113 protein-coding genes, 5 tRNA genes and 1 pseudogene (2 of these 119 running past the window's edge) are annotated in these 114286 nt (G+C 52.7%); 72 read left to right on the forward strand and 47 right to left on the reverse strand.

Annotated elements, in window-relative coordinates; all coding sequences use genetic code 11:
- From C2U54_RS22790 to C2U54_RS27355, 16 genes are all read left to right on the forward strand, one after another.
- A protein-coding gene (locus tag C2U54_RS22790; protein ID WP_103180828.1) for a two-partner secretion domain-containing protein crosses the window boundary here: on the forward strand, window positions 1-7554 show its 3' portion. The gene continues 1002 nt to the left of window position 1, outside the view; 7554 of the gene's 8556 nt are visible here — the last part of the coding sequence; its start codon lies off the left edge, out of view; the stop codon is at window positions 7552-7554.
- A complete protein-coding gene (locus C2U54_RS22795) occupies window positions 7541-7795 on the forward strand; it encodes a hypothetical protein (RefSeq protein WP_103180829.1) in 255 nt (84 codons plus the stop codon). Before C2U54_RS22790 ends, C2U54_RS22795 begins: the two co-directional genes overlap by 14 nt.
- Before the next feature lie 103 nt (window positions 7796-7898).
- Window positions 7899-8102 carry a hypothetical protein gene (locus C2U54_RS22800; RefSeq protein ID WP_103180830.1) on the forward strand — a complete coding sequence of 68 codons (204 nt, stop codon included), beginning with the start codon at window positions 7899-7901 and terminating at the stop codon, window positions 8100-8102.
- On the forward strand, window positions 8066-8197 hold the full coding sequence (locus tag C2U54_RS28145; RefSeq protein ID WP_442786167.1) for a DUF6966 domain-containing protein: 132 nt from the start codon (window positions 8066-8068) through the stop codon (window positions 8195-8197). The genes C2U54_RS22800 and C2U54_RS28145 overlap by 37 nt, the downstream gene beginning before the upstream one ends.
- 152 nt (window positions 8198-8349) lie before the next feature.
- The gene (locus C2U54_RS22805; RefSeq protein ID WP_103180831.1) at window positions 8350-8832 is read left to right on the forward strand and encodes a hypothetical protein; all 483 of its coding nucleotides are present in this window, start codon (window positions 8350-8352) and stop codon (window positions 8830-8832) included.
- A gap of 106 nt (window positions 8833-8938) precedes the next feature.
- Complete coding sequence (locus tag C2U54_RS22810; protein ID WP_103180832.1) at window positions 8939-9400, forward strand: hypothetical protein; 462 nt, start codon at window positions 8939-8941, stop codon at window positions 9398-9400.
- A gap of 107 nt (window positions 9401-9507) precedes the next feature.
- Window positions 9508-9843, forward strand: a complete 336-nt coding sequence (locus C2U54_RS22815) for an immunity protein YezG family protein (protein WP_246843864.1) — start codon at window positions 9508-9510, stop codon at window positions 9841-9843.
- Window positions 9844-9908: 65 nt separating this feature from the next.
- Complete coding sequence (locus C2U54_RS22820) at window positions 9909-10157, forward strand: hypothetical protein (protein WP_103180834.1); 249 nt, start codon at window positions 9909-9911, stop codon at window positions 10155-10157.
- Window positions 10120-10392: a hypothetical protein gene (locus C2U54_RS22825; protein ID WP_139156364.1), complete on the forward strand. Its 273-nt coding sequence runs from the start codon at window positions 10120-10122 to the stop codon at window positions 10390-10392. Before C2U54_RS22820 ends, C2U54_RS22825 begins: the two co-directional genes overlap by 38 nt.
- A gap of 118 nt (window positions 10393-10510) precedes the next feature.
- The gene (locus tag C2U54_RS22830; RefSeq protein ID WP_103180836.1) at window positions 10511-10900 is read left to right on the forward strand and encodes an SMI1/KNR4 family protein; all 390 of its coding nucleotides are present in this window, start codon (window positions 10511-10513) and stop codon (window positions 10898-10900) included.
- A gap of 527 nt (window positions 10901-11427) precedes the next feature.
- Window positions 11428-11844, forward strand: a complete 417-nt coding sequence (locus C2U54_RS22835) for an Imm63 family immunity protein (protein WP_168192034.1) — start codon at window positions 11428-11430, stop codon at window positions 11842-11844.
- A 59-nt stretch (window positions 11845-11903) separates the two neighbouring features.
- The gene (locus C2U54_RS22840; protein ID WP_233212510.1) at window positions 11904-12287 is read left to right on the forward strand and encodes a hypothetical protein; all 384 of its coding nucleotides are present in this window, start codon (window positions 11904-11906) and stop codon (window positions 12285-12287) included.
- Window positions 12288-12314: 27 nt separating this feature from the next.
- Window positions 12315-12650 (forward strand): hypothetical protein, encoded by a 336-nt coding sequence (locus C2U54_RS22845; RefSeq protein ID WP_103180839.1) that lies wholly within the window; start codon window positions 12315-12317, stop codon window positions 12648-12650.
- Window positions 12651-12692: 42 nt separating this feature from the next.
- Window positions 12693-13034, forward strand: coding sequence for a hypothetical protein (locus C2U54_RS22850; protein ID WP_103180840.1), 342 nt, complete (start codon window positions 12693-12695; stop codon window positions 13032-13034).
- Between the two features lie 168 nt (window positions 13035-13202).
- Window positions 13203-13763, forward strand: a complete 561-nt coding sequence (locus C2U54_RS22855) for an Ail/Lom family outer membrane beta-barrel protein (RefSeq protein WP_103180841.1) — start codon at window positions 13203-13205, stop codon at window positions 13761-13763.
- Window positions 13764-13792: 29 nt separating this feature from the next.
- Window positions 13793-13972, forward strand: coding sequence for a hypothetical protein (locus C2U54_RS27355; protein ID WP_139156365.1), 180 nt, complete (start codon window positions 13793-13795; stop codon window positions 13970-13972).
- Window positions 13973-13999: 27 nt separating this feature from the next.
- Here C2U54_RS27355 and C2U54_RS22860 read toward each other — a convergent pair whose 3' ends face one another.
- Complete coding sequence (locus tag C2U54_RS22860; protein WP_103180842.1) at window positions 14000-14887, reverse strand: LysR family transcriptional regulator; 888 nt, start codon at window positions 14885-14887, stop codon at window positions 14000-14002.
- Window positions 14888-14985: 98 nt separating this feature from the next.
- Between C2U54_RS22860 and C2U54_RS22865 the strand changes: the two genes are divergently transcribed.
- Complete coding sequence (locus C2U54_RS22865; RefSeq protein WP_103180843.1) at window positions 14986-15588, forward strand: short chain dehydrogenase; 603 nt, start codon at window positions 14986-14988, stop codon at window positions 15586-15588.
- A gap of 37 nt (window positions 15589-15625) precedes the next feature.
- On the opposite strand, the gene C2U54_RS22870 is transcribed toward C2U54_RS22865, so the two are convergent.
- From C2U54_RS22870 to C2U54_RS22885, 4 genes are read right to left on the reverse strand one after another with little or no spacing between them, the layout of a single operon-like run.
- Entirely contained in the window at window positions 15626-16624 is a 999-nt protein-coding gene (locus tag C2U54_RS22870; RefSeq protein WP_103180844.1) for a transketolase family protein, read from the reverse strand.
- The gene (locus tag C2U54_RS22875) at window positions 16624-17469 is read right to left on the reverse strand and encodes a transketolase (RefSeq protein ID WP_103180845.1); all 846 of its coding nucleotides are present in this window, start codon (window positions 17467-17469) and stop codon (window positions 16624-16626) included. Before C2U54_RS22875 ends, C2U54_RS22870 begins: the two co-directional genes overlap by 1 nt.
- A 12-nt stretch (window positions 17470-17481) precedes the next feature.
- Window positions 17482-18231 (reverse strand): SDR family NAD(P)-dependent oxidoreductase, encoded by a 750-nt coding sequence (locus C2U54_RS22880; RefSeq protein ID WP_103180846.1) that lies wholly within the window; start codon window positions 18229-18231, stop codon window positions 17482-17484.
- A 36-nt stretch (window positions 18232-18267) separates the two neighbouring features.
- The gene (locus tag C2U54_RS22885; RefSeq protein ID WP_103180847.1) at window positions 18268-19599 is read right to left on the reverse strand and encodes an MFS transporter; all 1332 of its coding nucleotides are present in this window, start codon (window positions 19597-19599) and stop codon (window positions 18268-18270) included.
- Window positions 19600-19880: 281 nt separating this feature from the next.
- Here C2U54_RS22885 and C2U54_RS22890 point away from each other — a divergent pair, with 281 nt between their 5' ends.
- Window positions 19881-20801: a LysR substrate-binding domain-containing protein gene (locus C2U54_RS22890; protein WP_103180848.1), complete on the forward strand. Its 921-nt coding sequence runs from the start codon at window positions 19881-19883 to the stop codon at window positions 20799-20801.
- A 245-nt stretch (window positions 20802-21046) separates the two neighbouring features.
- On the opposite strand, the gene C2U54_RS22895 is transcribed toward C2U54_RS22890, so the two are convergent.
- The 6 genes from C2U54_RS22895 to C2U54_RS22920 form a co-directional block, all read right to left on the reverse strand.
- Window positions 21047-22435 carry an amidohydrolase family protein gene (locus tag C2U54_RS22895; RefSeq protein WP_103180849.1) on the reverse strand — a complete coding sequence of 463 codons (1389 nt, stop codon included), beginning with the start codon at window positions 22433-22435 and terminating at the stop codon, window positions 21047-21049.
- 53 nt (window positions 22436-22488) lie between these two features.
- Window positions 22489-23436: a carbamate kinase family protein gene (locus C2U54_RS22900; RefSeq protein ID WP_103180850.1), complete on the reverse strand. Its 948-nt coding sequence runs from the start codon at window positions 23434-23436 to the stop codon at window positions 22489-22491.
- Window positions 23433-24986, reverse strand: coding sequence for a xanthine permease (locus tag C2U54_RS22905; protein ID WP_103180851.1), 1554 nt, complete (start codon window positions 24984-24986; stop codon window positions 23433-23435). The genes C2U54_RS22900 and C2U54_RS22905 overlap by 4 nt, the downstream gene beginning before the upstream one ends.
- Window positions 24987-24997: 11 nt before the next feature.
- Entirely contained in the window at window positions 24998-26413 is a 1416-nt protein-coding gene (locus tag C2U54_RS22910) for a DUF1116 domain-containing protein (protein ID WP_199184425.1), read from the reverse strand.
- Complete coding sequence (fdrA, locus tag C2U54_RS22915; RefSeq protein ID WP_103180853.1) at window positions 26413-27954, reverse strand: acyl-CoA synthetase FdrA; 1542 nt, start codon at window positions 27952-27954, stop codon at window positions 26413-26415. Before fdrA ends, C2U54_RS22910 begins: the two co-directional genes overlap by 1 nt.
- A 105-nt stretch (window positions 27955-28059) precedes the next feature.
- On the reverse strand, window positions 28060-28665 hold the full coding sequence (locus C2U54_RS22920; RefSeq protein ID WP_103180854.1) for an ankyrin repeat domain-containing protein: 606 nt from the start codon (window positions 28663-28665) through the stop codon (window positions 28060-28062).
- Between the two features lie 319 nt (window positions 28666-28984).
- On the opposite strand from C2U54_RS22920, the gene C2U54_RS22925 reads away from it, so the two are divergent.
- Window positions 28985-29914, forward strand: a complete 930-nt coding sequence (locus C2U54_RS22925; RefSeq protein WP_103180855.1) for a LysR substrate-binding domain-containing protein — start codon at window positions 28985-28987, stop codon at window positions 29912-29914.
- Here C2U54_RS22925 and C2U54_RS22930 read toward each other — a convergent pair.
- On the reverse strand, window positions 29911-30069 hold the full coding sequence (locus C2U54_RS22930) for a YqaE/Pmp3 family membrane protein (protein WP_103180856.1): 159 nt from the start codon (window positions 30067-30069) through the stop codon (window positions 29911-29913). The genes C2U54_RS22925 and C2U54_RS22930 overlap by 4 nt on opposite strands.
- A gap of 221 nt (window positions 30070-30290) precedes the next feature.
- Here C2U54_RS22930 and C2U54_RS22935 point away from each other — a divergent pair, with 221 nt between their 5' ends.
- Complete coding sequence (locus C2U54_RS22935; protein WP_103180857.1) at window positions 30291-30470, forward strand: hypothetical protein; 180 nt, start codon at window positions 30291-30293, stop codon at window positions 30468-30470.
- A 45-nt stretch (window positions 30471-30515) separates the two neighbouring features.
- Here the strand turns inward: C2U54_RS22935 and stpA are convergent, their stop codons facing one another.
- On the reverse strand, window positions 30516-30920 hold the full coding sequence (gene stpA / locus C2U54_RS22940; protein ID WP_103180858.1) for a DNA-binding protein StpA: 405 nt from the start codon (window positions 30918-30920) through the stop codon (window positions 30516-30518).
- A gap of 629 nt (window positions 30921-31549) precedes the next feature.
- Between stpA and alaE the strand changes: the two genes are divergently transcribed.
- Window positions 31550-31999 (forward strand): L-alanine exporter AlaE, encoded by a 450-nt coding sequence (gene alaE / locus C2U54_RS22945; protein WP_103180859.1) that lies wholly within the window; start codon window positions 31550-31552, stop codon window positions 31997-31999.
- Window positions 32000-32031: 32 nt separating this feature from the next.
- Here alaE and C2U54_RS22950 read toward each other — a convergent pair whose 3' ends face one another.
- Window positions 32032-32376 carry a DUF2002 family protein gene (locus C2U54_RS22950; RefSeq protein WP_039030004.1) on the reverse strand — a complete coding sequence of 115 codons (345 nt, stop codon included), beginning with the start codon at window positions 32374-32376 and terminating at the stop codon, window positions 32032-32034.
- A gap of 161 nt (window positions 32377-32537) precedes the next feature.
- Between C2U54_RS22950 and C2U54_RS22955 the strand changes: the two genes are divergently transcribed.
- The 12 genes from C2U54_RS22955 to emrB all read left to right on the forward strand — a co-directional run bounded on the left by C2U54_RS22955 (window position 32538) and on the right by emrB (window position 45476).
- Entirely contained in the window at window positions 32538-32864 is a 327-nt protein-coding gene (locus C2U54_RS22955; RefSeq protein WP_103180860.1) for a DUF883 family protein, read from the forward strand.
- 240 nt (window positions 32865-33104) lie between these two features.
- Window positions 33105-33350 carry a glutaredoxin-like protein NrdH gene (nrdH, locus tag C2U54_RS22960; RefSeq protein WP_180209177.1) on the forward strand — a complete coding sequence of 82 codons (246 nt, stop codon included), beginning with the start codon at window positions 33105-33107 and terminating at the stop codon, window positions 33348-33350.
- On the forward strand, window positions 33347-33757 hold the full coding sequence (gene nrdI, locus C2U54_RS22965; protein WP_103180862.1) for a class Ib ribonucleoside-diphosphate reductase assembly flavoprotein NrdI: 411 nt from the start codon (window positions 33347-33349) through the stop codon (window positions 33755-33757). The genes nrdH and nrdI overlap by 4 nt, the downstream gene beginning before the upstream one ends.
- Window positions 33730-35874 (forward strand): class 1b ribonucleoside-diphosphate reductase subunit alpha, encoded by a 2145-nt coding sequence (nrdE, locus tag C2U54_RS22970; RefSeq protein ID WP_103180863.1) that lies wholly within the window; start codon window positions 33730-33732, stop codon window positions 35872-35874. The genes nrdI and nrdE overlap by 28 nt, the downstream gene beginning before the upstream one ends.
- Window positions 35875-35883: 9 nt before the next feature.
- Window positions 35884-36843, forward strand: a complete 960-nt coding sequence (gene nrdF, locus C2U54_RS22975; RefSeq protein ID WP_103180864.1) for a class 1b ribonucleoside-diphosphate reductase subunit beta — start codon at window positions 35884-35886, stop codon at window positions 36841-36843.
- A 341-nt stretch (window positions 36844-37184) separates the two neighbouring features.
- Window positions 37185-38387 (forward strand): glycine betaine/L-proline ABC transporter ATP-binding protein ProV, encoded by a 1203-nt coding sequence (proV, locus tag C2U54_RS22980; protein WP_103180865.1) that lies wholly within the window; start codon window positions 37185-37187, stop codon window positions 38385-38387.
- The gene (proW, locus tag C2U54_RS22985; RefSeq protein WP_103180866.1) at window positions 38380-39450 is read left to right on the forward strand and encodes a glycine betaine/L-proline ABC transporter permease ProW; all 1071 of its coding nucleotides are present in this window, start codon (window positions 38380-38382) and stop codon (window positions 39448-39450) included. Before proV ends, proW begins: the two co-directional genes overlap by 8 nt.
- Before the next feature lie 9 nt (window positions 39451-39459).
- Complete coding sequence (gene proX / locus C2U54_RS22990) at window positions 39460-40455, forward strand: glycine betaine/L-proline ABC transporter substrate-binding protein ProX (RefSeq protein ID WP_103180867.1); 996 nt, start codon at window positions 39460-39462, stop codon at window positions 40453-40455.
- Window positions 40456-40590: 135 nt separating this feature from the next.
- Complete coding sequence (locus C2U54_RS22995; protein ID WP_103180868.1) at window positions 40591-41775, forward strand: MFS transporter; 1185 nt, start codon at window positions 40591-40593, stop codon at window positions 41773-41775.
- Window positions 41776-42084: 309 nt separating this feature from the next.
- The gene (gene mprA / locus C2U54_RS23005; protein ID WP_039029994.1) at window positions 42085-42615 is read left to right on the forward strand and encodes a transcriptional repressor MprA; all 531 of its coding nucleotides are present in this window, start codon (window positions 42085-42087) and stop codon (window positions 42613-42615) included.
- Between the two features lie 124 nt (window positions 42616-42739).
- A complete protein-coding gene (emrA, locus tag C2U54_RS23010; protein WP_103180870.1) occupies window positions 42740-43912 on the forward strand; it encodes a multidrug efflux MFS transporter periplasmic adaptor subunit EmrA in 1173 nt (390 codons plus the stop codon).
- A 16-nt stretch (window positions 43913-43928) separates the two neighbouring features.
- Entirely contained in the window at window positions 43929-45476 is a 1548-nt protein-coding gene (gene emrB / locus C2U54_RS23015) for a multidrug efflux MFS transporter permease subunit EmrB (protein WP_103180871.1), read from the forward strand.
- A gap of 60 nt (window positions 45477-45536) precedes the next feature.
- Here the strand turns inward: emrB and C2U54_RS23020 are convergent, their stop codons facing one another.
- The 18 genes from C2U54_RS23020 to mltB form a co-directional block, all read right to left on the reverse strand.
- Window positions 45537-46688 carry an FKBP-type peptidyl-prolyl cis-trans isomerase N-terminal domain-containing protein gene (locus C2U54_RS23020; protein WP_139156367.1) on the reverse strand — a complete coding sequence of 384 codons (1152 nt, stop codon included), beginning with the start codon at window positions 46686-46688 and terminating at the stop codon, window positions 45537-45539.
- Window positions 46689-47042: 354 nt separating this feature from the next.
- Window positions 47043-48347, reverse strand: a complete 1305-nt coding sequence (locus tag C2U54_RS23025) for a hypothetical protein (RefSeq protein WP_103180873.1) — start codon at window positions 48345-48347, stop codon at window positions 47043-47045.
- Window positions 48348-48424: 77 nt separating this feature from the next.
- On the reverse strand, window positions 48425-48793 hold the full coding sequence (locus tag C2U54_RS23030; protein WP_103180874.1) for a hypothetical protein: 369 nt from the start codon (window positions 48791-48793) through the stop codon (window positions 48425-48427).
- 228 nt (window positions 48794-49021) lie between these two features.
- Entirely contained in the window at window positions 49022-49537 is a 516-nt protein-coding gene (gene luxS, locus C2U54_RS23035) for an S-ribosylhomocysteine lyase (RefSeq protein ID WP_103180875.1), read from the reverse strand.
- 152 nt (window positions 49538-49689) lie between these two features.
- A complete protein-coding gene (gshA, locus tag C2U54_RS23040) occupies window positions 49690-51234 on the reverse strand; it encodes a glutamate--cysteine ligase (protein WP_103180876.1) in 1545 nt (514 codons plus the stop codon).
- A gap of 71 nt (window positions 51235-51305) precedes the next feature.
- A complete protein-coding gene (locus C2U54_RS23045; protein WP_103180877.1) occupies window positions 51306-51734 on the reverse strand; it encodes a YqaA family protein in 429 nt (142 codons plus the stop codon).
- On the reverse strand, window positions 51731-52297 hold the full coding sequence (gene yqaB, locus C2U54_RS23050; RefSeq protein ID WP_103180878.1) for a fructose-1-phosphate/6-phosphogluconate phosphatase: 567 nt from the start codon (window positions 52295-52297) through the stop codon (window positions 51731-51733). The genes C2U54_RS23045 and yqaB overlap by 4 nt, the downstream gene beginning before the upstream one ends.
- A gap of 248 nt (window positions 52298-52545) precedes the next feature.
- Window positions 52546-52622: transfer RNA gene (locus C2U54_RS23055), tRNA-Arg, on the reverse strand.
- Window positions 52623-52819: 197 nt separating this feature from the next.
- A tRNA-Arg gene (locus tag C2U54_RS23060) sits at window positions 52820-52896 on the reverse strand.
- Window positions 52897-53057: 161 nt separating this feature from the next.
- Window positions 53058-53134: transfer RNA gene (locus C2U54_RS23065), tRNA-Arg, on the reverse strand.
- A gap of 64 nt (window positions 53135-53198) precedes the next feature.
- Window positions 53199-53275 (reverse strand) — tRNA-Arg (locus C2U54_RS23070).
- Window positions 53276-53279: 4 nt separating this feature from the next.
- Window positions 53280-53372, reverse strand: a tRNA-Ser gene (locus C2U54_RS23075).
- 342 nt (window positions 53373-53714) lie between these two features.
- On the reverse strand, window positions 53715-53900 hold the full coding sequence (csrA, locus tag C2U54_RS23080) for a carbon storage regulator CsrA (protein ID WP_000906486.1): 186 nt from the start codon (window positions 53898-53900) through the stop codon (window positions 53715-53717).
- Between the two features lie 241 nt (window positions 53901-54141).
- A complete protein-coding gene (gene alaS, locus C2U54_RS23085; protein WP_103180879.1) occupies window positions 54142-56769 on the reverse strand; it encodes an alanine--tRNA ligase in 2628 nt (875 codons plus the stop codon).
- A gap of 131 nt (window positions 56770-56900) precedes the next feature.
- Complete coding sequence (gene recX, locus C2U54_RS23090) at window positions 56901-57401, reverse strand: recombination regulator RecX (RefSeq protein WP_103180880.1); 501 nt, start codon at window positions 57399-57401, stop codon at window positions 56901-56903.
- A gap of 67 nt (window positions 57402-57468) precedes the next feature.
- Window positions 57469-58527 (reverse strand): recombinase RecA, encoded by a 1059-nt coding sequence (gene recA / locus C2U54_RS23095; RefSeq protein ID WP_103180881.1) that lies wholly within the window; start codon window positions 58525-58527, stop codon window positions 57469-57471.
- A gap of 87 nt (window positions 58528-58614) precedes the next feature.
- Window positions 58615-59112, reverse strand: coding sequence for a nicotinamide-nucleotide amidase (pncC, locus tag C2U54_RS23100; RefSeq protein WP_103180882.1), 498 nt, complete (start codon window positions 59110-59112; stop codon window positions 58615-58617).
- 161 nt (window positions 59113-59273) lie between these two features.
- A complete protein-coding gene (gene mltB, locus C2U54_RS23105) occupies window positions 59274-60365 on the reverse strand; it encodes a lytic murein transglycosylase B (RefSeq protein WP_103180883.1) in 1092 nt (363 codons plus the stop codon).
- A gap of 268 nt (window positions 60366-60633) precedes the next feature.
- Here mltB and srlA point away from each other — a divergent pair, with 268 nt between their 5' ends.
- From srlA to gutQ, 7 genes are all read left to right on the forward strand, one after another.
- Complete coding sequence (gene srlA / locus C2U54_RS23110; RefSeq protein WP_103180884.1) at window positions 60634-61197, forward strand: PTS glucitol/sorbitol transporter subunit IIC; 564 nt, start codon at window positions 60634-60636, stop codon at window positions 61195-61197.
- Window positions 61194-62153 (forward strand): PTS glucitol/sorbitol transporter subunit IIB, encoded by a 960-nt coding sequence (srlE, locus tag C2U54_RS23115; protein ID WP_103180885.1) that lies wholly within the window; start codon window positions 61194-61196, stop codon window positions 62151-62153. Before srlA ends, srlE begins: the two co-directional genes overlap by 4 nt.
- Window positions 62154-62165: 12 nt before the next feature.
- On the forward strand, window positions 62166-62528 hold the full coding sequence (gene srlB, locus C2U54_RS23120; protein ID WP_103180886.1) for a PTS glucitol/sorbitol transporter subunit IIA: 363 nt from the start codon (window positions 62166-62168) through the stop codon (window positions 62526-62528).
- Window positions 62529-62542: 14 nt separating this feature from the next.
- Window positions 62543-63322 (forward strand): sorbitol-6-phosphate dehydrogenase, encoded by a 780-nt coding sequence (gene srlD, locus C2U54_RS23125; protein WP_103180887.1) that lies wholly within the window; start codon window positions 62543-62545, stop codon window positions 63320-63322.
- Window positions 63323-63420: 98 nt separating this feature from the next.
- Complete coding sequence (gene gutM, locus C2U54_RS23130) at window positions 63421-63780, forward strand: transcriptional regulator GutM (RefSeq protein WP_103180888.1); 360 nt, start codon at window positions 63421-63423, stop codon at window positions 63778-63780.
- A gap of 63 nt (window positions 63781-63843) precedes the next feature.
- On the forward strand, window positions 63844-64617 hold the full coding sequence (gene srlR / locus C2U54_RS23135; protein WP_103180889.1) for a glucitol operon DNA-binding transcriptional repressor SrlR: 774 nt from the start codon (window positions 63844-63846) through the stop codon (window positions 64615-64617).
- On the forward strand, window positions 64610-65575 hold the full coding sequence (gutQ, locus tag C2U54_RS23140) for an arabinose-5-phosphate isomerase GutQ (RefSeq protein ID WP_103180890.1): 966 nt from the start codon (window positions 64610-64612) through the stop codon (window positions 65573-65575). The genes srlR and gutQ overlap by 8 nt, the downstream gene beginning before the upstream one ends.
- Here the strand turns inward: gutQ and norR are convergent.
- Window positions 65572-67086, reverse strand: a complete 1515-nt coding sequence (gene norR / locus C2U54_RS23145) for a nitric oxide reductase transcriptional regulator NorR (RefSeq protein ID WP_103180891.1) — start codon at window positions 67084-67086, stop codon at window positions 65572-65574. The two genes, gutQ and norR, sit on opposite strands and share 4 nt — an antisense overlap.
- Before the next feature lie 189 nt (window positions 67087-67275).
- Between norR and norV the strand changes: the two genes are divergently transcribed.
- Entirely contained in the window at window positions 67276-68724 is a 1449-nt protein-coding gene (gene norV, locus C2U54_RS23150) for an anaerobic nitric oxide reductase flavorubredoxin (RefSeq protein WP_103180892.1), read from the forward strand.
- Complete coding sequence (gene norW, locus C2U54_RS23155) at window positions 68721-69854, forward strand: NADH:flavorubredoxin reductase NorW (protein WP_103180893.1); 1134 nt, start codon at window positions 68721-68723, stop codon at window positions 69852-69854. The genes norV and norW overlap by 4 nt, the downstream gene beginning before the upstream one ends.
- A 350-nt stretch (window positions 69855-70204) precedes the next feature.
- Here norW and C2U54_RS23165 read toward each other — a convergent pair whose 3' ends face one another.
- Window positions 70205-71218, reverse strand: coding sequence for a LacI family DNA-binding transcriptional regulator (locus C2U54_RS23165; protein WP_103180895.1), 1014 nt, complete (start codon window positions 71216-71218; stop codon window positions 70205-70207).
- A gap of 244 nt (window positions 71219-71462) precedes the next feature.
- Between C2U54_RS23165 and ascF the strand changes: the two genes are divergently transcribed.
- From ascF to C2U54_RS23195, 6 genes are all read left to right on the forward strand, one after another.
- Window positions 71463-72914, forward strand: a complete 1452-nt coding sequence (gene ascF / locus C2U54_RS23170; RefSeq protein ID WP_103180896.1) for a PTS cellobiose/arbutin/salicin transporter subunit IIBC — start codon at window positions 71463-71465, stop codon at window positions 72912-72914.
- A gap of 18 nt (window positions 72915-72932) precedes the next feature.
- The gene (locus C2U54_RS23175; protein WP_103180897.1) at window positions 72933-74357 is read left to right on the forward strand and encodes a 6-phospho-beta-glucosidase; all 1425 of its coding nucleotides are present in this window, start codon (window positions 72933-72935) and stop codon (window positions 74355-74357) included.
- A 193-nt stretch (window positions 74358-74550) separates the two neighbouring features.
- A complete protein-coding gene (locus tag C2U54_RS23180) occupies window positions 74551-75549 on the forward strand; it encodes an ABC transporter substrate-binding protein (protein ID WP_103180898.1) in 999 nt (332 codons plus the stop codon).
- Window positions 75549-76586, forward strand: a complete 1038-nt coding sequence (locus C2U54_RS23185; RefSeq protein ID WP_103180899.1) for a FecCD family ABC transporter permease — start codon at window positions 75549-75551, stop codon at window positions 76584-76586. Before C2U54_RS23180 ends, C2U54_RS23185 begins: the two co-directional genes overlap by 1 nt.
- Window positions 76586-77347, forward strand: coding sequence for an ABC transporter ATP-binding protein (locus C2U54_RS23190; protein WP_103180900.1), 762 nt, complete (start codon window positions 76586-76588; stop codon window positions 77345-77347). The genes C2U54_RS23185 and C2U54_RS23190 overlap by 1 nt, the downstream gene beginning before the upstream one ends.
- 13 nt (window positions 77348-77360) lie before the next feature.
- The gene (locus C2U54_RS23195) at window positions 77361-78593 is read left to right on the forward strand and encodes an MDR family MFS transporter (RefSeq protein WP_103180901.1); all 1233 of its coding nucleotides are present in this window, start codon (window positions 77361-77363) and stop codon (window positions 78591-78593) included.
- 4 nt (window positions 78594-78597) lie between these two features.
- Here C2U54_RS23195 and C2U54_RS23200 read toward each other — a convergent pair whose 3' ends face one another.
- Window positions 78598-78942, reverse strand: coding sequence for a nitrous oxide-stimulated promoter family protein (locus C2U54_RS23200; protein ID WP_103180902.1), 345 nt, complete (start codon window positions 78940-78942; stop codon window positions 78598-78600).
- 190 nt (window positions 78943-79132) lie between these two features.
- On the opposite strand from C2U54_RS23200, the gene C2U54_RS23205 reads away from it, so the two are divergent.
- The 6 genes from C2U54_RS23205 (at window position 79133) to C2U54_RS23225 (ending at window position 84922) form a co-directional block, all read left to right on the forward strand.
- Complete coding sequence (locus C2U54_RS23205) at window positions 79133-79363, forward strand: SymE family type I addiction module toxin (protein WP_103180903.1); 231 nt, start codon at window positions 79133-79135, stop codon at window positions 79361-79363.
- A 338-nt stretch (window positions 79364-79701) separates the two neighbouring features.
- On the forward strand, window positions 79702-80076 hold the full coding sequence (locus tag C2U54_RS27810; protein WP_123912595.1) for a hypothetical protein: 375 nt from the start codon (window positions 79702-79704) through the stop codon (window positions 80074-80076).
- Window positions 80077-80092: 16 nt separating this feature from the next.
- Window positions 80093-81247: a hypothetical protein gene (locus C2U54_RS23210; protein WP_021241927.1), complete on the forward strand. Its 1155-nt coding sequence runs from the start codon at window positions 80093-80095 to the stop codon at window positions 81245-81247.
- Window positions 81240-83114: a ThiF family adenylyltransferase gene (locus C2U54_RS23215; RefSeq protein WP_021241926.1), complete on the forward strand. Its 1875-nt coding sequence runs from the start codon at window positions 81240-81242 to the stop codon at window positions 83112-83114. Before C2U54_RS23210 ends, C2U54_RS23215 begins: the two co-directional genes overlap by 8 nt.
- Complete coding sequence (locus tag C2U54_RS23220; RefSeq protein WP_031275127.1) at window positions 83107-83589, forward strand: Mov34/MPN/PAD-1 family protein; 483 nt, start codon at window positions 83107-83109, stop codon at window positions 83587-83589. Before C2U54_RS23215 ends, C2U54_RS23220 begins: the two co-directional genes overlap by 8 nt.
- Before the next feature lie 898 nt (window positions 83590-84487).
- Window positions 84488-84922, forward strand: a complete 435-nt coding sequence (locus tag C2U54_RS23225; RefSeq protein WP_004114820.1) for a hypothetical protein — start codon at window positions 84488-84490, stop codon at window positions 84920-84922.
- A 30-nt stretch (window positions 84923-84952) separates the two neighbouring features.
- On the opposite strand, the gene C2U54_RS23230 is transcribed toward C2U54_RS23225, so the two are convergent.
- Together C2U54_RS23230 and C2U54_RS27815 are read right to left on the reverse strand one after the other, a co-directional pair.
- On the reverse strand, window positions 84953-85312 hold the full coding sequence (locus C2U54_RS23230; RefSeq protein WP_004114822.1) for a hypothetical protein: 360 nt from the start codon (window positions 85310-85312) through the stop codon (window positions 84953-84955).
- A gap of 673 nt (window positions 85313-85985) precedes the next feature.
- A pseudogene (locus C2U54_RS27815) lies at window positions 85986-86261 on the reverse strand (integrase core domain-containing protein); the annotation flags it as partial.
- Between the two features lie 211 nt (window positions 86262-86472).
- On the opposite strand from C2U54_RS27815, the gene C2U54_RS23235 reads away from it, so the two are divergent.
- The 13 genes from C2U54_RS23235 (at window position 86473) to C2U54_RS23295 (ending at window position 100324) form a co-directional block, all read left to right on the forward strand.
- A complete protein-coding gene (locus C2U54_RS23235; protein WP_021241924.1) occupies window positions 86473-88020 on the forward strand; it encodes a type I restriction-modification system subunit M in 1548 nt (515 codons plus the stop codon).
- A complete protein-coding gene (locus tag C2U54_RS23240; RefSeq protein ID WP_021241923.1) occupies window positions 88017-89141 on the forward strand; it encodes a restriction endonuclease subunit S in 1125 nt (374 codons plus the stop codon). The genes C2U54_RS23235 and C2U54_RS23240 overlap by 4 nt, the downstream gene beginning before the upstream one ends.
- Before the next feature lie 55 nt (window positions 89142-89196).
- Window positions 89197-92436 carry a type I restriction endonuclease subunit R gene (locus C2U54_RS23245; RefSeq protein ID WP_103180904.1) on the forward strand — a complete coding sequence of 1080 codons (3240 nt, stop codon included), beginning with the start codon at window positions 89197-89199 and terminating at the stop codon, window positions 92434-92436.
- Between the two features lie 51 nt (window positions 92437-92487).
- Complete coding sequence (gene kwaA / locus C2U54_RS23250; RefSeq protein ID WP_021241921.1) at window positions 92488-93081, forward strand: anti-phage protein KwaA; 594 nt, start codon at window positions 92488-92490, stop codon at window positions 93079-93081.
- A gap of 10 nt (window positions 93082-93091) precedes the next feature.
- Window positions 93092-94063, forward strand: a complete 972-nt coding sequence (locus C2U54_RS23255; RefSeq protein ID WP_021241920.1) for a Kiwa anti-phage protein KwaB-like domain-containing protein — start codon at window positions 93092-93094, stop codon at window positions 94061-94063.
- A gap of 430 nt (window positions 94064-94493) precedes the next feature.
- Window positions 94494-95480: an ankyrin repeat domain-containing protein gene (locus tag C2U54_RS23260; RefSeq protein WP_021241919.1), complete on the forward strand. Its 987-nt coding sequence runs from the start codon at window positions 94494-94496 to the stop codon at window positions 95478-95480.
- A 355-nt stretch (window positions 95481-95835) separates the two neighbouring features.
- Window positions 95836-96276 (forward strand): hypothetical protein, encoded by a 441-nt coding sequence (locus C2U54_RS28000; protein ID WP_001044498.1) that lies wholly within the window; start codon window positions 95836-95838, stop codon window positions 96274-96276.
- Between the two features lie 15 nt (window positions 96277-96291).
- A complete protein-coding gene (locus tag C2U54_RS23270) occupies window positions 96292-97236 on the forward strand; it encodes an ankyrin repeat domain-containing protein (protein WP_001062023.1) in 945 nt (314 codons plus the stop codon).
- Between the two features lie 177 nt (window positions 97237-97413).
- Complete coding sequence (locus tag C2U54_RS23275; RefSeq protein WP_031275125.1) at window positions 97414-97818, forward strand: hypothetical protein; 405 nt, start codon at window positions 97414-97416, stop codon at window positions 97816-97818.
- Window positions 97815-99080, forward strand: a complete 1266-nt coding sequence (locus tag C2U54_RS23280; RefSeq protein ID WP_058999176.1) for a relaxase/mobilization nuclease domain-containing protein — start codon at window positions 97815-97817, stop codon at window positions 99078-99080. Before C2U54_RS23275 ends, C2U54_RS23280 begins: the two co-directional genes overlap by 4 nt.
- 189 nt (window positions 99081-99269) lie before the next feature.
- Window positions 99270-99542 carry a hypothetical protein gene (locus C2U54_RS23285; protein WP_004114852.1) on the forward strand — a complete coding sequence of 91 codons (273 nt, stop codon included), beginning with the start codon at window positions 99270-99272 and terminating at the stop codon, window positions 99540-99542.
- Between the two features lie 48 nt (window positions 99543-99590).
- Window positions 99591-99977, forward strand: coding sequence for a hypothetical protein (locus tag C2U54_RS23290; protein ID WP_000713577.1), 387 nt, complete (start codon window positions 99591-99593; stop codon window positions 99975-99977).
- Window positions 99978-100003: 26 nt separating this feature from the next.
- Window positions 100004-100324, forward strand: coding sequence for a hypothetical protein (locus C2U54_RS23295; RefSeq protein ID WP_000860569.1), 321 nt, complete (start codon window positions 100004-100006; stop codon window positions 100322-100324).
- Window positions 100325-100469: 145 nt separating this feature from the next.
- Here C2U54_RS23295 and C2U54_RS23300 read toward each other — a convergent pair whose 3' ends face one another.
- Window positions 100470-100895 carry a hypothetical protein gene (locus C2U54_RS23300; protein ID WP_004114857.1) on the reverse strand — a complete coding sequence of 142 codons (426 nt, stop codon included), beginning with the start codon at window positions 100893-100895 and terminating at the stop codon, window positions 100470-100472.
- 982 nt (window positions 100896-101877) lie between these two features.
- Here C2U54_RS23300 and C2U54_RS23305 point away from each other — a divergent pair.
- Window positions 101878-102444: a helix-turn-helix domain-containing protein gene (locus C2U54_RS23305; RefSeq protein WP_016239675.1), complete on the forward strand. Its 567-nt coding sequence runs from the start codon at window positions 101878-101880 to the stop codon at window positions 102442-102444.
- 89 nt (window positions 102445-102533) lie between these two features.
- Here the strand turns inward: C2U54_RS23305 and C2U54_RS23310 are convergent, their stop codons facing one another.
- Both C2U54_RS23310 and C2U54_RS23315 read right to left on the reverse strand, forming a co-directional pair.
- On the reverse strand, window positions 102534-103109 hold the full coding sequence (locus C2U54_RS23310; RefSeq protein ID WP_103180905.1) for a hypothetical protein: 576 nt from the start codon (window positions 103107-103109) through the stop codon (window positions 102534-102536).
- Between the two features lie 11 nt (window positions 103110-103120).
- Window positions 103121-104575: a tyrosine-type recombinase/integrase gene (locus C2U54_RS23315; RefSeq protein WP_001530776.1), complete on the reverse strand. Its 1455-nt coding sequence runs from the start codon at window positions 104573-104575 to the stop codon at window positions 103121-103123.
- Window positions 104576-104734: 159 nt separating this feature from the next.
- Here C2U54_RS23315 and mutS point away from each other — a divergent pair, with 159 nt between their 5' ends.
- Complete coding sequence (gene mutS / locus C2U54_RS23320; RefSeq protein ID WP_103181128.1) at window positions 104735-107302, forward strand: DNA mismatch repair protein MutS; 2568 nt, start codon at window positions 104735-104737, stop codon at window positions 107300-107302.
- 153 nt (window positions 107303-107455) lie between these two features.
- On the opposite strand, the gene C2U54_RS23325 is transcribed toward mutS, so the two are convergent.
- From C2U54_RS23325 to C2U54_RS23335, 3 genes are read right to left on the reverse strand one after another with little or no spacing between them, the layout of a single operon-like run.
- On the reverse strand, window positions 107456-107695 hold the full coding sequence (locus C2U54_RS23325) for a non-oxidative hydroxyarylic acid decarboxylases subunit D (protein WP_103180906.1): 240 nt from the start codon (window positions 107693-107695) through the stop codon (window positions 107456-107458).
- A 10-nt stretch (window positions 107696-107705) separates the two neighbouring features.
- Complete coding sequence (locus C2U54_RS23330) at window positions 107706-109133, reverse strand: non-oxidative hydroxyarylic acid decarboxylases subunit C (RefSeq protein WP_103180907.1); 1428 nt, start codon at window positions 109131-109133, stop codon at window positions 107706-107708.
- On the reverse strand, window positions 109123-109725 hold the full coding sequence (locus C2U54_RS23335; protein ID WP_103180908.1) for a non-oxidative hydroxyarylic acid decarboxylases subunit B: 603 nt from the start codon (window positions 109723-109725) through the stop codon (window positions 109123-109125). The genes C2U54_RS23330 and C2U54_RS23335 overlap by 11 nt, the downstream gene beginning before the upstream one ends.
- A gap of 172 nt (window positions 109726-109897) precedes the next feature.
- Between C2U54_RS23335 and C2U54_RS23340 the strand changes: the two genes are divergently transcribed.
- Together C2U54_RS23340 and C2U54_RS23345 are read left to right on the forward strand one after the other, a co-directional pair.
- A complete protein-coding gene (locus C2U54_RS23340) occupies window positions 109898-110314 on the forward strand; it encodes a MarR family winged helix-turn-helix transcriptional regulator (protein ID WP_103180909.1) in 417 nt (138 codons plus the stop codon).
- Window positions 110311-110688, forward strand: a complete 378-nt coding sequence (locus C2U54_RS23345; RefSeq protein WP_103180910.1) for a DUF4440 domain-containing protein — start codon at window positions 110311-110313, stop codon at window positions 110686-110688. The genes C2U54_RS23340 and C2U54_RS23345 overlap by 4 nt, the downstream gene beginning before the upstream one ends.
- Before the next feature lie 51 nt (window positions 110689-110739).
- Here C2U54_RS23345 and rpoS read toward each other — a convergent pair whose 3' ends face one another.
- Window positions 110740-111732, reverse strand: coding sequence for an RNA polymerase sigma factor RpoS (rpoS, locus tag C2U54_RS23350; protein WP_103180911.1), 993 nt, complete (start codon window positions 111730-111732; stop codon window positions 110740-110742).
- A gap of 60 nt (window positions 111733-111792) precedes the next feature.
- On the reverse strand, window positions 111793-112857 hold the full coding sequence (nlpD, locus tag C2U54_RS23355; protein WP_231736666.1) for a murein hydrolase activator NlpD: 1065 nt from the start codon (window positions 112855-112857) through the stop codon (window positions 111793-111795).
- On the opposite strand from nlpD, the gene C2U54_RS27820 reads away from it, so the two are divergent.
- Window positions 112763-112966, forward strand: coding sequence for a hypothetical protein (locus C2U54_RS27820; RefSeq protein ID WP_231736555.1), 204 nt, complete (start codon window positions 112763-112765; stop codon window positions 112964-112966). The genes nlpD and C2U54_RS27820 overlap by 95 nt on opposite strands.
- 66 nt (window positions 112967-113032) lie before the next feature.
- On the opposite strand, the gene C2U54_RS23360 is transcribed toward C2U54_RS27820, so the two are convergent.
- Together C2U54_RS23360 and surE are read right to left on the reverse strand one after the other, a co-directional pair.
- Window positions 113033-113659, reverse strand: a complete 627-nt coding sequence (locus C2U54_RS23360) for a protein-L-isoaspartate(D-aspartate) O-methyltransferase (RefSeq protein WP_103180913.1) — start codon at window positions 113657-113659, stop codon at window positions 113033-113035.
- A protein-coding gene (gene surE, locus C2U54_RS23365) for a 5'/3'-nucleotidase SurE (RefSeq protein WP_103180914.1) crosses the window boundary here: on the reverse strand, window positions 113653-114286 show its 3' portion. Its footprint extends 128 nt past the window's final position; 634 of the gene's 762 nt are visible here — the last part of the coding sequence; the start codon falls outside the window, past its right edge — the gene reads right to left on this strand; it ends in the stop codon at window positions 113653-113655. Before surE ends, C2U54_RS23360 begins: the two co-directional genes overlap by 7 nt.

The raw sequence follows: 114286 nt of genomic DNA on the forward strand, positions 1-114286 counted from the left end.
CGCGCCGGCGACAGTGCCAGCCTGCAAACCGCAGGGGAAGTGCACAACAGCGGCGTGATGACCGCCGCGAATAACGTCCGGGTGAACGCGGCCAGCTTCACCGGCAGTCAGCAGAGCGTGCTGGCCGCCGGGGTGAAAAGCGACGGCAAGCTCGCCGATGCGGGGGATCTGGAAATCAGCACCCGCGGCCAGCTGAGCGCCCACGGGCAAACCCTGGCGGGCGGCAATCTCAGTGCCAGCGGCCAGGGGGTGGACGTCAGCGGTAGCCAGACCCAGGGCAAACGCGTGCTGCTGGACGGCGGCGCGGAAGGCGTGAGCACCGCCAGCGCGAAGGTCAACGCCAGCGAACTGACTGTGCGTACCGGCAAAATGCTCAATAACAACGGCGGCACGCTGGGGGCGGAGACCATCAGCCTCAGCGCCCACGACCTCAGCAACCAGAAAGGCAACATCGTGCAGCGCGGCGGCAGCACCCTGGCGGTAGACCTGCCAGGCGCCCTCAATAACCAGCAGGGGCAGATTGGCGCGGCGAACGGCGTGCAGCTTAAGGCCGGGACCCTCGACAACACCGCCGGGCAGATCGTGGCGGTAGCGGGCAACACCCGGCTCGAGGCCGGGAGCGTAAACAATCAGCAGGGGTTGATCTCAGCTAGCGCGGGTGACGGCGAGATTGCCAGCCTGCAGGCGGTGAACAACGCCAAAGGCCGCATTGAGGCGGCGAAAACCCAGCGCATAAGCGCCGCAAGCCTCGACAACCAGCAGGGGGTGATTGTCGCCGACGGCGCAACCCTGGCCCTCAACGGCGGCGCCCTGGATAACCGCGACGGCGCCCTGCTCTCTCAGGGTTCCCTTAATCTTGAGAGCGGCGCGCTGAATAACCAGCGCGGCTTCCTGGCGAGCGAGGGCGATTTTAGCCTGAGCGCGGGGGCTATCGACAACACCGACGGGCAGATTGGTGCGAACCGGACGTTGACCGCCGGGTTCGACACCCTCGCCAATAACGGCGGCGCGCTGAAGTCGGTCGGGGCTATGACCCTCAGCGGCGGCCTGCTTGATAACAGCCAGGGGACTACCTTCTCCGGCGAAAGCCTGAATTTCAACGGCGGCACGCTGAACAATACGTCCGGGCAGCTTGCTGCGACAGGGAGCCTGTCACTGGGCACCTCGCAGCTCATCAATAATAAAGGCGTGCTGCAGGGCGACGGCGTGGCTGTCACCTCTGGCACGCTGGATAATAGCGCGGGCACCCTGAACAGCCTGGGGGCGCTGAACCTCTCAGCGGACAACGTGAATAACCAGGCCGGCACCCTGGCGGCCAGCGGCGCGGCGGAGATCGCCGCCACCAGCCTGGATAACCGCAACAATGGACGCATCATTGGCGAGGCCGATACCGCCCTGCATACCGGTAACCTGCAAAACGGCGGCGGAGAGATCCAGTCGGTGGGCGACCTGCTGCTCGACAGCGCCCAGGGTATGGTGGATAACGTCTCCGGGCTGATCCGCAGCGGCAAAAGCGTGACCCTCACTGCCCTGGAATTTGTTAACACCAGTACGCTCGGCGAGAACCAGGGGCTGGAGGGCCAGAGCCTGGCGCTGAACACCGGGAGTCTGGATAACCAGCGCGGCAGTATCCTGGCGAATAACACCCTGAGCATCAATAACAGCGGCGTGCTGAACAACGGCGCGGGGGTGCTGGCCTCGGGTGATACCCTGGATCTCAGCGGTAGCGCCCTGAATCTGCTGAACGCGGACGGCACCCTGAAAGCGGGTAAAGCGCTGCGCGTGGAGGCTCAGTCTCTGGATGCCAGCGGCCAGCTGCTGTCGCTGGGGGATATGACGCTTCACAGCACCCGCGGCGTGAACAACAGCGGCACTACCCTCGCCAACGGCAACCTGACGTTCACCACCGATGGCGATCTCACCAACAGCGGCCAGCTAATGGCGGGCAGCGCCCTCAACGTGCAGAGCGCGAATCTTAATAACCTCGCCAGCGGTGAAATCAACGCCGGCAGCACCACCCTGACGGCCCGCGGCACGGTACGCAACACCGGCCTGATCGACGGGATCGCCACCCGCATCAACGCCAACACCCTGACCAACACCGGCACCGGGCGGATTTATGGCGATGCGGTGGGGGTAAATGTGGGTACCTTTAACAACCTCGCCGAAAACGGCACCGCAGCGACGCTGGCCGGGCGCGAGCGCGTCAACCTCGGCGTGCAGACCCTGAACAACGCCGATCACGGCCTGATCTACAGTGCGGGCAGCATGAGCATCGGCGGCGCGCTGGATGATAACGGCGCCGTCACTGGCCGCGCCGCGACCATTAACAACCACAGCTCGACCATTGAATCCGCCGGGGATATGGCGATTGCCGCCGGGCAGATCAATAACATCAACGACCACTTCTCCACCGAGGTGGTGCGGGTGTCGCAGGAAGAGCTCACCGACTATCAGCACACGGGCTCAACCAACCGCTGGAGTTCGACAGAAAAAGGCGTCTGGGTGGATGACAACTCTTCCGACGGACTGCGTAACCTGAATACGCCAGAAGACAGCGGCGCAAATAACGACAACTTCAACCAGTACGACTACACCCGCACCATTGACGAAACGCGCATCAAAGAGAGCGACCCGGCGAAGATCCTCGCCGGGGGCAACCTGCTGCTGACCGGTGACAAACTGTTTAACGACAAGAGCCAGGTGATTGCAGGCGGCACCCTGGCAATCGACCAGCTGGGCAGCGTGCAGAACGAGGACGTGCCCGGCAAGCGTTACACCACCGATGAAGGCACCGTCACCCACTACTACCGTATTCGCCACAAGGGCGACGATGAGCAGGGGCGCGACCGCACGGCATATACCCCGCCCACCACCATTCAGGACATCTCCCTGAAGCCGGGCCAGCTGATCAGCAACGGCAGCGTCGAGGGCAGCAATCTCAGCATCACTCCGCTGGTACTACAGGGAACGGACGTGACCATTGGCCAGGCCGCCGGGGTGAAACCCGCCCCGCAGCAGACCGTTTCGCCGGGCGAGCCGGTGACCCCACCTGCCGGACAGCAGTTTGAAGTGACCCCGGCCGACGGTGCGATCCGCATTATCGGCCCCAACACCACCCTGCCGGACAACAGCCTGTTCAAGGTGAACCCGTCGGCGGAGGTGCCGTACCTGGTGGAGACCGATCCGCGCTTCACTAACGAGCGCCAGTGGCTCGGCAGCGACTATATGCAGGACGCCTTTACCGCCGATGGCGACAACACGCTGAAACGGCTGGGGGATGGCTACTACGAGCAGCGCCTGATCCGCGAGCAGGTGATTGGCATCACCGGCCAGCGCTACCTGGATGGCTACAGCAACGACGAAGAGCAGTACAAGGCGCTGATGGATCGCGGCATCACCTTCGGCAAGCAGTACGACCTGAAGATTGGCGTGGCGCTGACGCCAGAGCAGATGGCGCTGCTGACCGGGGATATCGTCTGGCTGGTCAACACCCGGGTGAAGATGCCGGACGGCTCCACCGAGAACGTGCTGGTGCCGCAGGTCTACGCCAAAGTGAAACCGGGCGATATCGACGGCTCCGGGGCGCTGATTGCCGGGAACAACGTCTCCATCAAGCTTAACGGCGACCTGTTTAACCGCGGCACTATCGCCGGGCGCAAAGTGCTGCAGCTGGAGGGTGACAACATCACCAACCAGACCGGCACCATCCAGGGGGCGGACGTCAACCTCAACGCGCGCACCGATATCAACAACCTCGGCGGTGCCATCGTGGGCGATAGCAGCGTGCTGGCCAGCGCCGGACGCGACATCAACCTCACCAGCACCACCCTCAGCGCCGACAGCGTGAACGGCGAGAACCGCTTCGACCGCACCACCATCAACAGCGTTTCCGGCATCTACGTCCAGGGCGACGACGGCAAACTGGCGTTGCAGTCCGGGCGGGATATCACCCTGACCGGCGCACAGGTGATCGCCAGCGGCGAGAACGGCAAAGCGCAGCTGGTGGCCGGGCGGGATATGACCCTCAACGATCTTCAGACCGCCAGCCGCGATAGCCTGGTGTGGGATGGCGACAACAGCCTGAAACAGGGGCAGACCAACAGCGTGGGCAGCGAGGTGACCGGCAAAGGCGACGTGACACTGGCCGCCGGGAATGACCTCAACGCCCGCGCCGCCGCCCTCTCCGCCGGGCAGGCGCTGAACGTCAGCGCCGGGAATAACCTGACCCTGACGGCAGGCGAAAACAGCCAGGATCTGGACGAACGGCATAAAGTGGTGGGCGGTAACGGCTGGCTGTCAAAAACCACCACCACCACCCGCGACCAGATCGCCCGTCAGACGGTGCAGAGCAGCGAGCTGAACGGCGACACTGTTAACCTCACCGCCGGAAACGATCTCACCGTGCGCGGCAGTAACGTGGCGGGCACGGGGGATGTGGCCCTGCTGGCAGGCAACAACCTGAGCGTGGAGACCCAGGCCGAACGCAATAACGAGCTGCACCAGAAGCAGGAGAAAAAATCGGGGCTGCTGAGCTCGGGCGGGATCGGCTTTAGCGTCGGTACACAGAGCATCAAAACCACCGACACCGGCGCGGACGCGACCCAGGCGGGCAGCACCGTCGGCAGCGTCGACGGCGACCTGACCCTGCGGGCGGGGGAGCGCCTGACGGTAAGCGGCTCCGATCTGGTGGCCGGTCAGGACATGACGCTCACGGGTAAAAATGTCGACATCACGGCGGTGAACAACCGCAGCCAGCAAACCCATGAGGTGGAGCAGAAAACCTCCGGCCTGACCCTGGCGCTCTCCGGCACCGTCGGCAGCGCGCTGAACAGCGCCGTTGAGGCCTCTCAGCAGGCAAAATCCTCCGGCAGCGGCCGCTTACAGGCGTTGCAGGGGGTGAAGGCCGCGCTCTCCGGCGTGCAGGCTGCCCAGGCCGCGCGGATGGATCAGGCGCTGGGAGCGGATGCCTCTAACACCAATACCGTGGGCATCAGCCTCTCTTACGGCAGCCAGTCGTCGAAATCGACCCAGTACAGCGAGCAGAACACCGCCCAGGGCAGCACGCTTAACGCCGGGCGCGATCTCAGCGTTGTCGCCACCGGCAGCGGCGCGCGCGGCGCGGACGGGGATCTGACCGTGGAAGGCAGCCAGCTGAAGGCGGGCAACGATCTGACCCTCGCCGCCAACCGCGATCTGTATCTGCGCTCGGCGCAAAACACCCAGCTGCTGGATGGCAAAAACGAGAGCAAGGGCGGCAGCGTCGGGGTGGGCATCGGGTACGGCTCCGGCGGCGCGGGCATCAACATCTCCGCCAGCGTCAACCGCGGCAAGGGTAACGAGAGCGGCACCGGCACCACTCACAGTGAGACCACCGTGGACGCGGGCCGCCAGGTGAATATCCTGACCGGACGTGACGCCACCCTGACCGGGGCGCAGGTGAGCGGCGAAACGGTAAGAGCGGATATTGGCCGCAACCTGACCCTCACCTCCGAGCAGGACAGCGATCGCTACGACTCGAAGCAGCAGAACGCCAGCGCGGGGGGCAGCTTCAGCATCGGCTCTATGACTGGTTCGGCCAGCGTCAACCTCAGCCGCGACAAGATGCACAGCAACTACGACTCTGTCGTGGAGCAGACCGGGATCTTCGCCGGCAAAGGCGGCTACGACGTTACCGTGGGCGAGCATACCCAGCTCAACGGGGCGGTGATTGGCTCGACGGCTACCGCCGATAAAAACCGTCTCGATACCGGCACCATTGGCTTTAGCGATATCGAAAACCGCGCCGACTTCGAGGTGGAACACCAGAGCGTGGGGATGAGCACCGGGGGCAGCATCGGCAGCCAGTTTGCCGGGAATATGGCGAACGGCCTGCTGGTGGGGGCGAACCGCGACGGGCATGACAGCAGTACCACGCACGCGGCAGTATCGGACGGCACTCTGATTGTCCGCGACCAGGATCGTCAGGTTCAGGATGTCAATCAGCTCAGCCGCGACGTGGAACACGCCAACCAGCCCCTCTCCCCTATCTTCGACAAAGAGAAAGAGCAGGAGCGGCTGCAGCAGGCGCAGCTCATCGGTGAGATTGGCAATCAGGTGGCGGATATTGCCCGCACCGAGGGGAGCATCCGCGCCACCAACGCGGCGAAAGAGAAGCTGAATAACGTCAACGCGCAGGATCTGCAGGAGGCAAAAGCGGCGTGGGAGAAAGCCAATCCGGGCAAAACCGCGACTCTTGAAGACATTAACAGCCAGATCTACCAGACGGCGTATAACGACGCGCTCAGTGCCTCCGGCTTTGGCACCGGCGGGCAGTATCAGCAGGCGATTCAGGCGGCGACGGCGGCGGTTCAGGGCCTGGCGGGGAGCGATCTCAGCGCGGCCCTTGCGGGCGGTGCCGCGCCATACGTGGCGGAGGTGATTGGTCATTACAGCGGTCTGAACGACGCGGGCAAAGTCGCCGCTCACGCGGTGGTCAACGCTGCGCTCGCCGCCGCCCAGGGGCAGGACGCGCTGGCGGGTGCCGCCGGTGCCGCCACAGGCGAGCTGGTGGGGATGATCGCCACCGAGATGTACGGGAAACCGGCCGACGAGCTGGACGAAACGCAGAAGCAGACGGTCTCTGCGCTGGCGACGCTGGCGGCGGGGCTTTCCGGCGGCCTGGTGGGCGACAGCTCTGCGTCTGCTGTGGCGGGGGCGCAGGCGGGTAAAACGACGGTTGAGAATAATTTCCTTGGTTCTACATCTTCAGACAAACTTGACAAAGCCGTTGAGAAAATTAAGAACGGTGATAAGTCATTAGCAACTGCCAATGAGCTAATCAAGCTGGAAAATGCCGACAAACGTAGCGATGCACTGGTTTCTAAATTTACTAAAGATCCATCACAGATGAGCAGCAATGAACGGGCTGAATTGGCAGGTTACTTACGTGTTTACGCATCAGAGATGGAGAGGGAATACGGTTCTGCTGTTTCGCAAGAACTGGTCAAAGGTTTGCTCTCCGGACAGGATTACATGAAACGTAACCCTGACTCTGAGGCCATGTCTAAGGCTCAGACAATCATGAATACCTGGGGCTACCATAAATCGAATGCCAGCATTGGCGACGCACCTGTCATGTTCGGGGGCAGCGTGCTGGGCATTACTGTGAAAGGTATGGCCGCTAATGCTGCAATTGGTATTGGAGTAAATACGGGTGTGCAACTGGCAGGAAAGGATCCTTTCAGTTATGTGGACGCAATCATGGCGGGAGTAACAGCCGCAGCAACAACGGGGAAAGGTATTCTGGTTTCAACTCCTATAAATATGGGTGGTGCGGCAATAGGTAGTAGTATTAAAGGTGAAGATCCAACTAACTCAACTATTGGCGCCGGAGTTGGCTCTCTATTTGGTGGTGGTATTGGCAAAGTGGCAACCGAGCAGCTAAAACCTGTTATAAAAGAAGGTAGTGCTGAAATAATTGGAGCAGCTACGGGGGCCACTGTGGGAGAGGTTTCCGGCAATAAAGTTAAAGATAAACTTGACAATGCAGGAAAGAAAAATGGAAAAAATTAACATTAAGGATTTGGTTAAACTGGTTTGCATATGTGTAAGCATATTGTTTATTGCGGTAGTCATCGGCTATCTAATCGTTTCAGTAATCGTTTATTTTAAAATAAATGTATTTGAGTTCGATTGGAGAGAAGCTTTCAGTGATGCCTTAAGGAAAGGTATCGCTGGCGGCTTAATACTTGCTTTCGGCATCTGGATTAAAGCCAGGTTACAAGAGCGTAAAAAGAAAAAAAGAAGCAGATAAATAAGCCAACAACAATCTCAGCCAGCAGACTGGGATTGTTGTTGAGAATAGCGCCCCTGGCGACATCGCCACGGGGTAAGTGCCCGGTAAACCCACCGAGCAAATGGCCGAAGAACAGGTGAAGGTATTGACTATCGAGAAAACGACGCTAATCGTAGAGAAAATGCAACGCATGGCTACTTTATTAGAATTAGGGGGTTACGCCGAATGGTCAGTAGTATTTGTAAACTGGCTAAAAAATATGAGCTGGAACCTGATGATACCAAACACATTTTTCTCAATATCTATGGTGGAATGGGATCTCTAAACGATCTCGTACTGTATAGAAACGGAAAGGTTTTGATGAGTGAGAACGATGAACTCGATCAACTCAGACGCGACCTGTTTAACCTTCTTTCCTGAACAAAAATTAAGGTAAGGTGATTATGGCTGGAAGGTTGTATTTGGATGTGAATTCGCTCTGTCCCGATGACGTGGCCAGGATGATGTAAATTATTTCTGCTTCCTGAACAATGAACGAAACGATTATCGACGGTGACGACAGGGGCCTTTAAATGACAAATAAATCAGTTAACCAACTACGGGCAGGGTTAGATCGCTACCAATCAAACGGCTATGTCGAATCCAATTCATTTAACGATCCGAATGAGGATGCTCTAGAATATCTGGGCATGCTGCTTGTGGAAGATCAACCCACGGCGCTAAAGTATTGCCAGAGATTTTTGCAGCAGTCCCAGGCCAATGATGAACTAAAATCAGCCGCACTTGATTTTTTACTACTGTCCAGTGAATGGAGTTTCGCGTATCAGTATCTTTATAGTCAGGCGGAAAGACTTTCTATCCCGGAACTTGAAAAGGCGTTTTTTTATTTTTATTGTGATAAAAACGAAGCCGCACCTCATCCCGTTCCCGAAGGGCTATTCACAAAATTGTTAGCACGATACGAGATTGTTAAGAATGAGCCCGATGCTTATTTTTATCATCTTCATGAAGCCTATAATGACTTTGTTGAAACACTTTCTGATAGGCGTAATTGACTTTAAATTGCCTGGCACTTTGTTAGCGGAATTTTGGCTATAAATTTGTTCTTTAACAAACAAGATATATTATAGTTGAGAAGTACACGCCAGATGGGGTTATAAAATGACAGTGGAATGGGCTAGTTTTATAGATGTTCTTGGTGAAAGGGAAGATTCTATTGGAGTTAACAACCTGTGTCATGCTATCGGTGAATCCCCGGTTATATCAGCTGATGCTGGCGAATATAATGATCCGGATGGAAAAACAAAGTACTATAAATTTTACCACTCGGGTATCGAGATGGGGTTTCGGAAAGACTGCTTAAGTCATATTCATTTTTACTTTGGCAATGAAGATGAATATTCACCGTTTACAGGTAATTTCATCCCTGGAATTGAAGCGGGAATGGACAGAGCATACATTACAAAATTGCTTGGAAAACCCACTTTGGCTGACGAAGGCAAAGTCGACATGCTCCTTGGATGGATTAATGGATGGTCAAAGTATGATTACGGGAGCCACTCAGTACATATTCAGTACACGGAGCATAATCATCTGTGTCACGCAACGTTAATTAAAAATTAAAACACAATGATTTGTAACGATTTTAATCAAATTTTAGCCCGAATCGGTGTATAGCGATTACGGGCACAAATATTGCCCTCTTTGAGCAAATTTATCTGTCAGGAGGAATGATGCGCGAATCCCAGGATATTTATAATGACATTGGTTCAGTACTGCTCTCGATCGCACCTGATACTGCGGAAAAAATCATTCTGTGTGCCACGTTAGATCCGGAAAGTGACTGTGGTGAGTTTACTTATAACTATATAGATAAACTGGGTAACCAGCACTGGATCACTGAAACCGCAGATGCCAGTGCAAGACTTTTAGATCTTTTAGTCGAACTAAGAAATTTCTTTGTTGATAACTTTAAATCACAAGAAAAGCCATTCTGGCATGGGTGTGAAGTAACGGTAAACATTGAAACACTGAAAATAAATATCGACTTCAAGTATGAGAGTTAATAAACAGTCTCTCGCCCCTGCCGGCGGGATGTTGGGTTTACGTTAGTAATAAGGGGAAAGGGTCTATGACTCACTCGCATCATTTGATTAAAATTATCGCTGATATGACCATTTTTCTTGAATTCACTGACGACCATTCGCTCAATCCAGATGCCGCTGTGGAAATGATGGAACGTATTGCCGCCGAGCTTCAGCGACTAACGGACGCTGAGAAAGCGAGAGTTATCGATTCCTTTACAGAGATTGCGAAAGCGTATCGGGGGGATGAGTCCGACTTTGTCAAAGATCTGCCCGATACCTTTGGTTTGCGTTGACCAGTCGTTGTCAGTCAGGCGCGACAAGGAGAAAGAGCAGGAATGGCTCCCGGAGGCGCAGTTGATCGGCGAGACTGGTAATCGGGTGGCGGATATTGCCCGTATCGAGGGCAAAGCCGCCGCCCACGCGGTGGTCAACGCTGCGCTGGCGGCAGACTTATCCGGTGGGTTGGTGGACGATAGCTCTGCTTCTGCACCCTATGCTGCAAAGACAGGATGGGCCTATTGCGGATAGTGACGCAAACTTTCCACAACGATAACAGCATAACTTCTGGTATAAATCGTGCACAACTCAACAGATGGCGCTCTGATTAGTGGAAGCAGCGAGCTAACGATTTCAAATAGGTGACGGTATGACTAACAGCCTGAATAATGTTATTGAAGAGTTAAAGGTTGTATCCGGGAACGAGAGAACTAATATTCCTTTGCCGGATGAAGCTCTTATTTCTAAATATGAAGAAGAGACAGGCTTTTCTTTTTCACCTGACTATAAGAAACTTCTTAAGGAAGCTGGCAATATCTATTATGGAACAATCGAATTGTTGTCTATCACAGAAGACAAAAAATTCTATGGCGAGTTATTAACGGCTATAAATGATGCAAAAGAAGTTGGAGTACCTGAATCGTGGTTACCGATATGTGAAGATAACGGTAGTTATTATTGTTTAGATCAACAAGGTCGTGTCCGATACTGGACTGGCGATGGTGATAGTGAAGAGCAGTGGCCTGATTTAGCCGCCTGAGTGAAAGATGTCTGGATCGATGGCAACTAAGGTAATTATTTTACCTGAAAATCCCTGGCACCATAAAAGATGATTTTTGGAGCACCTGTAGAAAAGGCTTATGGTTTGAGTGTTACGATGATCTTGCTCGTAACGCCCTCTTCTTCGCTGAAGATGTTTTTGGCGGTCAATTTTGTATAAAAGAAGATGGCATATACACATTCGATCCAGAGACAGGCGCTTTTGATTATCTTGCACCAGATATCAATGAATGGTGTAAACTAATACTTGAAGACTATGAGGTCTTAACAGGCTACCCACTGGCAAACGCGTGGCAGAAGAAGTATGGTTCAATACCTGCGGGCTATCGCCTGGTTCCAAAAATTCCGTTTGTAGTAGGTGGCGAATATGAGCCAGATAATATTTATTTAGAAAATTCGACAATAGCAATGAAAGCAAGAGCCACTATTGCATTGCAAATAAGAGATGTTCCTGATGGTAGCAACATCCAGTTAACGTTAAAATAGTGTGCAGTGAGGTTCACTGATATGTTAGTCAATATTGATGAAATACAAAAACAAGTTAATGAAATCATTTTACGGGCAGGCTTTCCAAAACATTCAGTTAATCTGTGTTCTGCTCCCTATGGCGATGGCACTCCCTATATTTCATTCGAAAATAGTTCATATAACTATATTTACTCAGAAAGAGGGTATGAGTTCTCCCGAAAAGTCACGCACTCTTTAAACACGCTGCTTTATTGGATAATCTCCGAATTTGCCTATAAGATTGCATACCAGTATGAGTTAGATCACAGGGTTGAAGGCAGAGATGGACGCCGCATCGCTTTTCCAAAATTTATTGAAATAATGGCGAATATGAACCCAGCATGGGAGTTAAAAGCGCGAAATGAAATTCAAAATATTCTGGCTGAAGCACCCTTTGACGATAGCCTCTATACATAGTTGAGGGCAGCATCGCATCAGCACCGACGCAGAAAATGTCTGCTCATTTTGACAAGGTAATGGCTATCAATCACAGGGAGTCGCAAATGAAAATATTCCCCATCCTGTTCTGTTTCATGATCAGCGGCTGTGTTGTTGGCAATATGGATTCAACCGACTATCAATACGTGCGCTATGCGCAAACGTTTCAGAAGCCGGGTGCAGGCGGTTACACCGATAATGAACAGCGTAAAGCCGATCTCTATAGCTGTGGCGTACCTAAAAATGCCAATCTTGATGATGGTAGCTGGAACGGTGGCAGCGCCCGCCCGGAGCAAACGCTTCAGGAGATCGTTGCCAGGAACGAAAAAATTTCAGGCTGTATGAAAAGTAAAGGCTACAAGGTGTACGGTTACGATGCGTGTGGCCCACTTAAAGCGCCGACCGGCCTTTGCCCTAATTAATACGATTTGTCACCCCAGGATGAAAATATGCGCGAATCCCTGGCTATTTATAATGATATTGGCTCGGTCTTAGTTGCCGCAGCGCCCGATAACGCCGCAACCATCATCGTGCGTGCTGAGCTGTCGCCCGAAAATGATCACTGCAAATGTGAGTTTGATTATGTGGACAGCACCTCAGGTGAGACAAACTGGTTTACTGCAGGCGCACAGGCCAATGCTGATTTGCTGGACCTTCTGGTTGAGCTGAGGACATTTTTTGTTAATAACATCTCCTCAAAACAGCCTTCGTTCTGGCATGCCTGCGAAATAACGGTCGATGTTGAAACGCTCAGAATCAAGATTGATTTTAAGTATACTGATTAACAGATAATAATCTCGCACTAAATAAAACTTCAGGACAAATAAATGAGCGACTTAGACGATCTGCATAATAAAATTGGTCAATTACTGGTTGATGCCGGTCCTGCTGAGGCGAAGAAAATCATTGCTCGCGCAAAATTAGCCCAAGATGGCGAGTCCTGTGAGTATGAATATGATTATGTTGATCAGCAGGATAACCAGGACTGGTTCGTGCCGGATAAGCTCGCCAGTTATCATCTTCGGCTCCTGTTAGTTAACCTTCGGGACTATTATATTCAGAATAATATGATGCAGGGTAAAGCGCCCTGGACAGGTTGCGATATCACCGTTGAAATACCCGCAGAGAAAATAAGCATCAGCTTTAAATATGACACCCTACCAATATAGGGGAGGCAAATTCCAGGACTATTCCGGGCTTTAAGATTATTCCCTATTTCATCGCCTGCCAAAAAAACCAACAATTTTATCGCCTTAATTTGCAGTGGAATATCTCCAGCCTGACGGATGGGGATTTGTGGCATTACACATAAAAAATGACAACAAGGATTACGGAAAATGAAAAAACTCTCTCTGGCGGTATGCGTTGCGGCGAGTCTGTCAAGCGGGGCTGCTCTGGCGGATAATCAGACTGTTTCTGTGGGTTATGCGCAGAGTAACGTTGAAGACTTCAAAAATATCCGCGGCGTGAACGTTCAGTATCGCTACGAGTGGGATTCCCCGGTCAGCCTGATGGGTTCATTCACCTATATGAGCGGCGATCAGGACGAGCATTATTATCTCTTCTCTGACTCCGTTAAAAACCACGTCGAAGTGAAATATTACTCCCTGATGGCAGGCCCGGCATATCGCCTGAATGATTTCGTTTCCCTGTATGCGCTGGGCGGCGTGGCACGCGTGAAAGCAGACGGCCACACTACCTGGGTGAACGGCGGCGACAACTATACCCAGCGCGACGGCATCGATGAGAAATCCACCTCTTTCGCTTACGGCGCGGGCGTACAGTTCAACCCAACGCCTGAGCTGGCGATCCACGTCGGTTACGAAGGCACCACGGCCGACCTGGGTGATGATTACGGGATCGACGGCTGGAATGTGGGCGTAGGTTACCGTTTTTAATTGGTGCGGCCTGATGCCGGGTGGCGGCGATGCCTTACCCGGCCTACGGTCCGGTGCGGTTGTGCCGGGTGACGGCCATGCCTTACCCGGCCTACGATCCGGTGCGGTTGTGCCGGGTGACGGCCATGCCTTACCCGGCCTACGGGTCAGTGCGGTTGTGCCGGGTGGCGGCGGTGCCTTACCCGGCCTACGGTCTGAGCTTTTTGTAGGCCCGGCAAGCGCAGCGCCGCCGGGCGTTACAAACCGCACTGTGCCTGCATAATATGCTCAATAAACCGCGTGAGTTTCGGCAACGGACGTAGATCCTGACGCCATAACAGGTGCACCGGTCGGGGTTGTGGTGTGTAACCTTCTAAAACACGTATCAGCCGTCCATTCGCCAGCTCATCCGCCACCAGCACCTCCGGTTGCAACAGCAATCCCGCGCCGGCAATCGCCGCCATCCGCAGACCGTATCCGTCGTTACAGCGCAGGATCGCATCGCGCTTCCAGCGCACCTCCCCTTCCACTCCCGGCAGCCGCCACTCGTTGCGTGCGGTCCAGACGGTATGAGAGAGACAAAGATGCTCCACCAGATCGTCCGGCGTTTGCGGCGTGCCGTGGCGGGCTAAGTAGTCCGGCGCGGCGCAGATCACCATCCGGTACGGGCAGAGGTATTTTGCCACCAGATCCTCGGTGTGGATGTCGCCAATGCGGATCGCGAGGTCCACCCCCTCCTCCACCAGATCGACCATCCGGTTAGTGAGATCCAGCTCGACGCGCACCTCCGGGAAACGCTGCAAAAAGGTGGCAGTCAGCGGGGCAATCACGCACCCGCCGAACGAGGTGGGCGCAGTCACCCGCAGCGTGCCCGCGGGCGCGGTACGCAGACGCTCCACCGAACGTTCAGCGATGGCGACCTGCTCAATGACCCGCTTTGCCTCTTCGAACCAGACCCGTCCGGCGTCAGTCAGGCTCTGGCGGCGGGTATTGCGCTCCAGCAGCCGGGTGCCAAGCTGCGCCTCCAGCCAGGCGATATACTTCCCGACCATCACCGCCGACATCTCCAGCCGGGCGGCGGCACCGGTAAAGCTGCCGCTCTCCACTACCGCGATAAAGGTCTCCATGCCGCGAAGCTTATCCATATTGCAAACCTCTGGTTAATAATGATCTAACTTTAGCCCAGTTTATCCGCCCGCTGGTTTGTTAAACAATCAAGGCTCACAACACAGAGGAGTCGGCTATGAAAATCGTCATTATTGGTGCCAGCGGTACGGTCGGTCAGGCCGTTACAGAAGAGCTAAGCCGTCGTCATGAGGTCATTCGCGTGGGTCGTACAAAAGGCGATCATCAGGTAGATATCACCTCGCAGGCCAGCGTGCAGGCGCTGTTCGAAAAGATCGGTCCGGTGGATGCGATTGTCTCTGCCAGCGGCGGGCTGCACTTTGGCCCTCTGTCGACCATGACCGACAGCGAGTTTAACCAGGGATTGCAGGACAAATTGCTGGGCCAGGTGCGGCTGGCGCTCACCGGGCAGCACTATCTGAATGAGGGCGGGTCGATCACTTTGATCAGCGGCATCGTCGCCCACGAGCCTATCGCCCAGGGGGTGAATGCCACCACGGTAAACGTCGCGCTGGAAGGCTTTGTCCGCGCCGCCGCCTGCGAACTGCCGCGCGGGATCCGCATCAACCTGATTAGCCCGACGGTACTCACCGAATCGGCTGAAGCCTACGACGGTTTCTTCCCGGGCTTCGAAAGCGTGCCCGCCGCAACGGTCGCCCAGGCCTATCGCCGCAGCGTGGAAGGGGTACAGAGCGGACGGGTGTATCAGGTAGGGTATTGATGGTAACCGGGGCGAGTCGGCCTCGCCCCGTTCAGGTTCAGAGCCTGCGGCGGATTTTTTCCACCATCGCCGCGGTGGAGATCCCGTAGCGATCGTGCAGGGTCGGCAGCGCTCCGGCGTCGAGGAAGGCGTCCGGCAGCGCGACGGTATCAAAATCGACCTGCACCCGGTTGCGCATCAGCAGTGACGCCACCGCCTCGCACAGGCCACCCACGCTGCTGTGGTTTTCCGCCACTACCACCAGCCTGCCCGGCTTCGCCGCCTGCGCCAGAATGGTCTCCTCGTCCAGCGGCTTGATGGTGGGCGAGTGGAGCACCGCCACGCTGATGTTATCCTTACGCAGCTGCTTCGCCGCTTCCAGCGCCCGCATGGTCATCAGGCCGGAGGCGATAATCAGCACATCGCTCCCCTCCTCCAGCAGCGCGGCTTTGCCGATTTTGAACTGGTAGTTGTACTGGTCCAGCACCACCGGCACCTTGCCGCGCAGCAGGCGCATATAGACCGGGCCATCGTGCTCTGCCATGGCCGGTACCGCCTGCTCGGTGTCTATCGCATCACAGGGATCGATAATCGTCATGCCCGGAATGCCGCGCATAATGGCGAGATCTTCCGTCGCCTGATGGCTGGGGCCGTAACCGGTGGTCAGCCCTGGCAGCGCGGCGCAGATCTTCACGTTCAGGTGCTCTTCGGCAATCACCTGATGAATAAAGTCATAGGCGCGGCGGGTGGCAAACACCGCGTAGGTGGTGGCGAAGGGGATAAAGCCCTCTTTCGCCATCCCGCCCGCGGCGCCCATCAGCAGTTGCTCCGCCATCCCCATCTGGAAGAAGCGCTCGGGGTGCGCCTGGGCAAAGATATGCAGGTCGGTATATTTTGAGAGATCCGCCGTCATGCCGACGATCTCCGGGCGCTGCTCCGCCAGCTTCACCAGCGCGTGGCCGAACGGCGCGGCGCGGGTCTCCTGCCCCTCTTCGGCAATAGAGGCGATCATCGCCGAGGTGGTTAAACGCGGTTTTTTCTCGGTGGTCTGGCTCATCACTGCACTCCTTCCGGTTTGTTCGCGTCCAGCACCGCGAGCGCTTTTTGCCACTCGTCAGCATCCACGCGGATAAAATGGTTCTTGTCGCGCTGCTCAAGGAAAGGCACCCCCTTGCCCATCAGGGTGTCGCAGAGAATGACGCGGGGCTGATTCTCCGGATAGCGCTTCGCGTTATCGAACGCCGCCACCAGCGCCGGCGCGTCGTTGCCGTTGACCCGCTGCACGTACCAGCCAAACGAGGTCCACTTATCTTCCAGCGGCTCAAAGCCGAGGATTTTGTGGGAGTTGCCGTCGGCCTGCTGGCGGTTGATATCCACCAGCACGATCAGGTTCGACAGGCCGTGGTGGGCGGCGGACATCGCCGCTTCCCAGGTGGAGCCTTCGTCCAGCTCGCCGTCGGACATGGAGTTCACCACCCAGGCATCACTCCCCTTGTGCTTCAGTCCCAGGGCCATGCCCACGCCGATGCTCAGGCCCTGCCCCAGCGAGCCGCCGGAGATCTCCATGCCCGGTGTGTAGGTAGCCATGCCGGACATCGGCAGGCGGCTGTCGTCGGCGCCGTAGGTCTCCAGCTCCTCTTCGGGAATAATGCCCGCCTCGATCAGCGCCGCGTAGCAGGCGATGGCGTAGTGGCCGTGGGAGAGCAGGAAGCGGTCGCGCCCTTCCCACTCCGGCTCGTCGGGCTTAAAGGTCATGCCGTAGGCAAAGGCGGTAGCCAGCACGTCGGCGTAGCCCAGCGCCTGCCCGATATAGCCCTGCCCCTGCACTTCGCCCATCCGCAGGGCATAGCGGCGGATGCGCCACGCGGCGGCAGCGACCTGTTGAATCGTGGTATCAGTCATAATCCTGTCTCCTTAGTGGATCAGCATGCCGCCGTTGACGTCGAGGGTGATGCCGGTGGAGTAAGAGGAGAGATCGCTGCCGAGGAACAGCGCGGCGCGGGCGATATCCTGCGCGTCGCCGAGGCGGTTAAGCGGAATGCCTGCCAGAATGGCGGTTTTCATCTCGTCCGAAAGTTTGCCCGCGGTGATGTCGGTCTGGATCAGCCCCGGGGTGATGCAGTTAACCCGCACGTTATCCGGCCCCAGCTCGCGGGCCATCGCCTTCGCCAGCCCCAGCACGCCCGCTTTGGCGGCGCTGTAGTGCGGCCCGCCGAAGATGCCGCCGCCGCGCTGGGCCGACACCGAGGAGATGCAGACGATGCTGCCGGACTGCTGGCCGCGCATGGTGGGGATAACGGCCTGAGACATTAAGAGCGTGCCGCGCAGGCTGACATCCAGCACCGCGTCATAGTTTTCCCGCTTAATATCCATCAGCTTGATCGGCTGGGTGATGCCGGCGTTATTCACCAGAATATCGATGCGCCCGTATTTGCCCAGCACCTGCTCGATGGCGGCATTAACCTGCAGCTCGTTGCTGACGTTCGCCGCCAGCCCCAGATGCCCCTCGCCCAGGCTTGCCGCCGCCTGCTTGCTGGCCTCTGCATCTAAATCAATAATGACCACTTTCGCGCCCTGTTCGGCATAGAGTTTTGCCGTAGCGAAACCCAAACCGCGTGCGGAAGCCGCGCCGGTAATAACGGCGACTTTATCTTTCAGTAGCATATATTTACTCCAAAATATTGAGAGGTGTTTAATTTATTATTTCGGTTCTTCCAGCAGGGTAATCATTAATAAGCCAACGGCTGCGCAAATACCGAAATAAATAAAGACAGAATTAAAACTTCCTGTTTTATCCAGCAGATAACCCGCCAGCATGGGCGAAACAAATCCGCCGAGATTACCGCCGCTATTAATAATGGATGCGGCGATGGGATAGGTTTTACTGTCCGCCACCGCCATGCCGTAGGCGGTAAAAGCGGGCCAGCCGATATTCAGGCACAGGCCAACGAAGAACAGCCCCACGCACACCGCCACGGTGCTTTGCGGAATATTGAGCATGATGACCATCATTAATACGGTGCTGATAGCGGTAAACATCATGGTCGGCTTGCGTCGGCGGCCCAGGAGCTTGTCCGACACGTAGCCGCCGAAAATCGCCCCGATAAAGCCGCCGATGCAGGGCATGCTGGCGACCAGCCCCATGCTCATGAAGGTAAAGCCTTTCTCTTTGACCAGGTAGAGCGGGATCCAGGTCAGCAGGCCGTAGAGCACGCTCACCATCATGAAGTAGGCCACGCAGTCGCCAAGAATATTCTTCGAGGTGAAGAGACCTTTTACCGTCTCTATCGGGGCCAGCTCGCGCACGCGGATCAACCGGTCGAGGCGGTTGAAGCGCGGTTCAATCACGATATTTTCCCGCCGGGTTTCCGCTGCGTTTTGCCCCCCGACGATGGTCTCCAACTCAGCTTTAGAGACCATCGGGCTCTCTGCGGGACGGGTGCGCACCAGCAGATACCAGAGCACGGCAATCACCAGCCCCGGAATGGCGAAGGAGAAAAAGACCCAGCGCCAGCCCCAGGTCATGGCGATCCACACCGCCAGCGGCGGCACCAGAATGGGGGCGAACATGGTAGCGGCGATATAGACGCCGGTGGCGGTCGCTTTCTCCTTCGGCGGGAACCAGTTATTGATGGTGGAGGCCAGCCCCACCGGGCAGGGGCCTTCCGTCAGGCCCAGCCCGAGGCGGATAAACTTCAGCCCCAGCACCGAGGTGGCGGTGCCCATCAGCCAGGTGAAAGCAGAGAAGCCAAATATCGACAGGGCCACCATGCCGCGAATGCCTTTTTTAGCAATAAAAAAGCCCGCCGGGATCTGGCTCAGGGCATAGCCTAAAAAAAACATGCTGGCGATGGCGCCGGCCTCGAAATTATTGATATGAAATTCATCGATGATAAAGGGAAGCACGGCGCCAATATTGGTTCTGTCTGCATAATTAATGGCATACACAATAAATATTAACGCCAGCACCACGAAGCGGTAATTGGTTTTTTTAGTGGCTATGTAGGGGACAGCTTGTTCTATACGAGACATGTTTTACCTCATTATTCGATCAACGTGAGTCGTTTTAATTTCGCGTTCAAACTCAATATATCGGCTTACGTTTGAAACACCATTCAATAAAACTCATTTATTGCTGAGATAAATTTGATTCGCGAAGCGCGTCATAAAAATAACGGCTTCGTTTATGGGGATATAGGTTTTTTAAAAATGTGGCGGGGATCCTGTTTAATCCATTCAGCCGCAATAATATTGCCGGTGCAGGGTCAGAATGTTATGTTTTTTTACCGCAACATCCTCAAGGAGGACCGGTTATGCCCGCGCAGGATCGCCAGACGCTCCCCATCCCTTCGCTGCGAAACATTCAGTCTTTTATCGCGGTCGCCAACTCCCTGAGCATTCACCTGGCGGCCGAGCAGCTTAACGTCACCCCCTCGGCGGTGAGCCATCAGATCGCCTCCCTGGAGTCCTGGATGGGCAAAAAGCTGTTTATCCGCAGCGGCAAGGGGGTCACCCTTACGCCTACCGGAGAGAAGTATCTGCGGGAGGTCTCGGCGGCCATGAGCGCCATCGGGCGCGCCACCGAGCAGGTGATCAAAGAGAAGGAGAACGCTGTGCTGCGCGTGCACTCCTCCCCGACCTTCGGTTTATCCTGGCTGCTGCGCCGCCTGGGCAAGTTCCGCGCCGAATATCCCGATATCATCCTCAACCTCACCTGCTCTTATGAGAACCTGCAGTTCGCCCGGGATAATATCGACATCGACATTCGCCACGGCATCCCGGACTGGGACGCCTACCGGGTGATGACCATTAAAAATGACGCGCTGGTGGTGCTGGCCTCGCCCGATTACCTGCGCGAGCATCCGGTACAGTCACCGCAGGATCTCTTACAGCAGGCGCTGATTTCATCCACCAGCACCCTGGTGAACTGGGAGAAGTGGTTTGCCTGGCACAATATCGACCGGCCCTGGCTCAACTTCAGCCTGAGCTTCGATCGCTCCTATATGAGCTTTGAGGCGGCGCGCATGGGGCTGGGATTTATTCTTGAAAGCAAAATGATGGCCACCGATCATCTGAACGATGGCTCGCTGGTGCAGGTGCTGCCGGACAGCATGGGGATCGCCATAAATGCCCATCATCTGGTGATGCCGCACATGAACGAGCGTAGCTGGAAGATCCAGCAGTTTGTCGAGTGGATCGACCGGGAGTTGCGGCTGTCGGGGTATCACCTGTAACGCCGGGTGGCGGCTTCGCCTTACCCGGCCTACAGAACGTGCGGTCTGATGCCCTTCCCCACAGAGCTGAGGAACCCCAGGTAATTTAATTGCCTTTAAAGCAATGAAATAATCAAATAAAAATTAGGAACTTAAAGCGGCTCCCTGGTCCGGCTGAAAATCGCCGAAGCGTTTCCGGAAGGCCGGGGCGAGGTTTGCTTTTACCTCGTAGGCCGGGTAAGGCGTAACCGCCACCCGGCTTCACATCACCCCACCGTGCCCCACACCAGATTCCCGTTATGGAAGGTCGCGGTACGCGGAGAGATGCGCGCCACCGCTTCGGCGGAGCAGGAGGCGTCCACCAGCACAAAGCTGGCGGCATCCTGGGCTTTCGGCCATACGCGTTCGCCTTTATCGTTCAGCGGCAGCACGTCGCCGGTGGCGATACCCAGCGCGCGGGAGAGCGTCTGCTCGTTCGGGCGGATGTAGAGCTGGGCATAGAGATTCGCTTTTTCCAGCATGTCCCCCAGGCCATACGGCGACCAGTGGTCGATCACGCTGTCGGTCCCGGTCATGACAAACACGCCTTTGTCACGCAGCTGCCTGAGCGGCATGTGGAGCGTGCCAATCGGCACAGTGGAGGCGATAGTCACCTGCTGCGCCGCCATGCGGGTGGCGATCTCATCCACCTGCTGTTCGTTCATCGTCGCCAGCGCAAAGGCGTGGCTGATGGTCAGCTTGCCCTTAAGCTCCGGAGTCTTCTCTACGGTCTGCACCATGTAGTTCACCGCCGCCACGCCCGCCGGGCTGGTTTCGTGCAGGTGGATATCCACCCCTTTGTCGTAATCGAGCGCAATCTGGAACATCAGGTCGAGGGATTTCTCCATCGCGCCGTCAACGCTGGTGGGATCCAGCCCGCCAACATAGTGCGCCCCGGCCTGCATCGCCTCGCGCATCAGCTTTTCAGCGTTTGAGAGTAACAGGCCGTGCTGCGGGAAGGCGACAATCTCACAGTCAAACCCGGGTTTACGCCGGGCCAGTACCGCCTGTAAATTTTCCAGGTTTTTTAACCCGGAGGTTGGCTCGATATTGCAGTGGCTGCGGGCGATGGTGGAGCCCTTCGACTGGATCAGGTCGATCAATTTTTCCGCCCGCTCCTGGGTATAAGGTTGCAGCTCCGGGAGCAGCTTTTGCTCCAGGCGGATCATATCCTGAATGGTAGTGCCCGCCGGGCGGTTGAGCGAGCGCCACGGGCCGCCGTAGAAGGTCTTATCCAGATGGATGTGCATATCGCGCATCGCCGGTAACAGCAGTTTGCCGCCCGCATCGTAGTGCGGCAGCGTGGCGTCGGCGTGGCTGTTGTTGTCGCGCAGGGCGGCAATCTTGCCGTCCTTGATCTCCAGCGTTTTCAGTTCGGTGCGGGTGCTGACGGCCACGTCGCCGTCGACGTTAAACCCGGCCTCCAGCAGCACGTTGTCCAGATAGTAGTGTGTCGCGGTAATGTTCATCGGTTTGCCCGTCTCGCAGGTCGCTTTTGCGGTGTCTGCAGCATACGCGACGGAGCCAGCAGTGCCAAACAGGGCGCAGGCGGTTGCAGCGGTGGCGATTTTGCCGCTCTGGCTGAGAAACTCCCGGCGGCTTTTATTCTCACTCATTGTCTTGTCCTTTTACTTACGCATTCACACAGCGGGCGGGAAGCCCGCCAGGGTTAAGCCACAATATGGGTCCCGGTTTCACCACGCAGGGCTGCGGGCAGGCAGTCCGGCGAGGTGATGATCACCCGCTTGCCGCCGTGGTGCAGAAATTCCAGCGAGGCCACAATTTTCGGCAGCATACTGCCCGCCGGGAAGTGCCCCTCTTCCATATAGCGCGTCATCTGCGCCACGTTGACAGTGTCCAGCGCCTGCTGGTCTGGCTTGCCGAAGTTAATGCACACTCTCTCCACCCCGGTAGTGATCACCAGCACGTCGGCGCGGATTTCACGCGCCAGCAGCGCGGTAGAGAGATCTTTGTCGATCACCGCATCCACGCTCTGGTAGTCGCCCTGTTCGGTACGCACCACCGGAATGCCACCACCGCCCGCGCCAATCACCACAAAGCCTTGTTGCGTCAGGGCCTTGATGGCATCCGCCTCAACGATGCGTAGCGGCTGGGGCGAGGCCACCACCCGGCGGTATCCGCGGCCGGAATCCTCGACGAAATGCCAGTCGGGATGGGCGCGTTGCAGCTCATCGCGCTGCGTCTCGCTGAAAAACGCCCCGATGGGCTTGGCAGGATGGGTAAAGCCGGGATCGTTTTTATCCACCTCCACCTGGGTGACCACCGTGACCGCTTTCTGCTCCCCGCGGGCGGCAAGGCGGTTGTTGAGCGCCTGCTGGATCAGGTAGCCGATGCCGCCCTGGGTATCGGCCACGCAGTTCGCCAGCGGGGTCAGGGGGAGCCCTTCCCGCTCGTGGGCAATCTCGGCGCGGCGCAGATCCAGCCCCACCTGCGGGCCGTTGCCGTGGGTGAGGACGATGTCGTAGTCCGAGGCCAGCATCTCCAGCACCGACTCGGCCACCGCTTTCACCGCCTGCGCCTGGTGCTCAATCGACTGGCTGGCGTTATCTTTGATAATGCTGTTGCCGCCAATGGCAACGACCATAAGCTCTTTCATACGTTGTCCTTTATAACGGTGCCCGACGTCGCGCTTGCCGCTTCGCGGCTATCCAGAATATGCTTCAGCACAAACATGCCGCTCATCATCAGGTAAGCCAGCACAAAGGTCAGCGAACTGCCCTCAGCAAAGCCCACCACCGGAGCGTGGATCACCCCGAACAGCGCCAGCAGCGCACCGACCGCAGCGGCAACGGCACCGCGCAACGGCTTGTTGACGATGGCGAAGATGGCGATACAGCCCCACAGCATGCTGGCGAGCGGTGCGCCGTTACCCAGGTGCATCAGCCCTTCGTAGTAAATGCCCTTGCTGTGCAGCACGTCGGTGCCGATTTTCGCCGCGTTGGTGCCCGCCGCGCCCATCACGCTGTTCATCATGGTCAGCGCCCAGTTGGCGATCCACGGGAAGAGACAGATAAAGATGACGGGCACCTCCACTTTGGGCGTCTCCCTCACCACCTGGTTGGCGGTAACCACGCCGATAAAGACCAGAATCGGCACGATGGCGGTCATTGGGATGATGGCGAGCATAAAGGCTCCCAGCCCGAACAGCGGCACGATGAACATGGTGACGCCGGAGGCCAGCGTGTAGCCGATGCTGGCCCCCATCGCTTTCCAGCCCGCGTGGCCGACGTAGACCGTTACCGGGAACGGGTTCCCCATCAGGCAGCCGAGCATGGACGAGAGCCCGTTGGCCAGCATCACCTTGCGGGTCGGGTACTCATCCCCCGCCGCGTGGGCGCTTTCGATGTTCTCCAGGTCAAAGATGTAGTTGGCCAGCCCCAGCGGCACGGCAGAGGCCAGATACGGCAGGGCGTGCGGCAGGCCCTGCATAAAGCTGTCGATATGCACTTCCGGCGGGTTAAAGCCGAAGGAGGACATCGACGCCTTGATCGCTTCCGGGCTTTGCAGGCCGGAGATCCACGCCAGGGCCGTACCGGCGATCAGCAGCAGGAGACCGGTGGGGATGCGGGCGAAGATCGGCTTTTTGCCGAACCAGTTGATGAAGATCAGCAGCAGGACGATAAAGGAGACCGTCGGCGCTTCGAACGCCTGCAACATCGGGTTCATCGCCAGCAGCAGCAGACCCAGACCGGAGAGGCACGAGAGCAGCACGGTACGCGGGATCATCTTGCGGATGGTTTCGCCGAGGAAGGAACCGCCCGCGAGGATCATCGCCTCCACGAAGCACCACACCAGACCAATCTGGATGGCGAAATCCGCGTCACCGGTCTGCTGGTAGACCGGCATCAGCACCAGAAAAGTGACGGTGAAGATCGAGGGCGCGCTCGGCCCCGACGGCAGCGCAGTCACGTCGTTACGCCCGGTCTGGCGCGCCATCTGCAGACCAAACCACGCGTAGCAGACGCTCGCCACCAGCACCGCCAGCCCGAAGGCTGGCGCAATACGTCCATAAACAATCTCTTTCGGGATGCCGACGACAAAAATGAGCAGCCCCATCATGGTCAGCAGGTTCGTCAGGTTGTTGGTCATCAACCCGAAGTACGCCGCCCAGTCACCTCTTTTCCACTCCAGTTTCATGCTTTTCATGGATGCTTACCTTAAAGGAAGTAGCGATCGCGGAAGGCCAACAGCGCCTTTTCAAAACAGCTAAACGGCGGGTGAACGATGCCCGCCCCAATCATGCCGATGCCCGCATCTTTATGGGCGATGGCGGTGTTGATCACCGGCAGAATACCGCTGCCCCCCACGCGGGTGATGTCGATGGCGGTGGGAATGCCCATAAAAGAGAGCAGCGGAATGGTGACGTTCGGGTTTTCGCCGAGGGTGATCTCGCGCATCTGGCGGGAGAAGTCGATGGCTTCTTCCACCGTGCCGCCCACCAGGGCGACAATCGCCGGAGCCGTCGCCATGGCAAAGCCACCGATGCCGTAGGTTTCGGTGATGGCGCTGTCCCCGATATCCAGCCCGGAATCTTCCGGTTTGTAGCCCGCGAACATCGGGCCAATCACCTGCTGCGCCGGGCCGGTGAACCACTGCCCCGGCAGGCCGGAGACGCGCAGGCCGAACTCGTAGCCGTTGCGCGCCATGGTGGTGACTACGGTGCTGTACTCGATGCCGTGGGCAGCGTCCAGCGCGGCTTTACACATTGCCATCCAGGTTGGGCCGGAGAAGTAGTCGCTGCTGGCGACAAACTCAAACACCTCGCGCTGCTGCTCCACCGGATAGCCCGCCTGGATCAGCCCCGGGGTCAGGGCCTGAATCAGCAGCGTGGTACCGGCGTTGTTGCGGTTGTGGCACTCGTCGCCCATGTGCAGCGCCTGAGCCAGCATCAGGCGCAGATCGATTTCGCCGATGATCTTCATGGCGTCGCGCAGCATCGGGCCGAGCACGTCGCGCATCCAGTTCAGGCGGTCGATAACGCTCTGGTCGTTGGCCCCCATGCGCAGGATCTTCGCCATCTGCTCGCTGAGGTTGGTGAAGGCGCGGTTGCCGTAGGTTTTGTTCTCGACGATATGCATAAACATCGACGCCGAGGTGACGCCCGCCATCGACCCCACGCAGTCGTGCTCGTGACACGGCGAGAAGGTGATCTCGCCTGAGGCGGCCAATTGCGCCGCCTCTTCCAGATCTCTGGCTAAGCCTTCAAATACCAGCGCACCGGTGACCGCCCCTCTCATCGCCCCGCACATGTTCTCCCAGGCCACCGGCGGGCCGGCGTGCAGAATGGTGGTGCGGGTCATGCCTGGCACGACGTTGATCGCCTGATCAAAGCCCACCAGCACCGGATGGGACTGGATAATGCGCTCCAGCGCAACCTTGTTAGCCGCGGCGATTTTCTCCGCCAGCGAGTTTTCTGCCAGCTGATCGAGGGCCTCAACGACCTGCATATTGCCCTGCCCCGGCGGGGTCCAGTCGAGATGGGTGACCGGGACGTGCTGCTTCTTCAGATCGTCGCTGAACAGGGCGATGCCGACGTTAATGACGTTCAGCGGCTGGTTAAATAAGGTGGTCATCAGGCTTTCTCTCCTTTGAAGACAAATTCACGTGCCAGTAATCCGGTGTTAGTGCTGCTGCTGGCCCAGATGACGCCCGCGTCGGTGAGCCGCTGGCACTGCTGCGCCAGCGACTGGGGATCCTGGTCGGTGCCAAGCACATAGCCGAGGATGACCAGCGGCCGGTGATCGGCCTTCGCGATCGCCTGCGCCTCCTGGATCGCCTCGATCATCACCCCTACCGGATCGTCATGCGATCCAAAGCCGAGGACGAAATCCATCACGATCACGCCTACTTCCGGATCGCGTGCCTCCTGCAACAGGCGGCTGATGCGGTTGGTCGGATCGATCATCGGGTGCGGTTTGCCGTTGGTGAAATCGTCATCGCCGAAATCGAGGAAGGTATGGGCCTGGCTGACGTTGATGTCCTTCAGGCGCTTAGCCGGGTCCGGCTGGATGTTGCTGTAGACCTCGTCATATTTCTCCAGCGCGGCGAACATCGCTTCGTCGCACAGGGTGCCGCCGCAGAAGAGGCCGCGAATGTACTTCTGCTGCGGGGTGAGATGGGCGCGCACCTCTTCAATCAGCGGCCAGTTGAGCGGGTGCAGATCGAGGGACTCTTGTTTGATGCCGGTGAGCAGCACCGCCTTCAGCGCCGCCTCTTTGGTGCCGCGGGCAAACTGTAATCCCGCTTCATCGGCAGGCGGCTCGTTGCGACCAAGGAAACAGACTACGACCGGTTTGCGGCAGGCGCGGGCGCGGGCCAGCACTTTCTCGGCCACCGCAGGCGCTGGCGGCTTGGAGATCAGGGCGATGACCTGGGTGGCCTCGTCCGCTTCCAGCATGGCGATAGCATCCAGCATCATCAGGCCGCCGATTTTTTCACTCAGATCGCGGCCGCCGGTGCCGATCAGCTGGGAGATGCCGCCGCCGAATTCGTGGATGCGCGCGCTCAGCTCCTGGCTGCCGGTGCCGGAGGCGCCGACGATGCCAATGGATCCGCGACGGACCGCGTTGGCGAAGCAGAGCCCTGCCCCGTTAATGATGGCGGTGCCGCAGTCCGGCCCCATCATTAACAGTCCTTTTTCGTGGGCCAGTTGCTTGAGCGCCAGCTCGTCGTCGAGGGAGACGTTATCCGAGAAGAGCATTACGTTGAGGTTGTTCTCCAGCGCCTGGCGCGCCTCACGGGCGGCAAAGGTGCCGTTGACCGAAATCACCGCCAGGTTGGCGTCCGGGCGGTGGGTTTTGGCGCTGGCGAGCGTGGCGTAGCGCGATTCGTGTGAGCCTGCGCGCTCCTTGCGGGTAAACAGCGCCTCGATGGCGGCCAGCGTCTCGTCGTTGGCGGCCTCACCTTTAATCACGATCATCAGATCGCCGTTTTTGGCGTCTTCTAATTCCGGCGTCAGCAGACCGAGATTTTTTAATACGCCTTTATTCATTTCGGTGGCCATAGCAACAAAGGCCTGCTCCACGCCGGGCAATTTGTTGGCTTTGGTGGAAACCGACATCAGCGAAACAGAATCAAAATAGGTATTCTTTCTTATCACGATTTTGGTGGGCATTACGTCCTCCTGAATGCGGGCAAAAGGGGGCCACATCACGCCCGAAGGCATGACGGCAAGAGCTATTTTTAATTCAGGCCAGCGCGAAACGGCTGGCCGGGAGTATTACGCGCCGGCGGCGATCAGCAGGTCGGCAATTTCGCTGAAGCCTTTTTCCCGCGCCAGTTCGAGGGGGGATTTGCCGTATTTATCGGTCATATGCGGGTTGGCGCCGTGGTCGAGCAGCAGCTTCACAATCGCCTGCTGGCGAGGGCCGCCGTCATTTAACACAATGGCTTCGAGCAGCGGGGTCCAGCCGACAAAGTTGGTGTGGTTAACGTTGATGTCGGTGCGGGCCAGCAGCTCCTGCACCACCTCCAGATGCCCTTTCTCGCTGGCCGGGGTGATCCCCACCCCGCCAAAACGGGTCAGCCTGTCGAGATCCGGGTTGGCCGGTAGCACAAGACGCAGCAGGGTGAGATCGTTGGTCAGGCAGCTAATCAGGAACGGGTTGAAACAGGTCTGATCCTGCTGGTCGATATTTGCGCCCGCGGCAATCAGCCGCTCCACGCAGGAATAGTGTTTATTCAGGCTGGCGATAATAATGGCGGTTCTTTTCTGCCGGTTGGTGGCGTTTATATCCACCCCTTTTTCCAGACAGGCGTTTAATGCCTCGACATTCCCCTGTTCGGCGGCTAACAGAAATTCAGTAACGAGTTCATTGCTGGACATATCCACACTCCGGGTTTTCCTTTCTGATGGAGTGAGCATAGCAATGGCCTGGTCAGAAAAGAATCCGCTTAAAAATGATTCATCGACAGGCAATTCATTGTTGAGATAAATTTAACAGTCCGGTCAAAACGTGCGTCCGTGCAATCTTTTTCTTATCTTTGGCCGCGTTTTTACCGCCCGCGCTGCATTCTGCTTATGGTTAACGAGCCCTTGCCCGGCGGGGCTCGCAGCAATTTCGCAGAACTGTGACCGGCTTCAAATGAGTTGTAACCGCGTTGTTAAAATATGTTCAAAACTGATGGGTGCCAGGAGCCATGATATGAATTCCATCTTTACCGAAGAGAACCTGCTGGCGTTTACTACCGCGGCCCGCTTCAGCAGCTTCAGCAAAGCGGCTACCGAACTGGGGGTCACCACCTCGGCCATCAGCTATACCATCAAGCGCATGGAGACCGGCCTCGACGTGGTGCTGTTTGTGCGTAACACCCGCAGCATCGAGCTCACCGAATCGGGCTTTTACTTTTACCGTAAGGCGGTAGACCTGCTGAATGACTTCCATGCCATCAAGCGCGGGATAGATACCATCTCCCAGGGCATTGAGACGCGGGTGCGGATCTGCATCAACCAGCTGCTCTATACGCCGCGCCATACCGCCCGCCTGTTGCAGGTATTAAAGAAACAGTTCCCCACCTGCCAGATCACCGTCACTACCGAGGTCTATAACGGCGTCTGGGATTCGATCATCAATAATCAGGCGAACATCGCCATTGGCGCGCCGGATACCCTGCTGGACGGCGGCGGGATCGATTACACCGAGATTGGCGCGATCCGCTGGGTGTTTGCCATCGCCCCGGACCACCCGCTGGCCCTGGCCCCGGAGCCGCTGGCCGAGAGCCAGCTGCGCCTGTATCCCAACATCATGGTCGAAGACACGGCGCATACCATTAACAAGAAAGTGGGCTGGCTGCTGCACGGCCAGGAGGCGATCCTGGTCCCGGATTTTAATACTAAATGCCAGTGCCAGATTCTGGGTGAAGGAATCGGTTTTTTACCGGAACATATGGCGAGAGAGGCGGTGGAGGCGGGGCTACTGGTGACGCGGCGCATCAATAATCCGCGCCAGGACTCGCGCATGCTGCTTGCCACGCAGCATGCGGCAACCGGTCTGGTCACCCGTTGGATCAAACAGCAGTTCGCGCCCGACGGGGTGCTGACCGGGATCTACAGCGATTTACTGTGGCGGGATTAGCTGCGGCTTTGCACCCAAAACGCATGGATAAGGCCGGGGAGGTAACCCAGCAGCGTCAGGATGACGTTGAGGATAAAGGCCCAGCCAAACCCTTTGCCCAGCAGCACGCCAAGCGGGGGAAGCAGGATGGTAATTACGATACGCCAGAAACCCATAGATTCTCCATACAAGCAGTCAGGTCATTGTAAAAAAAGAGATTTTCACTCTAAGAGTAGCGAGTCTACGCACAGCTGCCAGCGTTGGCGTGAAGTTTTACCCTCTTTTACCCTCTTTACACAGGTTTAGGCGGGCGATTAAGGGGTATTCCACCCGCCGCGCTGTACCGCGGCCTGCGCCTGGGCTAAGCTCGGAGCTCATCTATCAGAAGGAGGTAACTATGTTTTCTGTTGGCGATCTCGTACAGCCGCGCATGGGCGGCCCGAAACTTAAAGTCATCGAAGTGCATGAAGATCAGATTGTGGCGGTGCAGGCAAGTAACGAGCAGGGCGAGAAGTTCACCCTGAAAGCAGCGGATGTGGCGCTGTATAAAGAAGATGGCGATTTCGGCGTCTGCTAAGCGCCGGTGCTACCGGGCGGTGTCAATCCGCCCGGTCTGCGCGGATTAAATCAGGAAATCATCCAGCGATTTACCCTCTGCCAGCGCAAGGGAGATCGGCTTCGGCGTACGTCCCTGGCCGGTCCAGGTTTTTTCAGTGCCATCGAGATCGGTATAGCGATATTTTGCAGCACGCGGTTTGCGCTTTTTCGGCTGCGCGCTGGTGCTCAGCAGTTCCGAACCCAGCAGGTCTTCGGCCGAAATACCGTCAGCTTTCATCATCTCCAGCAGAGCGCTAATTTTCTGCTGCTGCTCAGCACGCTGCTGTTCAATCTCAGCCTGCTCGTTACGTTTTTCTTCCGTGACGATGCGCAGCTTTTCGAGCATATCTTCCAGCACGTCCAGAGAGAATTCACGCGCCATCGCGCGGAGTGTACGGATATTATTAAGAGTGTGTAATGTTGAAGTCATATAATATGAAAACCTTTTCAAAAGTCTGCTAAATAATCAATACCGGCTCATGGTAATTCATTTGTTTATAAACATCCAGACGATACCGCACGAAAATATAATCCAGCCCAACATCTGAGAATAAAGAATATATAACGGAGGTTATTTTTAGAATGTATGATTTATTCAGCGTAGCCGTTTAACCATTATTTATTTGTCCTGTGTTATTACCCGCATCAATGGCGGTGACGCCCTCGCCCGAAACGAATAGCCATTCACTGGTTTCGCATAAAACCAAACTCTTACTTCCAGAGCTTTACGCTACATAGCGACCACTTAGCAACACAAGTTGCTTGAGAGGTGCGCTTTTTACCTTATCTGCAGAGAGCTCATGCCAGAGCGCAGAAAGAAAACCACTTAAGCCATTGTTTAACATTGATAAAAATAACCAGGACAGAGAAAATAACGCCGTTCTGGCAAAACCGGTTCGTTTAGAGAATTTTACGGACAAAACGCCATTAAATAAAAATTTATCGCTAATTGAGAGTTTTAATGCAGAGAGATACGCTATACACGAAAAACAAAGCAAACTAAAGCACTATCCCAACCCGCTTTAGCCTCGTTATCGTATCATCTTCAGGAGTCAGAACATGTTCTCACGGCAGTCTCGCCTGCGCCACGCTGTAGCGGACACATTTGCAATGGTGGTCTACTGTTCGGTGGTGAACATGCTGATTGAAATATTCCTCTCCGGAATGACCTTTGAGCAGTCACTTTCTTCACGTCTGGTCGCCGTGCCGGTGAACATCCTTATTGCATGGCCGTACGGTTTCTACCGCGATGCGGTGATGCGTTTTGCCCGCCGCTATTCATCTACTGGCTGGATGAAAAATCTGGCGGACGTGGTGGCCTATGTTACCTTCCAGTCGCCGGTATATGTCGCCATTTTATTAACGGTGGGCGCAGACTGGCACCAGATCGCCGCTGCTGTAAGCTCGAATATTGTGGTGTCGATGATGATGGGCGCCGTCTACGGCTATTTCCTCGACTACTGCCGACGTCTGTTTAAAGTGAGCCAGTACCAGCAGATCAAGGCCTGAAACACGGCGACTGGCGAAAGCCAGTCGCGTCGTTATTGCGAGTCGCCAAACAGGCCTTTCAGAAAGCGCTCCAGCGCCATGCGGGAACTGAAACCATGCGGAATACCATAATGTTCCTGATTATTGCCCCCTAAATAGAGCGGGAACTGCTGGTAATGGTCGCTGGTTTTCATCTCTGAAGCAGGCTCCGCGAAGGAAAGACTTCTCTCTTTCAACGTCGGATGAATGATCAGCGCAGTGCGCCCCATGCGGGCTTCCCGGTTCACATAAACATAATTATCGCCACGACGATAACCGTATGCTTTTTGTGTTACCACATCCACCGTAAATCCCGCTTTTTCAAGTTCGCGCGCAACCTCATCGGGTCGTAAATACATATTCTTTCCTCGTTATCATTTCCTGCCGGGCAACCTTACCGTATTCAGCATTAGCAGTGCTTTCAGAAAAATCCATAAACGGCCTGATAAGCCGTGACCGGCTTCAGATATTAAAAAGGTGGTCTAAACTGTTTATTACCGCAAATTCAAGGGAGAATTGTATGTTTAGCCGATCAAACCGAAACGACATTGAGGACGATGCTCAGGATATCCATAACGATGTCAGGAAATTAGCGGATACGCTGGAAAGCGTTTTGAAATCCTGGGGTTCAGATGCGAAGGGCGAAGCGGACGACGCCAGACGGAAGGCGCGGTCGCTACTGCGTGAAACCCGTGCGCGCCTTAATGGATGCTCCACCAGCAAACAGTCTGCCTGCGATGCCATAAACTGTGCGAACACCTTTATTCGCGAGAGACCCATGTGTGCGGTAGGTACTGTCGCCGCCGTCGGGATCTTCATCGGTGCGCTGCTCGCCCTGCGTAAGTAACGCCCAACGCCGTACTGTGTTCTTCTACCCCAATGCCCTGCGGTGTTGGGGTTTTTCATTTTTATAAGCCATACCTCCCCTTCCCGTAACAGTTGTTACCGGCAGCAAGCACGCTTGAATTTCCCATATCTTGTGTGGTTGAAAGTTTAGATAACTACATCTAGTATTCCTTTTAGCAAGACAGACTCCTGTGACGCGTTCAATCGCGTTGGACTCCCATTTTAAATGGAAATACGAATCATGCGTATTATTATTTACACTCGCGACAACTGTGTGCAGTGCCATGCCACCAAACGCGCCATGGAGAGCCGGGGCGTGAGCTTCGAACTGGTGAATGTGGATCAGGTTGCCGACGCGGCAGAGAGGCTTAAAGCCCAGGGGTTCCGCCAGTTGCCGGTGGTGGTCGCCGGGGAGATGAGCTGGTCGGGGTTCCGTCCGGACCTGATTAACCGGCTGCCGCAGGCTGCGCAGGCCGCCCGGGCATGAGCCTGCTCGTCTACTTCTCCAGCAGCTCGGAGAACACGCACCGCTTTATCGTGCGCCTCGGGCTGCCCGCCGTGCGGATCCCGCTGAACGAACGGGAGCGCATCCAGGTGGACGAGCCTTTTATTCTGGTGGTGCCCAGCTACGGCGGCGGCGGAACCGCCGGGGCGGTACCGCGCCAGGCGATCCGCTTTCTTAACGATCCCCATAACCGGGGGCTTATCCGCGGGGTGATCGCCGCCGGCAACCGTAATTTCGGCGAGGCCTTCTGCCGCGCCGGGGATGTCATCTCACAAAAGTGCGGCGTGCCGTACCTCTATCGCTTTGAGCTGATGGGGACCCAGCAGGACGTCGACAACGTGCGTAAAGGAGTAAACGAATTTTGGCAACGACAACCGCAGAACGCGTGATACAGGGATCGCAGGATTTCCATGCCCTGAACGCCATGCTGAACCTGTACGATGAAGACGGGAAGATCCAGTTCAGCAAAGATCGTGAGGCGGTGGACGCCTTTTTTAATGCCCATGTCCGCCCCAACAGCATGACCTTTGCCAGCCCGCAGGCGCGTCTGGACTACCTGCTCAGGGAGGGTTACTACGACCCACGGGTGCTGGCGCGCTATGAGAGCAGCGTTGTGCTGGCGCTCTTTGCCCATGCCCATGCCAGCGGTTTTCGTTTCCAGACCTTCCTCGGCGCCTGGAAGTTTTACACCAGCTATACGCTGAAAACCTTCGACGGAAAGCGTTATCTGGAGAGCTTTGAGGATCGGGTGGTGATGGTCGCCCTTACCCTGGCCCAGGGAGATGAAACGCTGGCCCGCCAGCTGACGGACGAGATCCTTTCCGGGCGTTTTCAGCCCGCCACGCCGACCTTCCTCAACGGCGGCAAGGCGCAGCGCGGGGAGCTGGTCTCCTGTTTCCTGCTGCGCATTGAAGACAACATGGAGTCGATTGGCCGGGCGGTCAATTCGGCACTACAACTTTCCAAACGCGGCGGCGGCGTGGCCTTTTTACTTTCGAACCTGCGGGAAGCGGGGGCGCCCATCAAGCGCATCGAGAACCAGTCCTCCGGGGTGATCCCGGTGATGAAGATGCTGGAGGATGCCTTCTCCTACGCCAACCAGCTTGGCGCGCGCCAGGGGGCCGGAGCGGTCTATCTTCATGCCCATCACCCGGACATCATGCGTTTTCTTGATACCAAACGCGAAAATGCCGACGAAAAAATTCGCATCAAAACCCTCTCCCTGGGGGTGGTGATCCCGGATGTCACCTTCCGGCTGGCAAAAGAGAATGCCGATATGGCGCTCTTCTCCCCCTACGACGTGGAACGCATCTACGGTAAGCCGTTTGGCGATGTGGCGGTGAGCGAGCTGTATGACGAGATGGTGGCGGATACGCGGATCCGCAAAAAAACCCTCAATGCCCGGGAGTTCTTCCAGCGGCTGGCCGAGATCCAGTTTGAATCCGGCTATCCCTACATCATGTACGAGGACACGGTCAACCGCGCCAGCCCCATTGCCGGGCGCATCAATATGAGCAACCTCTGCTCGGAGATTTTGCAGGTTAACAGCCCTTCAACCTATGACGAGAATCTGGACTACGCCCGTATCGGGCACGATATCTCCTGCAATCTGGGCTCGCTGAATATAGCCCATACCATGGACTCGCCGGACTTTGGCCGCACCGTTGAAACCGCGGTGCGCGGCCTGTCGGCAGTGTCGGAGATGAGCCACATCCGCAGCGTGCCGTCGGTGGAGGCCGGGAATGCCGCCTCGCACGCCATTGGGCTGGGGCAGATGAATCTGCACGGCTATCTGGCGCGGGAGGGTATTGCCTACGGCAGCCCGGAGGGGCTGGATTTCACCAACCTCTACTTCTACACCATCACCTGGCACGCGCTGAACACCTCTATGATGCTGGCCCGTGAAAAAGGGCAGCGATTCGCCGGTTTTGCGCAGTCGCGTTACGCCAGCGGAGAGTACTTTAACCTGTACCTCAGCGGCGACTGGCAGCCGAAAACGGAAAAAGTGCGGGCGCTCTTTGCCCGCGCCGGGGTCCGCCTGCCGACGCGGGCGATGTGGCAACAGTTGCGCGACGACGTGATGCGCTACGGCATCTACAACCAGAATCTGCAGGCGGTACCGCCCACCGGGTCGATCTCGTACATCAACCATGCCACCTCAAGCATTCACCCGATTGTGTCGAAAATCGAGATCCGCAAAGAGGGGAAAACCGGGCGCGTCTACTACCCTGCCCCGTTTATGACGAATGAGAATCTGGACCTCTATCAGGATGCTTATGAAATCGGCCCGGAAAAAATTATCGATACCTACGCCGAGGCGACAAAACATGTCGATCAGGGGCTGTCGCTGACGCTCTTCTTCCCGGACACCGCCACCACCCGCGACATCAACAAAGCGCAGATCTATGCGTGGAAGAAAGGGATCAAGACCCTGTACTACATTCGCCTGCGCCAGCTTGCGCTGGAAGGCACCGAAACAGAAGGCTGCGTGTCCTGCGCGCTGTAAGGAGAGAGCATGAAACTGTCCCGGGTTCACGCCATTAACTGGAACAAGATTGAAGATGACAAAGATCTGGAGGTATGGAACCGCCTGACCAGCAACTTCTGGCTACCGGAAAAGGTGCCGCTGTCGAACGACGTTCCGACGTGGCAGACCTTAAGCCACGAAGAGCAGCAGGTCACTATCCACGTCTTTACCGGCCTGACGCTGCTCGACACGGTACAGAACACGGTGGGCGCACCGTCGCTGATTGACGATGCGCTGACCCCGCACGAAGAGGCGGTGATGTCGAATATCAGCTTTATGGAGGCGGTGCATGCCCGCTCCTACAGCTCGATCTTCTCGACGCTTTGTCAGACCAAAGATGTGGATGCCGCGTACCGTTGGAGCGAAGAGAGCGTTGCGTTGCAGCATAAAGCCCAGCGGGTACTGGAACATTACCGCGCCGACGAACCGCTGAAGAAGAAGATCGCCAGCGTCTTTCTGGAGTCGTTTCTCTTCTACTCCGGTTTCTGGCTGCCGATGTACTGGTCGAGCCGGGGTAAGCTCACCAATACTGCGGATCTGATTCGGCTGATCATCCGGGATGAGGCCGTACATGGGTATTATATTGGCTATAAGTATCAGAAAGGGCTGGAGAAAGTTAGCGAGGCCGAACGCGAGGCGTTGAAGGGCTTTGCGCTGGATCTCCTGATGGATCTGTATGATAACGAGCTGAACTATACCGACGAGCTCTATGCCGGAACGGGCTGGGAGGAGGATGTGAAAGCGTTCCTCTGCTACAACGCCAACAAAGCGCTGATGAACCTCGGCTACGAGGCGCTCTTCCCGCCGGAAATGGCGGAGGTCAACCCGGCGATCCTCGCCGCGCTCTCGCCGAATGGTGACGAAAACCATGATTTTTTCTCCGGGTCGGGATCGTCCTATGTCATGGGAAAAACGGTGGAGACAGAAGACCAGGACTGGGATTTTTAAGTAAAATAAATCGGTTTTCAATGCGAAATATATCACTTAATGTCTGACAAATATCTCTTCGTGATCTACGCTGTAATTCTCCGGTCATATTCGCCTGAATCACATCGATTCAGGCGAAATTTCCCATCCGCACGGTAAAAATCTCAAAAAAATTCATTTCCCGCTCAGCCCTTATCTCATGGGAAATTGAGCGATATTACCTGCGTGCAAACCACGGCAAAATTCATGCCACAAGCGCCGCAAGGGTTGTCTCAGATTCTGAGTATGTTAGGGTATGGCCTGCTTATTATTTCACTGGTAACGCTATCGATTTAAATAAATAACGGGACATTCTTTATTGCATGGCAATTAAATTAGAAGTTAAAAACCTCTACAAAGTATTTGGCGAGTACCCGCAGAGGGCTTTCAAATATATTGAAAAAGGTCTCTCAAAAGAACAAATTCTGGAAAAAACCGGGCTATCGCTTGGCGTTAAAGACGCCAGTCTGGCCATTGAAGAAGGCGAGATATTTGTCATCATGGGATTATCCGGCTCGGGTAAATCCACTATGGTTCGCCTTCTCAATCGCCTGATTGAACCCACCCGCGGGCAGGTGCTGATTGACGGCGTCGATATCGCCAAAATATCAGACGCCGAGCTTCGCGAGGTGCGCAGAAAAAAGATCGCGATGGTGTTTCAGTCATTCGCCCTGATGCCGCATATGACGGTGTTAAATAACACTGCCTTCGGCATGGAATTAGCCGGCGTACCGGCCAATGAGCGCCAGGAAAAAGCGCTGGATGCGCTGCGTCAGGTGGGGCTGGAAAATTACGCCCACGCATATCCGGATGAACTTTCCGGCGGGATGCGCCAGCGCGTAGGATTAGCCCGCGCATTAGCGATCAACCCCGATATATTATTAATGGACGAAGCCTTCTCGGCCCTCGATCCATTAATTCGCACCGAGATGCAGGACGAACTGGTAAAACTGCAATCCCGGCATCAGCGCACCATTGTCTTTATTTCCCATGACCTCGATGAAGCCATGCGAATTGGCGATCGTATTGCCATTATGCAAAACGGCGAAGTGGTTCAGGTGGGTACTCCGGACGAAATTCTCAATAATCCGGCAAATGATTATGTCCGCACCTTCTTCCGCGGCGTGGATATTAGCCAGGTGTTTAGCGCCAAAGATATTGCCCGCCGCACGCCAAACGGCATTATCCGTAAAACGCCAGGGTTCGGCCCGCGCTCGGCACTGAAGCTGCTGCAGGATGAGGACCGGGAATACGGTTATCTGGTTGAACGCGGCAATAAATTTGTCGGCGTGGTCTCCATCGACTCCCTGAAAACCGCCCTCGGCGAAGGTCAGGGGATCGATGCGGCGTTAATCGACGCGCCACTTGCTGTGGACGCCGAAACGCCGCTCAGCGAGTTGCTCTCTCACGTTGGCCAGGCGCCCTGTGCGGTGCCGGTGGTTGGAGAGGAACAACAGTACGTCGGCATCATTTCAAAACGCATGCTGCTGCAGGCTTTAGATCGCGAGGGGGCAAACAATGGCTGATCAATCTAACCCGTGGGGTACTACAGAGGCGGCGGACAGCGCGGCGCAATCCGCTGACGCGTGGGGTTCTTCTACGCCAGCACCCACCGACGGCGGTGGCGCTGACTGGCTGACCAGCGCCCCTGCGCCTGCGCCAGAACATTTCAATATTATGGACCCGTTCCATAAGACCCTGATCCCGCTCGACAGCTGGGTGACGGAGGGGATCGACTGGGTAGTGACCCACTTCCGCCCGGTCTTCCAGGGGATCCGCGTCCCGGTGGACTACATCCTCAACGGCTTCCAGCAGCTGATGCTGGGGATGCCGGCTCCGGTCGCCATCGTGCTCTTCTCGCTGATCGCCTGGCAGTTTGGCAGCGCGGGGATGGGGATCGCCACGTTGATCTCGCTGATCGCCATTGGCGCCATTGGCGCGTGGTCCCAGGCGATGATCACCCTGGCGCTGGTACTGACCGCCCTGCTCTTCTGCGTGGTGATCGGCCTGCCGATGGGGATCTGGCTGGCGCGCAGCCCGCGGGCAGCGAAAATTATTCGCCCACTGCTGGATGCGATGCAGACCACCCCGGCGTTTGTCTACCTGGTGCCTATCGTGATGCTGTTCGGCATCGGCAACGTGCCGGGCGTGGTGGTGACCATTATCTTCGCCCTGCCGCCGATTGTGCGTCTGACCATTCTGGGCATCAATCAGGTGCCGGCGGATCTGATCGAAGCCTCGCGCTCGTTTGGCGCCAGCCCGCGTCAGATGCTGTTTAAAGTCCAGCTGCCGCTGGCGATGCCCACCATTATGGCGGGTGTGAACCAGACCCTGATGCTGGCCCTGTCGATGGTGGTGATCGCCTCGATGATCGCCGTGGGCGGTCTGGGCCAGATGGTGCTGCGCGGGATTGGTCGTCTCGATATGGGGCTGGCCACCGTCGGTGGCGTCGGGATCGTGATCCTCGCCATTATCCTTGACCGCCTGACCCAGGCTGTCGGTCGTGATGCACGCAGTCGCGGCAACCGTCGCTGGTATAACACCGGCCCTGTCGGGTTGCTTACCCGCCCATTCACAACGTCTAAATAAGGAACAACGATGCGACATAGCGTACTTTTTGCCACAGCGTTTGCCACCCTTGCCTCCAGCAGCGCATTCGCTGCCGACCTGCCGGGCACCGGTATTACCGTGCAACCGGTCCAGAGCACCATCTCCGAAGAGTCATTCCAGACCGGGCTGGTCAGCCGCGCGCTGGAGAAGCTGGGCTATACGGTCAATAAACCCAGCGAAGTGGATTACAACGTCGGCTATACCTCTATTGCCTCGGGGGATGCCACCTTTACTGCCGTCAACTGGCAGCCGCTGCATGACGACATGTACACCGCCGCGGGCGGCGACAAAAAGTTCTACCGTGAAGGGACCTTTGTCTCCGGTGCGGCTCAGGGTTACCTGATCGACAAGAAAACCGCCGATCAGTACCACATCACCAATATTGAGCAGCTGAAAGATCCGAAGATTGCGAAGCTGTTCGATACCAACGGGGACGGCAAAGCCGACATGATGGGCTGCTCGCCGGGCTGGGGCTGTGAGGCGGTGATTAACCATCAGAACAAAGCCTTCGACCTGGCAAAAACGGTGGAGGTGAGTCACGGCAACTACTCTGCGATGATGGCGGACACTATTGCCCGCTTTAAAGAGGGTAAACCGGTCATCTATTACACCTGGACGCCATACTGGGTAAGCGACGTGCTGAAGCCGGGTAAAGATGTGGTCTGGCTGCAGGTGCCGTTCTCCTCTCTGCCGGGCGAGCAGAAGGATATCGACACCAAACTGCCTAACGGCATGAACTACGGCTTCCCGGTGAATACCATGCACATTGTGGCCAACAAAGCCTGGGCTGAGAAAAACCCGGCAGCGGCGAAGCTCTTCTCGGTCATGAAGCTGCCGCTGGCGGACATCAACGCGCAGAACGCGATGATGCATGCCGGCAAGTCATCGGAGGCCGATGTACAGGGCCATATCGATGGCTGGATCAAAGCCCACCAGCAGCAGTTTGATGCATGGGTAAATGAAGCCCTGGCGGCACAGAAGTAACGCTACTCTGCTCCTCTCTCCCGAAGAGGGGAGCAGACCGCACGATCCATCACTCAACAACTCCCCGCCTCCTCTCTTCATCCGTTATTATGGTTTACGAAAAAATAATCACTTAACTAATGATTTCGAAACCAAATGACAAAAACACCTCAGGGGCTTAGCCCCGCACTTATTCTGCTGATGTCAGTGGCAACCGGTCTGGCGGTCGCCAGCAACTACTATGCGCAACCCCTGCTGGAAACCATCGCCCGCAACTTCTCGCTCTCGGCAAGCTCAGCCGGTTTTATCGTTACCGCCGCCCAGCTGGGATACGCTGTGGGTCTGCTGTTCCTCGTCCCGTTGGGGGATATGTTTGAACGCCGGGCGATGATTGTCTCCATGACGCTGCTGGCCGCGGGCGGGATGTTGATCACCGCCTCCAGCCAGTCGCTGAGCATGATGATCCTCGGCACCGCCCTGACCGGTCTCTTCTCGGTGGTGGCGCAGATTCTGGTGCCCCTCGCCGCCACCCTCGCCTCGCCGGATAAGCGCGGTAAGGTGGTCGGCACCATTATGAGCGGCCTGCTGCTGGGGATTTTACTGGCGCGTACCGTTGCGGGCTTACTGGCGGGTATCGGCGGCTGGCGCACCGTCTACTGGGTCGCCTCGGTGCTGATGGTGGTGATGGCGCTGGCGCTGTGGCGCGGCCTGCCGAAGGTGAAGTCAGAAACCCATCTCAACTATCCGCAGCTGCTGGGCTCCGTCTTTAGCCTGTTCATAAAGGATAAACTGCTGCGTACCCGGGCGTTGCTCGGCTGTTTCACCTTCGCTAACTTCAGTATTCTCTGGACCTCGATGGCCTTCCTGCTGGCCTCTCCGCCGTTTAACTATTCCGAAGGGGTGATCGGTCTGTTTGGTCTGGCCGGGGCTGCCGGTGCGCTGGGGGCGCGTCCTGCGGGTGGCCTGGCGGACAAGGGTAAATCGCACCTCACCACCACCGCCGGTCTGGTGATGCTGCTGCTCTCCTGGGCAGCAATCTGGTACGGACATGTCTCGGTGCTGGCGCTGATTATCGGCATCCTGGTGCTCGACCTGACCGTGCAGGGGGTGCATATCACCAACCAGACCGTGATTTACCGCGTCAAGCCGGATGCCCGTAACCGCCTGACGGCCGGGTATATGACCAGCTACTTTATCGGCGGTGCGGCCGGGTCGCTCATTTCGGCCTCGGCGTGGCAGCATGCCGGCTGGACGGGCGTGTGTGCGGTCGGGTCGGTGATGGCGCTGCTTAACCTGCTGGTCTGGTGGCGCGGTTATCACCGTCAGGAGGCTATTCAATAAGGTTTACATAAGTTTGGGGCTCTCAGGGTGTTAAGGAGCCCCTCAGTCTGTTAAGGTACGCAATCATTTATACCGAAAATTTTTATGTGGGTAATATATTAGAATACCGCATGAATAGCTTACGCCTGATGACTCATCCCCGTTTTGCCAGCGCCACCCCCTCTTTTCTGTGCTTACCGGGTCACGGATCAACCCGGCTCTTGATGACAGTGAAATTCGCCTTGTGGATTTTATCCGCACAAATAATTCATTTACATTATTTGTCACTGTCGTTACTATATCGGCTGTAATTAATGAGGTTATGCCCAAATGGATAGTTCGTTTACGCCCATTGAACAAATGCTTAAATTTCGCGCCAGTCGCTATGCAGATTTCCCATATCAGGAGATCCTGTTAACGCGTCTCTGCATGCACATGCAGGGTAAGCTGCTGGAAAATCGCAATAAAATGCTGAAAGCTCAAGGGATTAACGAGACGTTATTTATGGCGTTGATTACGCTGGAGTCTCAGGAAAATCACAGCATTCAGCCTTCCGAACTGAGTTGCGCGCTGGGTTCGTCCCGTACCAATGCGACCCGTATTGCCGATGAGCTTGAAAAACGTGGCTGGATTGAGCGCCGCGAAAGTGACAACGACCGCCGTTGTCTGCACCTGCAACTGACCGAGAAAGGTCACGAATTCCTGCGCGAGGTGCTCCCACCTCAGCACAACTGCCTGCATCAACTCTGGTCGTCTTTAAGTAACGCAGAGAAAGATCAGCTCGAGCATATCACCCGTAAGCTGCTCACCCGTCTGGACCAGATGGATGAAGATGGCGCTGTTCTTGAGGCGCTGCGCTAACGCGACGACACGCTCCAAAATCCAGATTAATAAGAAAACCGTCAGGCCAGCATCTCATCGTGCTGGCCTTTCTGATAACAGGTCGGCTCAGCCGATGTGAAATAATAAGATCGTGGAGAACAACATGAGCGCAAATGCGGAGAACACAACCCCGCAGCAACCGGTCAACAAGAAAGGCAAACGCAAGCGCGCCCTTCTGCTGCTGACCTTGCTCTTTATTATCATTGCCGTGGCATATGGGATCTATTGGTTTTTAGTACTGCGTCATAGTGAAGAGACGGATGACGCGTATGTGGCAGGGAACCAGGTTCAGATTATGGCGCAGGTGTCGGGCAGCGTGACGAAAGTCTGGGCTGACAATACCGACTTTGTGCAAAAAGGTGATGTGCTGGTAACGCTCGATCCGACCGATGCCCAGCAGGCGTTTGAAAAAGCGCAGACTGAGCTGGCCTCGAGCGTACGTCAGACCCGCCAGCTGATGATCAACAGCAAACAGCTGCAGGCCAATATTGACGTGCAGAAAACCGCCCTCGCCCAGGCCCAGAGCGACCTCAATCGTCGCGTCCCGCTGGGTTCGGCCAACCTGATTGGCCGCGAAGAGCTGCAACACGCCCGTGACGCGGTCGCCAGCGCGCAGGCCCAGCTGGATGTGGCACTTCAGCAATATAACGCTAATCAGGCGATCGTGCTGAATACCACGCTCGACCAACAACCGGCGGTAAAACAGGCGGCGACCGAAGTCCGTAACGCCTGGCTGGCGCTGCAGCGTACTAAAATCGTCAGCCCGATGACCGGCTACGTTTCCCGTCGTTCCGTGCAGCCTGGCGCGCAGATCACCTCCTCCACCCCGCTGATGGCGGTGGTGCCGGCAACCAACCTGTGGATTGACGCCAACTTCAAAGAGACCCAGCTGGCGCATATGCGTATCGGCCAGACCGCCACGGTCGTCAGCGACATCTACGGCGACGACGTAAAGTACACCGGCAAAGTGGTGGGGCTGGATATGGGGACCGGCAGCGCCTTCTCGCTGCTGCCTGCGCAGAACGCCACCGGGAACTGGATCAAAGTGGTTCAGCGTCTGCCGGTGCGTATCGAGCTGGATGAGAAACAGCTGGCGGACCATCCGCTGCGTATTGGCCTCTCCACGCTGGTGACGGTGGACACCTCCAACCGTGACGGCCAGATGCTGGCAAACCAGGCACGTTCGAACCCGGCCTACGAAAGTAATGCCCGTGAGATCAGCCTTGAGCCGGTGAATAAACTGATCGATGAGATCGTGAAGGCAAACGCCGGTTAATCCGAAGGTGAGCGTTATGCAGCAGCAAAAACCGCAAAAACCGTTGGAAGGGGCGCAGCTGGTCATCATGACCATTGCGCTTTCGCTGGCGACATTCATGCAGGTGCTGGACTCCACCATCGCGAACGTGGCGATCCCGACCATCGCCGGGAACCTTGGCTCATCCCTGAGCCAGGGGACATGGGTGATCACCTCGTTCGGGGTGGCGAATGCGATCTCCATCCCGATTACCGGCTGGCTGGCGAAGCGCGTCGGGGAAGTGAAACTGTTCCTCTGGTCAACGATCGCTTTCGTGCTGGCCTCCTGGGCGTGTGGCGTCTCCACCAGCCTGAACATGCTCATCTTCTTCCGCGTGATCCAGGGGATTGTGGCCGGACCGTTGATCCCGCTGTCGCAAAGTCTGCTCCTGAACAACTACCCGCCTGCCAAGCGCTCTATTGCGCTGGCGCTGTGGTCGATGACGGTGATTGTCGCCCCGATCTGCGGCCCGATTCTGGGCGGTTATATCAGCGATAACTATCACTGGGGCTGGATCTTCTTTATCAACGTGCCGATTGGCGCCCTGGTGGTACTGCTGACCCTGCAGTCGCTGCGTGGCCGCGAAACCCGCACTGAACAGCGGCGGATTGATGGCGTGGGGTTGGCGCTACTGGTGCTGGGCATCGGTAGCCTGCAGATCATGCTCGACCGCGGGAAAGAGCTGGACTGGTTCGCCTCGCAGGAGATCATCGTTCTGACTGTTGTGGCGGTGGTGGCGCTCAGCTTCCTGATTGTCTGGGAGCTGACGGACGATAACCCGATAGTCGATTTGTCGCTATTTAAATCACGCAACTTCACCATAGGGTGTTTGTGTATCAGCCTTGCCTACATGCTTTACTTCGGCGCCATTGTTCTGCTGCCGCAGCTGTTGCAGGAGGTATACGGGTATACCGCCACCTGGGCAGGGCTGGCGTCGGCGCCGGTCGGGGTGATCCCGGTCCTGCTGTCGCCGATCATCGGCCGCTTCGCCCATAAGCTGGATATGCGACGCCTGGTGACCTTCAGCTTCATCATGTATGCGGTGTGCTTCTACTGGCGCGCCTATACCTTTGAACCGGGCATGGACTTTGGCGCCTCCGCGTGGCCGCAGTTCATCCAGGGGTTTGCAGTGGCCTGCTTCTTTATGCCACTGACCACCATCACCCTCTCCGGTCTGCCGCCGGAAAGGATGGCGGCGGCATCCAGCCTGTCGAACTTTATGCGTACGCTGGCGGGCTCTATCGGGACCTCGATGACCACCACCATGTGGACTAACCGCGAGTCGCTGCACCATGCGCAGCTGACTGAATCGGTGAACGTGTTCAATCCGCAGGCGCAGGAAGTCTACAGCCAGCTGCAGGGGATGGGCATGTCTGAGCAGCAGGCTTCCGGATGGATAGCGCAGCAGATCACCGCCCAGGGGCTAATCATCTCGGCCAACGAGATCTTCTGGCTATCGGCTGGGGTGTTTATTGTGCTGCTGGGGCTGATCTGGTTCGCCAAACCGCCGTTTGGCGCGGGCGGCGGAGGCGGTGGCGCGCACTAATCATCTGAAAAGAAAAACGGATCTGCATGCAGATCCGTTTTTTTATGGGCGCGATAGAACTTACTTAATGCCGATAATTTTAATCGTAATGATCGAGACCGTGCCTGGTGGCACAAAGCCGGGTACGCCCTCTTCACCGTAGGCCTGTTTCGCCGGGATATGGATTTTTGCCTCCCCGCCCAGACCCAGTTTTTTCACTACCGTCTGGAACAGCGGCGGTAAATCCTTAACCCGGCTGGCGCGCACCTCTTTACTGGACATCACTTTACCGGTACCCAGCACCTCATCAATCTCGGCAATGATCTCGTTCTGGGCCGTAATCAGCGGCGCCTCACCTTGCTGAATCACCCGATAGATAGCTCCTTCCGGCAGTCGTTTAGCGCCTTTCTCATTCGCCGCCTTAGTCATGATCGCTTTGCTCTGCTTTTCGTTTTCACTTTGCATTGCGACAAACTGCTTTTTCTGTACCTGATCCAGCGCGACCAGCTCCTTCGACAGCGCTGCTGGCGTCATCTGGAGCTTATTGTTCACCTTGTCGTTAAAGCCCTGCATAAAGGCGTTAAGATCGAGCTTTTTGTTCAGCCCGTGCAGCTTGCTCTTTTCACGCCCTGCCGCATCGCCATACCAGGTGCCGATAGCGTAGCTGGTCAGCGTATCTTTTGCCGCCGTCTTATCGATCTTCATCCGCTGCGGCTCCTTAGTCGCTTTTGCGGATGCTGCCTGACTCTCCTTCAGCTTCTGGTTTTCGGCCGTCAACGTTGCCAGGGAGGCGCTTTGCGTTTTCTGCTGCTCCTCAAGCGAGGCTTTTTGCGTCTGTAGCTGGGCCAGCTGCTTTTTCAGCTCCTCGGTCTCTTTTCCGGCAGCAGCCAGTTGAGTGACCAGCGCACCGCTTTTATCTTTCTCGCTGCCAACGTTATTTTTCTGAAGAGCCAACAGGGACTCCTGTGAAGCGATAACTTTTTTAGCATCCTCAAGCTGGTTCTGCGCAATCTCAGATTTTAACTTCTCGCTTTTAAGCACTTTTTCCTGCTCGGCCAGCCGGGTCTCCAGAGTGGCTTTTTGCTGGTTCAGCGACGACAGCTGGGCTTTTAAGGCATCCGCCTCTTTTACCGCGCCGGTGCTCTTATCGCTGCTGGTTTTAAGGGTCGCAAGCTGCGCCTCCACCGCTTTCTTCTGCGCCTGCAGATCGGCCAGTTCTTTGGACAATGCCACGTTTTTCTCGCGGATCGCTTTCAGGGCAGCCAGCTCCGTCTCCAGCCCCTTTTTCTGCGTTTGCAGTTCGGTCAGCTCTTTCGCCAGCGCGGCACTTTTCTCATTGACCGCTTTCAGCGCCGTCAGCTGAGTATCCAGCGTCTTTTTCTGCGCCTGCAGATCGGTCAGCTCTTTGGTAAGGGTCGCATTTTTCGCACTGGCTTCTTTCAGAGAAGCAAGTTGGGTATCCAGCGCTTTCTTTTGCGTCTGCAGATCGGACAGCTCTTTGCTGAGAGTGTCATTTTTGGTACTGACCTCTTTCAGGGAGGCCAGCTGGGTTTCCAGCGTCTTCTTCTGCGCCTGCAGATCGCTCAGCTATTTAAGCAGCTTCTCTTTGTCGCTTCCGGCGCTGCTCTTCTGCACAGCCAGCAGCGACTCCTGCGAGGCAATCACCTTTTTGGCATCTTCGAGCTGGTTCTGCGCAATTTCAGACTTTGTCTTTTCGCTGCTGAACGCTTTTTCCTGTTCGGCGAGCCGGGTCTCCAGAGTCGCTTTTTGCAGATTCAGCGACGACAGCTGGGCTTTTAGAGCCTCAAGCTCTTTTGCCACCCCGGCGCTTTTCTCGCTGCTGGTTTTGAGGGTGGCAAGCTGGGCATCCAGCGCCTTCTTCTGCGCCTGTAGGTCGGTCAACTCTTTCGTCAGCGCGACGCTCTTTTCCTCGGCCGCTTTCAGTGAAGCGAGCTGCGTTTCCAGCGCCTTCTTCTGCGCCTGCAGATCGGTCAACTCTTTCGCCAGCGTGGCGCTCTTCTCATCGGCCGCTTTCAGTGAAGCCAGCTGGGTTTCCAGCGCCTTCTTCTGCGCCTCCAGGTCGCTCAGCTCTTTAAGCAGCTTCTCTTTGTCGCTTCCGGCGCTGCTCTTCTGCACAGCCAGCAGCGACTCCTGCGAGGCAATCACCTTTTTGGCATCTTCGAGCTGATTCTGCGCAATCTCAGACTTTGTCTTTTCGCCGCTGAACGCTTTTTCCTGTTCGGCGAGCCGGGTCTCCAGAGTCGCTTTTTGCAGATTCAGCGACGAGAGCTGGGCTTTTAAAGCATCGAGCTCTTTTGTCACGCCAGTGGTCTGGATGCTGTTGGTCTTAAGGGCACTCAGCTGCGCATCAAGCGCGTCCTTCTGCGCCTGTAGATCGTTCAGCGCTTTCGTCAGAGCGGCGCGTTGCGCGTTGGCTTTATTGAGCTGCTCCACCAGTTCTGCATTTTTTTGTTGATCGACGCCAGCAGGCTTCGGCAGCATCGCGATCAGGCTCTCAATGGCAAGCTTTTGCGCGCTGCCTTCCGATTGTGCTGTCAGCCGGGAGAGCTTCTGCTCTTTTTCCGCGACACGATCCCTTTCATGAGCAACCGCCTGTTCCAGCAGCGCCTTTTCGCTTTCCACCGCACTTAGCTGTTTATCTAATTGGGTGATGGTGGTATTGGCCTGACGAAGTGCCTCGGTGAGGCGGGAAAGTTTGGCCTGATCGGCCGCGACGGCCTTGTCGTTTTTAACAGACGCGGCACGGGTCGCCGGACGGGCAGGTTTTACCTGCTGCGGCGCTGTATCCAGGGGAGTAGTGGTGGTCTCTGAGGAGATAAAAGGATTGGTTGAATTATTGCCGATAATTTTTTCGTTATTTAAACGTTCCAATAGTTCCGTTCCGGCTGAAAATGCTTTTCCACCCGATAATAACAATCCGCAGTACAGTGCTGCGCTAAAATATTTATTCATAACTTGTTCATTTCATTGGCACGGTTCATCATATTGGTATAAACCGTATTACGAATCCTTACGCATACCAGCGACAGTTTTTTATTAATTTCGGTGAGCATAACTTCGGAAGCGTTATCATCAACCAGAGATTTATTCGATTCGTAAATTTTATAGTTTTTATTAATATTCTCAAATTGCTTACGGTAGGTCTCGTAGGCCGCCGGGTCGAGCTTTTGCAGCGCAGAAAACTCCTGATAGCACTGCACCTCCTGCTTACGTTCGGCAGGGGCTTTGGCTATAGGCGTAGTCACCGGTTTAGAACTGCAGGCAGACAGCAGAATAGCGGAAAAAAGAATCGCGGAGCCAGCAAAATAAACTTTCATAAATCCCTCTTAATTATATTCTATTCCATGAAATATTAACGCATCAATAATTACAGTGAATGAGCGTTAAGGTTTCATCCATAGATATAATATATATAAATAACTATCATGCGTTAGCTGCAATAATAAAGAGAAAGAGAGGATTGCACAACGAGTGACAGGCTTTTAGGAATTTATTAATAGAGTAATATTACCCGGCATACTCCTTGCGAAGAGCCGGGTAATTTGCTAGATGTGCAGTTCCTGCAACTTCTCTTTTGGCAGCGCCAGTTCGTCATTGCTGTTGACGCGAACGTCACGCTCAAGGATGTGGCGGGCAATATCCTGGGCTTCTTCCAGAGAGTGCATCTGATATGTACCGCACTGGTAAACGTTGAGCTCCGGGATCTGGTTCTGCTCTTTAACTTTCAGCACATCTTCCATCGCCGCTTTCCACGCATCTGCGACGCGGGTCTCTTCCGGCACCCCAATCAGGCTCATGTAGAACCCGGTACGGCAACCCATAGGCGAGATATCGATGATCTCAACGCCGTTACCGTTCAGGTGATCGCGCATGAAGCCGGCAAACAGGTGCTCCAGGGTGTGAATGCCTTTTTCCGGCATCACTTCTTTATTCGGTACGCAGAAACGCAGGTCGAATACCGTGATCGTATCGCCGTGCGGGGTATGCATGGTCTTCGCAACGCGTACAGCAGGTGCTTCCATACGGGTATGGTCGACAGTAAAGCTATCTAATAACGGCATACGTCACCTCCGATAGTGATTTTTTTTTAAAAAAAATGAACTCTTCTTTTCAACGCGCGTCTGAGTATATGAAAGACGCGCATTTGTTATCATCATCCCTGTTCTTCAGAGATGTTATTTTGGCCACAGCGATGTGGCCTTTTTCTTTTCTGTCAGGTCTGTTTCGCCAGAAACTCAGCAAACGACTCTGTATCCGCCGCCTCAATCTCACGCTGACGCACCGTTGACGCTTCGCGTTCAGCAGCGAACTCAGCTTCGGTAAGCACCTCCAGCGGTTCCTGCAGCAGCATATCGCGATACTCCGCCGCAAGTGCACGACCGGTCCCGCCGATGCCCCGATCAATCATAGAACGCAGAATGCGTGCCGAGAACGTTAGCTCAGGATTATCAAAACTTTCGACCAGCTGATCGCAAACCAGCTGATACGCATCGCCACCATAAACGCTGTCCAGTGTCTGGGCGACGCGTTTGAGATCGCGGAACAGATCTTTACCCACCTGTTGCAGCGGGAACTGTGCCGTCTGGCAACCTATGCCCAGCGTCAGGCCAGGTTTACGCCCTTCAAGGATCACCCGGTTCCAGTTCGTGCGGGTGCAGAGCAGTTCGTCAGCACTCATTTCCGGCGCATCGGCCAGCACGCACCAGACCATAAACAGATCCAGGAAGCGTACCTGCTGCTCGTCCACGCCGATAGGCGAGAACGGGTTAATATCCAGGGAGCGCACTTCGATGTACTCAATCCCACCGCGCTGTAACGCATCCGATGGTGTTTCTCCGCTGCGCGTGACGCGTTTCGGACGGATAGGCGCGTACAGTTCGTTTTCAATCTGTAAAACGTTACTGTTGATTTGCAGGCGCTTACCGTCTTTCTCAAGACCGATCTCTTCGTAGGTTTCCGACGGGGTTTTGATCGCCCGCTTCAATCCTGCCACATACTCGTGCAGATCGTTAAACGTAATACCGAGATTGCTTTGCGACTTATTGGTATAACCCAGGTCGCTGAGACGCAGGGAGGTGGCATATGGCAGGTAGTACATACCGCAGTCGGTTTTCTCAAACGGCAGCGTGGTCGGTTTGCCCTGCAGGAAAGAGGAGCAAATCGCCGGAGAAGCCCCAAACAGATACGGGATGACCCAGCCGAAGCGATAGTAGTTACGAATCAGGCGGAAATAGCCTGCGGAGATCGCCTCTTTATCTGTTTCGCCGCACTTCGCCTGCCAGAATGCCATCGGCAAGGAGAAGTTATAGTGCACGCCAGAGATCGTCTGCATCAGCGCGCCATAGCGATTTTTTAATCCTTCGCGATAGAGCGTTTTCAGACGACCGATATTGGACGTGCCGTACTGCGCCAGTTCAATATCCTGCCCCTGCGCGATATAGCACGGCATACTCAGCGGCCACATCCGCTCATCACCCAGATTACGGGCGCTGTAGCGGTGAATGTCACGCATGATTTTCAGCATGTGGTCAATTTCGCCGTCGACCGGCGTAATAAACTCAAGCAGTGCTTCGGCGAAATCAGTAGTGATCCATTTATGGGTCAGCGCCGAACCCAACGCCTGTGGATGGCCTGTCGTTGCGAGACTGCCATCTGCGTTAACGCGCAGCGTTTCGCGCTCAAGACCGCGCTGAATACCCTTCAGTGCCTGAGGGTGGTTTTCCAGCCAGGCCAGTGCCTGTGATACGTCCGGGATCAATTCGACCTCCCGCCTGTCAAAATCATTTCATTTAGCATAATTGTAATGGTTTCTGGTCACAAACAGTCCAATTAGTGCCACCACGTCATGCCCTGCAAAGTTGCAACCGCTACAAGAATGTAGCGCAATGCCTTGCCAAGGCATAAAAAAAAGAGCACAGGCCCCCAGGAGATGCGCATCCATCCCGCCAGCAGGCACAGTAAATCACCGATTACCGGCATCCAGCTTAGTAAAAGCGTGGCAGCGCCATAGCGTTTTAGCCAGCCGACTGCCTTTTCCTGCCAGCGCGATTTTTTGCGTAGCGGAAAGAATCGCCCAAGAATAACGTTAGTCAGCCCTCCAAGGCTATTACCCATTGTTGCTATTAACACGAGTAACCACGGCTGACTGACACCGGACAAGAGCATCGCCACCAGTACCACCTCGGAATTTCCGGGCAGGATCGTGGCGCTTAAAAAACTGCTGGCGAATAATGAGGCGAGTGACAGTGTGTCACTCACAGTAAGCGAACATCCACCGCGGCCATACCGGCATCACGCGCTGCCTGAATACCGAAATCGGCATCTTCAAACACCACGCACTTCGCGGGTGGTACGCCCATCAGCTCTGCACAAAGCAGAAAGGTGTCAGGTGCAGGCTTGTGGTTTTTAACGTGATCGGCCGCGACCACGGCAGAGAAATAGTGGCGCAGGTTAAGGTGGTTGAGCAGTGCTTCAGCGATAGCGCTTTCACTGCCCGTACCGACGGACATGGGACGTCGCCCGTGCCACGCCTTCACTACGTCGATTAAGGGCATAGGACGCACAGTGTCCAGCAGCATGGCTTTTACTGCATCGGTTTTTTCACGCGCGAGCAGGTGCGGGTCGAGATCGGCCTGATTCAGTTCAATCACGGCCTGCGCAATACGCCAGGTTGGAGATCCGTTGAGGGCTATCATCGCCTGTAAGTCGAAACGCATACCATAACGACCCAGGACTTCAGTCCATGCCTGGCGATGCGTTGGCTCAGTGTCGAGGATGGTGCCATCCATATCGAAAATCAAACCGTCATACTGTGCGTACATCGTGCTCTCGCGAAAGGATTACAAAGCGTTACTTTATCGTAAACAAGGGGTTTTGTCGCTGACAGAGAAGATGATTGCTGACGAAACGTCGAAGGAATAAACAATGAGGGAGAAGATGGTGCATCCGGGAGGATTACTCGGCGTTGCCTCGCCCTCCGGGTCGTTGCTGAAGCAACGTTATCCTCCCTGATGCTGACGATTGATTCGCAGACCATGAAACAACAGCCTGGCTGTTATCTCTGAGAAGATGGTGCATCCGGGAGGATTCGAACCTCCGACCGCTCGGTTCGTAGCCGAGTACTCTATCCAGCTGAGCTACGGATGCATCGGGATTTACTACTGTACTACTCGATACCACATATCATTTCGAAATCGACATGCAATAAAAGATGGTGCATCCGGGAGGATTACTCGGCTGCGCCTCACCCTTCGGGCCGTTGCTGAAGCAACGTTATCCTCCCTGGTACTGGCGATTAACTCGCAGACCTTGAAACAACAGCTTCGCTGTTATCTCGGAGAATATGGTGCATCCGGGAGGATTCGAACCTCCGACCGCTCGGTTCGTAGCCGAGTACTCTATCCAGCTGAGCTACGGATGCATCGGGATACTGCTTTGAGATGTAGTAAATGGTGCATCCGGGAGGATTACTCGGCTGCGCCTCACCCTTCGGGCCGTTGCTGAAGCAACGTTATCCTCCCTGGTGCTGGCGATTAACTCGCAGACCTTGAAACAACAGCTTCGCTGTTATCTCGGAGAATATGGTGCATCCGGGAGGATTCGAACCTCCGACCGCTCGGTTCGTAGCCGAGTACTCTATCCAGCTGAGCTACGGATGCATCGGGATTTACTACTGTACTGCTCGATATTCATATCACTTCTAAAGCAATATGAAGTAATAGATGGTGCATCCGGGAGGATTCGAACCTCCGACCGCTCGGTTCGTAGCCGAGTACTCTATCCAGCTGAGCTACGGATGCAAAATGGCGGTGAGGCGGGGATTCGAACCCCGGATGCAGCTTTTGACCGCATACTCCCTTAGCAGGGGAGCGCCTTCAGCCTCTCGGCCACCTCACCACACAACGCCTCTTTCGAGTGCTCCGAGTAACTCGCTAAGAGCTTCTCGTCGCTGCGTGGCGCATATATTACTTTCTGGGACTTATAAGTCAAACAATTTTCCACAAGCTTTTATCGTTTGCACAATTCACAGGCAATTCGGACGTAAAACCTGCAAAGAGAGTGTTTTATAAACGTATTTTGCCCCTCTTTCTACACTCTTCTGCATGGAGAACGGTAGATTTTGGCGAAGTAAAAGAGATGAGAGTGGTCAAAAACAGAGCGAACGAAACAGAACGGTAACTTTAAGGAAGGAGAATGTCAGGAGGGGTGCGTCTCGCCAGAGAGCGAGACGCGATAATATCAGTAACTTGACTGCTGGGATTTTTCAGCCTGGATACGCTGGTAGATCTCTTCACGATGAACAGAGACTTCTTTAGGGGCGTTTACACCAATACGTACCTGGTTACCCTTTACCCCTAAAACTGTCACGGTGACCTCATCCCCAATCATGAGGGTCTCACCAACTCGACGAGTCAGAATCAGCATTCTTTGCTCCTTGAAAGATTAAAAGAGTCGGGTCTCTTGTATCCCGGCATTATCCATCATATAACGCCAAAAAGTAAGCGATGACAAACACGTAATGTGTAGGTAGTCACGGCATCACAATCTGTTAAACGTAAGTTTAGCCGATATACACAAACTCAACCTGACTTTATCATTATGGATAGCGTAGAGCGCAGTACGCCATAACGGTGTCGTTATGGCGTCTGATTACGCTTTGTAATTATTACAGTTTCGAATTTACCCAGCTTTCTACACTGGCCAGTGCTGCCGGGAGGGCCTCAGCGTCCGTACCACCGGCTTGCGCCATGTCAGGACGACCACCGCCTTTACCGCCCACTTGCTGAGCGACCATACCAATCAGCTCCCCTGCTTTCACACGGTCGATCACGTCCTTAGATACGCCCGCAATCAGAGAAACCTTACCTTCCGCTACCGTTGCCAGAACGATAACCGTTGAACCGAGCTGGTTCTTCAGATCGTCGACCATGGTACGAAGCATTTTCGGCTCAACGCCCGTCAGCTCGCTGACCAGCAGTTTAACGCCTTTAATTTCAACCGCTTTGCTGGAGAGGTTTGCGCTCTCCGCAACCGCAGCCTGCTCTTTCAGCTGCTGGAGTTCTTTTTCCAGTTGGCGGGTACGTTCCATCACGCTGCGCACTTTCTCGCCCAGGTTCTGGCTGTCGCCCTTCAGCAGCTGCGCGATGTCGTGCAGCTGATCGCTCTCAGCATGCAGGCTGGCAATCGCGCCTTCACCGGTGACCGCTTCGATACGACGAACGCCTGCCGCGGTACCGGATTCGGACACGATGCGGAACAGACCGATGTCGCCCGTACGGCTGGCGTGCGTACCACCACACAGCTCGGTGGAGAAGTCACCCATGCTCAGCACACGTACACGGTCGTCATACTTCTCGCCGAACAGGGCCATTGCGCCTTTGTTCTTCGCCGCCTCGAGGTCCATGATGTTGGTTTCGATCGGCAGGTTACGACGGATCTGAGCGTTAACCAGATCTTCCACCGCGCGGATTTCTGCCGGTTTCATCGCTTCAAAATGGGAGAAGTCGAAACGCAGCACTTTGTCATTTACCAGGGAGCCTTTCTGGGCAACGTGCGTACCCAGAACCTGGCGCAGCGCGGCGTGCATCAGGTGCGTCGCGGAGTGGTTCAGACGAATACGTGCGCGGCGCGCTTCGTCAACGATAGCCTGAACGCCCTCGCCCACTTTCAGTTCGCCGGATGCCAGCGTCCCCTGGTGGCCGATTGCCTGACCATATTTCTGCGTGTCGCTGACGGCAAAGCTGAAACCATTGCCTTTCAGTTCGCCTTTATCACCCACCTGGCCGCCTGATTCCGCGTAGAACGGCGTCTTGTCCAGAACCACAACGGCAGTCTGGCCCGCGCTGATGCTCTCCACGGCTTTGCCGTCAACAAACAGGGCTGTTACTGTGCCGTTGGTTTCCAGATGTTCGTAACCTTCAAATTCGCTGCTGCCATCAACGCGGATCATGGCGTTGTAATCGGCGCCGAACCCGCTGGATTCACGCGCACGACGGCGCTGCTCTTCCATTGCCGCTTCGAAGCCCGCTTCGTCAACTTTAATGTTGCGCTCGCGGCAAACATCAGCCGTCAGGTCAACCGGGAAACCATAGGTGTCGTACAGACGGAAGGCGGTTTCACCATCCAGAGTGTCGCCTTTCAGCTTCGACAGCTCGTCGTCCAGCAGGGTCAGGCCACGTTCCAGCGTACGGGCAAACTGCTCTTCTTCGGTTTTCAGAACCTGCTCAACCTGCGCCTGCTGACGTTTCAGCTCTTCGCCCGCTGCGCCCATAACGCCAATCAGCGGCCCCACCAGCTTATAGAAGAAGGTATCTTTCGCGTCCAGCATGTTGCCGTGGCGGATCGCGCGGCGAATGATACGGCGCAGCACGTAGCCGCGGTTTTCATTCGATGGGATCACGCCGTCAGCAATCAGGAATGCACAGGAGCGGATGTGGTCGGCAATCACGCGCAGGGATTTGTTGCTCAGGTCGGTCGCGCCAGTCACGTCGGCAACGGACTTAATCAGAGTGCTGAACAGATCGATGTCGTAGTTGGAGTTAACGTGCTGCAGTACTGCGGCAATACGCTCCAGACCCATACCGGTATCTACGGATGGCTTCGGCAGTGGCTCCATGGTGCCGTCGATCTGACGGTTGAACTGCATGAAGACGATGTTCCAGATCTCGATGTAACGGTCGCCGTCTTCTTCTGCGCTGCCAGGAGGGCCGCCCCAGATGTGGTCGCCGTGATCGTAGAAGATTTCGGTGCAAGGACCGCACGGACCGGTATCGCCCATCTGCCAGAAGTTGTCAGACGCGTACGGGGCGCCTTTGTTATCGCCGATGCGAATAATACGTTCGCGCGGGATACCCACCTCTTTTTCCCAGATTTCATAGGCTTCATCGTCGGTTTCGTAGACGGTAACCCACAGGCGCTCTTTCGGCAGGTTGAACCAGTTTTCACCGGTCAGCAGTTCCCATGCGTACTGGATAGCGTCATGTTTGAAATAGTCGCCAAAGCTGAAGTTACCCAGCATCTCGAAGAAGGTGTGGTGACGTGCGGTATAACCGACGTTTTCCAGATCGTTATGTTTACCACCCGCACGTACACAACGCTGTGAGGTGGTCGCGCGGGAATAATTACGCTTGTCGAGACCAAGGAAGACATCCTTGAACTGGTTCATCCCGGCGTTGGTAAAAAGTAAAGTTGGATCGTTGTTCGGTACCAGGGAGCTGCTGGCAACAACCTGATGTCCCTTACTATGGAAAAAATCGAGAAACGCCTGTCGGATCTCAGCGGTGCTCTTGCTCATAATTATCCTGAAATCAAGCTAACGAAATGTCACAGCGGGTCACTACGCAACCGTTGTTGGACGGACCAGCTACTGTAAAAAGTGGGAATAAGATAAGTTTTCTTTGGAGGGAAGTAAAATCCCGCATGCGTTCAATCGGTAAAATTACGCCAGATATCCTGTATATCCTCCATCAGGAAACCGCGGTAGAGCAAAAAGCGCTGGATTTTGACTTTTTCTGAAAATTCACGCGGCAGCGGTTCGCCGTATTTTCGCACCGCCTGTTCCCGCGCCAGTTCGCACCAGTCAATCTCGCATTCACGCATCGCGCGTTCTGTGATTTCCCGTGGGATACCTTTCTGATTAAGCTCCTGGCGGATACGCGCCGGGCCATAACCTTTACGGCTGCGGCTGGCGATAAAGCGAGAGACGAAGCGGCTATCGTCCAGATAGTTATGCTCGTAACACCAGGCAATAACGCGGTCATAATCTTCCGCGGTCGCGTCGATTTGTTCCGGGCCGTTTTTGCTCATGACCGGCGCCATGAGTTTGCGGCGCAGCTCCTGTTCGCTATGGTCGCGCACGCTCAGTATGCGTACCGCGCGATCAAGCAGACGGTTCCAGGCGGGGCGTCGGGGGGATGATTCACTCATAAAGCACCTGCTGAAAAACAAATGCAAAAAAGGGCCGCAATCGCAGCCCTTTTATTACATCAAGTGATTAGAAATCTTCGTTGGTTTCTTCTACGTCTGCGTCATCCGCAGTGAAGTCTGGCTTAGCATCCTGATTGTTGAGAAGCAGATCGCGTACCTTCTTCTCAATCTCTTTCGCTGCTGCCGGGTTCTCTTTCAGCCAGGAGATAGCATTCGCTTTACCCTGACCAATCTTGTCGCCGTTGTAGCTGTACCAGGCGCCCGCTTTCTCAATCAGCTTCTCTTTCACGCCGAGGTCAACCAGTTCGCCGTAGAAGTTGATGCCTTCGCCGTAGAGGATCTGGAATTCAGCCTGTTTGAACGGTGCAGCGATTTTGTTCTTAACCACTTTCACACGCGTTTCGCTACCCACCACGTTCTCACCGTCTTTAACGGCACCGATACGGCGGATATCCAGACGCACGGAGGCGTAGAATTTCAGCGCGTTACCACCGGTGGTGGTTTCCGGGTTACCGAACATCACACCGATCTTCATACGGATCTGATTGATGAAGATCAGCAGCGTGTTGGACTGCTTCAGGTTACCGGCCAGCTTACGCATCGCCTGGCTCATCATACGTGCCGCGAGGCCCATGTGAGAGTCACCGATTTCGCCTTCGATTTCTGCTTTTGGCGTCAGCGCCGCTACGGAGTCGACGATGATTACGTCAACTGCGCCAGAGCGCGCCAGTGCGTCACAGATTTCCAGTGCCTGCTCACCGGTATCCGGCTGCGAGCAGAGCAGGTTGTCGATATCAACACCCAGTTTACGTGCGTAAACCGGATCCAGCGCGTGCTCAGCATCGATAAAGGCACAGGTTTTGCCCTCGCGCTGTGCAGCAGCCACAACCTGTAAGGTCAGGGTGGTTTTACCGGAGGATTCTGGCCCGTAGATCTCTACGATACGACCCATAGGCAGGCCGCCAGCACCCAGTGCAATATCCAGAGAAAGCGAACCGGTGGAGATAGTTTCTACATCCATGGAACGATCTTCACCCAGGCGCATGATGGAACCTTTACCGAATTGCTTTTCGATCTGGCCCAGTGCTGCCGCCAACGCTTTCTGTTTGTTTTCGTCGATAGCCATTTTTTCCTCTCATGCCGGGTGAAACAACTGCGCTTCACCTTGGATTTCTGTTCTGTTGCAGCAATTATACTGTATGCTCATACAGTATCAAGTGTTTTGTAGAAAATGTTGCCAGAGCGTTTTTAACGCATAAACGGTGGCCTGACGACGCACGCTTTCACGGTCGCCGCTAAAGCATTCCCGGCGGGTAATCCCCTCCCCTTGGGCCGTCGCAAAGCCAAACCACACTGTTCCAACAGGCTTTTCCTCGCTGCCACCGTCCGGCCCGGCGATGCCGCTAATAGAGATAGCATAGTCCGCCCGGGCAGCACGCAGGGCGCCAATCGCCATTTCAATGACCACCGGTTCACTCACCGCGCCGTGCTCGATGAGCGTGGGCTCACGAACCCCAATCATCTGCGCTTTCGCTTCATTACTGTAGGTGACAAAACCGCGTTCAAACCAGGCGGAACTGCCCGCGATATCGGTGATAGCTTTCGCCACCCAGCCACCGGTACAGGACTCAGCCGTGGTGACCGTGGCACCGCGCTGTTTCAGCGCCTGCCCTACCCTCTCACTGAGCTGCATTAATTCATGGTCACTCATCTCGTTTTGTCTCCATAAAAACGTGCAGCACAAGATAGCACTTTAGTCGGTAGATATGAGGATGAGGTGGCGCTTTTACGAGGGGGATTCAGAAAAAATAAACGTAGCCATCCGGCCAGGAGTGAAACGTGAGTGGCGTAAGCCACCCACGTTTTCAGGCGTTAACTGAACGGCGAGGCCGCCCTCGCCTGGGCCACCGCCAGCCCCAGCTGCCAGACCGCCATCGCATAGTGCGTACTGTGGTTGTAGCGGGTGATGGTGTAGAAGTTCGGCAGGCCGTACCAGTACTGATAACCGGTGCCAATATCCAGACGTAGCAGGCTCACCTGCTGATTGCCGTTCAGCGGCTGCTGCGGCGTGAGGCCGGCAGAGGTCAGCTGTGCCGCGCTGTAGCGGGTTTTAAAGCCGTTCTCCAGCCCCGGTGCCTGGCCGTTAGCCATAACCGCGACCGGCTGGCCTGGCGTCCAGCCATGCTCTTTAAAGTAGTTGGCAACGCTGCCAATGGCATCTTCAGGATCCCACAGGTTGATGTGCCCGTCCCCATTGAAATCGACCGCATACTGCTTATAGGAGGAGGGCATAAACTGGCCGTAGCCCATCGCCCCGGCAAAGGAGCCTTTCAGATCCAGCGGGTCGTCCTGCTCGTCACGGGCCATCAGCAGGAAGGTTTCCAGCTCAGAGGAGAAGTATTCCGCCCGGCGCGGGTAGTTAAAGGAGAGGGTCGCCAGCGCATCAAGAATGCGGGTTTTTCCCATCACCCGGCCCCAGCGGGTCTCCACGCCGATAATCCCGACGATGATCTCCGGCGGCACGCCGTAAACCTGCTGGGCACGGGTCAGTGCATCCCGATACTGATTCCAGAACGCCACGCCATTCTGCACGTTGTCCGGGGTAATAAACTGCTTGCGATAGCGCAGCCATGCGCCGTTCGGTCCGGCCGGAGGCTGGGTGGTCGGCGCCTGACGATCCATCAGTCGCAATACATAATCCAGACGTTTCGCCTGGGAGAGGATCTCCTGTAGCTGGGCTTTGTTAAAGCCGTGCTTGCTCACCATTTTGTCGATGAACTGCTCCGCCGCAGGGTTATTGGCAAAGTCGCCCCCCATCTGCATCACATTATGCTGAGGCTCCAGCAGGAAGCCGCCGGAAGGGGCGCCTGCCGTTTGCTGGACCTCTTCGGTCTTCGGTTTACTACTGCATGCGGAGAGCAGAATAAGCGCAGGGAGTAGCGCTGCGTAACGACGCTTGAACATGACACATCCATTCACGAATTCGATAAGTGGCAAGTATGGTAAAGCATCCGGGACACCTCAAGGAAGGGGCGCACACGCACCCGGCAAAATCTTTACGCTGCCTAAAGGTAAATTCAGTCTCTTCTTCACCACGCCGCCGTCACCTTTCTTATTATCTTTCAAAATAATCACTTTTTGCTTTCATTGTGGGATCTATTTAACACTTTAAAACCTTTCAAAGTGATTATTATTACTCCGCCAGAGCGAACATACCCTACAGGAGAAAATAATGATAGAAATCATCACCCATGGCGCCGAGTGGTTTATCGGGCTGTTTCAGAAAGGTGGCGAAGTCTTTACCAGCATGGTCACCGGCATTCTGCCGCTGCTGATCAGCCTGCTGGTGATCATGAATGCGCTGATCAACTTTATCGGCCAGCAGCGGATTGAAAAGCTGGCCCAGCGCTGCGCAGGTAACCCCCTTTCCCGCTATCTGCTGCTGCCCTGCATTGGCACCTTTGTGTTTTGTAACCCCATGACCCTGAGCCTCGGGCGCTTTATGCCCGAACGCTACAAGCCGAGCTACTACGCGGCAGCATCCTACAGCTGCCACTCCATGAACGGCCTGTTCCCGCATATCAACCCGGGCGAGCTGTTTGTCTATCTGGGGATCGCCAGCGGCCTGACCACCCTCGGCCTGCCGCTCGGCCCGCTGGCGGTGAGCTACCTGGTGGTCGGCCTGGTGACTAACTTCTTCCGCGGCTGGGTGACCGATCTCACCACCGCCATTTTCGAAAAGAAGATGGGCATTCAGCTTGAACAGAACGTCCAGCTTAAGGGAGCCACAGCATGAGCCGGATCCGCATTGAAAAAGGCACGGGTGGCTGGGGCGGCCCGCTGGAGTTCGACGCCACCGAAGGCAAAAAAATCGTCTACATCACCGCGGGCACCCGCCCGGCTATCGTCGACAAGCTGCGCGAACTCACCGGCTGGGAAGCGATGGACGGCTTTAAAGAGGGCGAGCCGCCGGAAGCGGAGATCGGCGTGGCGGTGATCGACTGCGGCGGCACCCTGCGCTGCGGCATCTACCCGAAACGGCGCATTCCCACCGTCAATATTCATTCGACGGGGAAATCCGGCCCGCTGGCGCAGCATATCGTGGAGGACATTTACGTCTCAGGCGTAAAAGAAGAGAACATCACGCTGGTAGACGGGGCTGCACCAGCCAAAAAGCACGCGCCGCGCGAATATGACACCAGCAAGAAGATCACCGAGCAGAGCGACGGTCTGCTGGCAAAAGTCGGGATGGGAATGGGCTCTGCGGTTGCGGTCCTGTTCCAGTCCGGGCGCGACACCATCGATACGGTGCTGAAAACCATCCTGCCGTTCATGGCCTTCGTCTCGGCGCTGATCGGCATCATCATGGCCTCCGGGCTGGGGGACTGGATCGCCCACGGCCTGGCTCCGCTGGCCAGTCATCCGCTCGGGCTGGTGACCCTGGCGCTGATCTGCTCCTTCCCGCTGCTGTCGCCGTTCCTCGGTCCCGGCGCGGTCATCGCCCAGGTCATTGGCGTACTGATTGGCGTGCAGATTGGGCTGGGCAATATTCCCCCGCACCTCGCCCTGCCCGCGCTGTTCGCCATTAATGCCCAGGCCGCCTGTGACTTTATCCCGGTGGGGCTGTCGCTGGCTGAAGCGCGCCAGGAGACCGTACGCGTCGGCGTCCCTTCGGTGCTGGTAAGCCGCTTCCTGACTGGTGCGCCAACGGTGCTGATCGCCTGGTTCGTCTCCGGCTTTATTTATCAATAAGAGGAATTCCTGATGACCGTGATTTACCAGACCACCATTACCCGCATCGGCCAGAGCGCCCCGGATGCGCTGAGCGACCAGATGCTGATCACCTTTCGTGAAGGGGCCCCGGCAGATATTGAGGAATTCTGTTTTATCCACTGCCACGGGGAGCTCAATGGCGAACTGAAGGTCGGAAGCGAGCTGGAGCTGGGCGAAACGCGCTATGCCGTCACCGCCGTGGGCGACGTGGCCGAACAAAACCTGCGCGAGCTGGGCCACATCACCCTGCGTTTCGATGGTCGGCTCCAGGCGGAGTACCCCGGCACGGTTCACGTGGCGGGCCCGGTTCCACAGGCTGTTACCCCAGGCTGCACATTAAAATTTGTTGCGTAATTAAGGAGAGAAATATGAGTCAGGTTGCCGTTGTCATTGGTGGAGGACAAACCTTAGGGGAGTTCCTCTGCCGTGGGCTTGCCGCAGAGGGTTACCGCGTGGCGGTAGTCGATATCCAGAGTGAAAAGGCCGCCCGCGTGGCGGACGCCATCAATACCGAATTCGGTAACGGGATGGCCTGGGGATTTGGCGCTGACGCCACCAGCGAGCAGAGCGTGCTGGCTCTCGCCCGCGGCGTGGACGAGATTTTTGGCCGCACCGATCTGCTGGTCTACAGCGCCGGGATCGCCAAAGCGGCATTTATCAGCGATGTGGAGCTGGGGGATTTCGACCGTTCATTGCAGGTGAACCTGGTGGGCTATTTCCTCTGCGCCCGGGAGTTCTCGCGCCTGATGATCCGCGACGGCATTGCCGGGCGCATCATTCAGATCAACTCCAAATCCGGCAAGGTGGGCAGCAAGCACAACTCCGGCTACAGCGCGGCCAAGTTCGGCGGCGTGGGGCTGACGCAGTCCCTGGCGCTGGATCTGGCGGAATATGGCATTACCGTGCATTCCCTGATGCTCGGCAACCTGCTGAAATCGCCGATGTTCCAGTCCCTGCTGCCGCAGTACGCCACCAAACTTGGCATTAATGAGGATCAGGTGGAGCAATACTACATCGATAAAGTGCCGCTGAAGCGCGGCTGCGACTATCAGGACGTGCTGAATATGCTGCTGTTTTATGCCAGCCCGAAAGCCTCTTACTGCACCGGGCAGTCGATCAATGTCACCGGTGGGCAGGTGATGTTCTGAGTTCATTCCCCGGGGGCGCTGCGCTTACCGGGGCTACAAACCCCGAACCCCAGGCCGGGCAAGCGTATCGCCGCCCGGCCATAGCACAGGAGCTAAACATGGTCACCACCCTGATCACCGTCGCTGTTATCGCCTGGCTGTGCCAGCTGGCACTCGGCGGCTGGCAAATCCATCGTTTTAACCGCGCCTTTGACGCCCTTTGCCAGAAAGGGCGCGTGGGCGTGGGCCGCTCCGGCGGTCGCTTTAAGCCGCGGGTGATTGTCGCCATTGCGCTGGATGATAACCACCGGGTCTGTGACTCCTTGATGATGCGTGGGCTGACGGTCTTTGCCCGACCGGTGAAAATTGCAGCGATTAACGGCACCGCGTTGCAGGAATTAGAGCCCGATGTGATCTTTCCCAATGATTCGCTCTGTCAAGATGCACTATCATTAGCGCTTAAATTGAAACATGGATAATTTCGTTGTGAACGTTATAAGCTTGCGAAATTATCATTTCGCAACCTAAGGAACTCAACGCCTATGAAACCCCGCCAGCGGCAGGCGGCCATACTCGACCATTTGCAAAAACAGGGAAAATGTTCGGTTGAGGATCTGGCCCACTACTTTGATACCACCGGCACCACAATCCGCAAGGATCTGGTGATCCTGGAAAACGCCGGGGCGGTGATCCGCACCTATGGCGGCGTGGTGCTGAATAAAGACGAGGCCGACCCGCCTATCGATCACAAGACGCTCATCAACACCCATCAGAAGGCGTTAATCGCTGACGCCGCGGTAAAATTTATCCATGACGGCGACTCCATTATCCTCGATGCGGGCAGCACGGTTCTGCAGATGGTGCCAATGCTGAGCCGCTTCAATAACATCACGGTGATGACCAACAGCCTGCATATCGTCAACGCCCTTTCCGAATTCGACAATGAACAAACCATCCTGATGCCCGGCGGCACCTTCCGCAAAAAGTCGGCCTCGTTTCACGGCCAGCTTGCGGAGAACGCCTTCGACCATTTCAGCTTCGACCGCCTGTTTATGGGCACCGACGGCATCGACCTCAACGCGGGCGTCACCACCTTCAATGAAGTGTTCAGCGTCAGTAAAGCGATGTGCAATGCCGCCAGGGAGGTGATCCTGATGGCGGACTCGTCAAAGTTTGGCCGTAAAAGCCCGAATATTGTCTGTAGCCTGGAGAGCGTCGATAAGCTGATTACCGACGCGGGCATCGATCCGGCGTTTAAGAAAGCGCTGGAAGAGAAAGGAATCGACGTGATTGTAACCGGAGAGCGTGATGAGTGATTTTCTGTTAAACGCGGGTCGCCAGACCCTGATGCTGGAACTGCAGGAGGCCAGCCGCCTGCCGGACCGTCTGGGGGAAGATTTTGTTCGCGCAGCCAATACCATTATTCACTGCGACGGGAAGGTGATCGTCTCGGGCATCGGCAAATCCGGGCATATCGGCAAGAAGATTGCCGCGACCCTTGCCAGCACCGGCACCCCCGCCTTTTTTGTCCACCCTGCTGAAGCCCTGCACGGCGATCTGGGGATGATTGAGAGTCGCGACGTGCTGCTCTTTATCTCCTACTCCGGCTCGGCAAAAGAGCTGGATTTGATCCTCCCGCGTTTGCAGGAAAAATCGGTGGCGCTGCTGGCGATGACCGGCAAGTCCCGCTCGCCGCTGGCGCTGGCCGCCAACGCCACGCTGGATATTTCGGTGGAGCGCGAAGCCTGTCCGATGCACCTTGCGCCGACCTCCAGCACCGTCAACACGCTGATGATGGGCGATGCGCTGGCGATGGCGGTGATGCAGGCCCGCGGGTTTAATGAAGAGGATTTTGCCCGCTCGCACCCGGCAGGCGCCCTGGGAGCACGCCTGCTGAATAAAGTGCACCACCTGATGCGCACCGACGAGGCTATCCCGCAGGTGAAACTGAATACCAGCGTGATGGACGCGATGCTGGAGCTGAGCCGTACCGGACTGGGGCTGGTGGCGGTCTGTGATGATGTCCAGCAGGTCAAAGGGGTCTTCACCGACGGCGACCTGCGCCGCTGGCTGGTGAGCGGCGGCAAACTGGAGATTGCCGTCAGCAACGCCATGACCGCCGGTGGCCTGACGCTGAATGCCGACAGCCGCGCCATTGAAGCCAAAGAGCTCTTGATGAAGCGCAAAATCACCGCCGCGCCGGTGGTGGATAGCCATGGCCGCCTGTGCGGTGCCATCAACCTGCAGGATTTCTACCAGGCAGGCATTCTCTAACCCTTAAGACCCAGACGTTTCGCCAGCCGGTGCAGGTTGGCGACGTCCGTCTCCAGCGCCCTCGCGCTCGCCGCCCAGTTGCGGCTGTTCTGCTCCAGCGCCCGGACAATCATCTGGCGCTGAAACGCCTCCGTCGCCTCACGCAGGTTCTGATTCTCAACGCGCGGCGTCTCCGGCGTCACCACGGGTGTGCTCTCATCATGCAGAGCAAAGTGCTGCGCGTGGATCACCACTTCATCCCCTGCCCGCGCCGCCCGGGCCAGTACTACCGCCCGGTGAATGGCATGTTCCAGTTCGCGCACGTTGCCCGGCCAGGCGTAGCTCAGCAGATGCGCCCGGGCGCCGGGGCTTAGCACCACCCGGGATAACCCCATCCGCAACCGGCACTGTTCACAGAAATAGCCTGCCAGCAGTACCACATCTTCGCCACGCTCGCGCAGCGGCGGCACCGAAAGCGGAAACACACTCAGGCGGTGGTACAGATCGGCGCGGAAGTTCCCGGCCAGCACCTCTTCACGCAGATCGCGGTTGGTGGCGGCCAGCACCCGCACGTCGACCCGCAGGCTGCGGTCATCGCCCACCCGCTGGATATCGCCATACTGCAATACGCGCAGCAGCTTAGCCTGCAGCGCCAGCGACAGCTCGCCAATCTCATCCAGGAACAGCGTGCCGTTATCGGCCATCTCAAACTTGCCGCTGCGGTTGCTGATGGCCCCGGTAAACGCCCCTTTGACGTGACCAAAGAGCTCGCTCTCCGCCACGCTTTCCGGCAGCGCGGCACAGTTGAGATAGACCAGCGGATTCACCGCCCGGGGAGAAGCCTGGTGAATGGCTTTGGCCACCAGCTCTTTACCGGTGCCGGTCTCCCCTTCGATCAGCACGTTCAGGTCGGAGGCGGCGACAATCTCAATCTCTTTTTTCAGGCTCATCATGCCCGGCGAGAGGCCAATCATCTCGGTGCTTTTTACCTGCTCAAACCCCGTAGGGCGGGTGGAGAGGGTGTTCTGGCTCTCGAGCTGCTCAATCAGCAGGGCATTATTCAGCGCCCCGGCGGCCAGGGCGGCAATCAGCCTCAACTCTTCGTCGCTGAAGGTGTCGAACTGGTCCGGCGACATGCCATCGAGGGTCAGCGCGCCAATCAGGTTCTGCCCGGCAAACAGCGGCAGGCCGATACAGGCGTGCACCTTCAGACTCTCCTGACCGGGGATCAACCCGTCGTAGGGATCGGGCAGGTCGCTGTCGGCCGGGAAGCGCACCACATCCCCGGCGCGGGCGATGGTCTCCAGCCGCGGATGGCCTTCAAGGGTGAAGCGCCGCCCCAGCACATCCTGCGCCAGCCCGTCGATCGCCAGCGGGATAAACTGCCGCCCTTCGTAGCGCAGCAGCGCCGACGCATCGCACTCCAGCACGTGACGCAGGGTGGAGATCAGCCGCTGAAAGCGATCCTGATGGCCGATGCCGCTCTGCAATTCAATGGCGATTTTCGCCAGCACCTCTACAGAAAAACTCATTCTCGCCTCGTTGTCATTTTGACAATACGCAGTGTCATATTGACTATACCAGACACAGTCAAATTGACTATCATAAGAGTGCGGTTATTTTTAAAACCATTAAAAATTAATAATTTAAAAAGTTGGCACGCACCCTGCAATAGGCATGACATCTTTCATTTAATTGCGCTGTATTAAGTTGAGGTTGCTATGTCTATTCTGGTTAAAAACAATATTCATTGGGTTGGTCAACGTGACTGGGAAGTACGTGATTTTCACGGAACGGAGTACAAAACGCTGCGCGGCAGCAGCTATAACAGCTATCTCATCCGGGAAGAGAAAAACGTCCTGATCGATACCGTCGATCATAAATTCAGCCGCGAGTTCGTGCAGAACCTGCGCAGTGAAATCGACCTGGCCGATATCGACTACATCATCATTAACCATGCGGAAGAGGACCATGCCGGGGCGCTGACCGAGCTGATGTCCTGCATCCCGGACACCCCGATCTACTGCACCGCCAACGCCATCGACTCCATCACCGGCCATCACCACCATCCGGAGTGGAACTTCAACGTGATGAAAACCGGCGACTCTCTGGATATCGGCAACGGCAAACAGCTGATCTTCGTGGAAACCCCAATGCTGCACTGGCCGGACAGCATGATGACCTACATGACCGGCGACGCGGTGCTCTTCAGTAACGACGCCTTCGGCCAGCACTACTGCGACGAACGTCTGTTCAATGACGAAGTGGATCAGGCCGAACTCTTTGAGCAGTGCCAGCGCTACTACGCCAACATCCTCACCCCGTTCAGCCGTCTGGTGACGCCAAAAATCACCGAGATCCTCGGCTTTAACCTGCCGGTGGATATGATTGCCACCTCTCACGGTGTGGTATGGCGTGATAACCCTACGCAGATCGTCGAGCTGTACCTGAAATGGGCGGCGGATTATCAGGAAGACCGCATCACCATTTTCTACGACACCATGTCCAACAATACCCGCATGATGGCCGACGCCATCGCCCAGGGCATTAATGAAGTTGACCCGAACGTGGCGGTGAAAATCTTTAACGTCGCCCGCAGCGATAAAAACGACATTCTCACGAACGTCTTCCGCTCAAAAGGCGTGCTGGTGGGTACCTCCACCATGAACAACGTGATGATGCCGAAAATTGCCGGCCTGGTGGAAGAGATGACCGGCCTGCGCTTCCGTAACAAACGTGCCAGCGCCTTCGGCTCTCACGGCTGGAGTGGCGGCGCGGTAGACCGTCTCTCCACCCGTTTGCAGGACGCGGGCTTTGAAATGTCGATGAGCCTGAAGGCGAAATGGCGCCCGGATCTCGATGCGCTGGAAGTCTGCCGTCAGCATGGTCGCGATATTGCCCGTCAGTGGGCGCTCGCTCCGCTGCCTGAAGCCAGCGTGAAACCTGCCGCTCAGGCGGAAGAAAGCGCCAGCGTCGAAGAGACCACCGCCGACCTCGGCCCCTGCATGCAGTGCAGCGTCTGCCAGTGGATCTACGATCCGACCCTCGGCGAGCCGCTGCAGGACGTCGCGCCAGGTACCCCGTGGAGCGACGTGCCGGACAATTTCCTCTGCCCGGAATGTTCCCTTGGTAAAGATGTATTTGAAGAACTGGCATCGGAGGCAAAATGAGCCACGGTATCGTCATCATCGGCTCGGGCTTCGCCGCCCGCCAGCTGGTGAAAAACATCCGTAAACAGGATGCGAACGTCCCGCTGACGCTTATTGCAGCGGACAGCATGGATGAGTACAACAAGCCAGACTTAAGCCACGTTATCAGTCAGCGCCAGCAGGCCGACGACCTCACCCGCCAGACGGCGGGAGAGTTTGCCGAACAGTTTAACCTGCGCCTGTTTCCCTACACCTGGGTCACCGACATCGACGCCGCAGCCCACGTGGTCAAAGGGAAAGACAAGCAGTGGTCCTATGACAAACTGGTGCTGGCAACCGGAGCCTCGGCCTTTGTGCCGCCGGTTGCAGGCCGCGAGCTGATGCTGACCCTGAACAGCCAGACGGAGTACCGGGCCTGCGAAAGCACGTTGCGTGACGCCCGACGGGTGATGATTGTTGGCGCAGGTCTTATCGGCAGCGAACTGGCGATGGATTTTTGCCGGGCCGGGAAAGAGGTCACCCTGGTTGACCATTCCGCCAGCATTCTCTCCGCGCTGATGCCCGCCGAAGTGAGCAGTCGCTTACAACACCGGCTGACCGATATGGGGGTGCATCTGCTGCTGAAATCCCAGCTGCAAAGCCTGACCCAAACCGATACCGGGATCTGCGCCCTGCTGGATCGGGATCGCTGCCTTGAAGTCGATGTGGTGATTGCCGCCACCGGCCTGCGCCCGGAAATCGGGCTGGCACAGCGGGCCGGTGCAGAAACAGATCGCGGGGTAAAGGTCGACAGCTATCTGCAAACCACCCGGCCCGATATTTATGCTCTGGGCGACTGCGCCGAAATTAACGGTCAGGTGCTGCCGTTCCTGCAGCCGATCCAGTTAAGCGCCATGTATCTGGCGAAGAATCTGCTCGGGGCCAGTACGCCACTGAAACTGCCTGCGATGCTGGTGAAGGTCAAAACGCCGGAACTGCCGCTGCACCTGGCAGGCGAAACCCAGCGCCAGGATTTGAACTGGCAGATCGCCATCGAAGCCCAGGGGATGGTGGCGAAAGGGGCCGACAACGAGGGCAATCTGCGCGCCTTTGTGGTCAGCGAAGATCGTATGAAGGAGGCCTTCGCCCTGCTGAAAGCCTTACCCGTTTAACCCTCAAACTCTTGTTCTACTCGTTGTATGCTTGTCACTCTTTGCCTTTCGCAGCCCCGGTGCCCGGGGCTTTTTTAATGCGGAACAGTGATGAAACCGCGTCAGGTTTTAAGCCTGTTTTCCGGCCTACACTGTTGCGCTACTCCTTCACCGGAGACGACACATGGCAAACTTCACCCAGGAAATAACCTGGCTTGCCGCCTGGTTCAGACAGGTCAGGAAGCATGAACCTCTTTTTTCGCTGGCGCTGTCTCAGCCCATCACCGCTCAACGCCCTGGAAAACGTGCAGGATATGGCGCTGACCGCGGGCGGCCGACTCGGCTTTACTTGTGCCTGGCTGCCCTATAAATCAGTGGTGCGGGCCGGGGATGACGGAATCACGCAGCATCAACTCTCCGGCGAAGGTCTGCCGGAAGGTGAAGTCCCCACCATCGAGCATAAAGATCAGACGGCTGATGGTCTCTTTCACCATCTCTGTCACCGGTACGCGCACGCTGGAGAGGGAGGGTACCACGTAGGGCGCCATCGCAATGTCATCGAAACCCACTACCGACACCGCCTCCGGCACGGCGACCCCACTGTCGTGAAGCTGCTTGATGGCGCCGATCGCCATGTCGTCATTGCTCGCCACCAGCGCGGTAAAATGCTCGCCGCGCGCCAGCAGCGTCGCCACCCCTGCCGCGCCGCTGGCCGGGTGCCATTTACCCTCGACAATCAGCGACTCGCGTAGCGGAATGCGGTGCGCAGCAAGGGCCTCTTTGTAGCCGGAAAGGCGTTCGATCCCGGTGGGGGAATCGAGCGATCCGGTGATAAACGCGATATCGCGGTGGCCCTGCTCGATAAGGGTCGATACCGCCGCCTGGCTGGAGGCTTTATGATCTGACCAGACGCAGTGGCTGCTGTTTTTACGCAGGCGGCGGTTAAGCACGATCACCGGCTGGGCGTGTTTCTGGATGATCTCGTCCATCTCATCAACGCTGAGAAAACGCGGGTAGATGATGATCGCATCGCAGCGCATATCCAGCAGGTACTGAATCGCCTCGCGCTCCTCATCGGCGCTGTGCTTACCGTCGGCGAGGATCAGCTGACGTCCCTTCTCTTCGGTCATTCTGGCGGCATGGAACAGCAGCTCGCTGAAATAGACCCCGTGGTAGAGGGTGTTGGTCACCACCAGCCCAAGGGTTTGCGTGCTTTTGGTCGCCAGGTTACGCGCCAGTAAATTAGGCCGATACCCGCTCTCTTCAATCGCCTGAAAAACCTTGTCTTTTGTCTCCTGGCTCACGTAGCCATTGCCCGAAAGCACCCGGGAAACCGTCGCCTTCGAGACCCCTGCCCGCTTCGCCACTTCCAGCATCGTGGTCATGCATCTGTTCCGTCTTAATCCCGTGAGCGGCAGTGTACTGCACCGCGTGAAAATTGTCGCAGCGTCTGTCACACGCTTTTTAACACGCCAGGTGATCGCCATCACGAATTTAAAAAATGGCTAAAACGTGATCTTGTTAGATTCCAGGAAACTCTTCATGATTTTGTGGAACCGGTTTCCTATATAAGTTTCATCGCTCACCCCGATGAAGACGTACCTTACTGATAAAACAGGATACAACCCGATGGCCAAAAATTATGCTGCGCTGGCGAATGCCGTTGTCAGCGCGCTCGGCGGCAAAGAGAATATCGTCGCGGTCACCCATTGCATGACCCGTCTGCGCTTCGTGGCAAAAGACGAAAGCCTGATCGACAGCGCGACGCTGAAAAGCATCAGCGGCGTGCTGGGCGTCGTGCGCAACGACAACCAGTGCCAGGTGATCATCGGCAATACCGTTTCCCAGGCTTACCGCGAGGTGGTCAACCTGCTGCCCGCCGACATGCAGCCTGCCGCACCCCAGGGGCCGCAAAAGCTGACCCTGAAACGCATTGGGGCGGGCATTCTTGATGCCCTGATCGGCACCATGTCACCGCTGATCCCGGCGATCATCGGCGGGTCGATGGTCAAGCTGCTGGCGATGATCCTTGAGATGAGCGGCGTGCTGACCAAAGGCGATCCGACGCTGACGATCCTGACCGTAATCGGCGACGGCGCGTTCTTCTTCCTGCCGCTGATGGTGGCCGCCTCTGCGGCGGTGAAATTCAAAACCAACATGTCGCTGGCGATCGCCATTGCGGGCGTGCTGGTCCACCCGAGCTTTATTGAGCTGATGGCGAAAGCGGCGCAGGGCGAGCACGTTGAGTTCGCGTTTGTGCCGGTGACGGCGGTGAAATATACCTATACGGTGATCCCGGCGCTGGTGATGACCTGGTGCCTGTCCTATATCGAACGCTGGGTGGACAAAATCACCCCGGCGGTGACGAAAAACTTCCTCAAGCCAATGCTGATCGTGCTGATTGCCGCCCCGCTCGCCATCGTCCTGATTGGGCCGCTGGGGATCTGGATCGGTAGCGGCATCTCCGCGCTGGTTTACACCATTCACGGCTATCTGGGCTGGCTCTCCGTCGCCATCATGGGCGCGCTGTGGCCGCTGCTGGTGATGACCGGGATGCACCGCGTCTTTACGCCTACCATCATTCAGACCATTGCCGAAACGGGCAAAGAGGGGATGGTGATGCCGTCAGAAATCGGCGCCAACCTCTCCCTCGGCGGTTCGTCGCTGGCGGTCGCCTGGAAAACCAAAAACCCGGAACTGCGCCAGACGGCGCTAGCCGCGGCCGCTTCCGCCATCATGGCCGGGATCTCTGAACCGGCGCTGTACGGCGTGGCGGTTCGTCTGAAACGTCCTTTAATTGCGAGCCTGATCAGCGGCTTTATCTGCGGCGCCGTGGCCGGGATCGCCGGGCTGGCCAGCCACTCGATGGCGGCGCCGGGCCTGTTTACCAGCGTCCAGTTCTTCGACCCGGCCAACCCGATGTCCATCGTCTGGGTATTCGGAGTCATGGCCCTGGCCGTGGTGCTCTCTTTCGTGCTGACCCTGATTCTGGGCTTTGAAGATATCCCGGTAGAAGACGAAGCAGAAAAAGCGCGTGCGCTGCAATCCGCACCGGTTCAGGCCAAAGCAGCACAAGCATAAATTTATAGCGAGGTAAGAATGTCAGTTTTTCCACAAGGATTTTTATGGGGCGGCGCACTGGCCGCTAACCAGAGCGAAGGCGCATACCGCGAGGGCGGCAAGGGCCTGACCACCGTCGATATGATCCCCCACGGCGCAAACCGCCTGGCGGTGAAGGTCGGCAAGGAAAAACGCTTTTCGCTGCGTGACGACGAGTTCTATCCCAGCCACGACGCGATCGATTTTTACCATCGCTATAAAGAAGATATCGCCTTAATGGCCGAGATGGGCTTCACGGTATTCCGTACCTCCATTGCCTGGAGCCGCCTCTATCCGAACGGCGACGAACCGCTGCCTAATAAAGAAGGGATTGCCTTTTACCGGGCCGTGTTCGAGGAGTGTAAAAAGTACAATATCGAACCGCTGGTAACCCTCTGCCACTTTGACGTGCCGATGCATCTGGTGACCGAGTATGGCTCCTGGCGCAACCGCAAGATGGTCGATTTTTTCGCCCGCTACGCCCGCACCTGCTTCGAAGAATTTAACGGGCTGGTGAAATACTGGCTCACCTTCAACGAGATCAACATCATGCTGCACAGCCCCTTCTCCGGTGCCGGGCTGGTGTTTGAGGAAGGTGAAAATGAGGATCAGGTGAAGTATCAGGCCGCCCACCATGAGCTGGTTGCCAGCGCGCTGGCAACCAAAATTGCCCACGAGGTGAACCCACAAAACCAGGTGGGCTGCATGCTGGCGGGCGGTAACTTCTACCCCTACTCCTGCAAACCAGAAGATGTGTGGACGGCATTAGAAAAAGATCGTGAGAACCTGTTCTTTATCGACGTCCAGGCCCGTGGCCGCTACCCGGCCTACTCTGCTCGCGTGTTCCGCGAAAAGGGGGTGGTGATTGTCAAAGATCCGGGTGATGACGCACTGCTGACAAACACCGTCGATTTTGTCTCATTCAGCTATTACGCCTCGCGCTGCGCCTCGGCGGATATGAATGCCAACAACACCAGCGCGGCCAATATCGTGAAATCCCTGCGTAACCCGCATATTGACGTCAGCGAGTGGGGCTGGGGCATCGACCCGCTGGGCCTGCGCATTACCATGAACATGATGTACGACCGCTACCAGAAGCCCCTGTTCCTGGTGGAGAACGGCTTAGGCGCGAAGGATGAGATGGACGCCAACGGTGAGATTAACGACGACTACCGCATCAGCTACCTGCGGGAGCATATCCGCGCGATGGGCGACGCCATTGAAGATGGCATTCCGCTGATGGGCTACACCAGCTGGGGCTGCATCGATCTGGTTGCCGCCTCCACCGGCGAGATGAGCAAGCGCTACGGCTTTATCTATGTCGATCGCGATGATGCCGGCAACGGCACCCTCGAACGCAAACGCAAAAAATCGTTCTGGTGGTACAAGAAAGTGATTGCCAGCAACGGTGCAGATTTAGATTAAACCCCCTTCGCCGGGCGGCGCTACGCTTGCCCGGCCTACAAATCCCCTATGAAATCCAATAATTTCATGACGTTATTATCGTTCATTGACACCGTGAATATATCATTGTATAAAACCCCGCCATAATAAATGATATTCATTCTCAGCCATGCTCCCGGGCTGTCATCAATAAATTAATGAAGGATAGCGTTTCATGAAAAAGATCATCAGTGCATTAGGCTTGCTGATCGCGACAGCCGGTTCTGCTTTTGCAACCACCTACCCTCTGACGATCGAGAACTGCGGCTATAAAGAGACCTTCACCAAAGCGCCAGAGCGCGTGGTGGCACTGGGCCAGAACACCGTAGAAATTCTCTTACTGCTGGGCCTGCAGGATAAGGTTGCCGCCAGCGCCTTCTGGCCGACCAAAGTGCTGCCTGAACTCGCTGAAAAGAATGAAAAAGTTAAATTGCTGACCGTTGAGATCCCGACGCTGGAGTCTATCCTTGCGCAAAACCCGGACTTCGTTCCGGCCCAGCTGCCGCTGCTACTGGGGCCAGAGAGTAAAGTCGCCAAACGCGAAGATCTGGCCACCGTCGGCGTCAACAGCTACATGTCGCCGGGCATGTGCGCCACCAAAAAAGATATCGGCGATATGTACGGCAGCCGCCAGAAGCTCTGGGATATGACCTTCCTGTATAAAGAGATTGAGGATTTCGCCAAAATCTTTAACGTCGAAGATCGCGGCCAGGCGTTGATTGCCGATTTCAAAAAGCGTGAAGCCGACCTGCGGGCTGAGTTCAGCAAAAACAAGAAAGATCTCTCATTTGTCTTCTGGTTCTCCAGCTCCTCCCCCTCTTCTGACGCTTACGTCGGCGGTAAAAACAGCGCCTCCGGCTTTATTGCTAACGTGCTGGGTGGCCACAACGCCATCACCTCTGAAACGGAATGGCCGACCGTCGGCTGGGAAAGCATTATCGCGGCCAACCCGGACGTGATCGTGGTCTCCAGCCTCGACCGCAACCGCTGGGCGCTGGATAACGCCGAGGAAAAAATCAAATTCCTGAAAAGCGATCCCGCCGTCAGCCAGCTCGACGCGGTGAAAAAAGGCCACATCGTGGTGATGGACGGCCAGGCGATGAACCCGACCATCCGCACCCTTTACGGCGCGGAGCAGATTGGTGAACAGCTCAGAAAAATGGAACTGAATTAATGACCGCGGTAGTACAACAGACCCGCCTGAGCTGGCTGTTGCCAGCTTCGGGTTTCCTGGCGGTGGTCGCGCTGCTGCTGGTTATCGCTTTTGGCGTCAGCGTGGGGGAGTTGTCGATCCCCCTGCAGAGCGTGTTCTACGCCATTACCAATAAGATGGGCTTAACCGAGGTGCCGCTCAATCGCATCTATGAGAGCGTGATCTGGGACTTTCGCCTGAGCCGGGCGCTGGTGGCGGCCTGCTGCGGTGCGGGTCTGGCTATCTGCGGCGCGGTGCTGCAAAGCCTGCTGAAAAACGCCCTCGCCGAACCCTACGTCCTGGGGGTCTCCGCCGGGGCGTCAACCGGGGCGGTCTCCGTGGTCGTGCTGGGCATTGGCAGCGGTACCGTGACGCTTTCCGCCGGGGCCTTCGCCGGGGCGTTTACCGCCTTCGCGTTTGTGGCCCTGCTGACGAACGGTGCCCGCGGCGGCAGTGAACGCACCATCCTTGCCGGGGTTGCCGCCTCGCAACTGTTTAACGCCATCACCGCCTGGACCGTCAGCACCTCGGCCAGCGCCCAGCAGGCGCGCGACGTGATGTTCTGGCTGCTGGGCAGCTTTAGCGGCGTGAGATGGCCCGAGTTACAGATGGTGCTGGTCGCGGTGCTGGTCGGTCTGGCTGTCTGCCTCTGGTACGCCCGGGCGCTCGACGCCTTCACCTTTGGCGATGATGCCGCCGCCTCGCTGGGGATCGCCGTCCCTTGGGTGCGGCTGATCCTGTTCATCGTTACCGCACTGATGACCGCCACCATCGTCAGCATGGCGGGTTCCATCGGCTTTGTCGGCCTGGTGGTGCCACACATGATGCGCTTCTTCTTTGGTCCGCTGCACCGCACGCTGCTTATCGCCAGCGCGCTGGCGGGTGCCATCCTGATGGTGCTGGCGGATATCGCCTCACGCCTGCTGATCGCTCCGCAAAGCCTGCCGGTGGGCGTCGTTACCGCGCTGGTGGGCGTCCCGTTCTTTGCTGTGATTATCTACCGTTCAAGGAATAAGTGATGAGCATCACTGCTGAAAATATCACCTGGAAGGTGGGTAAAAAGGTCATCGTCGACAATGTCTCGCTGGCAGTATCCCAGGGGCAGACCGTCGGCCTGCTGGGGCCAAACGGCTCCGGCAAATCCTCGCTGCTGCGGATCCTGGCCGGGTTACGTCGCCCCCATAGCGGCACCGTCGCGCTGGATGGCAAAAGCATCAGTGGCATCCCGAAAAAGCAGCTCGCCCGGCGGGTAGCCTTTGTGGAACAGCATGGCATGACCGACGCCAACATGCGCGTGCGGGATGTGGTGAAGCTGGGGCGTATTCCGCACCACTCCCCTTTCTCCGGCTGGACGGCGCAGGATGACGAAACGGTAAACCAGGCGCTGAAGACGGTGGATATGCTGCATCATAGCGAGCAGGGCTGGCTGAGCCTCTCCGGCGGCGAGCGCCAGCGGGTGCACATCGCCCGGGCGCTGGCGCAAATGCCAACCGAGATCCTGCTGGATGAACCCACTAACCACCTGGATATTCACCATCAGATGCAATTGATGCAGTTGATTAGCCAGCTGCCGGTCACCAGCATCGTCGCCATTCACGATCTTAACCACGCCTCTATGTTCTGTGATGCGCTGATCGTGATGCAAAAAGGGCGCGTTGTCGCCAGCGGTACGCCGCAGGCGATCCTGACCGAAGAGCTGCTGTGGGAGATATTCCGGGTGAAAACCCGCATTGAGCTCTCCCCCGATCATGGCAAAAAACATATTCACTTCCTCGTCTGAGGCAAAATAACAGGTGCTATCCATTCGCCCCGCGACGCAACTCTGGCCGCCCGTCTTACTGGGCAGCCAGTTTGTTTTCAACATCGGTTTTTATGCCGTCGTCCCCTTCCTGGCGATTTTTTTACGCGACGATATGCTGCTCTCCGGCGGCGTTATCGGGCTGGTGCTCGGGCTGCGGACCTTCTCCCAGCAGGGGATGTTTATCGTTGGCGGCGCTCTCTCCGACCGCTACGGCGCGCGCATCATTATTCTTTGCGGCTGCGTTGTACGGGTGGTGGGCTATCTGCTGCTGGCCTTTGGTTACAGCCTGCCGGTCATTATTGCCGGGGCGTGCCTCACCGGGATCGGGGGCGCGCTCTTCTCCCCCTCCATCGAAGCCTTACTGGCTAAAGCCGGAACCCGCAGCGAGGCGCAGGGAAAACGCAGCCGCGCCGAGTGGTTCGCCCTCTTTGCGGTATGTGGCGAGTTGGGGGCCGTCCTGGGCCCGGTCGCGGGTGCCCTGCTCACCGGCCTGGGTTTTCGTCAGGTGGCGCTGGCCGGGGCCGCGGTCTTCGTGGTGGCGCTGATAGTGCTGTTCTTCTGTTTACCTTCAGGCTCAGCAAAAAACCAGCCGCTGCATATCACCCCCTGGTGGATCACCTTTCGCCAGCCGCGGTTCGTGGCGTTTATCATCGCCTGGAGCAGCTGGCTGTTGAGCTATAACCAGCTCTATCTGGCGCTCCCGGTGGAGATCCAGCGTGCTGGCGGCAGCGAGAAAGATCTTGGCCCGCTGTTTATGCTGGCCTCGGGGCTGGTGATCCTCTTTCAGCTTCCGCTGGCGCGTTTTGCCCGTCGGGTGGGCGCGGTGCGGGTCCTGCCGGTGGGTTTTCTGCTTATCGCCGCCGCGTTTCTGAGCGTCGCGCTGTTTGCCTCTTCGCCGCCGGGCACGGGGTTACTGCGGCTGCTGCCTGCGGCCTGTTTTGTCACCCTGCTGACCACCGGGCAGATGCTGCTGGTACCGGCAGGAAAAGATGTGGTGCCATGGTTTGCCAGCGAATCGACCCTGGGTGCGCACTATGGCGCACTGGCTACCGCTGGGGGCTGTGCGGTGCTGGCGGGAAATTTACTGCTCGGCGATCTGCTCGATCGGGCGCTGACGCCATCCACCGGGGCGATCGTTCCGTGGCTGGTGCTGGCGGTATTCCCGCTGTGCAGTGCAATTGCTATGGTGGCAATCTGTCGCCCGATGCGCAGGCCGCGCACCTGAATGGTTACTTTTTCGGGCGGTACTTTTCCGGCAGCTCTGGCACCGGGCGGCGATCGTCAATCAGATGGCAAATCGTCAGAATCGGGTGACGCCAGAGCATGCGCGGCCCCGCCCAACGCATGACCTGCTTCATCTCTTCACGCTTCGCGGGCTGGTAGCAGTGGACCGGGCACTGCTTGCAGGCCGGTTTCTCTTCGCCAAACACGCATTTATCCAGCCGCTTGTCGGCATACGCATTCAGCGCTGCGTAATGCCCCGCCTCTATAGAGGCCTGCGGGCACTGCTTTTCATAGAGCGCGATCATCTTGCGGATGGTCTCTTTTTCACGCGCGATCCGTTTTCCTGCCATAGTCTGATACCTAATAATAAGTTGTATTTATAATACCCTTTTCAGGCTGGATATTCAGCCCGATTTCATATTTTACATTTCGTTTTCTGAAGACGCTTCGCAGTTCTGCGTTTGTCTCAGGTTCATTTTACTGGCATTTTATACAGGTATTTTTTATCACCTTATCCTTGCCTGAGAAAAAGGAGTTTCTATGTCAGATATCAGCATTTCCAGACCCAGCCGTCAGCTCACTGTGGGGTATTTCAGAAAGCGCCATGAGGATCGCAAGACCAAGATCCCGACCCGCTACAGCGTACACGCCGCGTTGAGTTTAAAGGGCGACTGGCTGGAAGAGGCCGGTTTTAAAACCCATTCCCGGGTACGGGTGCTGGTGGAACAAGGAAAACTGGTGATTGAGCTGGTCGGCGAAGAGCCGGACTAAGGCGGTGACATTTTGCTGCGCCGGGCCATTTTTTCATGCGACAATAGCGGTAATACACGACCCTAACGTCGCCTGAACAGCACTGTTTTCAAAGAAATGGACATCATCACTCCATGACCACTACCGATAATTTTGACGCCCATACCCCTATGATGCAGCAGTACTTCTCTAGACAATCTAATGTCATGATCTAAAATGAATAAATATAAAAACCCTCTTCAAAAGTTACTTATAGGCTACATATGAAAAGGATAATCGGTTATCTCTTCACATTACTCTTACTTGTTGTGCTTGTGTATGCAGGATTAGTAAAGGGCGATGTATTCCCTGAATGGATCATGAGTAAGAAGCTCATGATTCGTTGTGGATTGATAGGTGTTCTTGGTGGAACTCTTTACTGCATTCGTGGAGTATATCTAAACAAATGTGTTAGGAATTGTTGGGATGACCGTTGGCATGTTTGGTATGTATTAAGACCTATCGTTAGTGGCATCTGCGGTGTAGTGGCTTATCTATTCCTTAAAGCTGGATTAATAGTGTTAGATGCATCACAAAATGGCAGTGGTGGTGACTACGGATATATGGCATTTGCCTTCTTTGCAGGGTTGAATGTCGATAAGTTCGTTGGCAAAATTGAAGATGTTGGTATGGCTATTTTTGGGATTGAAAAATCTCGCACAGCAAGATCGGGTGATAATTCCGATCAGAAATAATTAAAAAGGATATGATATGTCTGCAAAGATATGCTTCTTTCCCGTTGGGAATGGGGATATGACCCTCATCCAAACGGAAGATGATAAAAATATTTTAATAGATTGTCGCATCAGGGATGGTGAAGAACATCCTGATGTTCGCACCCAACTCAGAGAAAAGCTTCCTCGAAATAACGAAGGTCGTTTGTTTGTCCATCTTTTTATTTGGACTCACCCTGATTCAGATCATTGTGATGGGGTGGCTGACCACTTTCATTTAGGAAAACCAGAAGATTGGAGTGAGAAGAACGATAAAATTTTTATAAATGAGATTTGGTCAAGTCCAATTGTATTCAGGCGACACCATGCACAAAATCATCCGTTATGCGATGATGCAATAGCTTTGAATAAAGAAGTTAAGAGAAGAGTTAATCTTTATAAAGAAAAAAATTATTTGGATGGAGTTGGAAACCAAGTTCTGGTCTTAGGAAAAGACGAAGATGGGAAAACAGACGACATACCAGGTATCCTATTAGAATTAGACCAAAAAACCCGCTGGATTAATCAAAGTTATTCTTCATATTTTGAAGCTCATTTATTGGGTCCTTCACCCAAGAAAGATCTTGATGAGTTGGAAGATAAATTAGGTAAAAATCATTCCAGCGTAATAATAAATTTTGAAATTAAAGGTGACAATAAAACTGCACACTTTTTAAGTGGTGGTGATGCAGAAGTCGTTTGTTGGGAAGGTGTTAGAGATCGTTTAACCAATAAATATTCTATGTCATGGTTAGATTATGACATTTTACAAGCACCACATCACTGTTCTTGGCATAGTCTATCTCATGATAGTTTAAGCAAAAAAGGAGATGATGCTAAAACTTCCGAGAAAGCTATGGAAGTTTTTAATAGAGCAAAAGAAAAAGCATTTATAATTTCAAGCTCTAAAACAATTGAAAATGACGAAAAAGATCCTCCAGCATACCGAGCCAAAGAAGAATATGAAAAAATAGTAGATGATGTGCAAGGTCAGTTTTTATGTGTGTCAGACCATAAAAAGAATGGAGAGAATATTCCGTTAGAGATTGAAATTTCCGATAACGGTATTAAGAAAATTGCTGCATCTGCATTAGGTATGGCCGAATCATCAAGTGCCGCTGTAAATAGACAAGGTGGTGGTGGTTATGCCTGATTGTCTTAATAAAAAGATAGATCAGTTGAGCACTATCCTTGCACCTTATGGTGCAAGGAAGCTTTCTACGAATGAATTATCAAAATTCAACGGTAAATATGTTTGTGCTTGGGAATTAGTAACTGATTTAGAATTTAGTAATGAACCTATTGTATTGCAACTAAGATACAAAACTCTTAGTCAATTTGACATCCCAGATGTGTTTATTTCCTCACCAAAAATTGATGTTTGCCAACTCCCACACTTGGAAAAAAATGGCAAGTTATGTGTTTGGCCTGACATTTATATCATCGATCATAATGATATGACCTATGCAGTCGATTTACTAAACGATGCTATACTAATGCTAAGAAAAGGAATAAATGGTGATTTAAATGAGGATTTTATTGATGAGTTCCAGAACTATTGGATTTATCAATGTAATAAAATAGATCGACTTATAAGCCAGTGTGATCTAACAAATAAAAACACAAGGTTGGTTTTCGGTTATCGGACCCGGAAATTTGGAGTAATATATTCTGACACACAAAAAGAATTAATTAACTGGTTGGAAAACCAAAAAATATTGCCATTAGAATCGGATGGAAGTAATTCAAAAGATAAACGAATAAGGCAACAGCAACTCTCTAAAGTAGTTTCAATTCCATTGATATTCTTCAATGAAGCCTGGTATCCGAGTCAATATCCCAAAACTGCAAGGGATTTTTTTGAACTCATAAATCAGCAACAGGAAGATCCAGAAAGCACTATTGAATTGATCTTAAGATCTTGTGCTAATATGTTCAATGTCAAGCCCATAATTCTAGTTTCATTCCCAACGCCTTCTGGGATGAATATTATAGGAATACAGATTCCTAAGGGAGTTAGTGATCTTGCCACTGACCGCTTTGATACCAGAGGTATTAGTCGGGGTCGATTCAGAAATACAGCTTTATTAGATGGTTATAGAAATTACATTGATGGAAAGATTTTAAAAAATAGAATAGGCCAAACTAAAACAGAAAATCTTATAGTAGACCGTTCTGACGATTCTTGGTTAACGGGTCGTGAGCATAACAAAACTTACAAGAAAATCTCTGAACATAAAGTAGCTATCGTCGGATGTGGTTCAGTAGGATCTTCGGTATCAAGACTGTTACTTCAATCAGGCATTAGAAAAATGATGCTTTGGGATGATGATTTAATGAAGAGTGAAAACTCCTCTCGTCATCTATTAGGATTTGATTCTGTTTATAAAAATAAAGCATTAGCTCTTGCCTCAAGGCTACGGGAAGAGTTTCCAAATGTCTATATAGAAGCTTTTAATGAAGATTGGACAGAAGATTCCAAGTATAACAAAAAAATTGCAGAAGCCGATATTATAGTAAGCTGCACTGCACATTGGAATACTGAACAGCAGTTAATTAAAAGACAGTCGGAAGACATTCTCGGTGCTATTGTCTTTGCATTTGTTGAAGCTCATGCAATGGCGGGGCATGTAATAGTCAACCAAGTGGATTCTAATGCTTTTAATAGCTGGCATATTACAGAAGGCAAAAATATAGGTGCATTAAAATATCCTGCTACTTACTGGAAAGAAAATACTCGTAAAAGAATAGCAGCATGTGCCGGAGAGTTCCAACCATACGGAGCTATCCCTTTGACTAATTTACATGCTCTAACGGCAAGAACTGTAATAGATCTAATCATGGATCGTTTTTCAAATAAATCTTTTGCATATAGTTACATAGGAAGAGAAGCAGAGCTTTTAGAACTTGGTGGTAACTGGAATGATAAATGGATTGCACAATTCGGAAACCCAGGAAAGGGTGATTGTATTATACCTTTGATTTTTGAAAATTCTAATTGGGAAAAAAGTGATGCATAAATTTCATTGTGCCGAATTAGATTTCAAAATATGCATCAGCCAAAGCATAGTAGATGAATTATTTTCTCATCGTCAAACCCACTGTTTTAGTAAAGAATCAGGAGGTATGCTATTTTCCAATAATCTCAATGATTCTGAGATTGAAATCAATAAAATAACTACACCAGGCTCTACTGACTTGAGGAAAAGAAATTATTTCAAGTTAGATGAGAAAAAAGCCAAAGAAGATATCATATCGTTATTCAAGCAGGGTTTCCACTACTTAGGTGATTGGCATACACATAACGAAGGAATGGCAAGCCCATCAGGAACAGATATCCGCAGTATCCAAGACTTATTTATCAAATCAGGTCATACAAGACCTTTTTTTCTCATGCTAATAATCCCAAACAAAGAAAATATTTCACACTGTTATTTATCAGCAGCAGATGGGAAGATGTTATATAAATTCACATATCAAAAACCAAACAAATAAAAAGGTTGTAATTATATGAATAGCACAAGTAAATCATATCCACGGTGGTTAATCATATTAATACTGTTATTTATTTTTGCTGGCTTCGTTGTTCTTGGGGTAATAATTAATCATAAGTATCACTCTAATGAAAGCTTATCTAAATATATACTCTTAATTCCCCCTGCAATTTTGTCATTAGGTTTTTCTGTATTTTATAAAAGATACGAAGTACAAGCTGAGTGGCTATTTTCATTTGCGACAGCTTCGGCTGCGATAAGTTTATGCGTTGATTCTTTACCTGGTGTCCAAAATGACCTTTTTCCTATATTCCTTCAAAGCGGGTTAGGCTATGCACTTCTCGTAATAATTGCAGCATTGTCGTTCGCAAAAATAATTTCGGCTTTCGTCAGTAGATTCATAAACTAATCATATTTCAATTCTTAAAAGTGTAGTTAATATTTTCAGTTGCTACACTTTTTTACAGGAAAGAAAACAAAAGGGAATACAATAATATAATATATAGGTAGTAAAATTATAAATGTTTCACCAAGACTATTGCTGTTAGCTAATAGTTCATTAACGAAAAAAGTGTATATGAATGATAACAGGAACATAAAAGCCAACAGATATAGTATTTTTTTATTATTAATCATAATCAGGCCTCATCTATTTTAACAATAATCCATTGATACAACATTATATGAGTATGTCAATAGCATCTATATAGATGCAAGGTATGACTAAACGAAGCGGAGCTTCGTTTAGTCTCCTTGTTTTTCGCCCTTCGGTTGAAAAAGAAAGAAAGTCAAAGTCTTATCTAACTAATTGACATAAATTGCATTTCTATTATAACTGTATTATGGGTGTGCAAGGATTGCTCACCATAAAGCGAATACACATATGAAAAGGAGTTTCTATGAGTAATACAATAACCTTATCCTATACAAATGATTTTAAACCAGTCAATAATCATATCCCCCCTGCTCAATCTTTGCGAATACATTGTGTCAGTGTTCGATTTAATAAAGAAGAATTGGCTATTCTCAATAAAAACAGAGGTGACAAAAGCAAAGGCGAATGGCTTCGTTTAACTTCTCTTGATAGGCTTCCTCCTGTCGTTCCTGCTATCAATGTTGAAGCTTGGAAATCACAGTCTAACATATCCCAAAAGCTGAACCGCCTTATAAGCCATCTTGATGCAAAAAGTAGCAATAGTGAGTTAGCTAAAACAGAGATCTTCGCAGTCAAGAAACAGATCAAAGAGCTTCGCTCGTGCCAGACAGCCTCTATGAGTAGGTATTCCTATGAAGTGAATGCAACAGCCCCTCATCCCTCTAAAAAATGGTCATGAGAGCATGATTGTCAGGATTGCAATTAGCCATCAAATTCTTTTTATTTTTTTAGCTTTATCTGAATTTTCTAATATGATTGAAGAAATTATTTTTTCTTCTTTTTTTGCAATTAGAGATTGGATATTAATAGTACCATAATCTAAATTATCTCCCCACCAGTACATGAATTCTTTTATTACGGGAGTCATATTGTCTATAACCTCTTGAGATCCTTCGTTATAAATAAAAGATAGTATTTTTAAATTTTCAACATCAATCTCTTGCACAATTATCCGAAACATATCATCAGTTGGATATAAATTCGTTTCATTTAATGATATATTTAATTTTTCAAGCATCTCATTCATAAGCAAGTCTACTTCATTGAAGGCCGTATTATATTCAGTCATTATTTAACCTCTTGTTTTAAATTTATACAACATTACAATTAATCACTTTAAGAAAGAATGTCAAGCATTTTTGTGAAATAACTAATATTTATTATAAAAAGAATTGCTTGAGTGAATAATTTTTTAATTATAAGCACCATACAGTGTCATCTATTCAACCGAAGCGGAAATTTATAGCATCTTCTGTGCTGCAAGAGAAGCTTTAAAATAAATGCAAGTTAAGCTGTATATCTTTATATAAAATATCAGGCACTGCGATTTTTTATTATTATAGCGAAATGAAGCAAGGGCTAACTCTGCGAAGCCGCTGCGCTTGCTTCTTCGAGTTCCCCTTGCTTTTCTGCCCTTCGGTTAGAAAAGAAACCAAACCGCTACCAACCTTGAATATCTATATCCTTGAATAGCCCCTCCCCCCTTAACTATCATTATCAAAAATAAAAAAATAATTTTACAAACAACCCCATACACATCATTTTAATTACAACCTTATTAAATTAAAAATTCAACCTTAGATGGAATTTAATGTGCAAGGAATGTCTTGCTGTAACGGAGAATTTTAAATATTGAAAATTATAGTTATGGTTTGTCATAGCCTGTGCATATATTCACCTCATGTATGTGCACTAAGAAATCTTTTTGAATACTGGAGTTACCCCTGCTAAAACGGACACGGCTAATTAACTGCTAATATGGCATCACAATATTCGCGTGGCGATTTCATGTTCCCCCCCCCTTGTGTGGACGCAGATTATTATAGCCCTCTATCCATTCTGCCATTTTTTCCATCACTGAGACTGCATACAGCCAGCAGATCATTTACGTACACGTAACCCCTCTTGAACGTCTTCACAAACGATTCTGCCATGCCGTTACTTTCTGGACTGTGTACTGGTGTAGTACACACGATGAACCCCAGTAAACTGGCGAATGTACGCGTGGCATCGGCTGTGCAGCAATTATGCCAATGACAGTGGCTCCATTGACGGCAATGAGCTGACATCTACAATCCCGCTACAAAGCACTTACTCCATGAGTCATTGCACTTGCTGAGCTAAACAAACACACTAAAACAGATAAAAAATTAATCGCTTTATAAGCTCGTAACAACCGGAACTTTAAGGCAAAATAGGGCGATTTTCCTTATTCATGAAGTTACGCTAATGGCTAGAAAACCTAAAGAAATCAAAACAGACCCGTTAGAGGTCATCCTGTGGAAAGCGGCTGATAAGCTACGTAAAAACATTGATGCCGCAGAGTACAAGCACGTGGTACTGGGCTTGATTTTTCTTAAATACATTTCAGATTCTTTTGAATCACATTACGAACAGCTAAAAGCCGGAGAAGGTGAATTTGCAGGAGCCGATCCGGAAGACAAAGACGAATATACCGCCTATAACGTGTTCTATGTTCCTGAACTGGCGCGATGGAGTTACCTGATATCTAAGGCCAAGCTACCGGAAATCGGTAAGCTGGTTGATGATGCGATGGAGTTTATCGAAGCGGGTAACCCACAGCTAAAAGGAGTCTTGCCGAAAGTCTATGCTCGCCAGAATCTTGATGCCACAGTGCTGGGGGAACTGATAGATTTGATTGGCAACATTGCTTTGGGAGATGCCAAAGCGCGTTCTGCTGACGTTTTAGGCCACGTATTCGAATACTTTCTTGGTGAATTTGCACTGGCAGAAGGCAAACAAGGCGGTCAGTTCTATACGCCTAAATCTATTGTAAGCCTGCTGGTCAACATGCTGGAACCCTACAAAGGCCGTGTGTTTGACCCCTGTTGCGGTTCTGGTGGTATGTTTGTTCAGTCAGAGAAATTCGTTGAAGCTCATCAGGGTAATATCGACGATATTTCGATTTACGGTCAGGAATCCAACCAGACGACCTGGCGACTGGCAAAAATGAACCTTGCTATTCGTGGTATCAACTCAGAACACGTCCGCTGGAACAGTGAAGGCTCATTCCTGAACGATGCCCATAAAGATTTAAAATCTGATTTTATCATTGCTAACCCACCGTTTAACGTTTCCGACTGGTCAGGTGAACAACTTCGGAGTGATGCCCGTTGGCAATACGGTATCCCTCCTGCTGGCAACGCTAACTTTGCCTGGATGCAACATTTTCTGTATCACCTGTCGCCAAAAGGTCAGGCTGGGGTTGTGCTGGCAAAAGGGGCTTTGACTTCGAAAAGTTCTGGTGAAGGTGATATCCGTGCGGCGCTGGTTAAAGATGCAAATGTTATTGACTGTATCGTTAACTTACCCGCAAAACTGTTCCTGAATACCCAGATCCCTGCCGCATTATGGTTTATGCGCCGTGATCGTGAAAACAGCAGCCAGTATCGTGATCGCAGTAAAGAAATTCTGTTTATTGATGCCCGTAATCTTGGTCATTTGATTAATCGTCGTACCAAAGTGCTTTCTGACGACGATATCAAGACCATTGCTGATACCTACCATAACTGGCGTAATAAAGGTGGTGACTATGAGGACGTTGCTGGTTTCTGTGCTTCCGTAGACATTGATGAAGTGGCTAAACTCGATTATGTGCTGACACCGGGTCGTTATGTCGGTCTCGCTGATGAAGAAGACGATTTCGACTTTAAAGAACGGTTTACTGCTCTTAAAGCGGAGTTTGAAGCACAACTGGAAGAAGAAGCGCGCCTGAATAAAACTATCGCTGATAATCTGGCGAAGGTGATGTTATGAGTGAGTGGTCAAACGTAAATCTAGCGTCATTGTTGTCGTTTGGTAATGGCAAATCCCGGCCATTAGATTCTGGAAATATTCCAGTATATGGCGGCAACGGTATTATGAGCTATGTATCTCACTTTAACTATGATCATGAAACAATCATAATTGGTCGTGTAGGGGCCTATTGCGGTGCTACTTATTATGAAAATAAGCCCATTTGGATTTCTGACAATGCTCTGTCAGCCAAAGCGGTTGGTGAACATAATACAAAATATTTATATTATCTATTAAAAAACTTAGATTTAAATCAATTTGCAGAAGGTTCAAGTCATCCTCTGCTAACACAAAAGCTGTTAAATTCAATTGAAACAAAAACAGCATTAAATCCTAATGAACAAAAATCTATTGCCTCTGTGCTGTCCTCTCTTGATGACAAAATAGATCTGCTTCATCGCCAGAATAAAACTCTGGAATCTATGGCTGAAACCCTGTTCAGGCAGTGGTTTATTGAAGAAGCACAAGATGAATGGCCTGAAAAAAGCCTCAATCAATATGTTGAGCTAAATAAATCATCAATAAGTAAAAAGTATGATTTCAAAGAGATTCAATACTTGGATACAGGTTCTCTAACCAAAGGGAAAATATCTGAACTTCAAACCATGCTGTTATCAGAGGCACCAAGTCGAGCTAAAAGATTAGTCAATGAGTTTGACATAATAATATCAACAGTACGCCCAGATCAGTGTCATTATGGTATTTGCATTGATCCACCGTCAAATCTCGTTGTTTCAACAGGTTTTTGCGTCATTTCTGGCAAATCAATTAGCCCATTTTTTATTTACTATCTTTTAACTTCTGAGGATATGACCGAATATCTGCACTCAATAGCAGAAGGTTCTACGTCAACCTATCCTTCTTTAAAACCAGAAGACATTGGCAATGTTTTATTCCTCTATCCAGGTGAGGAAAAATTAAAAAACTTTCATAAACTTGTTGGCTCTTACTGGAACAAGATTCATAACAACTACAAAAAAATACAGACCCTAGAAACCCTCCGAGATACTCTCTTACCGAAACTGATGAGCGGTGAAGTACGGGTTCAGTATGCAGAACAAGCAATCGCGTCAGTAGCATAAAATAATTAAGCGGATACACAGCCCGTTCTCTGGGTAAGCAATAAGGACAATACGCATGGCAAAGATGACCGAATCCGATATTGAAGTAATGGCGATTGAGCACCTGCAAGGTCTGGGCTATGAGTATGTTTACGGCCCGGACATTGAACCCAGTGGCATCAATCCGTTACGTAGCTATCAGCAGGTTATCCTTGAAGATAAAGTGCGTACTGCCCTGCAACGTCTGAACCCGCACCTTAGCGAACAGAAGTGTGAGGAAGCCCTGAAACAGGTGATGCAGATCAGCACACCTGACCTGATGGCAAACAATCTGGCTTTTCATCGCCTGTTGACCGAAGGAATTAATATCGAAGTCAGTAAGGATGGTAATACACAAGGAGAGCTGGCCTGCCTGATCGACTTTAACGATCCCACGAATAATGAATTTCTGGTCATTAATCAGCTCACCATCAAAGAAGGCAACCATACCCGTAGACCGGATCTTATTTTGTTCATCAACGGTCTGCCATTAGTCGTTATCGAACTTAAAAATGCCGCTGACGAAAATGCAACGGTTGCAGGTGCTTATAACCAGATTAAAACCTATCAGAACCAAATCCCCAGCCTGTTTACCTACAATACATTTAATGTGATATCTGACGGGCTGGAAGCCAAAGCGGGGACGGTTTCTGCCGATTTCAGTCGTTATATGACATGGAAAACATCAAACGGCAAAACGCAAGCCACCAGTACCCAGCCAATGCTCGAAGTCCTGTTACAGGGGTTGCTTAATCCTGTAACACTGCTGGATATGATCCGCCACTTTATCGTGTTTGAGGCCAGCAAACATGAAGACAGCAAAGGGATTATCAGTATCCGTACTGTTAAAAAAATGGCGGCTTATCATCAATACTACGCTGTCAATGCGGCGGTACTTTCCACTATCCGTGCCTCGGCGGTGAATGCGGACTCCCCCTCTGCCGAAGTAGCAGTACGCCAGCAGGGGCGTAACAGTAAAGATCTCGTTAATGCGCAAAAAACCGGGGACCGCAAAGCGGGCGTAGTCTGGCATACCCAAGGTTCCGGTAAATCGCTTTCGATGGTGTTTTATACCGGGAAAATTGTACTGGCGCTGGATAATCCGACCGTGGTTGTGATCACTGACCGTAACGACCTTGATGATCAGCTATTCGGTACGTTTTCTTCTGCTACACAGCTACTACGTCAGACACCTAAACAGGCTGATAACCGGGAAGAACTCAAAGAATATTTGCGCGTCGCGTCTGGTGGTGTGGTGTTTACCACTATTCAAAAATTTCAACCTGATGATGGCAGTAATATCTTTGAGTTGCTGTCAGACAGAACCAATATTGTCGTTATCGCTGATGAAGCCCACCGCTCACAGTACAGTTTCAGCGCCAAAGAAGTTGACGTGAAAGACAGCGAAGGCAACGTAACAGGTAAGCGCACCGTTTATGGCTTTGCCAAATATATGCGTGATGCCTTACCCAATGCGACCTATCTGGGCTTTACCGGAACCCCCATAGAAAAAACGGACGTAAATACCCCTGCTGTTTTCGGTAACTACGTTGATATCTACGATATTTCGCAGGCCGTTGAAGACGGTGCAACCGTGCGTATCTTCTATGAAAGTCGTCTGGCGAAAATTGCCATCAGTGATGAGGGTCGACAGCTTATCGAAGAGTTTGACGATGAGTTTAACGAGGATGAGCTGACACTTACCCAGAAAGAACGTTCTAAATGGGCCAGAATCGAAGGGCTGATTGGCAGTTCAAAACGCATTAAAGCCATTGCAGCGGATATGGTCCAGCACTTTGAACAACGCTTAAAGTCCAATGCCGATCATGGCAAGGGCATGATTGTTACCATGTCCCGTCGTATTGCCGCTGAATTGTATAAGGAAATCGTCGCACTTAAACCCGAATGGCATAGCGATGATTTAAATGACGGCGTGATTAAAGTCGTGATGACCTCTTCCGCTGCTGACGGGCCAGAAATCGCTAAACACCATACCACTAAAAAAGAACGTCAGGTTCTGGCTAACCGAATGAAAGACGACGACGACAAGCTGAAACTGGTGATAGTGCGTGATATGTGGCTGACCGGCTTTGATGCGCCAAGTATGCATACCCTGTATATCGACAAACCGATGAAGGGCCACAACCTGATGCAGGCCATTGCCCGTGTCAACCGCGTGTACAAGGACAAAATCGGTGGTCTAGTGGTTGACTATCTGGGTATTGCTTCTGATTTAAAAGAAGCCTTGTCGTTCTACTCCGATGCCGGAGGACGTGGTGATCCAGCCGAAGTTCAGGAAGAAGCCGTAACGCTCATGCAGGAAAAGCTGGAAATCCTGGAAGGCATGATGCATGGATACGATTACAAAGCTTACTTTGCCGCAACTACCTCACAACGCCTGACAATTATTCTTGAATCAGAAAACCATATTTTAGGGCTGGATAACGGTAAAGGTAAAATGCGTTTCCTGGCTGCGGTTGCAGCCTTATCGCAGGCATTTGCATTGGCGACACCGCACGATAAAGCAATGGAAGCGGCACCCGAAGTAGCATTCTTCCAGGCAGTAAAAGCCAGACTGAATAAATTTACTGAAAACTCAGACGGATCAGAAGAAGAACACAATGACAGTCTCGAAGTTCGGGTAAAACAGACTATCGATCAGGCTCTGGTTACCGATAAAGTTGTTGATATTTTTGACGCTGCTGGGATACAAAAGCCTGATATTTCCGTTCTTTCTGAAGAATTCCTTCAGGAAATGAAGGATTACCAACACAGAAATATTGCTTTGGAAACGCTTAAAAAACTGCTTTCTGACGAGATCAAGGTTCGCTCGAATCAAAGTATCACCCAAGGCAAAAAACTGATTGATATGCTGACCTCTGCAATCAATGGCTACCAGAACAAGGTACTGACCGCAGCGGAGGTAATTGATGAGCTAATCAAGCTTGCCAAGACTATCCAGGAATCTGACAGCCTTGCCACCCAGTTAAACCTCAGCGCTTATGAATATGCCTTCTATTCTGCTGTTGCAGATAACGACAGTGCTCGCGAGTTAATGGAAAAGGAAAAACTACGAGAACTGGCAGTCGTACTTACGGAGGCTATCCGCAACAATGTCAGTCTTGACTGGACAGTGAAAGAAGCAGCAAGAGCAAAAATTCGCGTGGTGGTAAAACGTCTGCTCAAAAAATATGGTTATCCACCCGATATGTCCTTGCTCGCCACAGAGACCATTTTGAAGCAGGCTGAACTTTTAGCTGGAGAATTAGGAAAATGATTCCCTAAATTTTTAGCATATAAACTATTTTAAGTTATACAGGAGAAGCTAATGGATAGCAGGCCATATCTTAAAACAGTACTATATATACTATCACTGTGGCTTTTATTTTTATCATTATTAATTATGTCCTACGATAAGGTTTTGATAAAAAATGTGTGGGACTATATTTTCACTGAAAATTTTACTTTTCCGATCTCGTCATTGAGAGTGAGAAATATCGTTTTCATAGTTAGTTTGGTTTTCATCTTTATCGGTGCAATTATTTTAATAATTCTTGCAAATAGTTTTGGTTCGGGCTGGTCTGTTGCATGTACTGTATCAGACATTAGCAATGAAAATCATGAGCATTTAGAATTTTTAACCACTTATATAATGCCCTTAGTTTTTACTGATGTCGACAGTAAACGAACTGTATTAAATTTAGGATTGATGATATTTGTCATCGGCGCGATATACGTAAAAACAAATAGGTTTTATTCAAATCCATCACTTGCAATACTCGGATTCAGAATATACAAAGCTAATGTTCATGATAGAGGTGTTAAAAAATGCACAATTATATGCCGTGGTGTTCTAAAAAGCACAGATAGTATAAAGTATATAAAAATCGACGATGAAACTTATTTGGCTAAAATAATATAGAGATCACAATATGTTCACTGACATTGAAAATATTTTACAATCACAGAAAATCTCTGGTGAAGCTTTTTTTGTTGCTGATACTCAAGGTGTTGTAGATATATTTAAAGTTAATCTTGAACCTAATGCCGAAGTAGATCTGACCACTTCATTTTCCAAAAGTATAATGGATAATATCATTGAACCTAACAGAGGTAAGGCAGTAATCCCACTTGTGTCAACATTACTGGAACGAGACAAACAAGTTTTCGAATATGACCATTTAGCAATCAATCACCTCCCTATTGAATTTACGAAGATGAACGATGTGCTAAATTTCGGAGTCAATGGTAATGCAACACAGTTTGATTTCACTACACAAAGCCTTACATCGGTAAAAGCCGTAATTTACCATATTTGTGATGGCAATGGGAACAGTGTAGTAATTTACCAACACAAATACCCTGTTTCACTACATAAGAAAACAAAAAAATCTTTTTTTAGTTTAAATGGCAGAACCTTAGATAAAATAACTCATGATAGTATTGATATAAATGACACTATTGACTTTTTCTTCTTCCAGAATAAATATTACGCATTAAATATTAAATTACTTGAAAGAATGTATGGGTTAGAGAGTGTGATAGATAATCTTGCAAACAACTCAACGCCATTGATAATCAGTCTTGGAATTGTTAACACACAAGGTATGCCAGCACCGCTAGATATTTTCAAGGATATGTATAAAGACAGGGCATTTATGCGTAGACTTGCTATGGTCTCGAAAGGAAGCTTAGTACAAACGGGGGTATCAATACCTCAAATACAACAAGTAATGCAGCAATTCCCTGTTTTTCAGAGAAATATTGATCTGACAGGTGGCTTAGTGAACCTTAATACGAAAGATCAAAAAAGATATTTTATCCGACTACTTAATAATGAAGCTTCTTTTGCTGCCCTCGACAACTCGCCCTTCCTGGCTGTTGAAAAAGACTCCGCTGCTTAAATTTTAAATGAGCATCCTCAAGCCGAATAACTTAAAGGATGCTCTTCAAATTTTAATAAGCATTATCAACAGCAAAAAACCTCATAAAAAACACTACTCATTTAATTTCCAAAATTAAGAAGAACATTAATAATCACCATTATATTACATGATCTTTTCCATATCCTATAGCATTACTCTCTAAAGTATTAATATCTGAGCCTCTAATTATCTCCTTTATACAGATCAGTTCCAATATGGATAAATATTTTTGTGAAAATGGTTAACCCACATCACATAGGATAACCTTAACGTCCCTATGTTCCATTAAGTTAAGAATAACCTCAAACAAACCAAATCAGATCCCCCCCTAATAAAACAAAAATAAATTTGAATACCGTAAAATCTGGTGTCATTAATATCTTGAAAACAACAAAAAAGGAGATAAACAATGATATCAAGCGAAAATAATAAAAATAACCTATTCCGTGTAAAGTCTAAAAATGGTGTCCTTCGTTGCCTTAAGGCTGGCGTGGATATAAATACCTGTAATGAAAAAGGTCAAACAGCTCTTTTTACCTGTAATGTACCTGAAGCTATACAGGCAATGATTGACGCTGACATTGACATTCACCACTTGGATAATGACGGTAATAATGCATTATTCTATGCTCAAAATGTTGAAACAGTGGAACTTCTTGTCAGCAATGGTATTAATGTTAACCACCGGAATAAGTCAGGTACCCTTGCGATTCAACATATTGATGTTTCACCAGGGTTAGTAAAATATCTTATCAAAGCTGGACTAGATATCCATACCAAAGATAGCTATGGCAACTCCTTTCTTTTCATTCCATTTGAAGGATATGTATACGATGCACTCATTGAGGCTGGTTGCGACATTAATCATAAAAATTTAAGCGGGCAGACAGCATTCGATTACTGGCAGTCAGAAAACCACAGCATAGCTGGTAAATATACTCACTGGGAATCTAAAAACGATAACTACATTCGTTTTCTTATCCGTAATATTCATCTTAAAGACAGTTCAAAAATTGTATTCACGAACATTACATTTAAATCAATTGAGCTGTTGTCGTTACTTATAAAGCAAAAAAATGAATTTGAGATAAGTGATAAGTGCATTATCACACCAACAAATGCCGACGTTAAAAAATTAATTTTACAACTAAAGAAACTGACAGACATTAGTCATGTTTGGTTTTACATAAACAGTACATATCTACTGACTCACTATGCAGGAAGACTGCTAATTAAATGGTTAATATGTCATGATATAAAAGTTGATATAGAATCACTAAAAGAACGCTACTTCTATGAAGAAATCCTCCAGGAAAAATCACAGAGAGAGCAAAAGGTTTTACCAACAACGATTCAACCAGTTACCTGTAAAGCAATTACAAAAAAAAGATTATGAATTGAATCTGCCTGAACACTCTCCCCTTGGCTTTAACCTTTAGTTAGATAGCCAAGGGACGCTAACATCATTAATTTAATACAAAGCCCCACATTGCACCTTAGCACTTTGAGAAATTTATTTTTAAAAACACCCTCATCGCCAATTCATACAATATCAATTACTACTCTCAAACCAAATCAATCAAATAAAACACAGCACTTTTTGATAAAAATAATTAACAATGAAAAACAACACCTTATATGAAATATAATAAAAATATATCTATTTAATTAAATAAATATAAAAATATATTTGCATTTTGTTTATTTAATAATATATATTTCCTTTGTTAATTAAATAAAGGAGAACTAAAATGAATAAAACAAACTATCCAAGCCTGACTAACTATCTCGCAAAAACAAAAAAGAACGCAGATCTTTATAGATTATATAATCCACAATTTTCTTTTTTCTGCAAAAGTGACACTCAGGAGCAAAGATTTTATTTCGATTATTTCTCAAGACATATGGTCTCGAAGAGAAATATTTTAACCGTATTCTCTATCTATACATTCACCTCTTATAACATGAATAAAAAAGAGACAATAAAAAATTTCATTCGATTTCTCAAAACGACGAATGAAAGTACATTCCATAATGCTTTTTCATTTCGCGGTGGTAACATTTTGTATGTAAGCAACAAAAACATGTTGAAAGAGATCTCATGGTTTTCACTCGCTCGAATTTACGAAGACATTAAAAAAATAAAGGAATATAAAACCAACCATGACAACTATATCAGATTAGTCGCTTAACAGAGGAGAAAAATTATGAATAACAACGCAATAAATGCATTACTCTCTTGTAAAACTCCAAAAGACATTCAGGCTTGCATTAATGCAGGCTCCGATATTAATACACTGGATTCGTTTGGAAGAAATATACTGTTTTACTGTAAAAACCCAAGAATGATTGACACTCTGGTTAAAGCAGGAATAGATTTTAACCATGCTGACAACTATGGTCACAATGTTTTGTTTAACCAGCGAAATCCTCACATACTGAAAAAATTGATTGATTCCGGCGTAGATATACACCACAAAAATGGTCTCGGCCAAACCTGTTTATGCTCGTTAGCTGATAATATATCCTGTTGCAAAACCCTGATCAATGCTGGAATTAATGTCAACAATGTGGATAAATGCGGAAGAACAATACTTTTTTACGTAAAAAATCACTCTATCTTTGATTTGATGGTTCAGGCCGGTTGCGATATAAACCACAGAGATAACCAGGGTCACGGTATTTTTGAAATTTGCTATTCATTAGGCGATTTCAAAGCCAAAATGCTCATTCGTCATATTAGTATGAAGGATAGCAGTCCAGTAATTTTCAACTACCTCAACAGCGAAAGTCTGCAGATAATGGATTTGCTTCAGAAGAAAAACCTTAACTTTACTATCTCTGATAACTGCCAGGTTTATCTAAGTGCCAATGAAAATGAAATGAGCTCTTTCTTCAGTGAACTAAAGAAGAAGACAGATATCAGCAACACACATTTTCGCCATATTGTACTGCGAGGTTATGATTTACGCGGGGACATTGAAACCATTAAATGGTTTATCCGCAATGACATCAAAATAGATAAAAAACAACTGGAACAGCATATTCGACATGATGAGATTTGTAAATATATAGCAGAACATGAGAGAAAGAAACTTAGCGAAATTATGAAACAAACAATCTCTTTAATGCCAGTAAAACGTAGATTGTAACCTCCACCCCTCCTCACTGTCATAATGAATTTAATATGAACCCTATTTTCACCCAGAGCAGATTACCTAATTAGCAATCTGCTCCACCTATCTTATTTATAAATTTCGACACTGCCTTGACTTATTTTACCAATGCGCTAACTGTAGATCATGAACACATTTTAAAAAAGGTTAGATATGCATAAAAATGAAAGTAAAGAAGATCTATCAAGAAGCTCAAGAAGAGGTAAATTCCATACAGCAAAATATACACCTAATGAAGTTCGAACTCACTGCGTCAGCGTTCGGTTAAACGAAGAAGAATTATCTATTCTCGATAGTAAAAGAGGCCCTTATAAAAAAGGGGAATGGCTAAGAATGGCATCCCTCAACAAACTCCCACCGGTGTTACCTGAAATCAATCGTGAAGCATGGATTAAACTCGGCAACCTTTCACAGGATTTAAACCGCCTGCTGAATCATCTCGACAGCAAAAGCCCTGACAGCGAACTGACCCGTACAGAACTCTTCGCCCTGCGCAGACAAATCAAAACTCTCAGGGATCACCTTATTCCATCAACCTTTCTGGAGCAAGACCAGTGAAAGGCATGCAGAAAATAAAGCGGGGTAAACAGTTTGCAGGTGTGGTTCTCTATAGCCTTAAGTCAGGATCTCACCACAAAATCACGCCTTATATTATCGGTGGCAACATGACGGGAAGCACTGCTGCTGAACTTATCAGTGAATTTGAAGGCACAAGACTACTGCGCCCCGGTGTCGCCAAACCTGTCTGGCATAATTCGCTTCGCCTGCCAAAGGGAGAAACACTGTCAGTCAGACAATGGGCGGCATTCGCTGACGATTATATGACCCGGATGGGATTCACTGAAACCCATCTTCGCTGCTATATCATGCACGATGATTCGGACGGGCAGCATATCCATATAATAGCTAACAGAATTAACATGGTCGGTGGGAAGCTGTACCTTGGGAAAAATGAAAATCTTATCAGTACCCGGATTATCAGCGAGCTGGAGAAAGTCCACAAACTCACTCAAACCACATCTGCAATCAGTAGTCATAGTCAGGAGAAAAGAAAGCCTTCCCGCAACGAGCTGATGATGGCTGAAAGAACGACAACTCCCTGCCCCAGGTCCACTCTGCAGAGCCTGATTGATAATGCGTTAACCGGCCGCCCTGATTTGCTGACTTTTATCGCTATGCTGGAAAAGGTAGACGTCAGCTGCAAACCCAATATCGCCTCAACGGGAAAAATGAACGGCTTTTCATTTCAGTACCAAGGTATTGCCTTTAAAGCCTCTCAATTGGGTAAAAAATATGGCTGGTCTTCCCTGCAAACATTGATTGATTTCGTACCGGAACATCTGACTTTACTGAAACAAGCACAAAAGCCAACAGTACCTGCACCTGTGCCATTAACAGTGCCAATGCCAATGCCAATGCCAATGCCAATGCCAATGCCAATGCCAATGCCAATGCCAATGCCATCATGCGAGTCTGAAGAACAGGCTGCAAACCGGGAAACGATTCTGGAGAAAATCCATCAGCTTGAAGAAAAAATTCGTCTGGAAAGACAACAGGAGACAGTGGGTATCATTCAGCTCAGGAGCAAGCTGCACAATACAACCCGTCAGATACCCCGCCAGCGTCGCCTGAAGGCGTGGCTTTTACTACTCAGCCAAATTGTTGTACTTCTAAGGCGCAAGGGACTGTCACTGCTGCATGCCACAATACATCATTTCCGCAAGATTCTTCATCTGCACCTATTAGAACCCATTCCTTTCACAGCCGGTCATTCCCTTCAGGAACAATCAGTTAGTAATAACCAGCACCTCACACCATAAGAATCCTTAGTTTATAATGCAATGATAGTCAATAAATTATTGATCGTTTATATAGATCGATAATTTGATTACAATAGTTAAAACCAATCACAAAGCAATCATCGATCGGTACAAGCAATTTTACTAAAGCGGGTCATTCATCGAAAATGTTCAAAAATACATCACCTTAAATCAGGCCATGGAGTCATGATGGATAATAAAACGATTAGCTGCCCCTTCTGCTTTACACAAAGCCCGCACGGCGTGCGGATTTGCAAAGGCTGCCATGCAAAAGTGGCCTATGGTGAAAGTCCGCTCAGTGTGGCATTCCTTTTTCAATTCGTGGCATTAGCTCTCGCCTGGTTAGTATTTTCATTGACCGGCAGTACTCCTGTCTCAGTCATTACGTTTTTTGCCAGCGTTATTATTCTTATCTGCATAATTAAAAAGACCTATGCAGACAGAGTTATCTTTATACGGTGATATTAATTTCACACCACAGCAAACATAAAAAATTAACATGAGGGACCTATGAAAAAATTCATTACTTCTGCGTTTTTTATTTCCGCTTTACTTATTTCTGGCTGTTCGACATCAGGCAATCAGCATCTCAAAAACGAAACATCACAAAGTCTGCAGTCAAAAATCATCAAAAATAAAACAACGAAATCAGAAATAATTACCGCATTAGGCGAGCCCGAAACCAAGACTACACTTGATAGTGGAAATGAAGAATGGACTTATTCGATGGATAACAATCAGTTTGATGCCACCACATTTATTCCCGTTGTCGGGCTGCTGACGGGGGGCTCACAGACGCAGGCCAAAACGCTGGAAATCGAATTTAAAGGAGAAACGGTCAGCAAATGGTCGTTCTCTGAAAATACAAGCAGAATGAATACAGGTCTGATTCAATAACTCACGTTACAGCCAGGGAATTATTTATGAAAACTTATGCCGTTATCACACTCGTTACCGCTGCATCGTTGCTGAGTGGCTGTAACAGCGAACCTTCCGAACAGGATATTTACACTGCCATGAATAAGGTCGTTGCGCAGGCGAATGCTTTCGTGAAATCTATAGCAGGCAAGGATGTCCCAAAAGACGCACTGCGCGAATTAAAATCAGTCAAAAAGCATGACTGCGTAGAAGTCTCTGATAAAAGTTATAAATGCAATGTGACGGCTATTGTCGATAACGAAAAGCGTACTGCTGCTGTAACCCTTGTCAAAACGGATGATGGCTGGCAGGTCGTTGATAAGTAAACCCACCTTAAAGCCATCACGACAGGCGGGACGCCAACTGGGTGGCTCCTGCCTTTTTAATACTCGATTTTGACCTGCCGGAAACGCCAGCTCCATTTCTCTCCACCATTCAGCATCCCATTCCTTGTACACGCTGCTGCCGCTATCAAAGTCTTTTCCTGATCACTGAGCCTGGCGGAGTATAAGCCAGAGAGCCTGCAATGCGTTTCTTTTCATACTGAGCCAGCAAATCAGCATAAATATGCTCTGCTTCGTCCAGATTGCCTGAAATATAATTCACAAGTGAATTCAGGCAATGCAGCAATGTATTGCTGTTTGCAAGCTTCCTGAGCAGAGTTGTGTTCAGGGTTGAAACGACTCCTGTAAACATCTGCATAATATTATCAACGTGATAACATGAATTGCGATACTGCGCCCGTGAATAAAAATACTTCAGATGATACCCGGCGAAGAGAACATAAAGTTTTTTGTAAAAGACATTGTTATTAACGCTGTTGTGATGATGGGTTATAAATTTATCAACAACATGTATAAACTTTTCCTCCTGAGATAAAACATCAATAGCACTCATAATTTTCTCCATTTTTTGTTTTTATAATTAAGTACTATCATCTTCAAAAATAAAATCAATAGTAATTTAAAAATATTTTTATAAAACAATATTTATTCTATTCTCACTTAAAACAGCTTTCACTGTGGAGATATTGAGTCCTCCAGATTGCATTACTATTTCATATTTCAATTATCTGAGTCATTTCCATATTTCAGATAAAAAAACCACAGGAATATTTTTGAGAGCGTGCTACGCACTGGCTTACGCCCCGACTACCGATAAATGTTAATTATTTTTACCAAACCGGTGAAAACCATAATTTTGTTTCCCTGGCAGCGCCGCTGAGTGCCCACAGCACTCACTCGCTGAAGCAGAAAGGGTTTTTCCGAAGGGTCCCGGCGTGAGCCGTACTCAGCAAATGGGCAAATCATGTATCTGTGTTCGCTTTCCCGATCAACTCAGCCTCCTGATTTTTTGCGCGAAGCGTATTTGTAATGACAGTTAACCTCAGGTCTATGAACTCGTGCGCGAAGCGTATTTATACTTACAGAAAATACTGTAGTAATGTTCTGAAGCCCAATGGCGCAACACACAGTTGCGCAGGCTTCACTTAAGAAATGATATAATGTAAGAAAAACAATAATAAAAGTGTTTTCATCAGGTACACCAAGGCCTTGAGTATCATTCTAATGCAAAACTGTGGTTTCTTATTTCTTTATCACTCTTTTATCTTGCAGAACACAATTGAAAATTAACCAATAAAATCAAATAATTAAACAAACCCTGCCGTTATTAATTTCAGAACCAAAAATCATTAATTACATAACAGGTGATGGTGAAATTTAGCACCCCTTGTTTTAAATTTGATAACCAACCATCTCCCACTAAATAACAACCGTAAAATCTCAAAGTAAATACAATTAAATAATACTACCAACCAAGTTGACAAATAAATTAAATGTGCCATATATGTAATCACAACAATAAAAAAGGAGCCATCATGTCAATCACAAGCGTTGTATTAACTAAAGAACAAAAGTCCATTATTGCAGAAGCATTAGAGGTTATGCCCGAAGATCTGGAAGAAATAAAGATTAAAGCAAATAGCTATAAAAAAACGTCATTCAGAGACGATTTCTCAATGATATTCAAAGGCAATATGGCCACACTCGCCAGGATGGATTTGACGCCCACAGCGTTTAGAATTGTGCTTTATCTCTTCTCAGTAATTGATTATGGAAATATTATCCCTGATTTTTCACAGTCACGTATAGCCAAAGATCTTGGGCTGAATAAATCAAATGTCTCACGCGCATTCAAAGAGTTATTTGAGAGAAAAATACTTATTCGTGACGCCATAGATAACCAAGTATACCTTAATTCAAACTTGTGTGTTAAAGGAATCCCTCGTCGTTTCAATGAAGATCTGATGGATAAATTTAGAAAGTCCAGACTGGAGACAGAAGACTTTGCCAATTCGTTTAACTTTTATCGTGCAGGGAGTAAAACAAAGCCGGTTAAAAATCCCAAAAGAAGATATCCTACAGACGGCATTCCATTTGATTAAAATAATAAATAATGCTGTTGAACAATTTATACTTCCGCAAATGACTATTTCCCAATATAAATTTAATTTTATATTGGGAATGAAATTAATCATAAAATATCATTAAGTATATGACGTTCTTGTTCAATTACACATGATTTAACCATCCCACTTAGTACACTAACAAAAACGTCATTCCATTTCTGGCGCTCTCTCGAAGCATGCCAGTTCTCAAACAACACTTTCTCAAGAGAGATCCAAATAACTTCTGCGCGAGAGGTATTTAATAGCTCCTTGAATACTTCGTCAGATACAGTAAGGGCATGAGAATAAATTTTATTATCAATAGTCCAGAAAGGCTCTGGCTTGGTAAAATCAGCCAAAGAAGCAAAAGCCAACCCACGGACCTGTGCTGCTTCCATTGTGCTGTTCACTTTATGATTATCCCGCCAGGTTTTTAAATCACCCAACAGATAATTTACGCGTTGATTTCTTGCTTTGCTATCTTCAGCCTGGTATTGGATATAAGCAGGGCCATTACCAGTCTGGCGATAACGAGCCAATGTTTTGACACTTACACCAAGGTAAAGGGCCGAAACTTCAGCACTCAGGGTTGCATCATCTGGCATACTACCAAATAGCCGCCATACTTCAGCATATTCCCTTAAAGTATCGATTGCACTCATTCCCTGTCCCCCTAATTTGTTGGCAATGGTTGATATTTCGCCGAAGCCAAAAGTGTATTATACAACTCAGGTACTGTCATCAGCATATGAAGCTCAATCCGTTGAAGTGCCTCAAAAACTCGCTCGTTATCAGGCTCAGCATATCTTTCAGTAGGGTCCGTGGTATTACGGTGGTTAAGCAATCTTTTCACCACTGCATACGAAGTTAGTTCTTCTGCAACACGGCCAAAAGTTCTTCGCAGATCGTGCATTCCCAGCTTCATTATTCCAGCTTCCTGACAGATATACTCGCGCAAGCTTTTACTGTCAGAATAATGTCCAACCTTGCTTCGTGATGAACGAGCCGGAAAAACCCATTTGCGTTTATCTGCCCGTATTTCGGTATCGTTGACGATATCTCGTCGGTCTTCCAGAATTCGCTTTGTAGCATCACAGATTGGAAGCTCATGGTCGTTACGATTTTTCGTGTCGTAAAAGCGAATAACCCGGTTTTCGAGATCGACATAGCTTGTCGTTCTGACTTCCTCTTCTGTCAGGGCCTCTCGCCAGCACAGTGTTGCTGTCTCTTCTTTCCTGGCTCCTGTCAAAATGGTCAGCAACAGATAATCACAACCCAAACGATTAAAACCTCTCTTATTGTGTAATGCAGCTAGAAACCGTCCCAAAGTATCTTTGGGGGACAATGGATTTCGTACGCCCTTGGCACGATAGCTATCTTCCAGCTCAGATCGTGTTCTGAACTTCTTCTGTACCTTTAAAATTGAAAAAGGATTATAGGACAACGAAGGTTGTCGTTGCTGGGTCTGAGCATTCCCAGCTTCAATCTCGATTGCGTGTTTTACAGCAACATTGGCCCACCTAAAAGTCTGTTCTGCTGCTGTTCTGGCTCTTGAAGCAATCTCGTCAAACTTTCGAAGGATTTCATTACCAGTAAGATCCTTGATTCGAAGGTTTTGCCATTCTTTCAACCGATTCTCAGCTTTGTCTAACACATTGAGAGTGTTTGGTTTAGCAGGTTTGGTTCTGCCAAGTAAGTGACTCCTGTATTGGGCAAAAGCTTCACTCACGGTCAATTCAGCCAGATCGAGTTCCCTTTTAATCTTGTTGGGATTTCTCTTTGTTGCAATCATTGTCTGAACCAACTGCCGAGCTGCCTCACGGGCTTGATCGATACTCGGAAAATCGGACACATTCCCAACCTTTACTTTCAAGACAGAGCTTGGCTTCTTACCCTCACTGACATTACGATCTGAAGAGGCTACTCTTCGCTGGATTACATAGGTTTTTTTCGTCAAACTGACCTTCACACCGAAGCCAACGGGTGAATCTCGATGATCGTCAAAAACTATGTAAGGTTTTTGGTCAGGGTTGGCTTCGAAAACGACTTTTCCAGAGCTACTGAGCTCAGGCTTAACATTAATACTTAACTTGTTGATAATAAAAGCCTGATTGAGAGTTGTTTTCAAAGTATCACCACCATTTGTAACCCAAAGAAGGAGTACAACCAATCTATCACGCTTTGGGCTACAAGTGAGCTACAAATTTATGGGTTTATGTGGGTTTAAAGGGGTTTTACCTGGGGCCATATGAGCACTTGAAAGAATTAAAAAATGAGTAAAATCAATATGAATGAAGACATTGATAAGGACTTCTCTAGCCATACCCCCATGATGCAGCAGTACCTGAAGCTGAAAGCTCAGCATCCGGAGATCCTGCTCTTTTACCGGATGGGCGACTTTTACGAGCTGTTTTATGACGATGCGAAACGCGCCTCGCAGCTGCTCGACATCTCCCTGACCAAACGCGGCGCCTCGGCCGGTGAACCCATCCCTATGGCCGGTATTCCGCATCATGCGGTAGAGAACTACCTGGCGAAGCTGGTTAACCAGGGTGAATCAGTCGCCATCTGCGAACAGATTGGCGATCCGGCCACCTCGAAGGGCCCGGTCGAGCGCAAAGTGGTGCGTATCGTCACGCCGGGCACCATCAGCGATGAAGCGCTGTTACAGGAGCGCCAGGATAACCTCCTTGCCGCCATCTGGCAGGAGAGCAAAAGTTTCGGTTACGCCACGCTGGATATCAGCTCCGGGCGTTTTCGCCTGAGCGAACCGGCCGACCGCGAAACCATGGCGGCCGAACTGCAACGCACCAATCCTGCGGAGCTGCTCTATGCCGAAGATTTCGCCGAGATGGGGCTGCTTGAGGGGCGTCGCGGCCTGCGTCGCCGTCCGCTGTGGGAGTTTGAAATCGACACCGCGCGTCAACAGCTCAATCTGCAATTTGGCACTCGCGATCTGACCGGCTTTGGCGTAGAAAACGCGCCGCGCGGCCTGTGCGCCGCGGGCTGTCTGCTGCAGTACGTAAAAGATACCCAGCGCACCGCCCTGCCGCATATCCGCTCCATTACGATTGAACGCCAGCAGGACAGCATCATTATGGATGCCGCCACCCGCCGCAATCTGGAGATCACCCAGAATTTAGCCGGTGGTGTGGAGAACACCCTCGCCTCGGTACTCGACAGCACCGTCACCCCGATGGGCAGCCGTATGCTGAAACGCTGGCTGCATATGCCGGTCCGCGATATTGCCACGCTCACCGCGCGCCAGCAGACCATTGGCGCCCTGCAGGATCGGTATAGCGACCTTCAGCCGGTATTGCGTCAGGTGGGCGATCTGGAACGTATTCTGGCACGACTGGCGCTGCGCACCGCACGCCCGCGCGATTTAGCCCGTATGCGCCATGCCTTCCAGCAACTGCCTGAACTGCGCATCCAGTTGGCGGAGATCGACAGCGCCCCGGTGCAAAAGCTGCGCGAGGCGATGGGCGAATTTAGCGAACTGCGTGAACTGCTGGAAAAGGCCATTATCGATGCCCCGCCGGTTCTGGTGCGTGACGGCGGCGTGATTGCCCCGGGGTACAACGAAGAGCTGGACGAGTGGCGCTCGCTGGCCGATGGTGCGACGGACTATCTGGATAAGCTGGAGATCCGCGAGCGTGAGCGCCTTGGGCTGGACACCCTGAAAGTGGGTTACAACGCAGTGCACGGCTACTTTATTCAGATCAGCCGTGGACAGAGCCACCTGGCTCCTATTCACTACGTGCGCCGCCAGACGCTGAAAAACGCCGAGCGCTACATTATTCCGGAGCTGAAAGAGTACGAAGACAAAGTGCTTACCTCAAAAGGCAAAGCGCTGGCGCTGGAAAAACAGCTCTATGACGCCCTGTTCGACATCCTGATGCCGCACCTTGCGGATCTGCAGCAGAGCGCCACGGCGCTGGCCGAGCTGGATGTACTGGTCAACCTGGCGGAACGTGCCGAGACGCTGAACTACTGCTGCCCAACCTTCACCGATAAGCCAGGCGTGCGCATTACCGAAGGGCGCCACCCGGTGGTGGAACAGGTACTGAACGAACCGTTTATCGCCAACCCGCTGAACCTGTCGCCGCAGCGCCGGATGCTGATTATTACCGGGCCAAACATGGGCGGTAAAAGTACCTATATGCGCCAGACGGCACTGATTGCGCTGCTGGCCTACATCGGCAGCTACGTTCCGGCGCAAAAGGTGGAGATTGGCCCTATCGACCGTATCTTTACCCGCGTGGGCGCGGCGGACGATCTGGCGAGCGGTCGCTCCACCTTTATGGTCGAGATGACCGAAACGGCGAATATTCTGCACAACGCCACGGAGTACAGCCTGGTGCTGATGGATGAGATTGGTCGCGGCACCTCCACCTACGACGGGCTCTCGCTGGCGTGGGCCTGTGCCGAAAGCCTGGCCAATAAGATCAAAGCCCTGACCCTGTTTGCCACCCACTACTTCGAGCTGACGCAACTGCCGGAGAAGATGGAGGGCGTGGCGAACGTGCATCTGGATGCGCTGGAGCACGGCGATACTATCGCCTTTATGCACAGCGTACAGGATGGCGCGGCGAGCAAAAGCTACGGTCTGGCCGTGGCGGCGCTGGCGGGCGTGCCGAAAGAGGTGATCAAGCGGGCCCGTCAGAAGCTGCGCGAACTGGAAAGCCTGGCGCCAAACGCGGCGGCTACCCAGGTAGATGGCACCCAGATGTCTCTGCTGGTCCCTGCCGAAGAGACCTCCCCGGCGCTGGAAGCACTGGAGAACCTCGACCCGGATTCTCTGACACCACGTCAGGCGCTGGAGTGGATTTATCGGTTGAAAAATCTGGTGTAAAGCTCTGCGGTCTGTATCGCCCGGTGGCGCTATCGCTTACCGGGCCTGCGGAGATTTCATGCGGTTTTTACGCCCGGTGGCGTTATCGCTTACCGGGCCTACAAAAGACGCTGGATAGTAGGCCGGGTAAGGCGTAGCCGCCACCCGGCTTTTTTATCCGCGCTTATCTTCCGCCAGCAACGGCGGAATAGTCGGCACCTGCGGGGCATCGTCGATATCTTTCTGCGTCATGCGAAACGCTTCGGGATAGTGCTCGCGGCTGGTGCGGCGCAGCGGCTCGGTATCGCGCCAGGTATACAGACAGTGCTGGCACTGATACACCGTACAGACATCTTTAACCGGCGACGTCGCCATCACCTCAATATGTTCATCGGCACAACGTGGACAAATCATTTTCCCCTCCTTATTTACGTGCGGCCAGCATCGCGGTCAGTTTTTCAGCCCAGGCTTTGGTTTCAGGCAGATCCTGTACCGGCTGGCTGTAGTGTCCACGCATATCGGGTGCAACCGGTGTGGTGGCGTCGATAATCAGTTTGTCGGTGATCCCCGCCGGACTTGAACCCGGATCCAGCTCCAGCACCGACATGTTCGGCAGCTGCACCAGATCCCCCGCGGCGTTCACCTTTGACGACAGGGCCCACATCACCTGCGGCAGGTTGAATGGATCGACATCCTCGTCCACCATGATCACCATCTTCACGTAGCCCAGGCCATGCGGCGTGGTCATCGCCCGCAGCCCCACGGCGCGGGCAAAACCGCCGTAACGTTTTTTAGTGGAGATAATTGCCAGCAGGCCGTGGGTGTACATTGCGTTCACCGCCTGTACTTCCGGAAACTCAGCTTTCAGCTGCTGGTAGAGCGGCACGCAGGTTGCCGGGCCCATCAGGTAGTCGATTTCGGTCCACGGCATCCCGAGATAGAGCGACTCAAAAATCGGTTTTGTGCGGTAAGAGACTTTATCGATGCGTACCACGGTCATGTTACGGCCACCGGAGTAGTGCCCGGTGAACTCCCCGAACGGCCCTTCGATTTCGCGTTTGCGGCCTTCAATCACCCCTTCGAGGATCACTTCCGAACCCCAGGGCACGTCAAAACCGGTCAGCGGTGCGGTAGCGATCGGATACGGGCTTTCGCGCAACGCTCCCGCCATCTCATATTCTGATTGATCGTACTTGAGCGGCGTCGCCCCCATCAGGGTGATGATCGGGTCATTGCCCAGGGTGATCGCAATCGGCAGATCCTGCCCGCGCTCTTCCGCTTTATGCAGGTGCAGGGCGATGTCATGCATCGGCACCGGCTGCAGACCCAGCTTGCGTTTGCCCTTCACCTCCATGCGGTAGATGCCGACGTTCTGCTTGCCGAAGTGATCCGGATCGAGGGGATCGCGGGAGACCACACAGGCTTTATCCAGGTAGAAACCACCGTCACCGTCGTTCAGGCGGAACAGCGGCAAAATATCGAACAGGTTGATCGCGTCGCCATCCACCGTGTTCTCAGCCCAGGCCGGGTTGGCGCGACGCTCCGGCGCAACCGGGAAGTTATCCCAGCGGCGAATAAACTCGTCGATCTGCTTTTTCACTGGCGTATTTGGCGGCAGCCCCATCGAGATGGCGTGGTTTTGCCAGGATCCGATAGTGTTCATCGTCACGCGGGCGTCGGTAAAGCCGCGGATGTTGTCAAACCAGAGCGCAGGTGCGCCATCGCCAATGCGCCCGGTGGCGTTGGCTGCCGCGGCCAGATCCGGCTCCGCATCAACCTGTTCCGTGATTTTTAGCAGTTGCCCTTGCTCATCGAGCGCCTGCAGGAAGCTTCTCAAATCATCAAATGCCATGTTTATTCTCCTGGGAAAAATCTCTGGCCGCCTGTAACCCCTCCCAGCGACGGGCTTTGTTATGCGCCAGACCAAACTGATCGAGCACCCGGGTCACAATGTGTTGAGTAATGTCATCGGCGGTTTGCGGATGGTTGTAATAAGCGGGCATCGGCGGCACCATTGCCACGCCCATGCGGGAAAGCGCCAGCATATTTTCAAGATGGATAGTGCTGAGCGGCATTTCCCGCGGGACCAGCACCAGCTTGCGTCGCTCTTTTAACACCACGTCAGCGGCACGCCCCACCAGCCCTTCGGCGTAGCCTGCGCGGATGCCCGCCAGCGTTTTCATGCTGCAGGGAATGACGATCATGCCGTCGGTGCGAAAGGAGCCGGATGAGATGGTTGCCCCCTGATCCGCCGGGCTGTGAACCACATCCGCCAGCCCGGCAACGTCCTGAGCGGTATACGGCGTTTCCAGTTCAATCGTTGTTTTCGCCCATTTCGACATCACCAGATGGGATTCAACTTCCGGCATGTCGCGAAGCGCCTGCAGCAGCGCCACGCCGAGCGGCGCACCGGTCGCCCCTGTCATCCCAACAATCAATCTCATGCAAAACATCATTTAATTTGTTCGTATACGAACTTGTTGCTTACCGTACGCCCGGATCTGAACGCTGACAAGATCGTTCGCATGCGATCACACGAAATGGTAAAACGGGCTGCGTTAAATTCGCCGCTGATCGGGGCTATCATAAAGAGATCATTTTTATGCTGGAGAGTTCATGGAACTAAAACAAGAAGCGTTCCACCTGTTACGTCAGCTTTTTCAGCAACATACTGCGCGCTGGCAGCAGGCCTTACCCGAGCTGACTAAGCCGCAATACGCGGTGCTGCGTTCTATCGCGGAACATCCTGGCATTGAGCAGGTGGCGCTCACCGAAGCGGCGGTAAGCACCAAAGCTACCCTCGCGGAGATGCTGAGCCGTATGGAATTACGTGGGCTGGTGAAGCGCGAAGCCGATGCTGCAGATAAGCGCCGCCGGTTTGTATTCTTAACACCGGAAGGCGAAGCGTTGCTCGGCAACTGTAAACCGGTAGGGAATCATGTCGATGAGGCTTTTCTGGGGCGTTTAACGGCTGAGGAGCGTCGCCAGTTTACGGAGTTGGTTCGCAAAATGATGGTAAAGGAGAGAGAATGACCCGCTATGAAACAGAAATTATTGATGCTCACATCGCATTAGAAAAGTGGTTAGGCCAGGGTGAAGGCGATTTTGCCCCCCTGCTCGCCCGTTTTCATCAGGACTTTTTGATGATTGCCCCAACCGGCGCACACCTGGATCACCCCGCGCTCGCACGTTTCCTCGAGGCGCAGCGCGGCAGCCGCCCTGGACTGAAGATCGTGATTGATGAATTAACGACGTTGCAGACCTGGGATAACGGCGCAGTGCTTCACTACCGTGAAACACAAACCCGCCCGGATCAGCCGGTGAACGTGCGCTGGTCCAGCGCCATCCTGAACCAGGAGGGAGACAACCTCACCTGGCGTCTGCTACATGAAACCGCAGCGCCTTAAGCAAAAGAAAAAGGCCAGTCGAAAGACTGGCCTTTTTTGACGAAAAGGTGCTTACTCGCGGAACAGCGCTTCGATATTCAGCCCTTGCCCCTGCAGGATTTCACGCAGGCGACGCAGACCTTCTACCTGAATCTGACGAACACGTTCACGGGTCAGGCCGATTTCACGACCGACATCTTCCAGTGTCGCAGCTTCATACCCCAGCAGACCGAAACGACGTGCCAGCACTTCACGCTGTTTGGCGTTCAGTTCGAACAACCATTTGACGATGCTCTGTTTCATATCATCGTCCTGCGTGGTGTCCTCCGGGCCGTTGTCTTTTTCATCGGCCAGGATGTCCAGCAGCGCTTTCTCGGAATCGCCACCCAGCGGGGTGTCGACAGAGGTAATACGCTCGTTGAGACGCAGCATACGGCTAACATCATCAACAGGTTTATCAAGCTGTTCGGCAATCTCTTCCGCGCTTGGCTCGTGGTCCAGCTTATGGGACAACTCGCGCGCGGTACGCAGATAAACGTTCAACTCTTTCACAATGTGAATAGGCAGTCGAATCGTACGGGTCTGGTTCATGATTGCCCGTTCGATGGTCTGTCGGATCCACCATGTCGCATAGGTTGAGAAACGGAACCCACGTTCAGGGTCAAATTTCTCTACTGCGCGGATCAGGCCCAGGTTGCCCTCTTCAATCAGATCCAGCAGAGCCAGACCACGATTGCTGTAACGACGGGCAATCTTAACCACCAGACGCAGGTTACTTTCAATCATGCGACGACGTGAAGCCACATCACCACGTAATGCCCGGCGCGCGAAGTAAACTTCTTCTTCTGCTGTTAACAGTGGGGAGTAACCAATCTCCCCAAGGTAAAGCTGAGTCGCATCCAGCACACGTTGTGTGGCACCCTGCGATAACAGCTCTTCTTCAGCTAAATCGTTATCACTGGGTTCCTCTTCTACTAAGGCTTTTTCGTCAAAAGCCTCTACTCCGTTCTCATCAAATTCCGCGTCTTCATTTAAATCATGAACTTTCAGCGTATTCTGACTCATAAAGGTGGCTCCTACCCGTGATCCCTGGGCGCAACATACCAAAAGATATGTCCCGCCAATTTATCGCTGCGGTAAATACTGCAGCGGGTTTACGGATTTCCCCTTGTAACGAATTTCAAAATGCAAGCGTGTAGAACTGGTTCCGGTGCTACCCATAGTAGCTATTTTTTGCCCCGCCTTAACTTCTTGTTGTTCCCGGACCAGCATCGTATCGTTATGGGCGTAGGCACTCAGGTAATCATCGTTGTGTTTGATGATAATAAGATTACCGTAACCGCGCAGAGCGTTACCGGCGTATACCACGCGTCCATCAGCGGTCGCGATAATAGCCTGTCCCTTACTCCCTGCGATATCGACCCCTTTATTTCCCCCCTCGGAGGAAGAAAAGTTCTCGATAACCTTGCCTTCAGTCGGCCAGCGCCAGGAAGAGATTGGCGAGCTGGACGTCTGACTACTGGCAACGGGTGCGGTAGAGCTAACCACAGGAGCCGTAACGGGTGCTGTAACTACAGTCGCAGTCCCCTTATTGTTCGGCAACATCTTGTTAGCACTCTGTTCACCTGAATCTTCAGAATACGTAATTGTCGGTTGCGACGCAACCACTGTGCTTGATTTTTGCGCAGGCGTCACACTGTTATTTTGCGCTGTGACGTCAGCCGCAGAAACAGTATTGCCTGGCGTTAACGGTGCGCCGGTCGCATTGCCCACCTGTAGCGTCTGGCCGACATTCAGGCCATACGGGGCCGGAACGTTGTTTCGCTCTGCCAGATCGCGGAAATCGTTCCCGGTGATCCAGGCAATATAGAAGAGGGTATCACCGCGTTTCACGGTGTAGGTGCTGCCGCCAGTATAGCTGCCTTTCGGAATGTTCCCATACTTGCGGTTATACACAATGCGGCCATTTTCCGTCTGGACAGGTTGTTCCACTGGCTGAATCTGTACTGGCTGGGTAACCGGACGCTGAACAGGCTGGATTTGCGGAGTTTGTTGCGCCGTTGAGGTGCCCATTTTGGGCGGAGGGGTGATCAGCATGCCACCGGATGAATTACCAGAGCCGCTATTACCGCCGACCGAACTGACAGGCGCAGGGGCATTATTCGATGTTGAACAACCTGCCAGCCAGATTGAAACCAGTGACAATGCCGCAACTCGGCTGATGGTGAATTTTGGGCTTCCCGCGCTCATTTATCCCCCAGGATTATTTTTAATTACCAGTGACTTAAAATTACCGTAATGTCACGACGTTTTGCGCCACACCATACGCTGAATTTGCCTGAATAACCCTGGAAAAATCCGAGTCTCAGGCCAGCTCTCCTTTTACCAGAGGCACGAAACGTACGGCTTCTACGGTATCGATAATAAACTCGTTGCCCCGTCGACGAACACGCTTCAACAGTTGGTGTTCATCGCCCACCGGTAAAACGAGGATCCCGCCGTCGTCCAGTTGCGCCATCAGCGCAGCCGGGATCTCAGGCGGTGCAGCCGTCACGATAATGGCATCAAACGGGCCGCGTGCCTTCCAGCCCTGCCAGCCATCCCCGTGACGGGTAGAAACATTATGTAAATCGAGCTGCTTCAGGCGGCGGCGCGCCTGCCACTGCAACCCTTTAATGCGCTCAACCGAGCAGACATGATGCACCAGGTGCGCCAGAATGGCGGTCTGGTATCCAGAACCGGTGCCAATCTCCAGCACCCGCAAGTCCGGGGTCAGCTCCAGCAGCTCGGTCATGCGCGCCACCATATAGGGCTGGGAGATGGTTTGCCCCTGCCCTATCGGCAACGCGACGTTGTCCCACGCTTTGTGCTCAAACGCCTCATCCACGAATTTTTCCCGCGGTACCCGCGAGATGGCGTCCAGCACCCGCTCGTCAGCAATGCCCTGACTGCGTAATTGATTCAGAAGAGTTTGTACACGATTGCTTACCATTGCGAGCTCACCCCGGCGCGATCCAGCCAGCCTGAAACCACATCCTGCGCGTTATGCGCGGTCAAATCGACGTGCAGCGGGGTGACGGAGACGTAGCCTTCATCTACGGCGGCAAAATCGGTATCCGGCCCGGCATCATGTTTTTCGCCCGGCGGACCAATCCAGTACAGCGTGTTGCCGCGCGGATCTTCCTGCGGGATCACTTTATCCGCCGGGTGGCGGCTGCCGCAGCGCGTCACGCGGATACCTTTGATTTGATCCAGCGGCAGATCCGGCACGTTGATATTAAGGATGCGACCGGTGCGCAGCGGTTCACGGCTCAGCGCGCGCAGAATGGCGCAGGTGACCGCGGCGGCGGTGTCATAATGCTGATGGCCGTTAAGCGAGACCGCCAGGGCAGGAAAGCCGAGATGGCGCCCTTCCATGGCTGCCGCCACCGTACCGGAGTAGATCACGTCATCGCCCAGGTTGGGTCCGGCATTAATGCCGGAGACCACCACGTCCGGGCGGGGACGCATCAGCGCATTAACCCCCAGAAAGACACAGTCGGTCGGGGTGCCCATCTGCACGGCGATATCACCGTTATCAAAGGTAAAGGTGCGAAGAGACGACTCGAGGGTTAACGAG

This window comes from Leclercia sp. LSNIH1 (assembly GCF_002902985.1).
GTDB lineage: Bacteria > Pseudomonadota > Gammaproteobacteria > Enterobacterales > Enterobacteriaceae > Enterobacter.

Coding starts and splice junctions, on each gene's coding strand:
- nrdH (WP_180209177.1), top strand. CDS start 33,105: ATGCGTATTATTATTTACACTCGCGACAACTGTGTGCAGTGCCATGCC.
- norR (WP_103180891.1), bottom strand. CDS start 67,086: ATGAGTTTTTCTGTAGAGGTGCTGGCGAAAATCGCCATTGAATTGCAG.
- ascF (WP_103180896.1), top strand. CDS start 71,463: ATGGCCAAAAATTATGCTGCGCTGGCGAATGCCGTTGTCAGCGCGCTC.
- pncC (WP_103180882.1), bottom strand. CDS start 59,112: ATGAGTGACCATGAATTAATGCAGCTCAGTGAGAGGGTAGGGCAGGCG.
- C2U54_RS23310 (WP_103180905.1), bottom strand. CDS start 103,109: ATGAGTGCAATCGATACTTTAAGGGAATATGCTGAAGTATGGCGGCTA.
- C2U54_RS23030 (WP_103180874.1), bottom strand. CDS start 48,793: ATGAAAGTTTATTTTGCTGGCTCCGCGATTCTTTTTTCCGCTATTCTG.
- C2U54_RS23225 (WP_004114820.1), top strand. CDS start 84,488: ATGAGTAATACAATAACCTTATCCTATACAAATGATTTTAAACCAGTC.
- C2U54_RS22870 (WP_103180844.1), bottom strand. CDS start 16,624: ATGAGCCAGACCACCGAGAAAAAACCGCGTTTAACCACCTCGGCGATG.
- kwaA (WP_021241921.1), top strand. CDS start 92,488: ATGGATAGCAGGCCATATCTTAAAACAGTACTATATATACTATCACTG.
- C2U54_RS22885 (WP_103180847.1), bottom strand. CDS start 19,599: ATGTCTCGTATAGAACAAGCTGTCCCCTACATAGCCACTAAAAAAACC.
- csrA (WP_000906486.1), bottom strand. CDS start 53,900: ATGCTGATTCTGACTCGTCGAGTTGGTGAGACCCTCATGATTGGGGAT.
- fdrA (WP_103180853.1), bottom strand. CDS start 27,954: ATGCCCACCAAAATCGTGATAAGAAAGAATACCTATTTTGATTCTGTT.
- C2U54_RS23215 (WP_021241926.1), top strand. CDS start 81,240: ATGCCTGATTGTCTTAATAAAAAGATAGATCAGTTGAGCACTATCCTT.
- C2U54_RS22955 (WP_103180860.1), top strand. CDS start 32,538: ATGTTTAGCCGATCAAACCGAAACGACATTGAGGACGATGCTCAGGAT.
- C2U54_RS22795 (WP_103180829.1), top strand. CDS start 7,541: ATGGAAAAAATTAACATTAAGGATTTGGTTAAACTGGTTTGCATATGT.
- C2U54_RS23185 (WP_103180899.1), top strand. CDS start 75,549: ATGACCGCGGTAGTACAACAGACCCGCCTGAGCTGGCTGTTGCCAGCT.
- proW (WP_103180866.1), top strand. CDS start 38,380: ATGGCTGATCAATCTAACCCGTGGGGTACTACAGAGGCGGCGGACAGC.
- mltB (WP_103180883.1), bottom strand. CDS start 60,365: ATGTTCAAGCGTCGTTACGCAGCGCTACTCCCTGCGCTTATTCTGCTC.
- C2U54_RS22865 (WP_103180843.1), top strand. CDS start 14,986: ATGAAAATCGTCATTATTGGTGCCAGCGGTACGGTCGGTCAGGCCGTT.
- srlA (WP_103180884.1), top strand. CDS start 60,634: ATGATAGAAATCATCACCCATGGCGCCGAGTGGTTTATCGGGCTGTTT.
- C2U54_RS23240 (WP_021241923.1), top strand. CDS start 88,017: ATGAGTGAGTGGTCAAACGTAAATCTAGCGTCATTGTTGTCGTTTGGT.
- alaS (WP_103180879.1), bottom strand. CDS start 56,769: ATGAGCAAGAGCACCGCTGAGATCCGACAGGCGTTTCTCGATTTTTTC.
- C2U54_RS22800 (WP_103180830.1), top strand. CDS start 7,899: ATGGCCGAAGAACAGGTGAAGGTATTGACTATCGAGAAAACGACGCTA.
- C2U54_RS27355 (WP_139156365.1), top strand. CDS start 13,793: ATGCCTTACCCGGCCTACGGTCCGGTGCGGTTGTGCCGGGTGACGGCC.
- mprA (WP_039029994.1), top strand. CDS start 42,085: ATGGATAGTTCGTTTACGCCCATTGAACAAATGCTTAAATTTCGCGCC.
- emrB (WP_103180871.1), top strand. CDS start 43,929: ATGCAGCAGCAAAAACCGCAAAAACCGTTGGAAGGGGCGCAGCTGGTC.
- C2U54_RS23235 (WP_021241924.1), top strand. CDS start 86,473: ATGGCTAGAAAACCTAAAGAAATCAAAACAGACCCGTTAGAGGTCATC.
- C2U54_RS22895 (WP_103180849.1), bottom strand. CDS start 22,435: ATGAGTGAGAATAAAAGCCGCCGGGAGTTTCTCAGCCAGAGCGGCAAA.
- C2U54_RS23210 (WP_021241927.1), top strand. CDS start 80,093: ATGTCTGCAAAGATATGCTTCTTTCCCGTTGGGAATGGGGATATGACC.
- emrA (WP_103180870.1), top strand. CDS start 42,740: ATGAGCGCAAATGCGGAGAACACAACCCCGCAGCAACCGGTCAACAAG.
- srlR (WP_103180889.1), top strand. CDS start 63,844: ATGAAACCCCGCCAGCGGCAGGCGGCCATACTCGACCATTTGCAAAAA.
- C2U54_RS23270 (WP_001062023.1), top strand. CDS start 96,292: ATGAATAACAACGCAATAAATGCATTACTCTCTTGTAAAACTCCAAAA.
- C2U54_RS27820 (WP_231736555.1), top strand. CDS start 112,763: ATGCCACCGGATGAATTACCAGAGCCGCTATTACCGCCGACCGAACTG.
- C2U54_RS22835 (WP_168192034.1), top strand. CDS start 11,428: ATGTTAGTCAATATTGATGAAATACAAAAACAAGTTAATGAAATCATT.
- C2U54_RS23330 (WP_103180907.1), bottom strand. CDS start 109,133: ATGGCATTTGATGATTTGAGAAGCTTCCTGCAGGCGCTCGATGAGCAA.
- C2U54_RS23230 (WP_004114822.1), bottom strand. CDS start 85,312: ATGACTGAATATAATACGGCCTTCAATGAAGTAGACTTGCTTATGAAT.
- C2U54_RS22950 (WP_039030004.1), bottom strand. CDS start 32,376: ATGTATTTACGACCCGATGAGGTTGCGCGCGAACTTGAAAAAGCGGGA.
- proV (WP_103180865.1), top strand. CDS start 37,185: ATGGCAATTAAATTAGAAGTTAAAAACCTCTACAAAGTATTTGGCGAG.
- C2U54_RS22875 (WP_103180845.1), bottom strand. CDS start 17,469: ATGACTGATACCACGATTCAACAGGTCGCTGCCGCCGCGTGGCGCATC.
- C2U54_RS22900 (WP_103180850.1), bottom strand. CDS start 23,436: ATGAAAGAGCTTATGGTCGTTGCCATTGGCGGCAACAGCATTATCAAA.
- C2U54_RS22845 (WP_103180839.1), top strand. CDS start 12,315: ATGCGCGAATCCCTGGCTATTTATAATGATATTGGCTCGGTCTTAGTT.
- C2U54_RS27810 (WP_123912595.1), top strand. CDS start 79,702: ATGAGTAAGAAGCTCATGATTCGTTGTGGATTGATAGGTGTTCTTGGT.
- C2U54_RS23175 (WP_103180897.1), top strand. CDS start 72,933: ATGTCAGTTTTTCCACAAGGATTTTTATGGGGCGGCGCACTGGCCGCT.
- norW (WP_103180893.1), top strand. CDS start 68,721: ATGAGCCACGGTATCGTCATCATCGGCTCGGGCTTCGCCGCCCGCCAG.
- C2U54_RS22930 (WP_103180856.1), bottom strand. CDS start 30,069: ATGGGTTTCTGGCGTATCGTAATTACCATCCTGCTTCCCCCGCTTGGC.
- C2U54_RS22815 (WP_246843864.1), top strand. CDS start 9,508: ATGATGCGCGAATCCCAGGATATTTATAATGACATTGGTTCAGTACTG.
- C2U54_RS23190 (WP_103180900.1), top strand. CDS start 76,586: ATGAGCATCACTGCTGAAAATATCACCTGGAAGGTGGGTAAAAAGGTC.
- C2U54_RS22925 (WP_103180855.1), top strand. CDS start 28,985: ATGAATTCCATCTTTACCGAAGAGAACCTGCTGGCGTTTACTACCGCG.
- C2U54_RS22880 (WP_103180846.1), bottom strand. CDS start 18,231: ATGCTACTGAAAGATAAAGTCGCCGTTATTACCGGCGCGGCTTCCGCA.
- C2U54_RS23205 (WP_103180903.1), top strand. CDS start 79,133: ATGTCAGATATCAGCATTTCCAGACCCAGCCGTCAGCTCACTGTGGGG.
- C2U54_RS22855 (WP_103180841.1), top strand. CDS start 13,203: ATGAAAAAACTCTCTCTGGCGGTATGCGTTGCGGCGAGTCTGTCAAGC.
- C2U54_RS23275 (WP_031275125.1), top strand. CDS start 97,414: ATGCATAAAAATGAAAGTAAAGAAGATCTATCAAGAAGCTCAAGAAGA.
- C2U54_RS23180 (WP_103180898.1), top strand. CDS start 74,551: ATGAAAAAGATCATCAGTGCATTAGGCTTGCTGATCGCGACAGCCGGT.
- recX (WP_103180880.1), bottom strand. CDS start 57,401: ATGAGTGAATCATCCCCCCGACGCCCCGCCTGGAACCGTCTGCTTGAT.
- mutS (WP_103181128.1), top strand. CDS start 104,735: ATGAATGAAGACATTGATAAGGACTTCTCTAGCCATACCCCCATGATG.
- C2U54_RS22820 (WP_103180834.1), top strand. CDS start 9,909: ATGACTCACTCGCATCATTTGATTAAAATTATCGCTGATATGACCATT.
- C2U54_RS23200 (WP_103180902.1), bottom strand. CDS start 78,942: ATGGCAGGAAAACGGATCGCGCGTGAAAAAGAGACCATCCGCAAGATG.
- rpoS (WP_103180911.1), bottom strand. CDS start 111,732: ATGAGTCAGAATACGCTGAAAGTTCATGATTTAAATGAAGACGCGGAA.
- C2U54_RS23295 (WP_000860569.1), top strand. CDS start 100,004: ATGAAAACTTATGCCGTTATCACACTCGTTACCGCTGCATCGTTGCTG.
- C2U54_RS22920 (WP_103180854.1), bottom strand. CDS start 28,665: ATGTCCAGCAATGAACTCGTTACTGAATTTCTGTTAGCCGCCGAACAG.
- C2U54_RS23360 (WP_103180913.1), bottom strand. CDS start 113,659: ATGGTAAGCAATCGTGTACAAACTCTTCTGAATCAATTACGCAGTCAG.
- C2U54_RS23245 (WP_103180904.1), top strand. CDS start 89,197: ATGGCAAAGATGACCGAATCCGATATTGAAGTAATGGCGATTGAGCAC.
- proX (WP_103180867.1), top strand. CDS start 39,460: ATGCGACATAGCGTACTTTTTGCCACAGCGTTTGCCACCCTTGCCTCC.
- C2U54_RS22830 (WP_103180836.1), top strand. CDS start 10,511: ATGACTAACAGCCTGAATAATGTTATTGAAGAGTTAAAGGTTGTATCC.
- stpA (WP_103180858.1), bottom strand. CDS start 30,920: ATGACTTCAACATTACACACTCTTAATAATATCCGTACACTCCGCGCG.
- C2U54_RS22935 (WP_103180857.1), top strand. CDS start 30,291: ATGTTTTCTGTTGGCGATCTCGTACAGCCGCGCATGGGCGGCCCGAAA.
- C2U54_RS23255 (WP_021241920.1), top strand. CDS start 93,092: ATGTTCACTGACATTGAAAATATTTTACAATCACAGAAAATCTCTGGT.
- C2U54_RS23340 (WP_103180909.1), top strand. CDS start 109,898: ATGGAACTAAAACAAGAAGCGTTCCACCTGTTACGTCAGCTTTTTCAG.
- C2U54_RS22810 (WP_103180832.1), top strand. CDS start 8,939: ATGACAGTGGAATGGGCTAGTTTTATAGATGTTCTTGGTGAAAGGGAA.
- yqaB (WP_103180878.1), bottom strand. CDS start 52,297: ATGTACGCACAGTATGACGGTTTGATTTTCGATATGGATGGCACCATC.
- C2U54_RS23165 (WP_103180895.1), bottom strand. CDS start 71,218: ATGACCACGATGCTGGAAGTGGCGAAGCGGGCAGGGGTCTCGAAGGCG.
- nrdI (WP_103180862.1), top strand. CDS start 33,347: ATGAGCCTGCTCGTCTACTTCTCCAGCAGCTCGGAGAACACGCACCGC.
- nrdF (WP_103180864.1), top strand. CDS start 35,884: ATGAAACTGTCCCGGGTTCACGCCATTAACTGGAACAAGATTGAAGAT.
- C2U54_RS23220 (WP_031275127.1), top strand. CDS start 83,107: ATGCATAAATTTCATTGTGCCGAATTAGATTTCAAAATATGCATCAGC.
- C2U54_RS23285 (WP_004114852.1), top strand. CDS start 99,270: ATGGATAATAAAACGATTAGCTGCCCCTTCTGCTTTACACAAAGCCCG.
- alaE (WP_103180859.1), top strand. CDS start 31,550: ATGTTCTCACGGCAGTCTCGCCTGCGCCACGCTGTAGCGGACACATTT.
- C2U54_RS23305 (WP_016239675.1), top strand. CDS start 101,878: ATGTCAATCACAAGCGTTGTATTAACTAAAGAACAAAAGTCCATTATT.
- C2U54_RS22905 (WP_103180851.1), bottom strand. CDS start 24,986: ATGAAAAGCATGAAACTGGAGTGGAAAAGAGGTGACTGGGCGGCGTAC.
- C2U54_RS23325 (WP_103180906.1), bottom strand. CDS start 107,695: ATGATTTGTCCACGTTGTGCCGATGAACATATTGAGGTGATGGCGACG.
- srlD (WP_103180887.1), top strand. CDS start 62,543: ATGAGTCAGGTTGCCGTTGTCATTGGTGGAGGACAAACCTTAGGGGAG.
- recA (WP_103180881.1), bottom strand. CDS start 58,527: ATGGCTATCGACGAAAACAAACAGAAAGCGTTGGCGGCAGCACTGGGC.
- C2U54_RS22805 (WP_103180831.1), top strand. CDS start 8,350: ATGACAAATAAATCAGTTAACCAACTACGGGCAGGGTTAGATCGCTAC.
- srlB (WP_103180886.1), top strand. CDS start 62,166: ATGACCGTGATTTACCAGACCACCATTACCCGCATCGGCCAGAGCGCC.
- C2U54_RS22840 (WP_233212510.1), top strand. CDS start 11,904: ATGGCTATCAATCACAGGGAGTCGCAAATGAAAATATTCCCCATCCTG.
- C2U54_RS22890 (WP_103180848.1), top strand. CDS start 19,881: ATGCCCGCGCAGGATCGCCAGACGCTCCCCATCCCTTCGCTGCGAAAC.
- C2U54_RS22850 (WP_103180840.1), top strand. CDS start 12,693: ATGAGCGACTTAGACGATCTGCATAATAAAATTGGTCAATTACTGGTT.
- norV (WP_103180892.1), top strand. CDS start 67,276: ATGTCTATTCTGGTTAAAAACAATATTCATTGGGTTGGTCAACGTGAC.
- C2U54_RS23300 (WP_004114857.1), bottom strand. CDS start 100,895: ATGAGTGCTATTGATGTTTTATCTCAGGAGGAAAAGTTTATACATGTT.
- gutQ (WP_103180890.1), top strand. CDS start 64,610: ATGAGTGATTTTCTGTTAAACGCGGGTCGCCAGACCCTGATGCTGGAA.
- C2U54_RS23260 (WP_021241919.1), top strand. CDS start 94,494: ATGATATCAAGCGAAAATAATAAAAATAACCTATTCCGTGTAAAGTCT.
- C2U54_RS22910 (WP_199184425.1), bottom strand. CDS start 26,413: ATGACCACCTTATTTAACCAGCCGCTGAACGTCATTAACGTCGGCATC.
- C2U54_RS22995 (WP_103180868.1), top strand. CDS start 40,591: ATGACAAAAACACCTCAGGGGCTTAGCCCCGCACTTATTCTGCTGATG.
- srlE (WP_103180885.1), top strand. CDS start 61,194: ATGAGCCGGATCCGCATTGAAAAAGGCACGGGTGGCTGGGGCGGCCCG.
- gutM (WP_103180888.1), top strand. CDS start 63,421: ATGGTCACCACCCTGATCACCGTCGCTGTTATCGCCTGGCTGTGCCAG.
- C2U54_RS23290 (WP_000713577.1), top strand. CDS start 99,591: ATGAAAAAATTCATTACTTCTGCGTTTTTTATTTCCGCTTTACTTATT.
- C2U54_RS23335 (WP_103180908.1), bottom strand. CDS start 109,725: ATGAGATTGATTGTTGGGATGACAGGGGCGACCGGTGCGCCGCTCGGC.
- C2U54_RS22860 (WP_103180842.1), bottom strand. CDS start 14,887: ATGGATAAGCTTCGCGGCATGGAGACCTTTATCGCGGTAGTGGAGAGC.
- C2U54_RS28000 (WP_001044498.1), top strand. CDS start 95,836: ATGAATAAAACAAACTATCCAAGCCTGACTAACTATCTCGCAAAAACA.
- luxS (WP_103180875.1), bottom strand. CDS start 49,537: ATGCCGTTATTAGATAGCTTTACTGTCGACCATACCCGTATGGAAGCA.
- C2U54_RS23345 (WP_103180910.1), top strand. CDS start 110,311: ATGACCCGCTATGAAACAGAAATTATTGATGCTCACATCGCATTAGAA.